This is a genomic window from Paenibacillus sp. XY044 (genome assembly GCF_002257645.1).
Lineage (GTDB): Bacteria > Bacillota > Bacilli > Paenibacillales > Paenibacillaceae > Paenibacillus_AQ.
This window is the reverse complement of record NZ_NQMO01000003.1, coordinates 692,056-807,398: the sequence shown is the minus strand read 5'-3', so window position 1 is coordinate 807,398 and position 115,343 is coordinate 692,056. Positions and strand designations below refer to the sequence as shown.

The window sequence follows — 115,343 nt, the reverse complement described above, 5'->3', positions numbered from 1 at the left end:
GCGCCAGCTGTACAATGTGTTGATCGGTAAGGGTTTGAGCTTTTTGCTGATCTGGATCGATCTGCCGGGTTTCGGTTCCGCCTTCTTTTCGTCCATAGATGGCCAATGTTTTGGCTGCTATCCGCTTATCGACGATTTCCCCGTACTGCACTTTATAATTATCGGCGGATACCAAGCCGGAGACCAGCGCTTCCCCAAGCCCGAAACTGGCATCGATGGACAGCTGCTTCCGGTTTCCGCTCAGTGGATCAGCGGTAAATAATATCCCGGAAGCCTGCGGGAATACCATCTTTTGTACGATAACGGATAAATAAACCTGACGATGATCAAATCCGTTTTGCATACGATAGATGACTGCGCGATCCGTAAATAATGACGCCCAACATTTGCTGATATGCTGCAAAATGGCTTCTTTGCCGATGATATTCAAATAAGTGTCTTGTTGACCCGCAAAAGAAGCGTGCGGCAAGTCTTCAGCCGTCGCACTCGAACGCACGGCATAAGCATGTTCTTGACCAAACCGGAAGAGATAGTGAGTCACTGCTTCCACAACATCGGCAGGAATTTCTGCTTCCATAATGCTCTGCCGAATCATCCCGCTGATTTCACCAATTTGATCTCGATCTTCTACATTTAGCGTGGTTAGTCGATGGAGCAAAGCATGATACGTTTCGTTTTGTCCGATCGCTTTTTGATACCCTTCTGTTGTAACACAAAACCCTTCCGGTACTTGTATGCCTTCAATTTTTGATAATTGCCCTAAATTCATCCCTTTTCCACCAACATGTGAAAGCTGCGTTTTTCCGATTTCCTGGAAGCCTAGAACCAAACTCATTCAACATCTCCCCTAACCATTAGATTGAGAAAAAAAACATTTGACAAGAGCTCAACCAGCATGTTATGCTTAAAATGTAAGATAAGATAATTATGACTTTATAACATGCGACAGTCGTGATCTGATTATATCATCACGTCTATTTTTATGCAATATGAAAGAACCTGGGCAGATACCCAGGTTCTTTTTTGATACTTAATAACCCATTCTGAAGAGTTAATCCAAAGCGTTATCGGATCCATCTTCCCTCTTGAAGTCGTTCTCTGAAAATTCTCTTTATTGTACATCCGCGGTGGGGCCATACATGCCTGGTACGGAAATTTCGAGCAGTCGGAGATAGACCGTCAACTGCCCCCGATGATGATAAACGTGATTGAACATCAGCGAGCGTGCCATGTCGATCCGGGGCGCTTCCAAGACGGTCTCCCCCTTACTGACGAGCTTCCAGGTATTCCTTAGCCCGTCTTCACCCCATTCCCGAAGCTTGCTCTCGGCGAGAGACACGCTCCATTCCAGTGCTTCGAGCACTTCTTGCCGGTTGAACGGCTCCGGCAGCGGAACGACCGGAGCCTCGCTGACCGCCTCGTCCAGCAATTGAGCCAGCCCCCCGGGAACTCCCGCAGCATGAAGGGCTAGCTGTCCCAGAGACATCGACCTCGGATGCGGCCTCCAGGAAAGTTTGTCCTCAGGCAGCCTTTCGAGAAGCATCCGTGTCGATTCGCCTTCCCTTTTTAATTCGCGGATCCAATCCTCTATCATGTTCATGACGATCTCTCCTCCTATGGCCAATGCCATTCATCACCTTAATCCTATAACGCCATGGGCGTGAAGGTTTCTTCAGGATTGCGGAAATCGTGAATGTCAGTGTCCCTGACTAAACTTTTTTTGCGATGCTGGACTTTAGTCGAGGTCAGATACCTGCTGCGGTCTGGTCCGAATCACAGCGTTATTCGTTACAATATAATAAAGCAAGTACTTTGGAGGAGCGATGGATCATGAATTACGAACATAAAGTACAAAGGGAAGTTGCCGATTGGGAACATAAGATGTTCAAACCGCCGGGTTGGCTGGAAAAAACGTCGAAAACCATCGGCAATCGGATCAACCATTTGATTCCCCCGAAGGTGCAGAGCGTCATAACGACCACCATACGATCGATCGTGCGCACGGCACTGTTCGGTGCGGAATATACGCCTAGCCGTCCGGTGCAAAGTACTCTGGAACTGGAATCCGCCGATCAAGAAGCAAATGAGTTGTTCGCCCTGTACCAAAAAATTGCGGTTGCCGAAGGTGCCGGAACGGGAGCTGGCGGCATGATCCTCAGCATGGTAGACTTTCCGGCTCTCATTGCGATCAAGATGAAATTTTTGTTCGAGCTGGCGCATGTTTACGGTTATGACACCAAACACTTCTCCGAGCGGGTATTTATTCTCAAGGTATTTCAAATGACGTTTTCGGGGCCGGATAACCGTGCCAGATTGCTCGATTCCATCAAGCATTGGCATATTGAAAAGGAACAATGGCTATCCGACGCCGAATACTCCCGGAATATGGACTGGGAAACTTTTCAGATTGAATATCGCGACGCTATTGACTTCCGAAAAATGCTGCAGATACTGCCAGGTATCGGCGCTATCGCAGGGGCATGGGCGAATTACGCCATTCTTGAAGAGCTGCGTGAATCCGCCATGAACGCATACCGCCTGCGCAGATTGCACGATGATTTCGAGGTTTGATCCTATTGTCTTCCTTCACCTGGTATATCAGTGGCCCTTCACTTATTGCCAGCAGCCCAAGCGTCCAGCTGCCTTTGCTTTTCTGCGATCACTTTATCGATTCCCGCCGATTTTAATGCTGCATTAAATTTCGGCAAGTTGACATCCGGATCCAGAGTTCCCGTCTCAAGCGCATTTGAATATTGCTGAACGACATTCTGGATAGCAGCCAATTCGGTTTTAACCGGTTCCGCGTTATAAGTGAATCCGAGCGCTGCAGACTTCTCCGCGCTTTGGTTAAACGCTTCCATTTGCTTCCATATATCCGGACTGTCCGTCGACCAAGGATAAGACAGCAGCTGATTTCCAAACATCCAACCTTGTCTCATGTTGTAGCCGCTGTTCGTCGCATCCACGCCACCCGGAAAGTCGATCGTCCCGTCTTCCTTCACTTGATAATGTTTGCCTTCGATGCCCCAATCCAGCAAATTGATAATTTGTTTATCCGAATAGAGCAAATTCAGAAACATCATCGCGCGTTCGGGATTTTTTGATTTGGCCGCAATCGCAATCATTGCGTTCATAATCGTCAACGTATTCATTTTGGGCGGTGCGAGTGCTACTTCCGTCAGCTCCTTGCCAGCCCATGCACCCGTTTGCGTCGTAATCCCCGGTTTGCCCTTATTCGGTGTTGCGAATCCGATGTTTGCCTTGATATAATCCCGGCCGGTTTGCGAGGTCGTTGCAATGTCCTTGGGGATGTATCCTGCCTGGAACCATTTATGTATAATCCCAATGAACTTCGCGTACTCCTCGCTCTCATACAAATTAACGACCTTCAGCTGATTCGTGTCTGTAAGCACACCGATCATGTCGCCCAGTGGATCAATCGTCGTCTGCAGCAGCGGATAGGCAATGGAACCTCCCCCTGACGCTTTACCTAATATATTGGCTTCCGGATGTTTCTTTTTTACACTTTCAAAAATCGGCTCCAAATCCTCTATCGTCATCACTTGGCTGACGTCAATATGACTCTCTTTCAACCAATCCGTGCGCATTAACACCGTCGGATAGGCTGCAAAATCTCGAATGGTTGGGACGCCATATATTTTGCCATCAATCTTTGCCGCAGCCAGGACGTCGGGATCGAAGGCTGCAAGGATATCCTTGCCGTGAGACTGAAGCAGGTCATCGATGGGCAAAAGCTTTTTTTGCGCGACTTCCGAAATATACTGGTCTTCACCCGTGAACACCAAGTCGATTTTCTCATTTCCAGAGAACATCAACACCTTTTGCTGTGTCCATGCAGCTGCCTCTATGCGTTTCAGCTTGACGGTAGCATTGATTTTTTCCTTCGTAATCTTGTTAATCTCCTGCTCCACAAGGCCAAGATCACGCTGATCCGGTCCCCAAAAAGCGATGGTGATTTCGTAGGGGGCAAGTTTGCCGTCTCCTGACCCCTCTGACGATGACGCCGATTGCTCCTTCTCTTGGTTTGAAGAGGAGCTTGAACATCCGCTTAAAACGACGGTTACAGCCAATACGAAGAACAACATGGAGTGAAGCGATTTTTTCCACATAGGCTTTTGACCTCCCAGGATCTTCAATATGGAATCTCCACATCATGAAGCATAATGCAGCTGAAAGGGCGAGACGAATGCCGCGTCACAGCGGCATTCGTACGAACCCGATCTTCATGAAGCCGCCAACTCGGACTGCTTGCGGTATTTCATCCACATGAGCGTAAAACCTACGACCCCTGCTACAGATATGATCGCGCAAATGGAATACATCGTTTGGGGACCCAAATAATCGAACATCCAACCGCCAAATAGACCTGCAATGATGCCGGAAATGCCACCCCACGTCAGTGCATAAACGGCCTGCCCGGTCGCTCTGTATTCAGCAGGAATCAATTGTGCCGTCAGACTGGTACCAATATAATAGTAGCCGCCGAATGTAATACAGTGCAGCACTTGTATAAAGATGACTTGGAGCGGACCGGCGGCAGCCGACATCAATAACCAGCGGATCACGAACAGGAGACTTACAATCACAAGCCCTCCCAGCATCATCCTTGTCGACTTTTTCAGGAAACGGTCAAACAGCAGAAACACCGGAATTTCGAAGATCGCCGACAGGAACACCGACCAGCCGATCAATTCGTTGGAGCCTCCCAAATTGGAAATATACAGCGTGACGAACGTTTGGTTGATCGAATTGGGAACCGAAATAAGGATGCCAAGGATAACGAATACAAAAAACAGCTTGCTCGATAGCATGACTTTCCAATAGCTTTGTCTCTCTGTCTTCGGACTTGAAGTGACTCTTCCTTGAGGTAATCCGATGGTAAATGCCAATGAGATCAGCATCATGATCCCGTACAAAATCCAAAGATTCACCAGTCCCATCCAGCTGAGAACCGGTCCTGCCAGCGCTGCGATGATCGCCCATCCCAGCGACCCCCATAGACGAAATGCGCCAAACTTGTATTTCGTGTTCTCGATGGCATTCAGAATCAGACTGTTGCTCTGCGAAAACGTGGGACTGTTGAAGAAAAAGAATATCAGCATGAAGGCGAAAATGACGGCATATTCACGGAGCTGAAACACCACGATCGTCGCTAACAAATTCCCGGTCAGGAGAAAAATGAGAATGCGTTTCACATTCTGCAGCCGGTCGCTCCAATAACCCCAGAATGGATTCGCAAAGATGGAAATGAAAGGCCCACCGGCCATAATCATGCCGATTTCCACTTTACTGAGTCCTATATTTTGGAAATATAAAGGAAAGAACGAAGTCAAGATCGCAATCGTGCCATATAGGAAAAAGTTGAAACGTTTCAGTGCGGACAACGACCCGGAGGATTCGCCAGCTACCGGGTGGGCGTCCTTCTTCCTTAAGGGCAGCATTAGAGCTGGATCGCTTTCGACAGGGATTGATCGATAATCTCGTCGCTGCTTACTTCCCGTCCAAGCCGGTCGGATAAATAGATGCCTTCGCTAATCAGCATCGTCTGTGAGGCGATGTGTGCCGTCGGAAGCAGCTCCACTCTTCCCTGCAGCGCGGCTACCCAGTGATGCTGCGAGGACTGGTATGCGTCATAATTCGGCTTCAAATGATTCCAGCGGCCATCCAGCTCATCCAGGTTGACGCTCCCGTTTACATCCATATCGCAAATCGTCGTGTGAAAACTGAACGGGGCCAAAATCTGTTGATCCGAATATGCCGGCAGCTTGATGCCTCCTTTATCTCCGATCACGGAGCAGCCTTCGATGCTTCCAAGATGAATGCTCCAAGCTTCAATAATGTCGAGCGTCGCGCCGCCTTCGAATTTGATGAATCCCAGCCCCAGCTCTTCAACGTCAAAGACCGCCTGCCCGGCTCGGCCGGCATCCACATCCATCTCCCGGTAGCCTTTGCCCGAAATCCGTTCCACCTTCGGTGTTCCAAGCAGGTACAGCATTTGTGCGATATGATAGACCCCCATGTCGATCAGTGCACCGCCGGCAGCGATTTGTTTGTTTAGAAAAGCCGGTGTACCGTATCCATCGATAAAAGGACGCCCTCTTCGGCGATGGCCGGTCGCTCTGGCATGATACAGCTTGCCAAGCATGCCCCCATCGATCAGGGCTTTTGCGGCCTTTGTCTCTTTTCTGTACAATGTGCCGAGCTGAATATGCAGCTTCTTGCCGTAATCTTCTGCTGCCTCGAGCATGGACACCCCATCCCGGTAAGTCCCGGCGATCGGTTTCTCGCAATATACGTCCTTGCCTGCTTCGAAAGCGGCAATCGTAACGGGGGCATGCAAATTGTTGTGCAGGCAGACATCGACCGCTTCAATGTCGTCGCGCTTCAGCATTTCTTTGAAATCGGTATAGACATGAGGAATATGGAATTCATGCGCGACCTTGATGGCTTCCTGTTCATTGATGTCGCAAATGGCTACGATCTGAACATCCTCAATTTTCGCGTAGTTTCTCAAGTGAGCTTTGCCGATCAAACCTGCTCCAATAATGCCAATGCGAACAATTCTTCCCATATTGATCATCCCTTCGGTTATTTTTGTTTAACACGGCTCAACATCTGCTTCACGGAAGCGATCGCCCATTCCATCTCCAAGTATTGATTTTCCGGCGCATTGTACTCGATGCCCCAGTATCCATCATACCCGGTTTCCAGCAATGCCTTTACCAGCTGTTCTCCCTTGGGGGATCCTAGCGTTTTGCCGTCAAAATGCGTATGATATACCCACGGTGCGACCAACGTGTCGCCAATGTCTTCGTCCGTATCCCATCTTCCCATGTGGAGCAATATTCCGAAGTTCGGATGATTGACCGCTTCGGCAACTTTTTTTAAGTATTTTGGATCTTTGGAGGTGCCCATATGATTTTCAGGTCCGACGATGAGTCCAAGGTCAGATGCTCTGCGGCTCAACTCTCCGAACTTGTTCACGACGTATTCGAATTGCTCTTCCGTCCCGGGCGCGGAGCTTTTGTCTCCCGCGTCGATGCGGACGGTTCGCGCTCCAAGCTTCTCGGCAATGGATAAATAGGCGACAGCGTTCTCATACAACCTGTTGCGCTTGTCTTGGTCTTCATCCCATAAATGCGCCCCATCCACCGCAATGTTGATAATCGTCATTTCCTTCTCCCGTATAGCCTCACTTAGACGCTGAATGTAAGCTTCATCAGGTAAGGAAAAAATGTCGTCTTTAACCCCTTCAAAGGTACCGTTCCACAAATCAACGGTGTCCAGATGGTATCTGTACTTGGAAGATTCCAGATATCCGAACGTATCCATCTTCCCTTCCCGTACCATATTGAAGAAAGAAAAACCGCCAATGCTGATTTTCATGGATTAGCCTCCTGATTTGGTTTATTTGTTTATAGAACCACGTTCTGCAACCTCTGGCAGCTCCTCATCACCTCCTTAAAATGCTGCAGGCGAATCATCCTTTGACCGCCCCGACGGTCAGCCCTTTGACGAAAAATCTCTGAAAGAATGGATACGTCAACACGATCGGCAGCGCGCCGATCACCGCAATGGCCAGGCGGACACCTTGAGTCGGGACAGAACTGCCGTCCACCCGTGTCGAATAGTCTACGTTGTCTAGCAAATATTGTACGTTTAGCAAAATGGTATTCAGAAGCACCTGTATGCTGTAAAGCCTCGAGTCCGAAATGTAAATGAGTCCGTTAAACCAATCGTTCCAATAGTTAATCACCTGAAATAATCCGACCGTTGCCAGTACGGGGAGAGACAACGGCAATGCCATCTGCACGAATATCCGAAATTCCCCCGCTCCATCCATGTTCGCCGACTCGAGCACCGCTTCCGGAACGGATACCGTAAAGAACGTCCGCAGCAATATAACGTAGAAGGCACTGACCAGGAGCCCAGGGACAATAAGCGCCAGCAAGGTATTGGTGATATGAAAAACATTCGAGTAGATTAAATAGGTCGGAACAAGTCCTCCGTTAAAGAGCATCGTGAAGAACACAATAAATGAAAAGAAATTGCGCAGCGGTAAATCCTTCTTCGACAGCGGATAAGCGAGCAAAGTCATCAGGACTAGACTGGTCAGCGTGCCTAAAATGGTCACCGCGATGGAAATGCCGTAGGAATTAATGATTTCCCCTGATTTTTGAAAAATAAACAAATAACTATCCAGGCTCCATTGGCTCGGAATAAACGAGTAGCCTTCCCGGATGATTGCATTCTCATCAGTAAACGAGGCCGTGATCAGCAGCAGAAACGGCACCAGGCAAAACGCAACAATCAAAATAAAGATGACATGGATGACGACTTGTTCAATCCGAGTTCTTCTCAAGGGCTTCCTCTCCTTATTAGAACAATGAGTTGTCGGGATTTATTTTCTTAACAACAAAATTGGAAATGAGGATAAGTGCGAAGCCAATAACGGATTGGTAGAAACCTGCGGCGGAAGCCATTCCAATGTCCCCGCTTTTGAGCAGCGCCCGATAAACGTATGTATCCAGCACATTGGTCGTTGGAAGCAGCGGTCCCGAATCTAAGGTTACTTGGTAGAACAGACCGAAGTCCGCATAGAATATCCGCCCGATCTGCATTAAGGTCATGATGGTAATTACGGGAGTAAGGGATGGCAGAGTGATGTGGAAAATTTGCTTGAACTTCCCCGCCCCATCCAATGTGGCGGCTTCATAATACTCTTGGTCAATACCGACGATTGCAGCAAAGTAAATAATGCACAAATAGCCGACGCTGTGCCACAGCTTGACGATGGTGAGGATGACCGGCCAATATTTTGGTTCCGTATACCACATGACGGGGTCCAGTCCGAGAAAAGGAAGGAGCGATTTATTCATGAAGCCCGTTTCCATGCTTAATAACGAGAAAACCAGATAACCAACTATGACCGTAGAGATGAGATAAGGAAGCAGGATTGCGCTTTGGTAAAAGCGCTTGAAAAATCGATGTTTGACTTCGGCCAGCAATATGGCCAGCGCAACGGCGAAGACGAGATTGAGTATGATAAATACAACGTTGTAGAGGATTGTATTTCTGGTGATGATATAAGCCTCGGACGTTTTGAAGAGGTACTCGAAGTTTCGAAGACCCATCCAGTCCCCGCCGAAAACCCCTTTGGAGAAGTCAATTTCCTTAAAAGCGATGATGATGCCAAACATGGGAATGTAGTTATTGATGAGCAAGTAGACAATACCGGGGAGAATCATCAGGTACAAGATTTTATATTTTTTTGCCTTTTTGAGAGCTGTTCGGTCCAACCAGGATGTCATAGTAATTCCCCTCCTCGGAATAAATGACGGCTGCACGCCTAGCGGGATTCCTTAAAGATCGAACTCGTCGTCCTCCTCCTCTGCAATTAATTTTTCCACCGGACAAATTAATTAACGAAACAAAAACTTATGCAGTGTGGCTCGTTTGTGATCATTATAGGGAGGCCTTTACGGCCCTGTCAATGTGTTTTTTTATTTTTTAATTGCTGTTCCTTTCCCCCTGCCTTGAGTGGGACTCGTTGACAGCACAATTTGCATTTTCTATAATCGCATTGACGCAAGAATAGGCTACTCTCCCGTTCCTATGCCCTCTTTCAGCCTAGCCGCTTGGGACAGAACTTTTGTCCTGACGAGGACTCGGCCAATCATAACTTCCGAAAGTAGGAGAATACGATGACGAATAAAGTAGGAAATCAGCAAATGCTGCGGGAGATCAACGTTTCGACGCTGCTGCATATGATTTTTGAGCATGGTCCGATATCCCGTGTCGAATTATCGCGAAAAACCAAGCTGAGCCCGACGACAGTTTCTGTGCTGATCGAGGATCTCATCCGCGAACAACTCGTACACGAGACCGGAATGGCCGGTAAAGGGGTGGGGCGAAAGATGACCCTGCTGAATATTCGTGCAGACGGCGGTTATGTCATTGGCGTGGATATTTCGAGTTTACCGGCACATTGCGTGCTGCTCGACTTAAGCGGCAAGCTTGTTGCCAGCCAGAGCCTGGAATCGGTGCGCGGCAAAGACCATATTCTCACTTCGCTGGTGAAACAGCTGCAGGAATTCATCCATCAACAGCAGATTCCCCAAGAGCTTATCAGACGCATTGGCATCTCACTGCCGGGAAGACTCGATGAGACGCAAAGCATCGTCATCTCCTCTAAATATTTGCAGCTGGAACAGTTCCCCCTGCGGCAGATGTTGGAGCAAGAACTCTCGCTTCCGGTACTGCTGGTCAATGATTTGGACGCCGCCGGATTTGCCGAACGATTTAGCGGAGCCGCCAAAAATGAGCACACCATCATATTTCTGATGATTGGTCAAGGCACGGGGGCAGGACTTGTCCTGAATGGGGAAATTTATCACGGCTCGAGCGGAGCGGCCGGACGAACCACCCACCTCTCTCCATATTGCGCTCCGATCCTTGCAGACCGGCTTCGCACGAACCACTCGGAAGAGTTCGAATCAATGTCGCCGGAAGACACGGTTCATGCCTTTATGGACTTGGTTCTCGCTGGCGTCCAGCCTTTCAGTGACCTAGGGGAACTCATCATCCGTGATATTGCGGATTATTGTGGAAAAATGTTGGAAATGCTCAACCCCCAAAAAATGATTCTGGGCGGATGGATTACCGACAACACCGCATTTTTCAACCGTCTCGTGGATGCGATCCACGAAGCCGATCACTCTCCCTATGGAGACACGCCGATCGTTGTATTCCACTGGAAAAAGTACGGGGCTGCCTTGGGGGCTGCGATGCTCGGATTACATGAAATTTTCAAGAAGAAAACGGTACAATAATTTTATCCTGGCGGATTTTCCACAGCAATATATGTTCATGCCCTGTGCGATGGGACATGAACATATATTTGTCGATGATCTATCTTCAAATCCGCAGCGCCGATTGTTGCTGCGCAAAATTGCAGCCGGTTCATCGGCAAAATGGCTCGCTTTATTTGGAAAATGATTGACTCATATCCGTTTTCAACTCTTTGGACGCGGATTTTTGAAACTTGGAGGTGGAGATCAGCTCCCGAAGCAGATCCTCGTATTGGTCCGCGTCAAATGGCACGGTTATCATTTGCTTGGTGAACGAAGAGAGCATGATTCCGTTGGCGATCGTGACCGACCGGATTCCCTCCGTTCCTTCCGCAATCAGCTCGCCTTCTCCAGTGATCACTTTTTGAATGAATTTTTCTGTGACCACCTTATGTCCTGTAGCCACGTCTGTATTCACTTCGATCTCCTCTTCCTTAGACTCCACGTTCCCGAACCCATCCTTCGTTTCGCGAAGATGCTTCAGCATGGATATGCGATTGCGGTAGATCCGAAGCTTATTTTGCTCGTAAAGAAGCTTCCCGTTTTCCCCAACGATCTCCAGACGATTCACGCCCGGTGATTCCGCAGTCGTCACGATAAAATGACCGATCATGCCGTTATCATGTTCGAAATAAGCGGTAACTTCATCCTCCACTTCAATACGATGATATTTTCCGATATGAGCATGACCGCTGATTCTGGCCGGGATCCCGAAAACCCATTGATAGAAATCGAGATTGTGCGGGCATTGATTGGTCAGAATACCGCCACCTTCCCCCGCCCAGGTCGCCCGCCAATCACCGCTGTCATAATAAGCCTGTGAGCGGAACCAGTCGGTATTGATCCACGTGGCTCTCGTTAGCTGCCCCAGTTCGCCGCTGTCGACCACTTCTTTGATTTTCTTATAATAGGGAAGTGTTCTTTCCTGGAACATCATGCCGAACACCAGGTCAGGAAACTTCTTCTGTGCCTTTTCATAAGCATCGATCGTGAGCTTGGCGTCATTGACATGAACAGCCAACGGCTTCTCGCAGAGCACGTGGATTCCGCGTTCGAACGCATCCATGACTAGCGCAGGATGGCTGTAATGCGGCACTGCGATAATGACGGCCTCGAGCCCGGATTGCTCGAACAGTTCCAAATGGCTGTAATATGCCTTCGTGCCGCATTCGGCAGCAAACTTGTCCGCCCGCTCTTGGACGATATCACAAACACCTACCAACTCGATCTGCTCCATCGCCTTCATGTTATTGATGTGAGTCCTTCCGATATTCCCCAAGCCGACCAATCCGACCTTTACCTTCTGCACGCTCATGCATATTCCCCTCTCATTCGAATATTCGATTCGATTACGACCAGGCCAAGCCTTCATTTGACAGCAGCTTTTTCAAGGCTTGCGCCGCTATTTTAAATCGCTCCGGTCCTTGTTGTTCCGGGAAAGCACGGTGCAGGTGGGGTTCGATGGATAAAAATCCGGAAAAGCTTCTCTCCTTCAGTGCTTTCATAAACGCCGGAAACTCACCATCCCCTTCGCCTGCCGGGACAAAAATGCGCGCCTGATTGTCCGCATCCTTGATATGTACGTATTCCAGGTAAGTCGACAGCAGCGGGTACGCCTCGCTCATCGGCATAATTCGATTCATGACAAAGTTTCCGGGATCAAAAGCAAGTCTCAGGCATGGAGAACCACAATGCTGCAAAATGTTCAAGCAGCGTTCATCGGTATTTCCGTAAACGCCGCTTTCATTTTCCAGCAACAGCGTAAGTTGTTCCTCCTCCGCTTTTCTAGTCAGCATCATCATGCGGGAGAGTACTTCGCTGCGGTAATTCTCCGGCGCTTCATTCTCGGGGATATAATAGGAAAATACACGGATATAGCGAGCATCCAATTGTTTGGCGATATACGATGCACGCTTCAATTTCTCAAGCTCGGGGGTAAAGGGATCTTGGATCGGGTATTTACCGATCGGCGAGCCAATGGAGGACACGCGAATACCTTTTTCAGTCAATGCAGACTTCAATCGGACCAATTCTTCATCGGTCAATTCCAATACATTTTTACCATACGCGCTTCTAAGCTCCAAATATGAAATACCCTCGGAGACAAGCACGTCCAGTTGTTCCTCCAAATGATCGGAAATTTCATCGGCAAATCCGGTTAGTACGAGCATTGCGCAACACCTCTCCTTCAATTCGCAGCAATTAGGATTGACTGTCGATATGGATTAGTTTAGCAGGCGGCGAGATGCTGAAGGTACTTTCCGGTTAACCAGTTTGGTCTGCTTAATATTCTAAAATTGACTTTTTACCAAGCGTCTGTACTGCGTCGGCGTTTTGCCCTCCCATTGCTTGAATACCTTGCTGAAATGGGAGTGATTTTTAAAGCCCGTTTCGTAGCAAATATCCGTCACCGATTTCTCCGGGTCGAGCAAAAACAGAATTTTGGCCTGATTGATTCGTCTTTTGTAAATATAATGAAATATCGTCATCCCCGTAACTTCTTGAAAAATACGCACCAAATAATATTTGTTAATATGCAGATTCTCCTGCAATTGATCGAGACGAATATCGGTCATATAATGCTTTTCTATGTAGGACAACGCGTTCTGAACATGATGCTCTTTCTCCGACGGGAAACCCGTATCTTCTTTCACCGGCTTCGTCAGCACTTGGCATATGAAAAAAAGTGCATCCAGACATAACACCCGAAACCGTTCTTGTGAGACGGCATCCGGAGCGGAATACAAGCGGTTCAATTTACGCAGCATCTCTTCGAATTCATCCTGTTCCTCTAGGCTGAGCTGAACTTTATAATTCCGAAGTCTTTCGAAGGGCTGTAAAGGATTGATCGAGAATACATGCTCTGATGCAGCGCGGAAGTATCCCGGATCAAAATTCAGAAGGGTCCGCACATACGGATCCCCTTCAAAGCTTTTGGGCATATGCATGGTCAAACCATGCATGACGATGAGCGTACCCGGCTTTAGAACATGGATTTTGTCGCCGATCAAATAATGCCCTTTGCCTTCGTGGAAATAAAAGATTTCATAGTGATCATGAGATTGAAAATTCCCTGCCGTTACCGGGACGCTTTTTAAATACTCATACTTCAGCAGATAAGCAGGCTCCACTTTAGTGCCTCCGATCTCAAGAAAAATAAATCGCTAACACTGCATTCTCCTAATGCACCACATAGTATAATCTTTTCTTTGGTACGCGGGTAGGTTTCTTATGAATGATTATTTCTTTTGATTTGCCGTTTTTATATACTCATACATATCCTTCAAAGGTTGTCCAGTGCAAGACGAATGATTTGTTTAAAATTTCCTCTTGCTCAATATTGCCTATCCTGCTATTATGGAGAAGCGTAAATTTTGGAAAGCGAATATTCGGATATATTTAGGATCTTTCCAAGCAGATAAACTTTGACCACTTCCTCATGGGAAGTTAAGGCCATACGGACAGCCGGGTCAAATGCCGATTGGCAACTTTCGTTGCCTTATTGATTGAGTTAAAAGCTCAAATTTTATAAGTTGGTTACTTTACAACCAGTGCATCTGCACACAACTTGTGAAACGGTCAATAAGAGTGGTAAAAGTGATTATTTGCTATATAGACTCTGATCCTAACAAAGTATATTTGAATATTAAGAGCCCGTCCATGAAACGATGCGTTTTATGGCTGACTGATAAGCGCACTAGGAGTTTGTCCAGTCATGCTTATCGGAAATATCTTATTATTTGACTATATTAAGCAAGTGTGATGCGCATGGATGCGTGTTTCGCTTGCTTTTTTGTTGCCGTTTTTACAGAAAAAAATTGACATGGATGAGGAGATTGATTGAAAAATGGGAAAAGCACTAATCATCGGCGCCGGTGGCGTAGCATCTGTAGCAGTTCATAAATGCGTTCAAAACAGCGAGGTTTTCGAAGAAATTTGCATCGCCAGCCGTACGAAGTCCAAATGCGATGAGCTGAAAGCAAAACTGGACGGCGGCAAAACCAAAATTACGACTGCACAGGTCGATGCCAACAATGTGGATGAGCTGATCGCTCTGATTAACGAAGTCAAACCGGATATCGTCATGAACCTGGCCCTGCCTTACCAGGATTTGACGATCATGGATGCCTGCCTGGCTACCAAAACGAACTATATGGATACGGCAAACTATGAGCCGGAAGATACGGCGAAATTCGAATACAAATGGCAGTGGGAATACCGGGAACGCTTTGAAAAAGCAGGAATTACGGCACTGCTCGGAAGCGGATTCGACCCAGGCGTAACCGGCGTATTCTCGGCTTATGCGCTGAAGCACTATTTTGACGAAATTGAATATATCGATATTCTCGATTGCAACGGCGGGGATCACGGCTATCCTTTCGCAACCAACTTTAACCCGGAAATCAACATCCGCGAAGTGTCCGCGAACGGCCGGTACTGGGAAAACGGGCAGTGGATCGAAACGAAGCCGATGGAAATCAAGCGCGAGTATAACTTCGCTGAAGTCGGCCAAAAGGACATGTACCTGCTGTACCATGAAGAGCTTGAATCCCTTGCGCAAAACATCCCTGGACTGAAACGCATCCGCTTCTTCATGACGTTTGGCCAGAGCTATCTCATGCACCTGAAGGCGCTTGAAAACGTAGGAATGACCTCCATCGAACCGATCGAATTCGAAGGCAAACAGATCATTCCGCTCCAATTCCTGAAAGCAGTGCTCCCGGACCCAGCTTCCCTCGGACCTCGTACGGTGGGCAAAACGAACATCGGCTGTATCTTCAAAGGGAAAAAAGACGGCCAAGACAAGACATACTACGTCTACAACGTTTGCGACCACCAAGAGTGTTATAAAGAAGTGGGCTCCCAAGCCATCTCCTATACAACAGGCGTTCCTGCCATGATCGGCGCGGCCATGGTCATGACCGGCAAATGGAACAAACCGGGCGTATACAATGTAGAAGAGTTCAATCCGGATCCATTCATGGAAGAGCTGAACAAATGGGGACTTCCATGGGTAGAAGACTTCAATCCGGTGCTGGTTGACGCCTTGCCTGAAGAAGCGAAAGAGCCGGAGCTTGTTCGTTAAGATGCGGTTCGAGGAATTACCGACACCCTGTTTTGTAGTCGATGAACAGCTCATTGAGAAAAACCTGAAAATTTTGAACGGTGTCATGCAGCGTACAGGAGCCAAGATTGTGCTCGCTCAAAAGGCTTTTTCGATGACCGCGATGTATCCCCTCATCGGAAAATACTTAAGTGGTACGACGGCGAGCGGATTATTCGAAGCACGGCTGGGCAGCGAAGAAATGGGCAAAGAAAATCATGTCTTTGCCCCTGCTTACCGTGAAGATGAGATTGACGAAATTATTTCCATTTGCGACCATATCATCTTCAATTCCTTCTCCCAGCTGGAAAAGTACAAAGAGAAAGCTCTTGCTGCAGGCAGAAAAATCGGCCTTCGGATCAATCCGGAATGTTCCACGCAAGTGGGACATGAAATCTATGATCCTTGTTCGCCAGGATCAAGATTCGGCGTAAAACGGGAGGATTTCCAACCGGAACTGCTGGAAGGCGTTTCGGGACTGCACTTCCATACCCTTTGCCAGCAGAACTCCGACGATCTGGAAACCACGCTGAATGCCGTCGAAGAGAAATTCGGGCTATGGCTGCCGCAAATGGAATGGATCAATTTCGGTGGCGGCCACCATATCACCAGAGATGACTACGATATCCCAAGACTCGAGGCGTGCATTTCGCGAATGCAAAATAAATACGGGTTGGAAGTCTACCTCGAACCCGGAGAAGCGATCGCGCTCAATGCGGGCTATATGGTCACCTCCGTGCTGGATATCCATCGCAACGGCATCGAGATTGCGATCGTGGACACATCGGCTACCTGTCATATGCCGGATGTTCTGGAAATGCCTTATCGTCCGCCTCTGATCGGTTCGGGCGAGTCCGGGGAGAAGCCGTACACCTACCGGCTCGGTGGCCCGACCTGCCTTACTGGCGACATCATCGGAGACTATTCCTTTGACCAACCTCTCAAGAGCGGCGACAGATTGGTGTTCGAAGACATGGCGATTTACTCTATGGTCAAAACCAATACCTTCAATGGAATGCCTTTGCCGGCCATCGCCGTACAGGAGAAAGACGGCAATTGCCGCATCGTGCGCGAATTCGGCTATCAAGATTTCAAGATGAGACTAGCTTAATGAATAATCAAAGCCTTAACCCTGAACTAAGGGTTAAGGCTTTTTGATTTTACGTCTTCTTTTGAGGATGATCAGCCGTCATGCCTTACTTCAGGATAATCTGCAAATATGCTAATTCCCCAGGCTGCAACCCGATGTGTACGTCATTACCGCTGCAAGGAATCGGGTGCACGACTTCTTCCAACGGATTTACCAGACGGGCAGCCTCAACTTCCTGATTCATTACGGTGAGGATATACTCGGACGGATCGGACCCGACGTTTCGCAGGGTCATAATGAATCCATTTCCATCTAAAGCCGGTTTCATGTACTGCAAGACGACCGTGCCGCTTGACTGTCCAAACCACTGCCCTTCTTCCTCCCTATCACACATCACTGCCGCGTTAATGGCTATAGGGTTCGCCGCAGCAATGCCCGCACGATAGGCCTCAACAGGATCAAATTGTTCAAATGGACTTAGCTCATAGCGGAAAAGGACATCCCCAGGTTGGCTAGCCCAGAAATTCGTATCCCAATAATTGTTCATGGCCCATGCCAGCAATAGCGGATTTTCTTGGCGGTTGATCTGCTTACTCTCTTTCCCGAAATGAAAATCGCCTATTTGAACGAGCGGTGCGTCCGGACATGCTAATGTGACCCCCTTCTGTCTATCATAGATCGATACCGTTTGGTCGACGGTCACCCAATCCCGACAAACGGTGCCAAGCTGTTCCCGATCAAGTTCGACGGGCAAACCGGCTGTGTCATAATAGGAACGCCAACCTGCATCCATCCGTAACGGGAAGGCAAAGTAGATGGATTCGGGCGTTCTGATATCTGATTTATTCATTGACGCAGACAGTTGAATTCTATGATGGATGGCGGAAAAGGTAATCCGCTGCTCCAGTCGGGAAACTCCCGGAGCTTCAAGCTGCATGACGAAGGTAACCGAATCCATGGTTTGTTCGACCGAATAAGCCTGCAGCCGATTGGCGCCGACACGTTTCGATTTCCATTCATGATTCCAGACCGAAATGCTGCGATTCCCTTTGTCGACGTCACGCGGGAACAAGGTGCTACGATGCTCATGGTGGAAGCGCCCGTCGACCGTCTCTTGAACAAACTCAAATAACGTCCATGGGCTCTTTTCGTCAATCATCGGCCAATGGTGTATCTTATCGAATAACTGCACGATTCGTCCGCTGGCAGGGTTGTATGTCATCCGGTAAAAAGGCGTTTCGATCATCCCTTCCGTAACCAAAATGCGGTTTGACGAGGCGGCAAGCCGGGCTTCCAGCTGTGCAAACGGGATCTTTTTCCACGAAAATGGCGCCATCTCTACCGTTCCATACGATTTATAGCTTTGTTCCTCTTGCGTATACGGCAAGAAGTCCATCACGCGCGAAGCGGCTAAATGACGGCCGCTGCCAAGGTAGTATTCAGGTACTTTGACGTCTACATACTGCGTTTCACTTGATGTGTTGACCAGCATGACGCCGCCAGGCTGACTGGATTGCTCCGGATTCCCTGCAATGCCTTCCATTTGTTTGGCGTACACGTAGGCAGACAGGTCTGCTGATCTATACGCCATTCCCCTCTTATGCAGCTGCATCGAAATCGAAAGCGGATGGTCAGGGATGCTTACCGATCCCCATGAACCCCATGTATGCTCGTCATACAATAGAGAGTGCTCTAATGCCTCGTTTTTCACTTTCGTATAATGCAGGTTTGGCGCTCCTTGGATCGCCTCCAGAAAATCGGCCTTCTTTAAGCTTTGCTTGGTTCGGCGAACGATCTTGGTTTCTTTCGCCGAGCTCCCCGCACCGAAATTCCAGTAATCCGTCCAGTCTCCGGAATGAGTCTGGATTTGTTCTTTCGGCATCTGACGAACTCGATCGAGAAGCATCTCCGGAGTCGCGAAAATCACTTTCGGGTCATGTCCTTCTGCATTGTACCGGCGAATAAGCGAAAGCAGATTCGGATCCGGGCAGTTATTGTCATATTGCGGCGGATTTGTAGCCGTTAAGTACACGAAATCATATGGATAGCCCTCGCCTTCCAACCGATCGATATATTCCTTAATCCCTTGCGCCATCAGCTCGGTATCATCCTGATTCGTATGGAAAAACTGGCTGAACAGAGAATAATGCTCACCTAAGAAAGTCAGCAGCTGCCGATTGTCAGGCGTTCTCCAGTTAAACACGGCAGGGCGTGGCAGCGGTATGCCGCCGAAATGCACATTGATCCCCGTAATATAAAACTCGATACCCGCATCGAGCAATACCTGACTGAGCGGCCACGGCTGCCCGTTGACATCATGATTCATCGCCGTTTTTATAGAAATATCAAATCGCTCCCGCAGCTCGCGAACCGGCTGAAGCATTCGTGCAAGCTGATCCGCATGTACCAGCGGCGTCGTATGCATGGGAAGCGCGGCAATACTAAGCTGGCCATTTTGCAGCAATCTGCGGAAATCGGAAATTTGATCGGGTGCGGCTGTCTCCAGCCATTGCATTACCGGATAAGTTGCCTCGCAGGTCCAACGGAATTTCGAATCCTCGGGCTCATTCTCCGATTGAAGGCACAGCTTGATCGCTTCATCAATATAGTCTTTCTGCAGCTCCAGCAATAACGGCTGGGGATGCGTGTAACCAATATCCAGGTGACTATGGTGCAAACACAATATTTCTTTGATTTTCGCCATTCCTGTCACGCTCCTATGACTTTATGTATTCGTCAACCTTCGTCTTTGCTCTAGAGGATGGAAACTATTAAGAATTGTATCAAGTTCTTTAGGCTGCGTATTTACAGAAACGTATATCTTTTATACAATCGTCATGCATATTTTCGGAGAAAAGGAGATGGTCTGTCATGGATTTTGCAAATCTTCATCCTTACGTCTACCATGCCTGCCGATATCCATTTTCCAAAGGCCAGAACAGCCTATCGCGTATTTGCTACGCTTCATCGCTCTATCTGATCAGCGATGGAAAAGGGATGATTCGCTTTAGAGGAGAAGACCACCCGGTAGCTCCCGGTTCGCTTGTTTATATGCCGCCAGGCTTGCTTCACGACTGGTATTCAGATCAGGAAGAGCCGATGGTTCATTATTGCTGTTATTTCGATTGGACGTTTATGGATCGCAGAGAAGCCTTCTCGACTCCCAACATGATCTGTTTCGACCTTTCTCAATTGCAGCCATCGTTAATGGGGCCTTCGTTTCCCGTGCCGATTCCCGAATTGATGACGGTCGGCAAGCTGGGAATATGGATGGATGGGTTTGAGACTTTTTTTATAAACAATGAATACACGAATGAGCGAACCTATTATCGCGGGCTGAAGATTCAGTCCAATTTTCAGCAGTTCATGGAGTACTTCCTCACCTTCGCCCTCAAGAAGAACAATATCCCCGATCCAAGAATGCTCAAACTGTTGGAACGGCTGGATCATGATTTGATGACTGGCAACGTGAAGCCGCTAGAGCTGTACTTTCGGGAGCTTCGCATCAGCCGGGGCTATTTTTTCGAACTATTTCATCAGGCAACCGGCCTATCGCCCATACAATATATGAACCAATTCCGGATCAACCGCGCCAAAGATGATCTGCGGTTCTCCAATTTAAGCATCACGGAGATCTCTGAGAAATACGGCTTCTCGTCGGTTCATTACTTCTCTAAAGTATTCAAGCAGTTAACGGGTATGCCGCCAAAAGAGTACCGTACAGTGTGCATGAGCGAAGGCTTTCGGCAGGCAGGTGGTTTTGTACCTTAGTCAGACGAATCAGCGCACCACTCATTCTTTTTCGATTGGATGTTAAAAAAGGACCGCTCCTGCGGTCTTTTTTAGTATACTCTTAATACAACTAAGTTCATTGCAGCGAAAATCGTAGAATTCGACTCTGATAAGATCGGTATGGCTGATGAGAGGTGAGATTAGAGAAATAGCAAAGCAATTTGTTTTTGCTGCTCAATAAAAAAAGAATGGGATGTGTTCAAAATCAAAATCACAGGTTACGAATTATTCCTGGTACCCCCACGCTGGTTATTTTTAAAAGTGGAAACGGATGAGGGTATTGCAGGTTGGGGAGAGCCTGTTATTGAAGGAAAAGCAGCAACGGTAAAAACGGCGGTCGAGGAGTTAATGACATATTTAATCGGTAAGGATCCTTTACGAATTGAAGATCATTGGAATGTGATGTACCGTGGTGGATTCTATCGAGGCGGCCCTATCCTCATGAGTGCGATTGCCGGCATTGACCAAGCCCTTTGGGATATTAAAGGAAAGTTCTATAATGCACCTGTCTATCAGTTGATCGGCGGCGCTTGCCGCGACTCGATGAAAGTTTATTCATGGATTGGCGGGGATCGTCCAAGTGAAACGGCACAAATGGCCTTAGAGTGCGTTAAAAAAGGTTTTCAAGCTGTGAAAATGAATGCAACCGAAGAACTGCAATACATTGATTCCTATGACAAGGTTGAGAAAGTGTTGGAAAACGTAGCGGCTATTCGAACCGCTGTTGGCAACAACATCGGAATCGGAATCGATTTTCACGGCCGTGTACATAAGCCGATGGCAAAAGTACTAGCCAAGGAACTTGAAGTGTTTCGACCTATGTTTTTAGAGGAACCTGTTTTACCTGAAAATAATGAGGCATTAAAAGAGATTGCATCGTTAACTTCTACTCCTATTGCCACGGGAGAGCGGATGTTCTCAAGATGGGATTTCAAGCATTTATTATCCGGTGGTTACGTGGATATTATTCAGCCTGATTTATCGCACGCAGGCGGCATCACAGAATGTAAGAAAATCATCAGCATGGCGGAAGCTTATGATATCGCAGCTGCTCCGCATTGTCCGCTGGGTCCAATTGCATTGGCAGCCTGCTTACAGGTGGATGCAACTGCCCACAATGCTTTCATCCAAGAACAGAGCTTAGGAATCCACTACAATCAAGGAAATGATCTGCTTGATTATCTAATGGATCCTACAGTTTTTCATTATGAAAACGGTTACGTCAACATTCCGAACGGTCCAGGATTAGGGATCGAGGTCAACGAAGAAAAGGTGCGTGAAATGGCGAATATCGGCCATCAATGGCAAAACCCGCTGTGGCGCCACAAGGACGGAAGCGTTGCTGAATGGTAGAACCGTTCTTTAATTCATCTGAACAGGATTAACAAATCAAACGATCGCTCCTCCACGATGGGGAGCGATCGTAATTTGCTTCAGCATTTACGATAAGGTTTTGCTTGACTGCCGTGACTTCTTCCCTACCGGAATACTTTGGGCAAAACGAAATACATTATGGGGATCATATTTTCGCTTGACCCGCTTCAGTCGGTTAAAGTTCACTCCATAATACGACTTAGGCCAGTTTTTGATTTCCAAATCGGGGAAGTTCACGTAATCCCCTTTAAAAAAGGGACGTAACGCTTTACGGAACCTGTTTACCCACTGGATATTCCGCTGCTGCTCGTCGTCGTTCCTCCATCTTGCCGACAGCTCATAGACCGTCTCCGCCTTCCGATGTGGATAGGCCGTTGCAGTCGGGGATACCCGGCTTACCGCACTTCCTGCTCCACCTAAACTCTGACTCCACACGGTAGAATGTTTATTAGGCGCATTAGCCAGGAAATCGCGGATCACCCGTACACCTTCGCGAGGAAGCGGCTTAAACCCGAAAGCCCCGGTAATTTTAAACTTCGGTTCCAGATTGAGATCCCCTGCAGCAAAAAATTTGGTTGCTTCGATAAAAGGCACTGTCTTCACCATCACCTTCACCGGTGTTCCTGTTTGCAGCAAAGGTTGGATCAACCGCCGCAGTTCCTCCGCGCCTCCCAACAGCTGCCCGGTAGATACGATCGTTCCCACCTGTTTGGCAGCGACCTCGATCGTTGAGGTTAAGCGGTTCGTGACCGCAGGTGCCCAGCGCTGCCAAGCCGGTAATACCTTCTCCAGATCGCGCCATTTCCAGGTAATACTATAGATGGAGACGTTCTGGATTGGCCTAACCCGAAATGTATATTCAGCAGCAATGCCGAAGTTTCCGCCCCCGCCCCCTCGGGATGCCCAGAGCAGATCGGAATGTGTCTGCTCGTTCACTACGATCGTCTTTGCCCCACGTCGTCCTGATGCTACAACCATCTTCACCTGTTTTAGGTTATCGCAGGTAAGTCCATATTTCCGTGACAGCAGCCCGATTCCGCCTCCCAGGGTAAGCCCGGCAATGCCCACGTCTGGTGCAGTCCCACCCGGTAGGGCTACCCGTTTATCCCACAGCTTCCTGTATACTCGGGCGAGCGGATTGCCCGTCTGAATGTGGGCCACCATGTTTTTACGATCCACCTTCACCTTGTTCATCTCGCTCACATCAATGATGATCCCGCCATTGATGGATGAAAATCCTTCATAACTATGTCTCCCGCTGCGGACTCTAAGCCGAACGCCTCGTTCTCGGGCCCATTTGACTGCGTTGATGACATCCTGCGTTCGTTTGCAAAAAACGATGATCCGTGGAAACTTGGAAAACCGCCTGTTGTATTCCATTCGGGCCGCATTGTAAGACGGATTGCCAGGCACCACGATTCTTCCGGTCAAAGGGGTACCGGCTTTTTCCCGTTTTTGTTTCATGGAATGTCCACCTTCCTCGATCATGGAGTAAGCTGTGCTCATCTGCTTATTCCTATGTCGGGGCAATTGACCTGGTAACGGCACCCGCCTTTTGGACGACCCGTTTAGAATTCATGGCTAATCTCGAAAATGATGTAACCTCTGAAGCTGATGATGAAGCGAATAAACATGTATAGAAAAAACGGCTGCCGTAAAGTGCAGCCGTTTTTTTGCAATGCTTTTTATTCAGCGGTTCTTACCGCTGTTTTTACCTTGGTTCATCTGTTTGTTTCCTTCGACTTCGGCCAGTTTCTCCCCGAATTGATCCAGCCGTCCTGGAGAAGATGCAGGGCCGTCGTTTTTCGGCTTGTTGTTTCTTCCAGTCATGACGTTCACCTCCATACATAAGATGAGCGCCTGACCTTGTTTTCATACCCGGGTTCTTCATTCACCATTTGTGAGCCCTTGGCATTCAGCATTTGTATTCCCCGGTTCCACAGCAGAAACCCGCCTGCTGTTGAAACAATGCCTAAATACATAAAAATTCACTGACTCTTTAGAATCAGCGTCCTTCTGCTGAAGCGAAATTATTAAAAGCTTTCGCCGCGGCACTATACAACCGGCCCAAAAGCGCTTAATATTTTCAATAGGAATTGTTAAAATCCGCAATCGTTGAAGTGAACTTATTCGAGAAGGAGTCATAAGAAGCATGCTGGAGCCAAACATCACCAACTTATTGAAAAATACGCTGAAAGCAAGTATTGACAACAAGGAGATCGCCGGCGCGAACTTCATGGTGCTCAAGGACGGGAACGAAGTTTTTTACCATGAAGACGGATTAGCCGACCTCGAGGCGGGGCGCCCGATGACAAGGGATTCGATTTTTCGTTTATATTCGATGACGAAGCCGGTTACCTCTGCTTCCATAATGATGCTGTTGGAGCGTGGAGCTATTGATCTGTTCGATCCTGTAAGCCGTTACATTCCGGGTTTCAAAAATCAACGGGTCGAGAAAAACGGCGAACTGGTTCCGGCCGGCCGTGAAGTCAACATTCACGATTTGCTGAACATGACCTCTGGATTGGTATACGGCGGAACCAACCTGGGCGGGCAGCAAACGGATGCATTGTTCCAAGAACTGGGCAGCCGATTGTATAGTGAAAACCCAATGGGCACCATGGAGCTCGCAAACCGCCTGGGTCAAATCCCCCTTTCGTTCGAGCCGGGCTCGAACTGGCAATACGGAACGTCAGCCGACGTCCTTGGCGCGATTGTGGAAGCGGTAAGCGGCATGCGGTATGGTCAATTTTTGAAAAAGGAAATATTCGAACCGCTGGGCATGAAAGATACCGGCTTCTGGCTGCCTGAGGAAAATAGGGACCGCCTCGTGAAAACGTATCAGGAAGATGGCGAAGGCGGCTTAAAGCTGTACTCGCACAGCCATCTTGGCATCGGCCATCAGATGGACCGCGATCCGGCATTCGAGTCTGGCGGGGCTGGCCTTGCATCCACAATTGACGATGCTGCCAAGTTCACGACGATGTTGATGAATCAAGGCAGCCTGAACGGCGTTCAACTGTTAAAACCTAGAAGTGTTCAACATATGACGTCGGCTGCTTTAACCGATTGGCAGCAAAAAGGCTTCGATACGTGGCATACGATGCGCGGCCATAGCTATGGCAACCAGATGCGCATTATGACCGACCCCGGAAAAGCCGGATTTATCGGCAGCCCGGGCGAATACGGCTGGGACGGCTGGCTTGGGGCTTACTTTTCCAACAGCCCACGAGATGGTCTGACGATCCTGTTTATGATCCAGAAAAAAGATGCCGGGACGATGGCGATTACGCGCAAGCTGCGTAATATCGTGTTCAGCACCTTGTAAGAAGCAAAACGAAAGAACCGCACGGGAGGAGTGCTCCACGCGCGGTTCTTTTTTTCTACTACAAGGATTATGCATTTTAGATTCGCATGATGCTGATCATATTCTCGTCATCCGTGGAAGGATGATCAGGAGGCGCTGAAATCGTTGAAATAGTGCACTCCATCGTGAGCGGTATCTCCTGGCGCGGTTCTTCGGTTGGTGTTGAACCAAAGCTTATCCCCGTTTGCGACACCCACACCCTCGATTTCAAATAGGTCAGGAAATGCCGAAGACGTCACACGGAACGATAGATTAGAATCTGCTTGGATGGTGCCGGAAGCCGTAGAAATATTCCGATAAACAAGCACTATACTGACGTTTTTATATGTCATTGGTACATAAATCGTATTGTTATAGTAACCGAAGCCCTGGAATGCATACGAGCTGATATTGGATATGGTGCTGCCGTTGACCTTCGCATCTTCAATATTAAGGGTGAAGCTATTGGTTACATTAATCGTCCCACTGGTTGCAGTTAGCGGGAGTGTACCTCTGTACAAAGTCCGTCCGGATTTGAACAAAAAGTTGATGCTGTTCGCGTCTTTGCTCGTAATTTTCACACCCGACATAGCCTTGTCTGCACCATTGTATTTGATGGTATAGTTACCTACTTTGTAGTAAGTCGTTCCTACATACTTCAGTTTCACGAGACTCATACTGCCAGCATTCATGGTAACGACGAACATATAGTAATTTCCGTCGGTTGAGCTGAGAACCACATCATTGGCATGGCCAAGGTAGGTAGCGTACGTTGTTCCATTATCCCCGTTTGTCATGAGCGTCGTCGTACCGTCGCTCATTTTGGTGCGATAAATGACGGCCTTATTATTGTCACCGTTGACTTTTACAGAATAGACGTAGGTAGATCCCACGGCAAATCCTTGAGCGGCGTAACAATCATTGGCATTGCCCAGCGTGGCGGCGGTGGAATACGTGTTGTAATATGCTGCACTGGCTGTCACGGGTATCATGATCGATGCGCAAAGAAGAAAAACGACAAAAAGGGTGAAACGACGCTTGCTGCTTTTCCAGTCTTTGATCATTGATCCCATTCTTCTAGTAAACATATTGTTCATTCACTGACACCTCCATAAAAAAATTTTATGTTGTATATATGAATCGAATAGGTTTCCTAGCTGCCTACAACAATAAAACAGAGCCTTCGGTTTATTGAATTCTCGGTAAGAAATAGTTCGTTCTATTGTAGTTTAACCTGAATCAGCGCTCATTCAAGTCATTATAGGCCTAAATTAGGTTAGACCTGGGCCTAATCCATTTGGCCCCCTGCTCTGTCATAAAACGAGCTCATCCGTTTAAACACAAAGAATTTCCCCCTTGAACCTTACGCGGCGTCATGTCCTATGATTCAATCGCCGGCAAAAAGTTATAAAAGGAGATTGAGGATATGACGTACCGGAACAACCTCAACACAGCGCATCGTTTATTAAATATGCTGGGCGAGGAGATGGGTGAAAATGAAAAATGCACCGCACAGCAGTGAGCTGAAAGCCGGACTAAAGGAATGGATAGGACTTGCAGTACTGGCTCTGCCCGCCCTTCTTGTCTCGATTGATCTCTCCGTTATGATTCTCGCGCTGCCCCATATCAGCGCCGACCTTAGCGCAGATAGCGCTCAGCAATTATGGATCATTGACATCTACGGATTTATGCTCTCCGGATTTCTAATCACGATGGGCTCGTTGGGAGACCGGATCGGCCGTCGCAAGCTGCTGATGATCGGTGGAATATCTTTTGCGGCAGCTTCCCTATTAGCCGCTTTTGCGCCAAACGCCTGGATGCTGATCGCAGCGCGTGCGCTGCTCGGGATCGCTGGAGCAACGGTTGCACCCTCCACTTTGGCACTAATCAGCAACATGTTCCGTGATCCGAAGCAGCGCTCCCTCGCCATTGGAATATGGATGATGTGCTCCATGGGCGGCATGGCGCTGGGGCCCGTTTTTGGCGGCATGATGTTGACTCACTTTTGGTGGGGCTCGGTATTCCTCCTTGCCGTACCCATCATGTTGATTTTGGTCTTTACCGGACCGGTCCTGCTGCCAGAGTATCGTCACCCTGATACCGGCCAACTTGATTTGGCAAGTGTTTTGTTGTCATTACTTGCGATATTACCGGTAATATACGGACTTAAACAAATAGCCAAGTACGGATTACAACCTGTACCCATACTGCTTGTATTGGCTGGCGTCGCCTTTGGCACGGTTTTTGTTGCGAGGCAGAAAAGGTTAAGCAACCCTTTGCTGGATCTGCGTCTTTTTGCGAGCCGGGGGTTCGGCTCTGCGCTGGGAGGCATGTTCGGTATAACTTTTACGGGTGCAACGATGCTCTATATCGGGCAGTACCTGCAATTTGTAAAGGGGTTGTCGCCGCTTGAAGCAGGGTTATTTATGCTTCCCGGTGCTATTGCTTCCATGGCCGGGATGTTACTGTCGCCGCTTGCCGCACGTTTCGTCCGCCCGGCTCGGCTGATCGGTGGTGGTCTATTGATTTCCGCGATTGGATGTCTGTTCCTCACTCAGGTGGGCATTGAATCCGGACTCATCTATCTTGTCCTCGGGTATATGCTGTTCAACTTGGGTGCTGCTCCGTTACCCAGCCTGTCCAGCGATCTGGTAATCGGCTCAGTTTCGCCGGCAAAGGCAGGATCGGCGGCCGCCATGCTGCAAACTAGCGGGGAATTTGCGTTTGCGCTGGGCATTGCCGTTTTGGGCAGCATCGGCACCGTTGTATATCGCAACCAGGTGACAAGTTCAATTCCTGCGAACATCCCGGATTCCTCCGTACAAATCTCCCGCGACAGTTTGACGGGGGCGATCGAGACAGCGAAAAGTCTCGCTGCGGAAGCCGGTACATCGCTGGTGAATGGGGCAAGCAAAGCTTTTATGAGCGAGTTTCACGCCATTGCATCAGTGTGTGGAGTCATCATGCTTTGTATCATCATTTTGGTTGCATTCCAGTTCCGGCACCTACGACGGATCGGAGAGAACCAGCCCGACCAAGCCGAACGTATTGCAGAAACATAGCAAACAAATGCACTATCTTCAAGAAGCAGTTCCTTAGCGGTACAGACTAACATCAAAATAGCCTTGGCCAACAAACGGCCAAGGCTATTTTCATAACTAAGAATCGGAGACAATTCCCGATCGGTGAGGAAAATGTTGCGAGAGGGCAACAATTTATACGGCTACCAGTGTTTTGGTCATCATATAATCAATTTGTTCTTCGTCACCCATATAAAAAGAGTGCGCACCGGTTTGAACGAAACCTATTTTTTTGTAAAACTGAATGGCCTTCTCGTTCTTTTCCCACACGCCGAGCCAAATCATCTCTTTGTTGTGCTTGATAGCCGTTTCCATCGCTTTGTTTATTAAATATTGTCCAAGCCCTTTTCTTTGAAATCGGCTGCGTATATAAATCCGCTCAATTTCGAGGGAGTTATCGCCCATTTTTTCGGATTGGGCATCATTCATATTCACCTTTAAAAACCCGGCAAGCTCTTCATCGAAAAAGATGAAATAGAATTCCGACAAGTTATTGGCCAGTTCCTTCTCTAACTGATCAGTGTTAAATGCCCTTTCCAAATAGGTTTTCAAATTATCCGGTGAATTTTGGTCCTTAAACGTATCGGTGAATGTTTCAATGCTGATTTCCTGAAGCCGTCGTAAATCTTCACGGCTGCACTTTGTTATTTTTACAGACATCGCTGCGGATCGCTCCTAACCTAAAATCAATAATTTCTCTTGTTCCCTTTTTTTACGTATTCCCAGTCAATCTCTATATTTTTTCTTACTCTTTGCAGCAGACGAAAAATGGTTTCTGTTTCTTCTTCGGAAAATCCCGCTAATGCGACTCGGTTTGAATGATCATGTTCTCTTTGTATAAAAGGAAATACAGCATGCCCTTTTTCCGTTGGAAAAAGCTTTTTTATTTTTTTGTTACGCTCATCCGCCTTCTTCTCAATAAAGCCGCTCATTTCAAGCTTTTGTATGGCACGGGCTGCGGTGGTCCGGTCTACCTTGATCATTTCGGCTAGCTTCTCTTGAATGATCCCCGGGTTCTCGCATATCCGGACAAGGTACAAATACTGTCCCTTCGTAAGGTCGTATTCTTTAAATTCGATATTGCTTATCGAATCCAGCGCCCTGGCAATCATCCCGATTTCACGCAGAATTTCCTTCATATGCGCAGCTCCTTATCTTCTTTAACGAACCAATCCTCTTAATAAATATTAAATCATTTTTGTTGTATTTACAACAATAGATAGAGTTGATTGTATGTTCAGTCGTTATAGACCGTCCCCTCTTTTCTCTTCACGCCGGTTTCACCGATCCAAATGGAGCCCAACAGCAAGACTGCGCCGATCAGCTGCTGCAATGCCATCCTCTCTCCTACGATCAAGACTGAGATCAACAATGAGGTAAGGGGATCGATATAACTCAATACGGCAATGCTCTGTCCCCTGAGCCCTTTCATTCCGGCAAAAAATAAATAAAAACCAACCCCGCCATGCAGGGTACCGAGCACAAGCATCCATATCAACGTATTGCCTGTGATGGAGGAGAAATGGAAGCCGTTCGTGGTCAGCACAAACGGTGACAGTATCACAACCGACAAGCCAAGCTGCAGCAGCGTATTTGCCATCCCATCCAGGTCCCGAATAAATTTATTGACTAGCGTCAAAATGGCATAGAAACATGCCGCGACTAGTCCGTAGCCGATGCCTAGCAGTTGATGGCCGATTGTTTCCAGCCTGCCGTTCTGCAAAATGAAGAACAAGCCCAGCATTGCAATGCAAATACATACCGCCTTTTTGAGCGATAGCTTTTCTTTCAGCACAAAAGGCGACAGCATAATCACCATAACAGGTGCAAAATAATAGCTCAATGCCGCATTGGCAATCGTTGTTTCCTTGTACGCCTGAAACAGAAAGATCCAGTTGCCGCTCAAGGCCGCGCTCGCAATGAACAGAGCTGCAGCATTTTTTCTTACCTTCTGCCATGGCACTTTCTGCTTTGTCCATACAAAGACGGCTAGCAGCATCAGGCCGCCGATCAAACTTAAAAAAAACGCTATTTCACTGGAAGTCATGTTGATATACTTGGCGAACACGCCAACGGCGCCGAAAATGATCATCGACAAGACAAAATATATTTTTTCCTTCACTTCATATTCCTGCTTTCTACTAATATGATGGTGACCAAAGAGCCTACCTTACACACCGTAGAATTTACGGAAGGACCAGCAACTTTCAGTGTAGTGACCTGGAAAGTAAATTCTACTGCTGCCGTGCTTCCGGTGGTGCAATATGATTACGCATCTGTTTACCTCCTTCATGGACCCATGCATACCTTTCGAACAGCAAGCATCCATTTCCGTTGAGTTTCATCGCGGATTAGTGTATCATTCATTTCGTTATTACGAAAGCGAATGTTTCTCATTATAAAGATGACAAAACCAGATGTTGGAGGTGGAAAAGATGGACATGAATATCCAGAAGTATTTAGCATTGGTCAAAACAGTGGAGTATGGAAGCTTTACGAAAGCGGCAGAAGCATTAAGCTATTCACAGTCGGGGATCAGCCGTATGATTAACGATTTGGAAGCGGAATGGAGGGTTTCTCTGCTCGAGCGTGGACGTTCTGGCGTACGCCTTACTTCCGAAGGTCTTAAGCTGCTTCCTTACGCAAAAAGTGTGTGCAACGAATATCAGAGATTACAAACACAAATCGATGAATTGCACGGGCTTCAATCCGGATTCATTCGAATTGGAACGTTTTCAAGCGTAGCTACCCATTGGCTGCCGAACATCATCAAGGCATTTCAAAAAAAATATCCCCGCGTTGAATACGAGCTTTTACTTGGTGACTATACAGAAATCGAAAGATGGATATTAGAAGGGCGAGTAGATTGCGGTTTTCTCCGGCTTCCCACGCATCCCAAATTGGAAACGATCTTTTTGGAGCAGGACAAGCTGCTTGTCATCCTCCCGGAAAATCACCCACTGGCCAATTGCGATCGTTTTCCTGTCCAGGCATTAGGCGAATTTCCATTTATGCTTTTGGAAAAAGGCGAGAAAACTGAAATTTCGGATATTTTTGAGCGGTGTCGTATTGAACCGAAAGTACTGTTTACGACATGGGATGATTATGCCATCATGGCAATGGTAGAAAGCGGTCTGGGCATCAGCATTTTGCCGGAGCTCATTCTGAAGCGGACCCCCTATCACATTGTGGTCAAGGAACTTGAAGTACCGGCTTACCGCAGAATCGGTCTTGCATTGAAAGATAAGGAGTCCGCACCACTCGCAGTCAAGCGGTTTATAGATTATTTGCCACACCGGAGACCGGTCATCACATAGGGACGAACAATGCCCACAAGTAAATCGGTTCGGTCATTCTCTCCGTCCGTTAACCAAGAATGAGCAGCGCCATAGATCGCAGAGCCGGTCATCGCCGAAATGATCTTTGCATGACGGTGATCTGCTATTTGGTGGGTATCCCCTTTCTGTAAGATGTTTTCTATCGTTTGCTGCAGCAATTTCTTTATTTTGTCATCCACAAGCGTTGCAATCGATTTGGAATCCACTCTGCAAATCCGATAATAATCTACAATGTAGTTGAAAGTCATCAAGATCAGCTGGTCACAAATTTCAGCCGTAAACTCGCGCGCATCCAGCACTTGTTCAGGAATCCTCTCGCGAAAAGCCTGTTCTGTGATTTCTTCCAGCAAAGCATACTTGTCTTCATAATGCGCATAAAAGGTGGCACGGTTAATGGTTGCCCGCTGTGCGATGTCGTTAATGGTTATTGAATCAAATCCCTTACTTTGCAGCAGCGCTCTGAACGCTTCCCTGATCAACTGCCGTGTGCGCAAAACCCTCGGATCCCGCTGATTTACCATATCTATCCTCCTACTTAAACATCAAATTTCACAATGTGTTGTCTATGCAACTCTTCGCCTCTTCTGCCTGTTGAAATCATAAGCATACGATACTATTATTTTACCCAACAGATGTTGTTTAAGCAATCTCTGATGATTTAGCTGAAAGGAAGGAATCATCGTGAAGACAAAGCAAAATAGACTCTTGATATTTGGAGCCGGTGTGATTGGCAGCACATACGCCCTCCGATTCGCACAGTCGGGATTCGATGTCACATTGCTGGCTCGCGGAAAGAGGCTGGACGCACTCCAAAAGAACGGACTGCGATACAACGATCATGGAGAGATAAAGCAAATATCGGTCAAGACGATCGAGAAGCTTGAAGACGATGATATTTACGATTTCATCTTTGTTCCTGTACGGTATGATCAAGCCGAATCCGCCCTATCCGCGATCAAGAATAACCAGAGCCAAACGATCGTCACCTTGACCAATACCATCGGTTATGAACCCTGGCTTGAAATCGTGGGAGACCGGCTGCTCCCAGGATTTCCTGGGGCAGGCGGAGACATGAAAGAGGAGGTTTTATACGCGCAATTCGGTTCGGAAAAACATCAAGGGACCATTTTTGGCGAAATGAATGGACAAACAAGTGAAAGAGTAAAAGAGCTGGCCAAAGTACTTGAAACGGCGGGTTTGCATTACGAGGTACAAGATAACATTTATGCCTTCCATGTTTCCCATGCGGCGCTCGCTGTGGTTAACAAGCATTTCTATACGGACGACGGAATGGTGGATCTGGAGACAGCAAGAAGCGAAAGCTCGCTCAGCAAGATCGCAGCAGACATTAAACAAAATCTTCGACTGGTCGAGCAAGCCGGAATCCCGGTCATTCCGCCTGAAACGAAGTCCATGGGAGAATGGTCTGAACAAGATATTATAACGAAGTACCAACAGATGTTAAGCAATGATTTTATCATTGATGTAAAGCTTGGGGATCATGCCGTAAGCCAGAAAGCAGAAATCTTGTTGCTGGATCAGAAATTTCATGAAAAGCTGTCTGTTCGACGATAACTCCACCCTCGCCTCACCCCGGATTACGCCATAACAAACAGCAGCTGTCTACGACTTTATTTTTCGAGTCCTAGACGGCTGCTGTTTTATTTTGCCTCGATGACATCGTCATATGATCGTTGACTCCAAAAATCACTTCATGTTATATTGTGCATACACGATATACACAATTTTAACGAGGAGGAAGTATGACCGGCTTTCGATATTCGAAATCTGAACAAAAGAGACGTATTCCGGGCAAGAATATTCGCAAATATTACGAGGAGTTGATTGTCATGAAAGGTTTAAATCGAACGCTTATCATCGGATCGGTGCTGCTTATTGCCGGAGTGGTATGGGGATTGACGATGAATGGCATTGGAATGATCGAATGGATTTTACTGTTGTTAGGAATGATGTTGGGCATCGTCGCCGGGATGATTCAAGGCTGGGTGCTCCTTCTCAATAAACGGGGGCAAATCGGGTCGGGCAAGAGGACGTTCTGGATCGTCGGGACTCTCATCGTTTTGGTCGCTCTGAAAGTCACCATCAATATCGCGTTTCCTACGTATATAGCTACGAGCGGAAGTGGCATCTGGTTGTCGGTTGTTTTTGCCGTTGGCGGCCTTCTGCTCGGACGTTCTTATTTCCATTCTTCTTCTTCCGTTGAAAGGAAAAGAAAGATCTCATGAGTGACAGCATCTTCGACCTTAATCTTGCTCATAAAAAATATAAAAAAAAGGGGGCAGCCCCCCTCTCTCACCTTCTTTCCGCTTAGTTGCTCAGCAGTTTGCCGATCGTCTTTAATATTCTCCTTCTCTATTCAAAAACTGGCTTATGACTTTCATTTACCGCTTCAGCATACGAATTAAAAGGAACCGAACTGAGCATCATGAAGCTTGCTGTACACCCCTCCGGCGGCCACCAATTCCTGATGCTTCCCTTGCTCGGTGATGCCCTGCTCCGTGACGACCACGATGCGGTCAGCGTTCTTGATCGTGGCAAGTCGGTGCGCGATGATCAGTGTCGTCCGACCTTCCGACAGCTCGCTCAGCGATTGTTGAATCGCTTTCTCCGTTTCGGTATCCAGCGCGGATGTCGCTTCATCCAGAATGAGGATCGGCGGGTTTTTCAGGAACATCCGGGCAATCGCAAGCCGCTGTTTTTGTCCGCCGGACAGCTTAACTCCGCGTTCGCCAATGACGGTCTCGAGCCCCTCCGGCTGCGAACGGATAAAGTCGTCCAGTCGGGCACGCCGAACGGCTCTCCATATGTCCGCTTCCGAGGCATCCAACTGACCGTAAGCGATATTCTCGCGGATCGTGCCGGAGAATAAGAAGACGTCCTGCTGGACAATTCCGATTTGACCTCGCAGGGAAGCCAGCTTCATTCGTGTGATATCGATGCCGTCAACGGTAATGGTTCCGGAATCCGCTTCGTAAAAGCGAGACCAAAAACAGGGTTTTATATGGTTTGTAATAGGAAAGGAACTTCCACAGCACGAAGCTTAGCACCCCTTCTTTGTAAACCGGTGATCCGGTGGTTTATTTTGGTGCCTCAAGCCCATGAACGGGACAGAAACACAAAAAATACGGCGAACCACTGCATAAATCCTCCCTCTCCCGCAGCTCCTATGGCTAATTCCCGGAGTCGAAGCATGCTTTGTACCCGAATCTTGCACCACATCTTCACCCCAACCGCCTTCTTTCCTCGCACAAAAAAAAGCCCCCTCTTCACCTCGTGAAGAAAAGGGGCTTCTATTACCGCTGTTGTCCTTGTCCATTGCACCGCTCGCGAACCCGCTCGAACAGTACGTTATTTTCCAAATGAATGTGCTCGAACGTATCCTTTTCCAGCAGCCCAAGCCGCTGGTAGACGAGCCGGTACGTGCCGCAAGCATCTGAGGGGAGCGCGAAATCGCTTGTAACTTCCCGCAGCTCTTTCAGCAGATTTCCGGCCTGCTCATGCTCCTGCTCCAGTTCTGACAGAAGGGGCTGTAGGCCCTCCGAATGATTCGAATTCGGTTTTGCAATACATTGCTGAATCTGCGGGAATACGTTTTGATCCTCATCTTCGGTATGCGTCAGCAATTCATTTTTCAATTCCGCGAATATCTCCTGCACCCGCAGCAGCTCCGGATGATGTTCCCCATGGACGAGGGCCAGCTTCGTCACGTATGGCGTTAACGCGGGAAGCTCTTCACGCAAGAAGGCGTGATGCTTGTTCTGAATGTAATCGATCAGCTCCGGTTCGGCCAGATCTCCAGGTCGGCTATCCCGATACTCCGCTATTTTCGTCTCCAGTATACGTGCCTGATGCAGAACCGCACTGGAATCGAGCTTCCGTTTTGCGGCTGCCTCCTCCAGAGGGATTTTGCCACCGCAGCAAAAATCGATGCGCAATGCACGGAACAGATCGGCTGACTGCGGTACAGCCGTGACGATGTCGGAAACATGCGTTTGAAGCGTTAATTGACTCATAGAAAGGACCTCCTGTAGTGGATTCATTCCCATAACTTGAAGCAGATCTCTGTTTACAAACCCAGTATAAGGAATCTGCGAATCCAACCATGTGATTCCAGTCATACCAAATGCAAACGAAATGTGAAAACATTCACGGCAGAAAAAAAGCTTTCCACAGCCACCCCTTCGGGAGGTCATGAAAAGCTATCTGTTTTGCATTGTCTATCGCGTTTGATTAAAATTTATCGGGAAACTGTTTGACAATGCCTTCTGTCAGGATGTCCGCTAAATGAATCATATGGATCTCGTTTTTGTCGGTTGCCGCGATATCCGCTTTCCAGTCTCCCTTGAGACAATTAAGGACGATTTCCGTAATTAACTGGAGGTGCGTATACAGCATATCTTGCAGCGTTTTAAACTGCCAATTCGGGTTCGCTGAGCTTAAAAATTTAGCGATATCGTCGGCGTTTCGATGCCAATCCGCTTCTAACTTTTGCACATCCGCCTGATTACCTGCTTTGGCTGCCGCTACAATTTTCCCTGCAATCAGAATATGTTCTCTCAGAATTTGAGCCAGCTTATTGCCGGCGGCTTCCCCGTAATACGGTTTGATCACATTGCCGATGTCCTGCTGGTTCCGCAGGAGCCGGTCCAATACGTCCTTCTGATCCGGACGGTTCGAAATGGCGCTAACAATATAGCTTCTCGTCCAAATGGTATGGTCGATCCAAACCTTCTGCATATCGACTTTAAGCTGCACCATTCTAGGGCTTATACAAACCGAATCTTTCTTCTCGTTTACCATCGCGTGTGTTGGTATTGCGAACTGCGTGATGCTGAAAATAAGCGTCAAGGTTAAAAGCAATGCCTTAAGCCATTTATTTTTCACTTGCATCTGCTCCTCTATATGTTTGGAATGTCGTCAGGCTGTCTTATTATGGATAAAAAATACCCGATTTTATACAGAGGATGCGGCTTCATTTCTAATCACTTTGTTTATTCCTTCAAGTTAGACGGTCGGGACGGTTCCTCCGTCGATTACATATTCAGCACCTGTAATTGAAGCGATTTCATACATCCCCGGTTCAAACTTAGCGATCTTTACAGCTTCCTGAAGATAAGGAAGAGGTCTGGGGTCGTTGCGCATGGCTTGATAATCTTCGGCGCTTCTCCATTGAGAATACATGGTAACCTTAGTTCCGTCCGTACTTCGATGGAGAACACACGTAATAAATCCCGGGGCGAATCGAACGGAAACATTCGTTGCATCGGTCAGTAACTCGATCAGCCGGTCTTGATTAGCCGGATCTACTGTGAACACATTGATCAAAGTCACAACTTCGCCGTTCTTTGATATTTGAATCATCTCGCTTACTCCCTTATTGTTGTAATCTTGGCTCGTTAATCATGCGCGATACCTCCGGATCTAATTCTCTTGCTTCAAAGTCCGTCGAAAGGCTGAGCTTCTCCCAGCGCTTGGTCTCTTCTAATTTGCCCATGTCCACCGCGTTTGCGATCGCAACGGCGTCGCTTCCAAGCGGTAAGCGAAGCGGCGGGTTTTCCTCATTCACAACGGAAATGATCGCTTGCGCAGCTTTGTCCGGATCACCGTTCTCCTTGCCGGTAGTCTCGCGAGCATGTTTCAAATGACCGCCTACGGTGTCTTTATAATCGTCAATAGGCTCAATATGCTTCATTGAGGAACCCGCCCAATCGGTACGGAAACCACCTGGTTCGATCAACGTAACCTTTAAACCAAGCGGTCCGACTTCTTTGGAAAGGACCTCGGAGAATCCCTCTACCGCCCACTTTGCTGTTTGGTAGGGTCCTAGACCGGGCGCGCCTATGCGGCCGCCGATGGAGGAGAATTGGATAATATGTCCGTGACCCTGCGCTCTCAGATGCGGAAGCGCTGCTTTCGTTACGTTAATGACGCCCCAAAGGTTCGTTTCCAACTGAGCCCGGAAGTCTTCCATCGGGGTTTCTTCAATGGAAGAAATGTTGCCGTAACCCGCATTATTCACAAGAACATCCAAACGTCCGAACGTTTCGAAGGCGGCATGTACGGCAGCCTCAGCCTGCTCGAACCGGTTTACATCCAGCTGAACGATCCGCACTTGGCTGCCATAGCGTGCTGCAAGATCGGCGATTTGTTCTGTGTTGCGGGCTGTCGCAACCAGCTGATCTCCTTTTGCCAGTACCGCTTCTGCAAGACTGCGTCCAAATCCCCGGGAGCTACCTGTAATAAGCCAAACTTTACTCATATCAAAAATGCCTCCTCAACATATTTTTGGAATATTCATTCAAAACGTAGTATATCCCTACTTCTTCTTTGTGTCAATGGTTTTTGGAATAATTATTCCAATGTGGAGATTTAAACATTTTCCCAAACCAAAAGTTATTTTAGCTTGGGTTCATCCGCTAATTATTACGTTTTTGTGCCAATGGCAAATGAAAAAACAAGATCTTTCATTATCCGGTTTAAAAATGGCTCGTAGAAAATGGAATGTTATCTTCTTAAAAATGCATTGTAGTGGAATAAGCATTCCAATACATGTTGTTAAATTGAGACACTAGATGATATCGCAATTGGAATGTATATTCTAATGGGTAATTGTTAATTGAAATTCTTTGGGGAGAGAAAATCGAGACAAAAAACAGCCTTTTGAGACTTCGGACGTCCAAAAGGCTGTTTCTATACGAGTATGGCTTTCCAAGAGGCTTCCAACACTTGTTGAATCTGGACCTCGTTCAAGGGATATTTCTGAATATAATATCCTTTCAGAATGGAAGAAATGATCCCATGGATGAGCTGATGGCATAAATGGGGGTCCATTTCTTTGATGATTCCCTGCTTCTGGCCCTCGACAATCAAGGAAATGACCACATCGCTCGAATGGAGGGCATCGCCCATGTTACGCAGCTCTGGCGAAATATACGGGGAAAAGGAAAAGCTGTCGATAAACAGGAACTCTTTGGGAGAATGGATGCCGAACTTCAGCCTGTTCAACTGCAGGCATTTAAAGCGCTCATAGAGGCTCGCATCCGGGATATAACCCTGAAGGAGGTACTCCCCCATATGTGTACGTGCTTCTTTGTAAACCGCATTAACTATCTCTTCTTTATTGGCAAAATAGTTATATATCGTGCCGGAACCTACATTGGCTCTCTTAAATATTTTGGAGAAGGTTACCGACTGCAGCCCCTCTTCATGAATCAAGTCCAGCGTGGCTGCCATAATGTCTTGCTTCTTGCTCATGTATTCCACCTCTTGACATAACATTAGTATGGGCTTGAGGGGGATGTCAAGTTCACCCTACTATCATTCGTCTGCTTCCTAGGACGATTTCTTCAAAAAAAAGAAATAGTGGAAAATACACCATCTTCTTTGCCAGTATCACAAATAGATCAAGCTGCAGAAAAGATCGAGGAAATGATGCTAAAGGCGCACCGCCGGCGTAGTTAAAACAAAAAGATCCGGTAAGTTCCATTTAGAAAATTATCCTCAATGATTTCTGCGGTTTATTGAAAAATCGGCTGTCCTTCGTCAAAACAGCCTATTCACAAAAAAGAAGCTGCTTCTGCAGCTCCTTCGCTGATCATTTATCATGTCCATATGAATCCGGAAGTCGGGTAAATCATTGCCGTGACCTTTCGCATGCTGAGATTCCAATTTCAAAGCTCATGTTCTCAGGCTGGAGTCCCGGACAACCAACCGCGGATGAAGCTTGACGGCTCGCTCTTCCAGGGGAATGCCGCGGATGCGGCTCATGAGAATTTGGGCGGCCTTGCGGCCGATTTCCTCCTGCATCAAAGAGACGGAGGTCAGCTTGGGATGTACACGCGACGCGAGATCAAGATTATCCATACCCACCACGGCAATATCTTCTGGAATGCGGAGACCGGCTTCCTCACAAGCCTTCATGACGCCGATGGCCATCAAGTCATTCGTCACGACGACGGCTTCTGGACGACCCGGACCCTGCAGCCATGTCTTGGCCGTCATATAGCCGCCGCTTTCCGTATAATCCGATTCGGCGATTAATCGGGGGACCACCGGAATGTTGGCGTTCAGCATCGCGTCCCGGAACCCGCAAAAGCGCTCATGCCCCGTCTGTTCGCTCAGCTTGCCGCCAACAAAGGCTATGTTTCGCATGCCCTGTCCGATCAAATGCTCCGTGCTTAATTTTATTCCTTCATAGGTGTCCACGTAAACATAATCGAACTGGTCCTCTCCTTCCGGAGAGACGTATCTGTTCGTCAGAACGACGGGCGACTGCAGCGCATTGATGGCGCTGATGTTCTCTTCGCCAAAATGAAACGACACCATAATCATGCCGTCTGCCACATTCTCCTTCAAGTTCTGAATAGCCTTCAGCTCTTCCTTCAGGCTGTGCTTCGTATAGAATAAAATCATCAGGTAATCATGCTCTTCCAACACCTGATTGATTCCGTTGATCATATCGAAGTAAAAGGGATTGCAAATATCGGGAACTGCAAAAATGACCTTGTTCGTCTGCCTCATTTTGAGAATCTTCGCCGCATTGTCCGGCGCATAGTTCAGTTCTTTTGCCGCAGCGATAATTTTGCTCTTCGTCTTGGCCCCGCAGTACCCTCTTCCCGATAACGCTCTCGATACCGTGGACGGTGAAACACCGACCCGTTCGGCAATGTGGTAAATCGTATGTTTATCCATCTTATCCTCCGTACGACTAGAAACCTTCCGGCGAGCAGGGAGCTCATGAATTCACACTATCACCTTATAGGCTGGTTATCAACATAACCCCCCATATTGTACCTAAAACTGCCTCGTGGTTCTTCAGATCTCATAATGATATCGTTCCTTCAACACACCGCTAAGATGACTCTTGATGCGCATATAGGCTTCGGCGGCAGCTCCATTGCCCCAATCATAGATCGTAAATGTGCCCATGCCGAGCCCTTCCGCATTTGTCTCTCCCCCATGTCCGTAGTTCTCCATCATGAAGCCGTAATCTTTTTCATTAAAAAATGGGTAGACCTTCTCCCATTGATCCCGGGTCCGGCTGTTTTCGGGACAATACATCATGACGAAGGATGCCCGGAGGGCTGCTATTCCGCGTTCAATATACTCGGCGCGGTCAAGCTCCAGTCCATACAGCAGGATAAGCTCAGCAAACAGGCTTTGGCGCGCATCGTTCCATTCTCCGTCGCAATTCATGACGCCGAACCCTCCGAGCGTCTCCACATAGATATAAGGCGGCTGCCAGGAGGCCTGCGTCATCAGCAGCTCATCCAGACAGCGCTGTCCGCTGTCCAAATACCGCCTGTCCCCGGTTAATTGGTAGCAGTAATAAAGCGCCTCTGCCGTCCAATACATCGAGAAATTACACTGCTTATACATGTTGTTCCGCACTACTTTATTGCCAGGCAAATCCTTTTGCCCGTAAGAGCAACATGACCAGTAGGTCTCGAAATCCTCCCAGCGGCCGTCGGGTACGATCTCCGACAACACGACTTCCATCGCACTTAAAGCGGCATCTCTATATTTCGGATCCGGAACGATCTCATGCATCTTAAGCAAAAAAGTGACCGACAGCGAAGTTTCCGGCGACTCCGCCAATGGTGAGACCGGTTCAAGCGTCCGCTGATCGAGCCAGGCGGGGAAGTAGCCTTTCGAAACTTGCAGAGACAGCAGCGCATCGGCATACCGCATGGCGTATTCGACGAGCCTATGATCCGGCTCCAGTTCGTCATACCAGCGCAGCATAAGCAGCGCAGTCCAGCTCATGTCCAGCACATGGTAAGGCGCATCGGCAATGGAGCCCCATGGAAACAGCGGGTTGCGATTGGAATTTCCCCAAAAGGAAGCATCCCAGCTCCCCGACCGGTTAACCTCCTGCCCATCGACCATAACCCGCCTCATCTCCGTAGCGATGACAGCCGGGAAGAAGCCGCCGCGCTGCGGAGCAGCGAGCGCCAGCTCCTTTGCCAAGAGTGCCTTCCTTTCAAGCTCCGGATCTCCCTGCTCCTGCCCGTATCGGTATAATCCCTGCGCGGAACGCAAAGAGCTGAACCAGGCTTGATTCCAGATCGACCTACTTTCTCGTTCGCTGGGTATTCCGGGATAATTCGGGCTTTGGCTGACGTCTACGATAAATACGGGTGCGCCCACCATTCGTCCGTCCAGTTCAAATTGCTGCCACACCTCGTCTTTCCAATGGTGAAAAGCCCAATGATACGTATGCCGGACATAGTTCAGCAGCGGAGCGACCCTAGGCGCTCCTTCGCGAAATTGCGGTCCGCCCCATTTTCGCCACATCCATTCAAGTGCAGGGCGCCATGGATTCATGGCGATATCCCCATCCTCAAACATCATCAAATAGAAGCCGACAGATACGTATCCCGGCTGATAGGATGCCCCTGGAGCCTTTTCGAACAGAACATGTCCGTCGACGCGGGTATTCCCCATACCAAGCACAAGCCGGTTGTTCGGAGCATCCAGATCCATGTACCACCTGACGGGTGGTTCCTGTGACAGCAAATCCAGATCGGGAATCAATATTAACGTGAGGCTCCCTTCCTGAGCAATCAGGGCAGGAGAGCGGAAACAGTGCTGGTCCATCTTGTGACGGTCTGTAGGCGCCAGATGAGGAGCCCAGTGGAAATCCGGCCGGAATGCCGGAATCAGCCACATCTGCCAGTCATCCTGTCTCACTTCTTCAACCAGCTTAAATGTCAGCGTGCAGTGATACGTATGTTCATCCAGTGGACGGCTATTCACTTCCGGAGCATGATGTCCCAGTAAATCAAATCCGCTGCTCTTGATAAATCGCTCGGGAAAATCAATCATGTCTTCTCCTCCTGCTCAATCATATTCAATCGGAATGACCTGCTATGATCATTTTTCCGGCACGTGGATGACCCACGGTTTAGATGGCCTGCTCCAATCGATTCATCATGCTGCCGATCCCCTTCCTAAGGTGTATTGGCCGGCTTTCAGGGCAGTTGCATCCTAAAAAGCCGTCCTCATCCATCACCCGTTCTTCTTCAGGCTGAATTCATCGGCCTGAATCCATGTATCCCCGTTTGCCCACAGCCCGGCATAAATCTCCACACACTATGGTTGTTTCCCGAATTAAACGAGACGGTTAAATTTCGTATAATCGGTCAGGCTCTGGAACTGGGTCTCATTCAGTATTTGCCCTCCGTTCAGCTGCCTTGCGCCAAAATAAGCCTCGCTGGAATACCAGCTGCAATTTTGTTTCTTAACATAACTGGCACCATCCTTTGAAATATTGGTGATATCAGGTGATGAACAACACGTTGAAATGAAGCTATGATAACTCCAGCAGGATGACGCTATGTGAAGGGATACGAAGCTCCGTCTCACCGTCTCCTGTAAAGGAACAATGGAAGGGCTCTTCCTCTTTCCCCTGCATGAACAGCCGTCCGGCGCAAGCAGTTTTCCCGTAGTCATTCGGCTTGAGCCGGATATGAATCGACTGCTCCTCTTCCTTCACATTCGCGAAGAATAAACCGACGCTTTCCCCGCCGTAATCCCAAGCCGAATGAACGATCGAATTGGTGAGCAGCTCGCCCGAATTGTTATATTCCGCGGAATCCTTGCCGTGATTGTAATGGAACCAATCCATGCGTACCTCAGAACATTCAAACGGGAACGGCTGAAGCATCCGCCCGTAAGCCCAATACTTATTGGCGGCCCCGGTTCGCAGCTTGGCATACAGCGACAGGTATGCTGCCCTTTTATCCGAAAATGCGTAGCCTCTCGGCTCAAATGGATAGTAGTGCTCCTCGGGAGCATTCTCCGCTCCCCCAAGCGATTCCATCGGACTGTATTCATAGTTCAACTCATATAACCCGCCCCACAGATAGGTCCGCGCTACCGTAAAATAGTAGAGCGAGCCGATTTCCTCCGTCAGCTTCCCCCAACCGTCCAGCCGCAACGCGCCGTATTCATGGTATACATAGGTAAACATCGGGATAAGGACGGCTTCTCCTGTTTTCAGCAATTCACGGATAGGCCATCCTTCCAGCGGAGCCGCAGGCTGTCCCCCGGCACGTGCCTGGTAATAGTCGATCAAATCCAGCATCGTCTCGTTCATCATCTCGGTTCCCATCGGTACATACCGGCCTGCAGCCTCGATCATGGCGGCTTTCGTGTCGGCGTAGTTTCGCCGGTAAGCGTCTTCGATCGCCTTGCCGGCGCCCACCGGGTGGCCATGGGTATCGTCCATGCAAATTTTCAAAATATTGTTCGCGGATATATCGTAATAAATCGAGTCGACCTGATCGCATTGCTGCAGAGCTTCATCTCGCCTGACGTGAAAATCATGGGTGTAGGGATGCGCCGGACACAGAAACGGAAAACGGTACTTGTCGATGCTTTTTTTCTCTTCGGGGAATTTCTGGGCTGCCTCCTTTCCGAGCGGGCCGTCCGCTCCTTCGAAATGGTACAAATAATCAAACTCGAAGGGGGCAAATTTATCGCCATGCTCTTTCATCAGAGCGATATTGTCCCCGTTAAACCGGGTCGGAAACCAGTCGTCGAATCCGCCGGGAACGCCCTTGTAGAAGGTCTGCGGGGCGTTCGTCCAGTCCGGTCCGAGAATATGGAACATCGGTGTTCCGATGTGGTCGTGATAAGCCTGCAGCCAGGGTGTTCTATCAGAGCCGGCATTGATGCCGAAGGTTGCCGCGCCCATCTCCTCATGCAGCCAGCCGCTTCCGTCTTTCCTGGCCCGGTCTGACAGCTTGCCGCGAGCGCACCATTTCTGGCAAACGGCCCAGCGCTTGTACCGATCTGCGGCTTCGTACCAGCCGCTTCCCTCTAGGAGGGCCACCTGGAGGGTGTAGCCCGGATCGATTCCTTTGCCCGCCCCTATGTCCTCACAGCCGTGGATAAACGAGGCTTCCAGCAGGCCGCTTTCGTTCTTGTAGAAATTAAGCCATTTCGGATGACCTTCGCCATCCACGGCCGCAAAGTACAGCCCGCTTCTGTTCTTGCCGTAATACGTAAAAAATTGCATCGCTGCTCCGGAGAAGCTCTCCGGGTACGGCATGAACCGGAAACCGGTTCCTCCCATTTCAAAATGTCTCATCGGGTTCTGCACTTCGAACCCCGTGGCAAACGGGTGAGCGACAAAATCCTGTTCACCGTCCGCCGTGATGGCTGTCATATCCGGAATGACCGGATATTCCAGGCTGAGCAGTCTCTCCCCGGAGCCGTTGACCGCGGAGCAGCTGAACTCAATGAAATCATCTTCGCCATGAAGCGATACGATGGCACTTACGATGACCCCCTCTGGCGTATGCCAGCTTAATTGCAGCACCTGATTGCCGCCGCCGCTCGGCTCCATGCTCCATTCGAATCGTTCGAACACGCCGCTGAAACCGGCATCCTTCTCCAGCCGGAACGGAGTGGCGGCGGATGAAGGTGCGATAAAGTCGATATCTTTGCTTACGTCGCGCAAACGGCGGATCGTTCCGTCCGCTTCACTCCATTCGAGCCGGACCCGGCTGTTCTCCAGTACAATCATGACCATCATCCTCCACTTATGGGGTCTTTATTTCAAACCGGAAATTTTAATGCCCGAAATAATGTGCTTTTGGAAAAACAGGAACAAAATAATCGTCGGCAGGCAGGATAATGCCGAACCAGCCATCAGCATGCCCATCTCGGTTGACCTCTCGGACCGGAAAGTGTACAAGTACTGCATGATTTGGAACAGATCGGGATTGGTAACCGTCATCGTCGGCCATACGAAGGAGTTCCAGTAAGCCAGGTAGGAGCCGATTCCCACGATGACAAACACCGGAAACGACATCGGGATGAAGATATGCGTAAAAATCCGGATCCGCCCGGCTCCGTCGATCAGAGCCGCTTCCTCCAGGGCGAGGGGGATATTCAAGTAAAACTGGCGTACAAAGAACATGTGGCCGGCCGAAGCAACGCCGGGCAGAACGAGCACGGCCAGGGTATCGAGCATGCCCATTTTATTGACCACGATAAAGGAAGTCAGCAAAATGGCCATACCGGGAATGAACATCGTTATGATGACGTACACCCACAGGAACCCCTTCAAGCGGAATTCGAGTCTTGCAAACACATAAGCTGCCAGGCTGTTCACGACCAGGCTAAGTACGGCAAACAACACGGCCCCACCGAAGGTGACCGCCATCGACTTCAGGAATGCCGGATCGCCCAATATATCCGTGTAATTCTGAACCATCCATTTCTTCGGAAAAAACCGAAACGGCGTGGCAAGAACCTCCGCTTTCTCTTTAAACCCGGCAATAATGACCCAGAGCAGCGGAAACAACGCCATCACGGTGATCAAGCAGGTAATCAGCGTGAGCACCGTCTTTTGAGCCCAATTCATCGTTTTCATGAGTATCCTCCCTGCCTTCTTTAACCATCGATCGCTTTCTCAGAATTCAGAACCCTGAAAATAATTGCCGAAATGCTGCCGAGCACAACAAACAACAGCAGCGATGCCGCGATCGAGTTGCCGACCATGACGTCGTTTCGGAAGTGGTTCAGGATGTAGAGGTTAGGCGTTGTCGTTGCACTGAGCGGACCTCCGCCCGTCATCACCAAGGACAGCTCAAACTGCGAGATTTGCGCCGTGAAGCCGGTAACCAGCAGATATAGAACCACATTGCGCATCAGCGGGATGGTGATGTACCACATTTTTACGAATGTGCCCGCGCCTTCAAGCTCCGCTGCTTCATAATAGCTCTTGGGAATGTCATGCAGGCCGGCAAGCATGATCAGGGTCGTAAGGCCAAAGCCCAGCCACACGGCAGGAGCCGCGATGCTAGGGAGCGCGCTTGCGACTTCCGCAAGCCAGGCTTTCGGTTCATAACCGAAAAGGCCGATGATATAGTTCGCCAAACCGCCGGCATAATCAAAAATAAACACGAAGATAACGGAAGCGACAATGCCGGAAATGATGGTGGGAATATACACGGACGTCTTCACAAAGCTGGCAAACCCGGAACCCATATTTTTAATGATGTTCGCAAACAGAAAGGAAATGATCAGCATCGCCGGAACGACCATGAACGCAAACTTCAGACCGACCCCAATCGATTCAAGGAACAGGTCATCCGTCAGGACCATGTAGAAGTTCTGGAAGCCCACAAAGGTGGATTCCTGATAAAAGCTCCAGTTATAGAAGCTGACTCTCAGCGCGTACACGAATGGAATAATAACGAATACCGTCAGCAAAATGACAATCGGGGCCAGCAGCAGATAGGCGACTGCGTTATCCTGCCGGAAATTTTTCTTTAACATGTATATCACCACCCTACGCTTTCGGATAAGGCAGCCATCCGGGATGACCTCGTGTGGCTTCCCGGATGGCTCCTGACATTATTCTTTCGGATTTGTGCCTGCAAGCTTGGATTTCGTAATGAAATCGTTAATGTCCTTATCCGCTTTCTCCAGCGCTTTATCCACGGCTGTTCCCTTCATTGCCGATTCAATCGCGGTTGCAAGCGCGAAGCTGATGTCCCAAGGATACACAGGCTCAGCTTGTGAATATGGGATGACCTTTTCGGAAATCAAGGCGCGCCAAGCGTCTTGGGAGGCTTCCGGATCGGATTTCATGGCTTCATCCACCGATTTGCGCGGAGAGAACTTGGAGAACTGGGAAGTCTTGAAAAAGTCGATCATGATGTTGGGATCACCCGCGACCAAATACGAAATGAAATCGGCAGCCTGCTGAGGGTACTTGGATTTGCCGTCTATCGCGAGTGACCAACCGCCCAGCGTTGCGGTCGGTTTGGTCTGATCCCCGTCGATGGATGCCATTGGCGCTACTCCGACTTTATCGAGGATATCCTTGTACGTATTACGCAGTTGACCAATCGCCCAGGATCCGCAGATTTGCATGGCGATTTTGCCTTCCCCGAAAGGCTTGATGTCAGTGTACCCAGCCAATGCCTGCTTCGGCATCACACCGGATTGGTAAGCCTTCTGATAGAAATGGAGCAGGGATTTATAAGCATCGTTGTTCACATCCGCTTTAGACCAATCATCCGTCACGGCAAGATGGCCGGCCGCATTATACTGCAGTCCCCAGCTCGACCAGCCCAAATCCGCAGCCGTCTGGGCAATGGAGAGACCGAACACGCCTTTTTTCGTTAGCTTCTGAGCCGCGTCCAGCAGTTCATCCCATGTGGTTGGCGCTTTTTCCGGATCGAGTCCCGCCTCCTTGAACATATCCTTGCGATAAAATAAGACGGCCGACGGCTCTACTAGCTTGGGATAGGCATAATACTTTCCGTTCACGGATACGAAGTCCTTCATGTTGTCGTACAGGTCGTCGAACGCCTTGGCGTCCATCAGATCGTTAAGCGCGTGGATCTGTCCCGTCTTGGCTGCATTAGCCACGTTGCCGTAGTTGATCGTACGCACATCAGGTGCTTTACCTGCGGCCTGGGCCGCCTTCATCTTCTGATCCCATGCGTCTCCCGGCACAATCGTCAGCTTAACTTCAACATCACTTTGGGATTTGTTAAATTCGGCAACCCATTTTTTAAACCAGGCATCCGTCGTTTCTTCGAATTTCTGGGCCCAAAATTCAATCGTAACCTTCTCTCCGGGTTTGGCCGCGTCTCCTCCGCTTTCATCCTTGGTTGCGCTTTCATTTTTGGAATTCGCAGTGGAGCCGCTGCTTCCGGTACTGCCTGAACCCCCGCATCCCGTTACGAACAGCGCCAAAATCAGTAGAGCGGAGAACAGGACATTCCAGGATTTGAACCTAACACGATTTTTCTGCATAGGTGATGCCTCCCTTTTTAATGATCATGCTATTTAAACGCATATCACGTTTAAACCGAGGTCACAGCTTTGCATGTATCCGTTTTCATTTTTCCAGCGACGCCTTGAACCAGAAAACATTATAAGGATCCCACAAGGATAAGGTAAAGTAGATCGTCTTGCCCCCGTCCGCTGTATAACGGTCATTCATATAAGGGGCGTACAAACCGGGATACTCCTCCGCTTTTACCAGGTCGAGCGCTTCTCCCCAGGGTCCCCAAGGCGTGAGACCCTCGCGGATAACCACACCCGTGCCTTCCTTCAGATACGTCATCAGCCATCGCTCCAGATAAGGATTCCATACCACCGATAGCTCGCCTGTAGTATCGTCCACTACGGTCTTGGCTGCGTTCATGTCAGAACTCCATACGGGGTTACCTTGTTTGTCATTGCCGGCGTAATACTGGTACTCTGCCATGTTCTCGATATGCTCTTCGTTCACTTTCATGAGCTTAACTCCCCCGTAGCGTCCCGAAGGAATACACCAGAAATAGATCTCGGTCCCGCCGTCAGACGACTTCACCTTATACGGGCTTACTTGTATAAAATGGCTGTCTCCAGGCCATTTCAACCCGTCCAGCAGCGTCCAGTTCTCTCCACCGTCAACCGATTTGGCCGCACTGCTGTAATTAGCATCCCATTTGCCCGGATCTCCCCAGTGGTTGACCGACATGTAGTATAGATACAACGCCCCGCCTGCGGCAACGCCGTGGGTCGGAATTTTGGTCATTTCATCAAAATCTATCTTTTTGGAAGGGAGCAGCTCCTTGGCCGTGCCGATGTCATCTGTAATCATGCCATCCAGCGTAATGCCGTCCGCCGGATTGCTGTCGGTTGTGTACCCGATCGTGTTGGACCGCCAGTAGCTGCCCCCTCCTCCGGTCTGGCCCTCAGGCCGTTCACCAAACGTGTCGCCGAACACAAAGTACGTCCGGTCTCCATCATTCATCATCGATCCAAGATCTGTACCGTAGACGGTATAACGGTCGGTGTGGTTTGGCGACTGCGCTCCTGTAATTTGGGAAACCCGTTCGAGCCCGGTGACTCCTTTCAGAAGGAAGCTCTTGCCTTTCGTCTCCAGCATTGGATTAACCTTGCTTCCGCCTCCGCCCATGCAGCCTGACACGAGCAGGATGAAACATGAAGCAAGCAAAGCGGCTTTCCATTTCAAAATGCGCTTCCTCCTCTTCCATGTGGATTACGGATTGGAATGCCCGAAAATGCGGCCCAGACTGTTCTGATCAAAAGGCTTGGTATCCGGCAGCGGCAAACGCTGCTCCACCTTTGGCAGATCGGGGAACGGACGATGAGGCTCCGCCTGATACCAATAGGCCGTAGATGAAACGTCATCGCTGCGATGGTTGTTATGGCCATGTTCGATCGTCACCTTGATGCTTTTGTCGAACATGATGGGGTCCAGAATATGATAGCGGTAGGTTGATATTTTCCCGCTCCAGTTCGGTCCTCCGCCAAGAGTGATGCCATGATAAGGCGTGCAGACCTCCTGCTGCGGGCACCAAGCTGTATTAAAATAATCCTCCATGCCTGTTCCGTGCAAGGTCGGCGGCCAAGGCTCCCCGTCAATGAAGATCATGTCGTCGCCTTCTCCATACCAGTTCCACTCCCGGGTATCCCGCAGATTGTGAACATTGAAGTTGCAGCCGATATAATGCCCTCTGCCGACCGCATCCAGTATGACGTAATTCCCGTCACCGGTCGTGTTCTTGCCCCCGAATTCGAAAAAGGCGTTGTCGACCCCGTCCTCGGCGATCCCGCCGGTCGGGTTCTCCCGGTGCCACTGGGCGTGAAATCTCAGTTCTTCATCCGGCAGCCGGTCGTATTGCTCGTAATCGATGTAGAAGTAAAATTTAATCGGAGAAGCAGCTTCGCTTTCGATGGTGATTCTCGCACCGTCCGCATACGGCATACGGAAGAAGCAGTTCAAGGCTTTACCGTCCTCCGGGCTCATCATCAATGCCGCCGAGGTATAATTTTTGGTAATCCCGTGTCCCATGCCGAAGAAATCCCCGATCGGCGCTTCCACGCTCGGCTCAATCTCATCGTCCCAATACATGCGAAGGACGATTTTGCGGGGAAGATAATCCTCCTCCACCGGGACATCGCTCGCCATCGTCATCCAGATATGCGTGATGGCCCCGGCTCCCTGCAGCTTGCAAATTTCGGTGTGGTCTCCGGGAAGGATCGAGAAGTAGTCCTTATTGCCCCCTGTGCGGTCGTAGCTGGACTCCCGCATTCGTTTTCCGGACCTGGTCAGACTTAGTGAAGATAATTGGTTGTGAAGCTCCATCGGTAAGCACTCCTTATCAAGTCATTTTGCTCGGGATTGTACGAAATGTTCTTCAATCCAATGTGTGGAATCGATTGCAGTTTAATGAAAAATATTAGCGAAAACTTCAGCGGGAGTGGTTTGTTTTCATGGCCTTCAATCGTTTCATTACATCGCTGCCGCCCCTTCCGAAGTAATCATGCAGTTCTTTATAATCACTGTACAGCCTGTCGTAGATACGAACATTCGCCTCAATCGGCTTGAACGTTTCCTCACGAACACGCGCTATTTTTTCCGCTGCTTCCACAATGCTGCCGAAGCCGCCCTTCTCCGTGCCCGCCGCCACAGCTCCGAACATGGCCGCCCCGAAGGCCGCGGTCTGGGTCGTGTCGGCAATCTTGATCTCCTTTCCGGTCACGTCGGCGTAGATCTGCATCAGCAGCCGGTTGCGCTGCGGCAGTCCTCCGCAAGCGTACAGTTCGTTGACTTCAACGCCACCCTGGGTAAAAGCATCGATGATCGCCCGGGTTCCATAGGCAGTCGCTTCGAGCAGCGCTCTGTAAATTTCCTCCGGCCTCGTCTGAAGCGTCAACCCAATGATCACTCCGCTAAGGTCGGCATCCATTAATACGGACCGGCTGCCGTTCCACCAATCGAGGGCCAGTAGTCCGCTTGCGCCCGGACTCAGCTTGGCGGCCTCGCGCTCCAGCCATTCATGGATGCCCATGTCCGCTTCAGAAGCCTGGCGCTTCACATCACTCGGTGCCGCTTCATTCACATACCAGGCGAAGATGTCTCCTACAGCGGATTGCCCGGCTTCATAACCATAATAACCAGGGATGATTCCGTCCTCCACAACGCCGGCAATGCCTTCGGCATGAACTTCATTGTCGCTTAGAATCAGGTGACAGGTTGACGTGCCCATGGTCAGAACCAGCTTCCCTGGCGTGACGACGCTGACGGCAGGCACCATCGCGTGGGCGTCGATATTGCCGACGGCGACTGCCGTACCGGGAAGAAGCCCTGTCAAGGAGGCCATTTCATCAGTCAGCCCTCCGGCTCTTGTGCCCAGCGGCTTGATCGGGCCTCTCAGCTTGGTGTCCGCGAGCTGCTCCAGGCCCGGATCAAGCGATCTCAGAAAATCCCGCGACGGGAAGCCGTCTCGCTTATGCCATACGGCCTTGTAGCCCGCGGTGCAGCTGTTCCGCACCAGCTCCCCCGTCATCTGCATGACGACCCAATCCGCAGCCTCCATCAATAAATCCGTATGTTCATATACATCCGGCGCTTCATTCAGAATCTGCCATGCCTTGGCCAGCATCCACTCCGAGGAGAGCTTGCCGCCATAACGCGGAAGGAACTTCTCCTTCCTCTGCGCAGCCGCTTCGTTGATCCGGTTGGCCTCATCCTGTGCGGCATGATGCTTCCAGAGCTTCACCCAGCTGTGGGGATTATCCTTCCATTCTGCAAGCAAGCATAAAGGCGTCCCCTCGCTATCGAGCGGCATCATCGTACAGGCTGTAAAATCGATGCCGAGGCCGATCACCTGCTCGGGCTGCACCCCCGATTGCGAGAGTACCTCCGGAATCGATTGCCGCAATACGTCTATGTAGTCTCCCGGATGCTGCAGCGCCCAATCATGCCCGAGCTTCTCTCTTGTTTCCGGCAATTCTTCGTTAATGACACCGTGTGGATAAGACGTAACATGGGTGGCCACCTCTTTGCCCGTAGACAGATCTACAAGCAGGATTCTTCCAGATTCGGTGCCGTAATCGATACCAATCGCATATCGCCGCTTCATTTGACCGCCTCCTATTTATATAACGGACCGTATGCGGTACAAGCCCGGTAATCTGCTCCAACCGGTTCCAGTCCTCCGAATGCCGTCCAGGCGGTCGGCCTGAATACCCGTTCATCCGATACATTATGCATGCATACCGGAATCCGCAGCATCGAAGCCAGTGTAATCAAATCGCCGCCGACATGCCCATAGCTCATGGCAGCATGATTGGAGCCCCAGTTGCTCATGACCGAATATACATCCCTAAACAGCCCTTCGCCCGTCAGATTCGGCACAAACCATGTAGTCGGCCATGTCGGATCGCTCCGCTGATCCAGCACATCATGGACCTCATCAGGCAGTTCAACCGTGTATCCTTCCGCCAAATGCAGCACGGGTCCGACTCCCTCCACCTGGTTGATTCTGGCGATCGTCACCGGCATTCCTTCCCGTGTCGTGAAATCCGTGGAGTAACCGCCACCGCGGAAAAAATCAATGGCCGGGCACCACTTGACGGCATCAAGACAAGCCTGCGCTTCCTCCTGGGAAATCTCCCAAAACGGCTTCATTGCAGGTGACCCGTCTTTGGTCTGTCTTCCCGTGCCATCCAGCGCGGCAGGGCCGGAATTGATTAAGTGGATCACACCATTCGCTGCTCTGCCTTCAAGCTCCCGCCCCGTTACCCGCTTAGCTGCCTCAGGACTCCAGTACGTACGGACATCGGCAAACACTTGTGCGGCATTCGTCAGCAGGTGGCCAAGCAGCATCGTAACGCCGTTCAGGTTGTCATTTTCGGTAGCTAGGATATAAGGCTCACGAATTCCGTTCCAATCAAAGGATGAATTCAGAATGGCCTCCATGAAATCTCCTGTCGGGAAATAATCGGTCCACGCCCGCTGGCCTTGGAAACCTGCAGCAATGGCATGGTGCCCCAGCGCTTCCTCGCCGTAACCCATCTCTGCGAGCTTGGGATTTCCGACCATTAGGTCGCGTGCGATCAGCGCCATTTTCGCTACCGTCTCCCAATCTTGTTTCTTCTGTTCATCCGTGCGCTTCAGATGCTCCGGGTTCCTATCAACTCCCGGCAAATGCCCAGTTCCATCCGGCGGACGAATTCCGTCATGTCCACATATTCATTTCGCATGCCCAGATACTTCTGGAAGAAGGTTTCGTCCACAATGCAGCCTGCGATGCCCATCGACACCGTGCCCATGGATAAATACGATTTGCCCTTCATTGCAGCAACGGCAAGGCCGGATCTTGCAAACTGAAGCAGCTTCTCCTGCACATCCGGGGTAATCTCCGTATCGCCGATATCCTGGACGTCCCGGCTGTAGATGGAGAATGCGGGAAGACCTTTCTGATTATGCGCACCGAGAGCAGCGGCAAGATATACCGCCCCCGGACGTTCCGTTCCATTAAATCCCCAGATGGCTTTCGGCCGGGTAGGGTGTGTATCCAGCGTCTCCAACGGATAACACCAGGAAGGCGTGACGGAAATCGTCAATCCAACATTCTCCCTGGCAAACTTCTCTTCGGTACGGGCGGCTTCAGCGACCCCGCCAATACAGGTATCCGCGATCACGCATTCCACGGGTAGTCCGTTGCTATGTCTTAATTGATTCGACAAAAAGGCTGCTGTCCGGCGTGCCATATCCATCGTTACTTCCTCTAATGATTCGCGGATTCCGCCCCTGCGCCCATCCACGATCGGACGAATTCCAATCCTGGGCATATCACTCTGCAATCGATTGCAGATTTGTGCGTCATTGCTCTTCACTTTTGCAGCCTCTCCTTTTTTCATTATCGCTCGATCACATTTTCAAGAAAGCTGGTTGACCTCATTACTGAAGATTTCATAAGCCGGTATAGGCTCCGCTTCCTCATTACGAATCCGGCGAAGCAGAATTTCTCCCGCCTTTACTCCCATATCGTAGGGATGCTGGTCGATATAATAAAGACCCGATTCCTTTAATAGAGGGCCAGCCTCCACTTCCCCAAAGGATGCCACCGCCATATCCCCCGGGATTCTCAGCCCGCTGCGGACGATTTCCAGCAGCACACCCAGACTCATCTGGTTGTTCAGGGAAATGATCGCTGTCGGCGGCTTTTCGGCACATATGAACTTCCTTACGGCACGGACTCCGTCTTCGGTCGAAAAATCACCGTTGTACACGATGGGTTCTGATTTCAATCCGTACTCTTTCATCGCCTTCAAGACGCCCATGTACCGTTCCCGCCCGGTGCTGGATCTTGTCGGCCCATTAACGACCCCGATTCTCACATGACCGTCCTGCAGCAGCCGGGTCGTCAGACGTAGAGCACCTTCCGTGTTATCTTCCGCTACCAGGTCCAGATTCCGTCCCGCTTCATCCGAATCCAGCTTCCGGTCCACGAGGACAATCGGCAGTCTGGATTCAGCCAGCTGCTTAATCATCAGATCATTCCCGCCGGAAGTGGCGAGCACGATCGCATCCACCCGCTTCTCCTGCAGAAGCTTCAGCAGACGTTTCTCCTTCTCCGGATTCTCATCAGAACTGCAGAACATCAGCTGGAATCCTTCGGGTCCCACAACATCCTCGACACCTCTGGATATTCCCATGAAATAAGGATTAGAAATATCGGGAATAATGACGCCGATTATGAATGTCTTATCCTGCTTCAGGCTTCTAGCAATCGCGCTTGGTCGATAATTGAGCCGATTGACTGCAGCCATAACCCGTTCCCTGATTTCTTCGCTGACGTAATCGCTTTCATTTAGGACCCGGGAAACGGTCGCCGTTGATACTTCAGCTGCTGCTGCCACTTGTTTAATCGTTGCTTTAGACAAACATCTTTCACCTCGAAACCTGAGCTTTATGACTATGTAATCGATTACGTAAACGATTACAGGTACAGATTACAAGATGACAAGCCTTCCTGTCAACCCGTTTTTTTGGACTTTTTCGGATTTTAAATTAACATAAATTAGGGAATCTTGGGCATCGCAAAATTTGCTTATGATGATATGTCTAGGCTACTCTTGTTTCTCGAACTAAGATCTCTAATGTACGTTTAGTTATGACACCGAAAGGTGTCTAGTGAATGCATTTTTAACTCCAAACGCAAATATTGCTGCAGAGCCAAGATTTGCTTTCGGGTTACTGAAATGAACTGATACCGTTAAACGCACAAAGAGCCGCAGTTATGCGGCTCTTTAAGCTTGTTTCTTCTTGTCACTTGTAGAAACTAGCGATATCCAGAGGCATCTGCGGGTTTGCCTGCCTCCTGGACTTCAACAAGATACCGCCAGCAGTCTGGCTGCGATCCGTCAAGATCCGTGAAACCGTAGACCTTTGCGAGCTCACCGCTTGATACGGAGTGACCGTTCCAACGGGCAACTTCCGGATCTCCAGCTAATGCTGCAACCGCACGGCCTACATAATGCGGAGATTCCGATATGATGAAATGGGGTTCCTTTTCGGTGGCATCACGCCAGTTTTCTTCCTTCACACCGAAATGATCAAGCATAATTTCAGAGCGCATCCAACCCGGCGTCATGGCCACCGCAGTACACTGATAAGGTGCGAGTTCATGCGCCAGAGACCGAGCCATACGAATGACTGAGTTCTTGACCAAATCATAGAACAAGGATAAACGGTAATTTTTATCATTGTACTCTGCCGTACCGTCCGTCATCTCTATGACGAGTCCATTTTTATTTTTGATCAGCAATTGCAGTGCAAAGTGGCTCGTTATGATATGCGAGTCGATTCCAAGGCGCAGCATACGAAATCCTCGTTCAAGGGAGTGATCCCATACCGGCACATTCCAGTCTGCCAAATTTTCAGCGCCCCATACATCATTGACCAGAATATCCAATCTCCCCTGTTCTTTCTCAATACGTGAAATAAGAGCCTGAACCTGTTCGGGTTGGAGATGATCGACTTGAACCGCAATTCCTTGCCCTCCCGCAGCACTTACCCGTTCTGCTGTTTCCTCAATCGTTTCAGGACGGTTATATTCGGATCGTTGCTGCCGTGTCGTTCTTCCTGTGACATATACGGTGGCCCCTGCTGCTCCTAATTCGACAGCTATTCCTCTTCCCGCACCGCGTGTTGCTCCTGCTACCAAAGCCACTTTCCCATGTAAAGGTTTCATGTATTGATATCTCCTTTCGTTGATCTACTATCCATGATAAGTTCTAAATACGTCAAAATTCGTCGTATTTAGTGCACTAGAGCCATCCTATAGATGGATTTTGTTTGCTTCTGCGCACTGCTTACCTTACAATGCTTCCCTATTTGCTTTCCCCTTTCCCATTTTCCAAAAATTTCTTAAATATGTATTGACTTCTCATCACTGAACTCGTATATTATGTATCAAATAGATATATCAAATCGATATATAAATGAGGTGAGCGCGTTGCTTGAATACATCATCTTAGGGCTGCTGATGGAAGGAGACATGAGCGGCTATGACATGAAGAAAACGATCGATCATTCCGTCGGCATTTTTTATAAAGCCAGTTACGGGAGCCTTTATCCCGCTCTCAAGCGTCTGACGGAGAAACAGTGGGTGTCCATGACCGAAGAACCCGGAAACAGTAAGAAGAAGAAAATATATTCCCTGATGCCGGAGGGCAAGGAGAATTTTATGGTTTGGCTGGCTGGACCACTCGAGATGAGCCGCAATGAATTTCTGTTAAAAATCTTTTTCTTTGATTATCTGGATGAAGACACCCGGACTGCCCTTCTGGAGGAGTATGAATTTAAATTGAATCGGGAGATCGGCCGTCTTCAGGCTGTTGAGCAGATTGTAGCCGGCGAACTGGCTGAAATTCCGAATCCTCAAAACTACTATTACCGCGTGTCTGCCCTCTCGTACGGAATGCTTTTTTTTAACATGGAGAAACAATTCGTAGACAACATTAAAAAGGGAGCTGAACTGCCATGATAACATCAACCAATTCAAGCCTTGAACGAATCTCGTTTTCGCAAAAACGTCCTGTCCTCAGTGTGATTCTTATCGAGCTACTGCTTCTGATCGCAGTCTTCATAGCAGGGGCATATGCCACCCTCAATGAGTTAAGCTACACGACACCCGTTCTGCTCTCATTCATCCCGATCTCGATCGTGCTCATCATTTATATCACCATGAAGAGAAAGTGGAGCCACTATGGCTTCCGCTCTCTACTCACTATTCCAAAGCGCAGCTGGATCTACTACATTCCCCAACTTGCCGTGCTTATCGTGGTCGCCTTCAACGGCTTCAAGGGTTTCACGCTTCAGGATCTGCTGTTCTTCATCTTCTTTACGCTGCTGGTTGCTTTTGTCGAAGAGACGATATATCGCGGACTAATCCTGCAAATTCTCCTCAGAAGCAAGGGCATTATGGCAGCCGTCATCACTTCCAGCATCCTGTTCTCGGTCACCCATGTGCTGAACATGCTCTCCGGACAGAGCACCGCCGATACGATCATGCAGCTTGCATATGCCCTCCTAACAGGCGCCGCTCTGGCTCTACTGATGGTCAAGAACGGAAACATCATCCCATTAATCCTGTTTCATTTCATACATAACCTGATGCAGTTTCTGGGGAATGAAGGCCGCGGCACTTCCACATGGGATTACGTCATCATCTTGATTTTGCTGGCACAGTGCATCTGGTTGATCCCAGATTTGAAGAAAAAACCTTCTTTACTGCAGCACGCCCCCGATCAACCTGGGCATCCCTATTAATCCCGAGAGTATACATCCTCTCTTCTAGTCAACAACCAGCCTACCGCAATACTCATCATTGGCATGGAGAGATACCTTAAGCCGATTTGACCCAAATAATCAAGGAACGATATCTTCATCCATGGCAGCAGCACAAGCGCATCCAAGCCTATGTTCATCAAAAACCATAATGCCCCGAGCAAGACGCCTTGCCGAATATAATCTGATCGTACTCTGTCTAAATACAAAGCCAATAAGGGTGTTCCCACCACCGCTCTGGCAATGATTAATAAGGTCTTGAATAACGTATAATCAATGCTGAGGTGCCCTTCTTTATTGTAAAAAAGGAAAGAGAAAGCAAGCGGTATCAACCATGTTAAAAATCCAAAGAAAACCAGTTTCCATAATTGCTTTTTGTTCATTGAAATAGCCTTTCCACTCGACCGGGTTTATTGTATGCTTGCCTTATAAGGGAGGGGTGTGAATTTATGACGAAACAACTCATCGTCGGAGATGCCTTGCAGGAACTGACCACAACGCGGCGCGTCCTGGAGCGATTGCCTGACGAGCATATGACGTGGAAGCCGCACGTGAAATCGATGGCCCTCGGCGGACTGGCCACGCATCTGATCAACCTGCTGAACTGGCAAGTTGCGATTTTTCTTTACCCGGAACTCGATCTTTCGACCGTGCCGATTCGGCGGGAACCGTTGGCGAGTCGCGAAGACATCCTGAAAGAATTCGACGCCAACATCGTTAAGCTGGAAAAGCTGTTAGCCGAATGCGATGAGAAAATGCTTGGCGAAGAATGGACCTTGCGAAACGGTGACCATATCATCCTGCGCCAACCGCGGGCCATCGCGCTTCGCACTTTCGGACTAAGCCACATGGTCCACCACCGGGCGCAGCTCGGCGTTTATTTGCGGCTTCTCGACGTTCCGGTGCCGGGCCTTTACGGTCCCTCGGCCGACGAGGCAAACAAATGAATTAAGACACGCAGAAAAGCCGCAGAGCATCGGCATAACCGCCGGTACTCTGCGACTTTTTCAAACGAACGTTTTTTTACCTGGTATAGCACAAATGACCCGGCGGTCCGCTCTAAAGTCAGTTTTTTGCATATCGGTTCTGTTATCGCATCGTTATCAATCGACGTAAGCTTCTTGAAACTCTTCACGCTGCTTATGGGGCTGCTGTAAGAGGGATCTGTGCCCGTATCCGCTCAATTTGAGCGATGTGGGTGCGCACATGCCGAATAAATCCTTCAAAGAGCTCCGACACCGAAATGGTTTGGCCTTGATTCGGGCCGGTCTTGCTCCAATCCGCTTCGGATATCCTACCGTAAAATAAAGCGTTATAAGTAAGCAGCCCATCGAATGCGGTCAGGATGTCGGACAAGGAACCTTGGTTCGCCCTGGAGGAGGATACCCACGCATCCTGATTATATAACAGAAGCGGTTGCTCGCTCTCCGCGATGATTTTACGAATGCGCACAGAATGAACAAGACTGGAATCTACCAAATGCGCGACAACCTCTTTCACGCTCCATTGGTCCGGGGACGGCTTCCACTCCAATTGATTCGTCGTTAATCCTGCGACGCTCCGCTGAATAAGTTCTGTTGTTGCCAGGTAGTCTTGAATCGATAACTTCGTATTGATATCGTTACTCATCCCTTACTCCCCCATTCCCGGAAAAGTTCGTCAGTATGCTCTCCTTTGAGCGGAGGCTTCCGGTAAATTTGAAATTCATATCCGGTCAGCTTAACAGGAAAGCCGACGGTTTTAGTGCTCGTATCGTTGGGCAGCGCTAGCTCGTGAATGAGCCCGGATTCGGCAATGACCCGATCCTGCAGTATATCTTCGTAGGTGTTGATCGGAGCGCACGGCACGCCCCTAAGATCAAACTCCTTCAGCCAATAGGCAGCGGTTTGCAAGCTGAACGACGCTTGAAGCAATCCGGCGAGTTCTTTCTGGTTGCGGGCCCGCAAAGTTTGGTTGGCGAACCTTGGGTCGTCCGCAAGCTCCGGCCGATCCACCGCGGCGCATACTTCCCTCCACAACTTATCGTTGCCGGCGGCAATAACGAAAGGTTTGTCGCTTCCTTGATAGCCCTGGTATGGAGCATTGCGCGGATGCGCGCTTCCGAGCCTTTTCGGAGCCGTCAGGTTGCCGTAATATTCGCTGGTTTGCAGAGCGGATATGCCCAGCACACTACCCAGCATGGAGCAGTCGACGTAGGCCCCTTGCCCCGTCCGCTCCACCTGGAGAATGGCAGCGGCTACGGTGAAAGCTCCGTACAGCCCTGCGGCAAAGTCTGCGACAGGAACTCCGCATTTGACTGGTTCACCGTGCTCCTCGCCCGTCACGCTCATTAAGCCGCTGATGGCCTGAATGGTTACATCGAACGCCCCTTTCTGCGAGTAAGCTCCGGTCTGCCCGTAGCCCGAAATCGAGCAATATACCAGCTTCGGATTGGCTGCCGAGAGTGCCTCGTAGCTTAGGCCGAACTTAGCCAGCACGCCGGGTCTGTAGTTTTCGACGATGACGTCCGCTTTGGCGCACAGCTCATGCAGCCTTGCTAACTGCTCGGGTGATTTAAAATCAACCGCAATGCTCCTTTTATTCCGGTTGAGCGAGCTGAAATTGGAGCTGAACGGCTCCCCCGCTTCGTTAGAGAAGAACGGCGGCCATTCCCGCATCCCGTCTCCAACATCCGGCCTCTCCACTTTGACTACATCGGCACCGAGATCGGCGAACAGCATTCCTGCAAAAGGACCTGCGGCGATCTGCCCAAACTCCAGTATCTTCAAACCGGCCAGAGGCCCTTGTTGGCTTTTCGGCATTTAGCTTTTTGCCCCCTCTTTTCGTTTGCTGAATCTTGTTATCGTTAAGTGTAGATGGGTGAGGCATTATCGTGGCGCGTCACCACATCCCGGTAACTTCCTGTTGCTACGTCATGGATATGGCGCTCCTGCTTGCCGATATCCGTACCGTAAATATGGACCGTAATCGCAAGTTCATCAAAAGGGTTCGCCACTCCGTGGATATCGTAATCCGGTGGGTACACGAAAGAGATGTCCCCCGCATGCGCCGTTACTTCGGCCACCTCGCGGAGCGAATACCTCGGCTGCGAAGTCTCGCCGTGATCTTCCCTGCGATAACGCTTCTCGACGATCGAACCCCGGTAAAGGCCGACCAATCCCCATACAAGATGATCGTGAACTGGCGCAACCTGCCCCGGTCCCCAGATAAAAGCAATCACGCTGAAGGCTTCATCTTCAGGCTTATAGAGCAAATATTGAGCATATTTGTCAGCTAGCGGAGCTCGGTAAGTTTCGGGGATTAAATGCTCATTGGACAGCAGCCTCTGAAGCAGTGGCCTAACTCCCTCTATAATCCCGCGATGCTCTGTATGCTGCTCCAGCACGCGGTGAATATCCCGGTCCAGTTGGTCAAACGTGTAGTCGCTCATCGGTCTCCTCGCTTTCTTTTCCTATAATGGATCCAATCCGAATCAGGCATAATGATTCCATTGCTTCGCAAACTCCGGGTAAATCGGCTGCAGCTCTTTGGCCACGACGCGTCTCAGCGTCCTCAGCTCAAGCGAGGTCGGCGATTCGAGTTCGGGATAATCGTCCCGTTCGATCCCTAGATCAAATCCGGTTCGCGCTTGAATTTCGGAGGCGGTAATCCCTGGAGCAACGGCCGTCAACCGAAGCACGCGATCTTCTTCTCGAGGCACCAATATTCCTAGCGGCGTGAATACGCCTTCCAGCCGTCCTCTCCGGAACACATCAGGACCGGAGTTCGCGACCGACGTCACGAAATCCAGCATCTCCGGAAATCCTTTGCGTGTATGGTCGGTTTTAAACAATAAAATGCGTTTGCACATGAAATAGACAACGGCGGAGCCCGCGCCGCCAGGCAGCCTCACTTTCGGCGCCTCATAGTCCCCGATCACATGCAGATTGATGTTGCCGCTGCGATCGATTTGCGCGCCGCTTAAGAAAAACACATCGACGGCACCCTGCTGCATCCAGTCGAAAAATTCCTTCGTTCCTTCGAACGGCCAATCCGGCTGCCCCAAAATATATACCTCCGCATGCCTGGCGTGGAGAGCCCGCGCCAGCAAGGAGGCGGCCGCAGGGATAGGCGAGTTGTTGCCAACCGCAATCACTTCATGATCGCGCAGCTGGCGGGCCAGCAGGCAGATTAACCATTCTTCTTCCGAGTAGGAACCGTCCAAGCTCATGATCGTGCACACCTGCTTTCCTTGATTCCAATCCTCTCTGCCGCTTCATTCCCCGTACGATGAGCGGAAGCCCGGAGCTGACACGTAGGTTCGCTTGACCGGGTACCGCAAGCATCGTCGGAGCCGATGATTCGATCGATATATTCCCGAAACGCCGGCTCCGAACGAGAGGCTTCGACATAGGCTCGAATGTGATCGCCGTCGATTCCATAGTGACCTGGACAGCCGGTAGGATAAGCCCCTTGAGGTGCATGAACGACGGCTGTAATATAAACGGAAGGAATGATCGTTCCGGGATGCCGGCTTAGCTCCTCGGGCGTAACGATCTCCTCTACCGAGACGATCACGTGGCGCGACGCCTGGGCTAACAGGCGGTTATTGTGTCCTGGATAGGCGGCTACATTGCCATGCGTATCCGCCTGGAATGCATGGAAAATGGCGACATCCGGTCGAATCGCGGGGACAACGGCGATCGACTCCTCCAATTGAAACGGGTTCGTTATTACCTTGAAATCGCTCCGAATGTCCATATATCCCGTACCTATCAGCCCGCGGACGGGAATGAACGGAATCCCCGCCGCGCCGGCTTGCAGTGCGGCCGCTAACGAAGGGCAAGCATGCTCCCGTACCGAGATGTTCCCCTGCTCGAGCCGTCTGCGAAAGTTGAGGGCAAAGCCGTATTCTCCCAGTGTGATCTGTGAGAATTCGATCGATTGGGCAACGTCCGATCCGATGAGCAGATCCGCGTTTATGGCGGCAGCTCCTGCGCATACGATCGACAGGTCTCGCTTTTGCGAACGGATTAACTCGCGAATGAGCGCCATCGGTGACATGTCCATATGTCCGCTTATTGCGAGGGTAACCCCATCATGAATCCATTTCATCGCTTCCTGCAGCGAAACAAACGCAACTCCCACAGGTTTCACATCCTTCGTATGAAATGCGTCGGATGGCGGATCCGCCGGCTTTATGCCGATTGGGAATCGGAGTCCCGCTGACGCGCCTTTTCTTTTTCGCGTACTCTCGGAATGACGTCACGCCCGATGGCCGTGATGGTTTCGAGGAAAGGCAGACCGCGAAGCAGCACTTTAGTGAAGCCGAGATCCGCGTAATCCAGAATCCGGTCGGCTACTTGATCGGGAGTCCCCACCAAGGCGATGGAATTACCGCCCATTACTTGCGTCAGACCGGCCCATACGTTCGGCCCGATCCGGAAATCGTTCGCGCGGGAATCATTCATCAGCTTCTGCAGCCGCCGGTCTCCAATCGACTCGTCCTTGATCGTCACTTCGGTTTCTTTTCTGGCGATGACAGCCGGATCGACGTGACGAATGATCTCATCAGCCCTCCGCCAAGCTTCCTCTTCGGTATCGCCCAGAATCACCTGGAACGAAATGCTATAATCCAGCACACGGTTCTCAAGAGCCGCCAGCGCTTTTACCTCTTCGATCCGCTCGCGCGTCAGATCAAGTGATTCCGCCCACAGCATATAGACATCCGCTTCCTTGACGGCAGCCCGCTTGCCCGCCTCCGAAGCGCCGCCGAAGTAAATGAGCGGTCTGGGCTTTTGCACCGATTTGTAAAATAACGAAGCATCGCGAAGCTTGTAATAATCGCCTTCATGATCGAAATGATCCTCGGTAAACAAGCGTTTGAGCACATGGATAAATTCGGCTGTTCGGTCATACCTCGCGTCATGCGGCACGAAGTCGCCGTCAGCCGCCAGTTCGGCCGGCGATTTACCTGTTACGACATTGATCAGCGCCCGCCCACCGGATAAATAATCCAACGTCCCGATCTGCCTGGCGAATATGGCGGGTGCCGTAAATCCCGGTCTGGCCGCAAACAGAAACTTGATCTTCTCCGTGTGGCTAACCAGCGCCGAAGCCGTCACGAGCGAATCAAGGCAGACATTGCCGGTCGGGAGCAGGGTCGCATCGAAGCCCCCTTTCTCGGCGGCTTGCACAATCGAGATCAGATTGGCTAGAGATGGCTCACGGTCCGAAATATTTCTCCATGGATCTACTCGGCTTGGATCCGCAGACAACTTGCCGATTAGAGTACGATCCCCGCTTGTCGGCAGCATGGTAATAAAATCAATCGCCATCTTTCATTCCTCCTAGGTCCATATTTATCTGCTAGCGCATTGCAGTTTGAGCAAACCGGTTGACGGGCTGCTTCAAACCGAAATGATCGCGAAGCGTCACACCGCTATAATCCCCGCGGAACAAACCGCGGTTTTGCAGTTCGGGAACGACCCGTTCGAGTATATCGTCCAGGCCGTCTGTCATATAAGGCGCCATCAGATTAAATCCGTCGCATGCGCCGCCACGGAACCACTGCTCCAACCGGTCGGCGATCGTTTCCGGAGTCCCCGTCACGATATGATGCGACCGGCTCGCGATATACCATCGAGCCACTTGCTCCAGCGTTAAGCCTTCTTCCCGAGCTTTGCGGAAAACGAATTGGAATCGTCCCCGGCTCCCCCGAATGGCATGTTCAATGTCGGGAAAAGGCTCATCCAACGGATGCTTGGATAAATCGTAATTCATACTACCCGACATAAACGCGAGTCCCGTATTCGTATGGATGAGCGACTCCAGATAGCGCTCCTTTTCTTGTGCTTCCCTCTCCGTATGGCCTACAATAAGCATCGTCCCGGGCAAAATTTTGACGTCGTCGCGAGAGCGCCCCAGCGCTTGCAGCCTTCCTTTAAAATCATCATAAAAGCTGCTTGCGGACTCGAAATTCGGCTGGGCCGTAAATATCACCTCCGCATACTTGGCGGCCAAATCCCGGAACGGGCCGGACGAACCGGCCTGAATCAGCACGGGATGGCCTTGGGGAGGCCGCTGTACGTTCAAGGGGCCCCGGACGTTGAACCATTCTCCTTGATGATGCACATAATGAACCTTATCCTTGTCGGCAAAAATGCCTTTCTCCTTGTCGCTGAGCAGCGCATCGTCTTCCCAACTGTCCCAGAGCGATCGGACGACCTCGAGAAACTCCGAAGCCCGATCATAACGGGCATGATGATCGAGGTGCTCCAACTTGCTGAAGTTGCGCGCTTCAGCATCGCTGGTTGAAGTGACGACATTCCACGCCGCGCGGCCTTTGCTCAAATGATCCAGCGTCGCAAACTTGCGCGCGATGTGAAAGGGCTCATTGTATGTCGTGGAGGCGGTGGCCGCTAGCCCGATCTTGTCCGTCACCGCGCTTAGTGCCGCTAATAGCGTCAGGGGCTCTGCGGATAAGGACGGACGGTGTGTGACCGTCATCTCGAAGCTGCTTCCGTAATTATCGTCAATGGCCAGTTTATCGGCGATGAACAGCATATCCAGCTTGGCACGCTCCGCCTTTTGTGCGATCGATTGATAATAATCGGGATCCAGCGGATCGCTGACAGCCGCATCCGGATGGCGCCAGCCGCCCGCATGGTGGCCGGCCGCAGTGACGAAGAGCCCCAAATGCATCATTTTACTCATGTTGATCCTCCTCTTCCTTAATCTGACGGATCTGCCGCCGAATTCCCGCAAGCGGCAACCCATGTTATGCTTCGCCTATAGAGGATAGTGGCAGGCTGCCCAGTGACCTGTTCCGACCGGTTGAAGCTCGGGCTCCACTTCTTTGCATCGCGAGGTCGCAGCAGGGCAGCGCGTATGGAACCGGCAGCCGGATGGCGGATTGGCCGGGGACGGTATCTCACCTTCGATCGGCATATAGTTCCGCTTCCGCTTCGGATCGGCGATAGGGATGGCGGATAACAATGCCTTCGTATAATGATGGGCTGGCTGTCTAAACAACTCGTCGGTAGGCGCGAGTTCGACCAGCTTGCCGAGGTACATCACGCCGATCCGGTCTGAGATGTGGCGCACGATGTTCAAACCGTGCGCGATGAACAGATAGGTCAGCTTCAGCTGCTGCTGAAGCTCCTGCATCAGATTAACGACTTGCGATTGGACCGATACGTCAAGTGCGGAGACCGCTTCATCTGCCAGAATGAACTTGGGACTCAGCGCAATGGCGCGGGCAATGCCGATCCGCTGCCGCTGGCCGCCAGAGAATTCATGCGGATAACGGTCATACCATGACGGATTCAGGCCGACGGACTGCATCACGGCTTCGACCTTCTCACGCTTGGCCGATCCCCGCAGCGATTCGTGCACCCACAATGGCTCTCCTATGATATCCCCTACCTTCCAGCGCGGATTGATCGAGCCGTACGGGTCCTGGAAGACCACCTGCATGTCGCGGCGGGATTCCTTCCAGCTGACCCTGCCGCCGCTTCTTCCATCACCGGCGGGAAGCAGATGCCTTCCTTCGAAGATGACCTCCCCGCCGGTTGCCTTTTCCAATTGAAGCAGCACCCGTCCAAGGGTTGACTTGCCGCATCCCGATTCACCGACGAGACCGAAGGTCTCCCCCTTCTCGATTTGGAAAGATACCCCATCGACCGCGCGAATGAACGCTTTATTTCGATGAAATACCCCTCCGTGCACAGGATAATACTTGGTTAGTTGTTTGATCTCCAGCAGAGGACTCTGCTGTTCCGAAACAGCTTGGGAACTTGACGAAGGACGAGGCATCTTATGGGAGCCAAGTTTAAGCTCAGCAGAAGGCTCGGCTTGTTCCAAGTACACCTCGGTGGCGAGATGTTCCAGTTTCTCCGCATGCCAGCAGGCGACATCTCTCCCGTTCACGTATGTAAGCGGTGGATCCTCTTTCTTGCAGCGATCCGTAGCGTAAGGGCAGCGCGGGTGAAAGCGGCACCCGGAAGGAAGATCAGCCAAGCTCGGGATCGAGCCGCGGATCGTGTACAGCTTTGAACCCCTGGGTTGATCCAGTGTCACGATGGACTGAAGCAGCCCTTGTGTGTATGGATGGGAAGGCTGTTCAAACAGCATATGAACGCTTGCTTGCTCGACCACTTTTCCTGCGTACATGACAACGACCCGGTCAGCCATCTCGGCGGCAATGCCCAAGTCATGCGTGATGAGCAGAATGGACATTTGAAACTCCCTCTTAAGCTCCTGAAGCAGGCTCAAGATCTGCGCTTGAATCGTGACGTCGAGCGCCGTTGTCGGCTCATCGGCGATAAGCAGCTCAGGACCGCATGCCAGCGCCATCGCAATCATTGCCCGCTGCCGCATACCGCCTGAGAGCTCATACGGATACTGCTTCATCCGGATGTCCGGCTCCGGAATCCCGACCCGCCGAAGCAAATGGACGGCCTTGTCCCGTGCCGCAGCCTTGCTTACCTTCTCATGACGAAGGATTACCTCCGTGATTTGCTGCCCGATCGTAAATACAGGGTCAAGAGCGGTCATCGGCTCCTGAAAAATCATGGCGATCTTCTTGCCCCGAAGCTCGCTGATTTCCCGCTGCGACAAACCGACGAGACTGCGGCCGTCCAGCATGATCCGACCCTCGGATACTCTGCCGTTATCATAGTCGATCAACCGCATGATGGATAAAGACGTGATCGTCTTGCCGCTTCCCGACTCTCCGACGAGGCAGACGATCTCTCCGCTTCCGATCGTCAGATTGACGTGCTGAACCGCATTTAACGGGCCTCTTGGCGTCTGGAAGTCAACGGACAACTGTTGTATATCCAGCAATGGCTTCATTTCAAACTCCCCTCTTCGGATCCATCCGGTCGCGAAGATGGTCTCCGATTAGATTCACTACGATAACTAGCAGCGTGATGGCGAGCCCTGGGAACGTGGCCACCCACCAGGCTACCGTCATATAGCTGCGCCCTTGCGAGAGCAGGTAGCCCCAATCCGGAATTTCCTGAACCACGCCGAGACCGAGAAAGCTTAGTCCGGTTCCTACGAGAATGGAGCTTCCTACCCCAATGGTCATCATCACAAGAAGGGGAGAGAGACAGTTCGGCAAGATGTGCCGGAACATAATTTCAAGATGCGAAGTACCGACGGCGCGGGCGGCATCAATGAACGGACGACTGCGAATCGATAGGACGGTACTGCGTATCACCCGCGCTTTTCCAGGTATGGCAGCCACACTGATCGCGATGATGACGTTAAAAAAGCTCGGCCCCAGTGCCACAGAGATGGCGATCGCAAGCAGGATGCCGGGGATCGTCATCAGAATATCGTTCAGCCTCATGAAAACGGAATCGACGATGCCGCCGCAATATCCGGCTATGAGGCCGATCAGCATGCCGATCAACCCGCCGATAAGAACCGATACGATCCCCATCAATAAAGACTGGCGGCTGCCGAAAATGATGAGCGTCCAAACATCCCGGCCGAATTGATCGGTTCCGAGCCAGTGTGACAGGCTCGGCGAATGCAGCAGCTGATCCGTCTTCATATCCGTAGGCGAATATGGCGCGATCCACTGTGGAACGATGGCTGCCGCGACCAGAAAGGCCAGCACGGCAAGCGAGAAGCCAAGCAGCGCTTTGGACACGGTCAAGCTGCCGGCACTGGATCGCAGCCTGGGCTGGGCCGCACCTCCCCCCGGATTCGACGCTACCGCCTCTGGTGTCATTTCCGGCGTCGCGGAGTTCACCTGCATGGATGTTTCACTCCTTCCCAATGGATTTAATACGTCTGTTCTCCAACGCAGGAATAAGAACAAACGGATGTTATCGGGCCTTCCTCACCCTTGGGTCGACATAAGAGTACGATATATCCACCAACAAATTGACGATGATGGTAAAGATACCGGTGATCAGAATCGCTGCCTGAATAACCGGGATATCTTTTTGGTTGATCGCGTCCACCACGAGCTTGCCAAGCCCTTGTCTCGAAAACACGGTTTCCGTCACAACGGCTCCGGCCAGCATTTCACCGACTAACACGCCGAGAACGGTTACCGCCGGCATCAGCGCGTTGCGAAGCACATGCCGGTAGAGCACCGCGCGTTCGGTCAAGCCTTTGGAGCGAAGGGTTACCACAAATGGCTCTTGGATCACTTCGAGTACGCTGTTGCGCACCATCCGCGTCAGCATACCTGCGCCGGTTAGACCCAAGGCGAATGAAGGCAGGATCAGCTGCTTGAAGCTCCCGTTACCGATCGCTGGAAGCAGCCGCAAATGCACGGAGAAGATCAGGATGAGCAGAATGCCCAGCCAAAACTTCGGCATGGAAACTCCCAACAGGCTGATGACTCGCACAATGTAGTCGAGCGCTTTGTTCCTATACACGGCGGATAACACCCCGAGCGCAACGCCGACCACGATAGCAAAGATGGTGCTGACGACGGCGAGTGAAAGCGTGGCCGGAAGCTGGGCAACCAGCCTCTCCAGGACCGGTTGGCTATTGGCGAAGGAATGACCGAAATCCCCTCTTATGCTGTTCCACAAATAGTCGAGATACTGCTTCCACAAAGGCTCGTTAAGACCAAACTGCTCTCTGAGAAAATCGACCCGCTCCGGCGCAGCATCGTCGCCGGCGATCATCTGGGCCGGATCCCCCGGGAGCCAATGGATGATAATAAACACCAGGGTCAGCGAACCCAGAATGACCGGAATGGAGACGATGATCCGGTTCAGAATATATTTGATCATGGACGGCTCCCTCCGATTCGTTTATTTTTTAATCCATGCATCGTAAAATACCGGCCATCCAGGAGAATCAAACGTGATGCCGTTCACTTCCTGAACGGATGCTAGCGAGTATTGGAATACGTAGGTCGGTATGGAATATACATTTTGAATAATCCATTCCTGTGCTTTTTTATAAATTTCTTTACGCTTCTCCGGATCATTCTCCAAATAACCGTCTTCGAGCCACTGATCCAGATGGGGATCGTTTGCCCGGGCGAGATTGTTTTTCTTCGACGGGCCCTTGGTGGAAAAAATTTGCCGCAGCACGTCGGGATCTCCGGAGAATTGGCTTGCAGCCACAAGGTCGTAATCCCCTTTCAGCCGGCGCTCCGAATAGGTTCCCGAAGGCAGAGACACGACTTTCAATTCAATACCCGCCTGCTTCAACTGCTGCTGAAGCACCGCCATCAAATCGAGCCGCTTCTCCCGGTTCCCCTGCGTATCGATAAATTCAATGGTCAGCTTGTTACCGTCCTTCATGCGGGTGCCGTCCGCTCCCTTTACCCAGCCAAGATCGTCCAGAAGCTGATTTGCTTTCGCCGCATCCGGCTTCCAGGAGTTTTCCACGGTCGGAGTATAGCCGAGCATAGAAGGTGAAATCGGAGACCAGGCCTGCTTCGAAGTGCCCAGATAGATCGTTTTGACCGCAGCGTCCAGATCCATAGCCGCTCGCACGGCTTCCCTGACTTTCAGATCATTCCACGGTGCTTTTTGCGGATTCAAATAAATCGAGAAATTCACCTGCAGCAGTTCGGTTTCCTGAACCCTAAATTGATTGTCCGCCTTTAGCGCCACCAAGTTTTGCGGAGGTATAATGTCGGCCGCCTGCACCTGTTTGCTCTGCAGCACGCTGATTCTGGTCGCTTCCTCTGGCACATACTTGACGGTCAGCTTATCCAAATAAGCCGGCCCCTGATGCTTCGCCGTCGGCGGAGCCCAGTTATAGTCGGAATTCTTCTCGAATTGGACTTCCGTTCCAGGCACCAACTTCACGAGCTTGAACGGTCCCGTGCCCACCGGATTCTGGGGATACTTATCCCCGTATTTCTTAACGGCCGCAGGGGACACGAACCCCAGATCGACCTTCGCCGCATTGCTCAAAAAGGGCGCGAATGGAGCACTAAAGTTAATCCTCGCCGTGTATTCGTCCAGCACATCCGTTGAGACGTAGCTTCCGATTTCATTCAACGAGCTTGACGCCTTCGTCTTGGGATCCTTGATCCGATCGAAGTTGAACTTGACCGCCTCCGCGTTGAACGGAGTGCCGTCGTGAAATTTGACGTCCTTGCGTAAATGGAACGTATAGCTCTTTTTGTCCTCCGAAATCTCCCATGAAGTGGCGAGCCATGGCTTGATCGAATGGTCCGGCAGCTCGACGACCAGACTGTCGTACAGCGATCTCATCACCCGTCCGTTCTGGGCGTTGCCCGCTTTGTGTGCGTCGAGATTGTCATCGGTCACGATGCCCCCCAATGCAAAGACCAGCTCCCCTCCGGGCGTAACAGGCCCAGAGTCCACTTCCGCTGCATTCGCTCCTTGTGTGGCCTGACTGCTTCCATCTCCGCAAGCGGACAGCAGCAGGGTCAGCGCCAAAAGAATCGTAGCCATTTTAACGGCTCTTGCCCAAGACTTTTTCATAACCCATCTCCATCTACAAAGTAGTCTGTTTATCCGTTGACCGGCTGCTGCAAGTCGCTGTAACGGTTAACCGGAAACTTCAAACCGAGATGTCCGCGCAGTGTATCGTGCTCATACGCTTCCCGGAATAAGCCCCGCTGCTGCAAGATCGGGACGACCAACTCGACAAAATCCTGCAGCCCGTTCGGAATGCCGACGCCTATAATAAAGCCGTCCGCCGCTCCTTGCTCGTACCACTGCTGTATCGTGTCCGCAACCTGTTCGGGAGTGCCGACGAATTGGCTTCTCGGCGTTGCAAAACGGAGCGCGACTTGGCGCAGCGTTAGATTGTGCTCTTTGGCCAGCCGCTTAATCTTCTCGGAACTCCCCTGTTGGCTGTTCAGCCCCAGATCGCCCAAATCCGGAAAAGGCTCATCGAGCGGAAACCGGCTGAAGTCGAAATCGTTGAACGGCCTGCCCAAAGCGACGACGGCTTTTTCGATGGAAACGAGGTTGACCGTCTCCTGATATTTGCGCTCTGCTTCTTCTTCCGTCCTGCCGATAACGGGCCTGATACCGGGAAGAATCGCAAGATCATCCGGATTTCGTCCGAATCCTGCCGCCCGGCCCTTCACGTCACGGTAATAGCTTTGGGCTTCTTCTATCGTTTCGTGGCCTACGAAGATGGCATCGGCATTTTTAGCGGCGAAATTGCGTCCATCCTCGGAAGTCCCCGCCTGGAAAATAACAGGCTGCCCTTGCTTGGAACGGGCGATGTTAAGCGGCCCCTGGACGGAGAAAAATTCTCCTTTATGATTTAAGGCGTGCAGTTTGCCGGGATCGAAGAACACGCCGGACGGTTTGTCCCGAACGAAAGCATCGTCCTCCCAGGAATCCCACAAGCCCCGGACGACATCCACATGCTCTTGGGCGATCCGATACCGGGTTTCATGCGGAGGATGCTCGTCTTTGCTGTAGTTGTTGGCGCTGCCGGAGAGCCAGGAAGTCACCACGTTCCATCCTGCCCTGCCGTGGCTGATATGGTCGAGAGAAGCGAATTGTCTGGCGACGGTGAACGGCTCACTGTAGCTCACGGTTAACGTGCCGACCAGCCCGATTCGAGACGTTACGGCGGCAAGAGCCGACAAGATCGTCAGCGGTTCGAAGCGGTTGAGGTAATGCGGGCTCGAATTGGCGGTAATGTGTACGCTGTCAGCGATAAAAGCAAAATCGAATTTTCCAGCCTCCGCTGTCAGGGCCTCTCTTTTGTAAAAATCAAAGTTTACGCTGGCATCGGTTATCGCATCCGGGTGCCGCCAATCCTCCCAACCTCCGCCCACACCATGGATCATTGCCCCAAGCTTGAGCTTTTTCGGTTTCGACATCTTCATACGCCTCCTTATAGTTTCAACTTCTTCCAACTGTGCCTCTCAAATCATACACGACTATTCCGACGTTTTTACTAAGTTATTTTCATGCCAAAATCATAATGTAGCGGATTACTTTTTGTAAAATGCAAATAAGTGAACTGTAAATTCATGTTTTATGAACTAAGAATGGGTAGCCAGAGAGAAAAAATGGGATTATACTTAGTAACCAAGTTGGAATAGTTTGTATTGATGTAACTAGTTATATCGAATGCTTGGCGTTTTGTACAATGCAAATATCCGAAGCGTGGCTTCACAAATAATGAACTTATTTGGGAAGGAGTATATGAGGGTGGATATCCGAACGATCAAAACGTTCCAGACGATCATGAAGCTCGGCAGCTTTCAGCGTGCTGCGGAAGACCTTCAATACGGGCAATCTACCGTTACGATGCATATCCAGAAGCTGGAAAGCGACCTCGGAGTTAAGCTGCTGGAAAGAGGAAAAAAGCTGAAGCTGACGGAAGCGGGAAGGCTGTTTCATCAAAACGCGGATACGCTGCTGAAAAATTACGATTATCTTCTCACAACCATGAATGAACTGATTCAGGGGGAAGCTGGGGTCGTCAGACTGGGGGTGATGGAACCGACTGCGAGTTACCGGCTGCCGCAAATTTTGGCACCATTCATGCAGCAGTATCCGAAAGTTCAGGTGAGCATTCAGATCGGCAATACGTTCATCCTGAGCCAAATGCTCAATGAAGGGTTGATCGACCTGGCGATCTGCTCCACTCCGGAGACGGGTGTCGGACATGTATTCGAGCCGCTGTTTAATGAACGGCTGGCATTGCTTATTCCGGACACGCATAGGCTTGCCGCCAAAGACATGATATTTTTGAGAGATTTGCAGAATGAGAACATACTGATCACGACATCCGTCTGCCCTTACCGCAAAAAGCTGGAGACCTTTCTGTTGGAAAAAGGAGGAAGCCCATACTCTGGCATGGAGATTGGTAACATGGCTGCGTTGAAATATTACGTACAAGCTCAGTTTGGCATCGCTGTCGTCCCGGTCATCACCGCAATCCCCAGTCCCGAAGGTACGGTACTCAAGAACATCCACGATCTGGACTCTGGACTTGTCACCGGTCTGCTGCGCAAGCCAAAAGATTCGACGCTCAGTTCGGCAGCCGAGAAGCTGATCGCTGTCTTGCGCAAGGAGCTTCAGTCCATTTGAACGCCCCCCTTGCACGACGGAGTGGATCTCGGGGGCCGTGTTTCAAAAAAAGAAAGACTGCCGGCAATTTACGCCGACAGTCTTTCCAAGTCGCATTCCTTCATCCATTTCACTATACAAATCCATTCCAACATCTTCACTTCCGTGTCATCCCCTTACAGCACGAACCGAAGCACCATCAAGGAAAGAATGCCTACCACGACCGCCCCAAATAAACTTCGCGTCAGGATTGCCGTCGCAAACGTAGGAACGGCGGCTAATATTTCAACGTAGTGCTGCAATATATGGACCTTCCCGCCCGTCGTGAACAGCTCTTGTGAAATTAATGCAGCCATGACGGCAACAGGCACGTAATTAAGCCACCGCATAGTCCATTCGGGCAATTGCATACGGCTCAGAAACACGAGTGGTAAAACGCGCGGAAGAAGGGTTACTATGGAGGCCCCCATGATCGCCAACAGGATGTGCCATCTTATTTCCATTTTTCCACCACCATTCCCACCGCTGCCGCAACGACTGTTGCAACGATGACCGCCATACTACCGGATACAAAGGAGCCCGCTCCCAGCACAATCAGAACTGCGCTTACGGCTACGATGAGATCTTTACGGATCATTTTTCTGCTGGCCATCTGAAGAACAAGAAGCCCGATGAACATGGCCGTCAGCGCAAAATCGAGGCCGTATTTCTCTGGATCGGTAATCCATTTCCCGAAAAACCCTCCCGCTATGGTGGCGATGATCCAGTTCAAATATGCGGTAACATTGAGGCCATGCATCCACTTTTCACTGAGAGATCTGCGGTTCATCGCTTTATTTATGGCGACCCCGAAGGTCTCATCCGTAAGCAGCGCACCGACGAACATCGTCTTGAGTGCGGAAAGGTGGCGGAAATAAGGCGACATGGCTGCGCTGAGCAAAAGATGGCGCAAATTCACGATAAATACAGTAAGAATAATGGCTGCTGGCGACCCATGGGCTGCGATCATGCCCGCCATAATAAATTGAGCGGAACCGGCATAGATCAAGGTAGACATCAAGGTAATTTCCAGTATGGATAGACCGGAGGTTTTCCCTACGACGCCTGCAGCAAAACCGATACTTAAGTAACCCAGGAGCGTGGGAATGCAGTCTTTGATCCCCTGCAGGAAGCTGTCTTCTTTTACTTCGATTTCTTGTTGATTGAGTTGAACATTCTCTGACACGTTATTTATCCTCTATCCTTTTCTGTGTTCTTCGTTGTTGATCCGAAAATAAAGTAACCATGTACTCCGGAGTAAGGATAAGCCCGGCAATTTCGTGCGTTATATCATCCTTTCTGTACATTATATCACACAAAACAGCAGTTGCGTGGTACTAAAATGGGGTGAAAATACGGTATACACGGACTTCATTCGGGCATTATTGCTCATGTTTTATCCTTTTCGCTTCTTAGGTTGGTAGAAATGATGAGTGTTCAGCCCACAAAAAAACGGCCCTTCGCACACGTTACGAAATGAGGCCGATTTTCTTGTGTTTCCTCTTAAGCGACGTTATCTGGTCAACGCTTGTCCAACCGATTAACCGTCTTACCGGATGTTGTATCCGTGACAATGGCCAGAGAACTGGTTCAATCGCTGCTTCATCAGTCCTTATCTTCAATGACTGCAATTCCATCGATTTCAAGCAGGCAGGACGGGCGAGCAAATTCCGAAACAAATAGAACGGTGACCAGCGGTGGATTTTCTAAAACCCCTGCCACCTCTTGAAATGCTTTGTAACCCATTCGCGGGTCGCTTCCACTGACTAAATAAATGTTGAGTTTAACCAGATTGGCGAAACTTGCATTCTCAGACGCTAAAATCGTCGCGATATTATGAAGCGCCTGCTTGGTTTGCAATTCCAAATCATCATGTCCAACGAGTTCACCTGACGAATTAACGGCATTTTGTCCACCGATATAAATCGTCTTTGCCTTACCGCTTACGGTAATCGCTTGACTGAATGCTTTGGATTTGAATAAACCCTCCGGGTTTTTATGTTCCATTTTGAAACTAGTCATTCATATTCCTCCTTCAAGTGATGGGATTTATATCTTCATTATAAGCATCTTCGCTGACAGCTCCCGTCAGTGGAGTTTAAATTTCATCATCTGTATAGTGTTCGGCGATTTGGACGGCCAATTCTTTTATTCTATCTCTCAACGCTATAGGCTCCCGGACCCGGATGCTGGCTCCAAAAGTAAGCAAATATTTCGGAAGATATTTGTTTATGGTAGGGATATCGATGAGGAACCGCACTTCGGTGTCGGTGCGTTCCGTCAAATAGTGATGCATGTGCCAATGGCTGCATATCGCATCCAGACTCTTTGCATCGCCTTCAATACGGATGACCGCCGTCGGTCCATCCGCTTCCCTTTCCTTATACGATTGTTCGCGGAAATACTCTTCTGTCGAGAAGTTATCGGGTATAGTAAAAAATGCCTCGGTCCAATTTAAACTCTCGATGCGATCCACGCGGAAAGTCCGTAATTCGGAAGAGCGATGGCAATACGCAATGACATACCATTCGTTTCGACGATAAGTCAATCCATAGGGATCGATATTCCGATCTTTGGCTTCATCAGACTTGTCTTTACGGTAAGAGATGTGAAGTGTCTGCCCGTCCAAAATGGCCTGCTCCAATTGTCGAAGCAGAGAAACGATACCGGGATGGAATGCAGTCGAGATTACACTGAAGCCGCTCGTAAGACGCTGCAGATCCATCATTTGTTCTTCATTCAAACTGTGTTCGATTTTTTCCAGCGCTTTCGCGAGTTCGTCCGTATACGGATATCCGACTCCCTTGGCGAACTTCGATGCATCAACGATCGCCTTGAGTTCTACCGTCCGAAAAAATAAAGGCGTTTCCCTGAAGGTTTCCAATATATAAAATCCTCCGTCATGCCCCGAGTCTGCGACAATCGGAACGCCGCTGGCGCACAATGACTCAATATAGCGGTAGACCGTCCGAACGCTAATTTCCAATTGTTCCGCGATTTGCGCGGCGGTCAGTTTTTTTCTGGATTTAAGCATCCAGAGAATGGACAGCATGTTATCCCATTTAGCCAAGCTGAGGTTACCCCTTCCCCTAAGCAGTATTCTCCAAAAAGTATACCGTTCAAATGAGTGCGGAGGTAGTCTTTTAAACGAAAAGCAGTCCCCCTACTTGCTTGTAAGGGGGACTGCCGCAGACTGGCATATAATCTTAATCTGTAAAATGGGTTTGATACAGCTTTTCCATCAGAACAACCGCATCGAAGCGGGTAATCGCGTTCGACAGCTCCAAAGATTGAACGCTGCCTGTAAGGAAACCGTTATTCAGGAAATAACGAACCGCTTCCTTCGCATAAATTGGAACCTCTTCTGTATCCTTGCTGAGTACTGAGGCCTCGGATTGCCCCGGATCTAGTTGCTTTTTATGGTCAAGGTAACGATAAAGCATGACCAGGTAATCCAGCCTTTTTACTTTCCCCTGCGGATTAAATTCGTTCGGATTGACGCCGCGAACCAATCCCAGCTGGCTGGCTGCGCCGATGGCATCCGCGTAATAGCTGTCTTTTTTCACATCTTTAAAACGGATGGACTGCTCTCCTTTAATTTCAAACAACCGGTTTAGCATCACGACAGCATCGCCGCAGCTAAGCCCTTGGGTACCGTTAAACTTATGATCCGGCGTTCCCCTGACGACACCTTTGTCATACAACGACTGGACAGCATCCTTAGCGGGCGTAGATGAATTAATGTCGCTAAATACTTCTTCGACAGGCATTGGTGTTGGTGTTGGTGACGGTGTTGGCGTCGGTATTGGTGTTGGCGTCGGTGTCGGAGCTGGTGTTGCCGTCGGTGTCGGTGTCGGTGTTGGTGTCGGCGTTGGATTAGGAGTTGGGCTTGGTTCGTCAGCCCTAACCGTTACGTTTACAACCGCCGTCTGGCTGCCATAAGATGCGTTGATCGAGGCCGTTCCCGCCGAGACGGCTTGAACCAAGCCTCCAGCCGTTACGGTCGCCACCTTTGGATTGCTGCTGACGTAGCTGGTCTCTTTCGCGGAGGTCACGTCTGCCGTTTCATTGGTGTTGTATACGGCCTCAACCTTTAATTGTACGGATTTGTTTTGCTTACCCAGCTCCAACTGCGCTTTGTCGGGAGCGATTTTCAATCCGGTTATGATTTTGTTCTCGATTCGGAAGTAAATTCGATCGGCATTTTCTTTGTACCCGTTATCCAGCATCATCGCGATGTAATAATCGCCTGGTTCCAACTCCTTCATGCCGCTGACCTTACCCTGGCTAGAGTCGCTGAGCGTCATCACGCCGTCCGGAAGATTATTCACGTAATCCCACTTCAGCGACGGAGTAGAGGCGCCAGGCGTATCCCCTTTACGGTATAGACCCACCCAGTCCTGCCCTCCTTGAGCACCTTTATAGCTGAGAGAGATGGCCTTGCCGTGCTCAACAACCGTACGATCCATGGCAAGGACGGCTTTCTCGACGGGAGGAACGCTTGGCAGGATTAAATCATCGTAGATACGCGGCTTCACTTTAAAGGTGGATACTACCGCCCGGTGATCGGGCAGCCATGGATCCAGCACAACATCGGACGGAGAGGTCGGACCGCCCTTGACCGTCTTCTCACCTACCACCTTGCTGTCCAGCGTTATTGCCGGGCCACCGGTATACACAAAGTCAATACGGTCATAGGATTCGGGATTCCTCCATTCTGTTCCCTCTACCGCCCAAGTTACGCCGGGGTTCACCGCAGGATCAGGATAAATGGCGCGGTACGAATCCTGCATCCCCACTTTTTCCAGCATTTTGGATACCGGCCACTCTACGACCTGATCATGATGAAAGCTCTTCGTCGCTTCGGTCCAATCCAAGTGGGATGCAACATTAAAATCTCCGGTCAGAAATACGGGGATGTTTTGGGTAGCGAGAGCCGGAAGCTTGCTGAACACGTTTCTCATTTCTTTCATGTGGAAGCGATTCTCCTTGTTAATGACTTCCTCGACGGAAATCCCGTCAGCAATATCATAAGGCCCGTAAGGATCGCTCGACAGATGCACATTGCTGAAGGCTACGGCTCTTCCCGGATCGACTTCAATCAGGTAATAGTCGTTCTCATCGTCCACTTGAATAATCGGATATTTGCTGATCAAGCTAAGATCGGTGCCTGTTCTGACGTGGTAGCGATATCCCAAGCGTTCGGCCGCTTTACGTACCATCTCACTGTTCGTCTCCTGAACGCCCGCTACGTCCGTACCGGTCGCTTGAATCGTATCCGCAATAAACTGTGCCGATTTCTCGATTCCGTATTTATTCGCCAGCTGTCCTTGCCAGATATTCAGGCTCATCAAGGTCAGTTCGATCTCTTCGGGGGCTGTGTAACCCGGCAGGTTGGCAGAGGCAAAATCCTTTGATTCCTGCTCTCCCCACAAAGAAAAGGCAAGCAGCGAGACGGCACCCTCAGGGATGACCGTTCCCTCCGGAATCTCGTAAGCAACCGGATCGCGATAGGTCGTAGATGTTACGGTGGCTACCTCCGGCACTCCGGGAAGGACACCGGCCGTTCCTCCCCAGTACAACTTGTAACTCTGCACCTTATCGTTATCCTTAGGTGGGGTCACGAAGACTGTACCGCTCAGACGATGGTCATCCGTTCGCTGGGCGTTCAGTTCCAGGCCGGCTGGAGCCTTCAGTTCCCCAACGGTAAAAGAAATAGACGTCTCGTACTCGTAACCCCCGTTTTTCAGGAAATAAGCTTTGTATTCGCCGCTTTCGAGCGGCTTGTCGAACGTAAGCTTACCGTCCCCTGTGGGCGCGTTCTTCCAGTCGAGCGATGGTACGGGACGGTCTGCCGGCCCCGGAAGACGGTCTGCTTCGTAGATTCCGATCCAGTCCTCGTCGCTTTGGGATCCGGAATATGCAATTTCGACGGGATCGCCCTTCAACACAAACGCGTTATCCATCGATAAATCATAACTTGAAGCATGGGCCCGGTTCGGGCTCATCTCGCCAAAAACGCTCAACAGCAAATTAAAGGCCATCACGAGACTCAATACACGCACCCCCGGGTGCTTGCTGTTCATCAGATTCATTCCTCCTCGCTTTTCAGTTGATTATTTGGGAAACGGTTTAGAAGCTACCGGGCGTGAATCCAGTCCACGCTCCTGTCTTTCAATTCATCCGTCCACTGGGTGGGAACTGCCACATCGGTCACGATGATATCGATATCCTTCATATTGAGGATCTGATAAGGATGAGTGCAGCCGAACTTGGTTTGGTCCGTCATGGCAATGGTCAACTGGGCACGGTGAACAATTTTGCGGATAAGGGATCCCCGCTCCAGATCGAACCCGGTAATGCCGCTGTCTATCATCAGTCCGTCTACGGAGATAAAAGCTTTGTCCACGTAGAAATTTTCCGCCATGTTCTCTGCCATGCCACCAGATACCCGCGAGTATTTGGACATCACTTTCCCGCCTAGGAAGTAAATCTGGCCTGAGAACAATTCCTCGTTTTGAAGTTCGGTCAACAAATGGAGTACATGGAAGGAAAATACCACGATCGTGATGTTCCGCTTATTTTGCAAGTAATGAATAATCTGCATCGTCGTGCTGCCGTCATCGATAAAAATGACATCGTTGTCCTCCACCAGCTCGGCGGCGGCGCGGCCTATCCGCTTCTTCTCCTCGACTCTGAGCACTTCCCTGTTCAGGTATGTAGGCTCTTCCCGGGACAGCTCCATCTTGACGGCTCCTCCATAGATGCGGCGCAGCTTCTTCTCCACTTCCAAATCCTCCAAATAACGGCGGATCATTTCACCGGAAACCTGCAGCTTTTCCGCCAAGTCCGCAGAACGCACTTTGCCTTCCAGGTTCAAGATGTCGAGGATAACTTTTTTTCGTTCTTCGCCAATCAGGGACATGCCAACACCTCTTATGGATTTTATCGGACTTACATTTCCGTGGAAGCTTATGAACCACCACCTTCGCATCATTCTCCTCACGTTCGACTTCAATCATAAGCCGGTTTACATTTATCATTCTGCACCTGTACTATCAACTCAAAATTAAAAGCAAGTCATGGGATTGTGAATGTTTGTGTTTTATTGTTTTTAATTTGTATTCGCGGTAGGGAACGATCTTGCTTCGGTAAAACAAAAAAGTCGCGATTTCCGCGACTTTTTTGCCATCTTATTTATTTGCCAAAAATTCGTCTAACTGACGCTGTATCTCAGCTACATATTCATCGATGCCTGCCTTCTTTAGCTTCTGAATGGCCTTTGGATAACCTGTATCAAAGTCCACAAAGCCGGAACGTATAGCGGCAAGGTCCTTGCCCGCGACTTCTTTCAGGGCCGTTTCGATATTTTTGACCTTCTCATTATTAAATCGGAAGCCAAGTGAAGCGGACCGGATCGCCTGGTCATCCCAGCTTTTATACTGATCGATAGACTCTTGCGACACTTCCGGAGCGAACAATTGGTAATTTTGGTTTCTAAACATCCATTCATAGAAGAATTCACTAGGGGTCAGCTTATTGATTCTTCCATCCACAATCTCGTAATCCTTGCCTTCGACGCCATAGAGAGCAAGCAGATAGTTCTCTTTTGATTTATAAATCCAGTTGATGAACTTCATGGCTCCTTCAGGATTCGGGGCGTTTACCGGTATGCCCAGGACCTCGCCGCCCGCAGCCGTAATATAACGCGGCTTATCCTGTGCCAACAGGTATGTTTTAACTCTAGCATCCGGCGCATTGGCTTTGATGGCATTAATAATTTCCATTTCCTTGCCCACAGATCCTTCAACCCATAAATATAATCCCGTCTGCATGCGAGAGTCTCTTTCATTGTATTTAATGGTCAGATCCTCTGAATATAAACCAGCTTTATACATTTCACGGTTAAACTTCGCGACTTTCTGGAATGCATCCGTTTCATAATAGCTGTATGCTTTTTTGCTGTCTTCCCCGAATACGACCAAATCTTCTACGGCGATCCAATTGTATTGCTCATCCGAAAAATACCGGGTTAAAGGTTTGAATACGATATCTGCAGGCCCTTTCATTTCAGGAAACTTCGCCTTCGCCTTCGTCGCAAATTCTTTTAGATCATCGGCCGTTTTGATGTCGGTCATTCCCACGGCTTCGAGTAGGTCCTGTCGTACGGCGACCAGCTGATACATGGCCGAGGAAGGTGCGTACGATGAAGGAATGCCATAAATCTTCCCATCGATCGTTGCCCCTTGAAGCTGTTCCATCGGCAGAACTTTCAGCATATCCTGTCCATATTTCTCGATCAAATCGTCCAATACCATGGCCTGTTTCTTGTTCACGATCGTAGACAGGTCCGGGAGACCATCCCAATACAAATCAATCGGTTCATTCGCCGCCAGCATAATGTCCTTTTGCTCCCAATACTGGGCCCAGGGCACAAATTCGACTTCTACTTTCAAGCCAAGATCGGCCGCCATTTTTTCGGCAAATTCATGTTCAAGAAAATCGTTCATCCGATCGCTACGTTCCCCGGGATACAAAATCCTTACGGTTTCGAGTTTTGCTGCCCCCTCTTCTTTTGCCTTGCCGCTGCATCCTGCCATCACAGAAACGGACGCGATCATCAATACGACCAAAAAGATCAGCATTTTCCTTGCTTTCATGAAAGACCCTCCCTAACAAAATGGTTAATCTATGTTAAAAGCCTGTTTCGGCCAGTAACCGCGCAGGTGTCTATTCCTTGACTGCGCCGGTCATAATCCCCTGCACGAAGTATTTTTGAATGTAAGGGAACAGGAAAATGATCGGTCCAATCGTGATCATCGTAACGGCCATCTTTACCGTTTCAGCAGGTAATGTAATGTTACCTGAAGCACCTGATGGAATACGTCCCGAGCTGATTGCATTTACGTTGGACAGAATGTTGTAGAGGTAGTACTGCAGTGGAAACAGATCATTTTCATTAATGAAAATCAGAGCATGCCACCAGTCATTCCAATACTGTAGTGCATACATTAAACCGACCGTAAGCAGCGCGGTCTTGCTTAATGGAAGCGCTACCTTAACATAGATCGTAAAATAATTGGCACCATCCATCTCGGCAGCTTCATATAAAGAGGGAGAAATGCTTCCAAAATACGTTCGCAGCAGGAACATATTCCACACGCTAAATATGGAAGGAAGGATTAAGGCCAGGATACTGTTTTTCAATCCATAATAATTGACGCTGACCATATACCACGGAATTAAACCGGCCGAGAAAATAATCGTAAAATTGCTGATAAAGGCGAGTACGTTACGGTATCTCAGCTTTTTTATGGATAGAGAAAATGCAATCATGCTTGTAATCAGCAGAGCGCCTGCCGTACCCACAACGGTTACGAAAATGGTCACGCCATAGGATTTCAATATTTTCATGCCACTGTTCACAAAGATATATTTATAGGTATCGAAGCTGGGACTCATAGGGAGGATCGCATACCCGTTTTTAGCAATGGCCTGTTCTGAGGAAAAGGATACGCTTAAGGTTAAAATAAGAGGATACAGACATATAAGGGCAAATAAGCCGATGAAACCATAAGCCATGCCTACCACAAATTTATCGCCAAGCAATCTATTCTTTTCTATCATTAAAATAGACCCTCTCCGTCGTTTATTTTCTTAGCAGACTTATTTGCAGCCGTAATCAGAATCAGTCCCATCAAGGACTGGAATAGTCCGATTGCCGTAGCGTATGAAAAGCCCAGCGTACGCATGGATTGATAAACATAGGTATCGATGACCGTTACCTCGTCAATCAAGACCGGGTTGTTGCCGACAATACCGTAAATCATGCCAAAATCGCCATAGAAGATCCGTCCGATGCTCAGCAGGCTTAAGACGATAATTGTCGGTTTCAGCATAGGCACGGTTAAGTAAAGAATGCGCTGCAATTTGTTGGCTCCGTCGACTTTAGCCGCTTCATATAAGCTGCCGTCAAAGTTCGCCATTGCCGCTATGTAGATAATGGAACTATACCCGCTCCATTTCCAGACATTAGCCAGGATAATGATCCATTTCCAATACTTCGGCTCCGAGTACCAACTGATCGGTTCTGCTCCAAAAAACTTCAGGATTTGATTGGCGACGCCCACATCCGTGGAGAAGATTCCGTACAGGATCGCTCCAACGACGACCCATGAAATGAAATAAGGGAAAAACATCATGCTTTGAGCGATCTTTTTGTAGGTTTTATGCCGGATTTCATTAATCAGAATGGCGATGCTTACCGGGACGATAATGCCTAATATGAGACCGAAAAAGTTAATATAAAGCGTGTTATAAGTAACCTTCCATCCCATGCTGTTAGCGGAAAAAAAGTATTTAAAATTGTCCAGCCCCACAAATTTACTGCCAAAGATTCCATCAACCACATTGAAATCGGTAAATGCCATCCATATTCCGGCAAAAGGAATATAGGAGAACATGATCAGAATAATCAGGGCAGGCACGCACATGAGATACAAGATTCTGTTCTTCTTTATTTCATATAGAAACCCCTTACCAACTGAATTCATTCCATCACTACCTTTGCATTGTGATTAAGCGATTATGCCGTAACGCCGTCCTGCAGCTGCTCCCTTAAATGATCCAGATCGATAATCGTGCCGGTAACCCTTGCCTCTTCTGCTGCATAAGCCATCAGGTGACTTTCGACAGACAAGTCAATGGAGGATCTGCTGTTGAAATCGGTCGTCTCTAAATTTTCCAAAAAGTCGATCATCAGACCTGTATCTCCGCCATTATGCCCACCGCTAACGGCAGCCGGCCGAATGATTGTTTGCTGACTCGCCTCAGCCATATTGGAGTTAAACCTGGTGACTTCAATGATATTCGAATGATCATCCCCGCGGATTTCTCCATGCTCGCACATGATTTTGAGCGTGCGGTGCATTTTATTGGTAAACCCGCTTAAGTTAAACGTGGCTGTGACTCCGTTTTTAAACTCGATCAGAGTCACTTGGTGATCACACACGTCATTGTCCATCCGATATACACAGCGTCCATAAGGACTCGTCTTGAGCTCTTCCAGTAATCCTTCTTCCGTTTGGTCCATCGAAATGACTGTAGCCGGCCATTGCCCTCTTACAGGCACGTAAGCTTTTTTTGCATCGAATCGGCAGTCCGCTGCCGCCTGGCAGTCCAGGCATCGCTCAGCGCTGCCGGCCGGTGCATTCTCCTCTTTAAAATAAGTGAGGCTGCCGTATGAGGAAATTCGTTTGGCACCGCTGTCCACCAGCCAGGCTAGAATATCCATGTCGTGGCAGGACTTCTGCATGATGATCGGACTCGCCAAATCGCTTCTTCTCCAGTTGCCCCTTACAAAAGAATGAGCCATGTGGAAATTGCCGATGTTCTCGTTGTGCTGAATGGTGATCACTTTACCGAGCTCGCCGCTTTCAATGATTTTCTTGATCTCCGCGAAAAAATGGGTATATCTCAGTACATGACATACAATCACTTTGCGGCCTTTTTCATTCGCTTTCAGCTGTATTCTCAAACATTCCTCGGGACTTGGCGAAATGGGTTTTTCGAGCAAAATGTCATAACCAAGGTCAAGCGCTTCCATCGTTTGGGCATAATGGTCTCTATCCATTGAAGAAATAATGATGGCATCGCAAATTTTACCTAATTGAAAAAATTCATCCACCGTTTCAAATTGCTTCTCCAGAGGAATTTGAAACTCATCCGCCGCCACCTTTCTTCTGCTGGCATCCGGTTCAACGACCGCGACAATTTCCGTGCTCTGGTAAGCATGCCTCGAATAGATCATGCCTCTTTGTCCTGCACCGATTAATGCTAACTTCAAATCCATAACCTCCAGTGAACTTGTATTTGTTCATTCTATCTGTATAGATTGAACTCAAGTTTCGGCCCTTCAACATGAACTTCTTGAGTTCATTCTATCTGTATAGATTGAACTCAAGTTTCGAATTGAAAACCCTGTTGTAATGGCTTATTCAAGCCCTTCAACATGAACTTCTTGAGTTCATTCTATCTAATTGGATCCATTATGCTTCCGGAAGCTTCGGGTCTTCCAATGGATAATATCCTTCCGGATCATACGTATCCCATATATTCATTAGCGGATCTTCATGGGTTGTTTCGACCTGAATCGTTCCTGCCTCATAATACCCATCTTGTTGTGGATTCCGTATATTCAGCGGGATATAAGAACGATCTTCGAAAAAGAGTCCCAGACTTAGCGTATATTCTCCTGGGGGCATGTCCTGCAGCGGTATAATTTCGTTATGGACAAGGTCCCCGGTTAGCCAGGAATCCGTTGCCGCTAGCAGCGGAAGCTCATAGGAAACCTTCCCTTGCTTTAGCTGAACCCATAACCGGAATTTGCGGTAAATTCTCGAAGTGCCCGTGTTGACGAACCAGAACCTCAGCGGCAAGCTCCCGCGGCTGGATACACTTTCCGGATAAGTGAGTCTGCGTAAAGCAAGGTGATATCCAAGCCCCATATCCACATTTGAAAGACAAGCATGCCAGCGGTACGCTTCGTTTCTAGTATGAGGACCACAAACGTCATCGGTCACATGGATGATAACAGGATATCGCTTCCATACCTTCTGAACATGATTTCTGGCCAAAGCCTCGCAGCATTCGAGCCAATTCTCCTCACTGCACTTCACCAGCAGGCCGAATCCGCGGCTGCTTTCTCTTAAATGCTGTATCAGTCTATCGTTCTGCAGATCAACAAGAAGCGTATGTGTTTCGAACGATTCAATATAGGCGTTCCATTCTTCCTTGCTGTCCGCCAACGTCGAAATGGCAACGCCTGCAAGGCATCTGTCCGAGTTGAGGTAACTTCCGATTTTTCTGATCAAAGCGGCGAAACATTCGTCAGCGTAGTCCTGAACCCAGAGGGGCAAGTCTGGTGTCAAGACAAGAATAGGATTTGGGACTGTGTGTAGCGCTTCTGTGATACCTTCGAGCCTGTATTCTCCTCGGACCGGCTCAAGTTCTTTCCATGAAAAGGCAACATATTCGAACAACCCATGGTCTGAAACATGATCCATTTGGGATGAGGGCAAAGGCCGGATTTTGATCGTTTTATACTTCTCGTAGGTTTCAAGCGAATATTGGCTCATCCGCTTACCTCCCTTAAATGGCTGTCAACGTTCCTGTGGAATTGCTCCATATCCGCGTCGGTTATATAAGGCCTGCTGCCAATCCGTTCGACATCTTCCTTCAATACAATCATGCTTAATGTGTTAAAACGCGCTCCCGTCTGCATATACGCTGCGGCTGCTCTTTGAAGGGAGGTTGTAAATTCACCGGTATTACGGACAGGGCCGCTATCCTTGTCTCCGAAGACTTCATATCGCAGCATCCTGTCTCCTTCCAGGGTCGGATAATTATAAAATTGTCGTTGAACGCGCACGATATTGCTTGTTTCGGTGTCGAGCACGAGCGATAACCGGGTATCATAAAGCCAGCTTGCGCTCCAGAAGCCCTTGATGGCTAATTCCGGAAAATATTTGCCATAGAATTCAATGGCTAAGGACATTGAGTTCTTCAGCCTGGCCGGTGTATATCCAGGCCCGGATGGGATATGGAGGGCTAAAAGCAGGTCCCCTTCCTGAAGTGCCGGTTTCCATTCCTTCTTCAAGATCGTCGTCGTTTCTCTTTCGACGAATCCCATGGGATTGATCCGGTTAGCCACGATAAGGTCGTCACTCTCGATCCATTCGGAAACGAAGCATCCTAGCGGGTCATAAACATCATTGATTCCATTTCGTTGTCCATCGATGCGAAATTCCTCGCCCGCGTGCCGGAGGGCAATAACCTCTTGCGTGTTCTCATGACGGAACATGGTGAATGAATCCCCAAACCGGTATGGAATAAAATAAAACCGGTCTAACAAAAAGATGGAGCAAGTATAAAAATTCATCACCCAAGGGAAATCATGGACTTCGGCATCGCCGTACAGCACCAATTTTTCCATTTGCAGCTTCAAGGACTGGTGAGGAATATGCTCATAGTACACTTGGGGGACGGAACGGTTCTGCAGCATTTCCATGGAAGGGACAACACAGGCTAACAGCAATAGAAATGAATATAAATCCCCGTGTTGGTTCATGCATCTCGGAGTCATATTGGTATAGTGAGTCTCGTCGCAGCGATGGCGCGCTGAGCACATATCATCCACTAAAAATTTGGTGAAGTGAAACAATACGTTGTTTGTTTCTATTTCCTCAATCCCATGTACGAGCCGCTGCCGGGTATGTTCGGGAGTTTGATACCGCTCAAAGAGTTCGGTCAGGAAATCGCGTGGAATGAGATGGGGCTTGTTATTCGGATGATAGAGATTATATTTAGCTTCTAATCCTTCTGGCAGGTAATCAAAATTGCACATGGCTGTACATTCGTCAAAGTTCAAGCGCCTATCCATTTCCTTCTTTCCCCCGTTCAACTAAAATCTTACCCATCGGGTAATAGCCTTGCGAAAATCCCTTGATCGCCAGCTGGATATTTCCGATTTCTTTGACGCCGGTTTCGATGCCAATCTCCAAACGATATTCCCCTTCGGTCATTCCTTGTGGCAGAGCGATGCTTTCTTCCCAGGCAATATCTTCGTCCGGCAGCCATTCCCTTATATCTTCTCTGCTCTGCAGCGTATACGATTGATCACGGCCAATGAGTCTCACGACAAGCGGATAATGATTATAGATCGGAGCCACCCCCACATTGGCCCATAAAGCACGAATGTCCAGTACGCCACCTGCCTTCACTTCGGAGTCAAACGTGAATTTCCGTAATTCAAAGCGGTATCCCATCTTGTTCAGCCACGCCTTTACATTCTCTTTCCACGGTTCCGGAACCGTCGTTCCCTTGTTGTTAAATGAAGTAATATGCCACTTCAGCGTTTCTTGAATGATATAATCGATATCCCAGCCCTGCAGATACCAGTCATTCATGTGCCAGCATGCTTCAAAAAGAACCGGAGCCTTCTCCCATGCATCGCCCATTTTCAAATTCTGGATATTCTGGGGATAGAAATCCGTCATATGCGACCAGGCTTCACCATGAAAACCTCCCATATCTCCCAAGCAATCGACACGAAAGCCTACTTTGGCTTTGCGGTCTGTGATCATCTTGATCGACTGCGAGTCATGCAGGAGTGCCTGAAGCGGTGTTAACTTAAATCCATCCAGATAGGTATCCGTAATTTGCTTGATGGCCTCCGGCTGTAAAAATTCGGTCCCTCCGCCTTCCCCCCAAGCCCCTACAATCGTCAAATCCACCGAACTTATGACCGGGTGTCCGTCAAAACGTGCGGCGAATGCCTTGATAAATTCGGACCAATACTGCACATATGGCGTTGCATGCGGGTCTACCCTCCAGAAGGGAAATTCGGGCTCTTCCGGATATTCCGCCCTGAACCATGCCGGTATATCGTCATCTTCGCTTAACGCGTATGGAGAACAGCGAACCACGGCCGTACAGCCTATCGATTTTGCGTATTCCAGCTTCTCCTCCAGCACCTCCCAGTTGTATTCCCCTTGAACCGTTTCCATGTCCCGCCAACGAACGCTGCAGAAATACACTTTGCTGTCAGGATGATTGCAGGTTCTGCTGTTTTCCGTGAACTTATATTTCGACTGTTCTTCCCCTCGATTGTCGCAAATACTGTCCGGGTTCTCCATTAATCCTGGTGCTGCTGTAAAACCAATGCCTGGGTTGCTTATCAAGTCATCGATAATAATGGGGTAAACCGTTACTGCTTTGTTCATGTCTTTTCAGCTCCCTGCTATGTACGAATCAAGGAATTTGTTACGTAATTGTTACGTTAATTTTTCGTGATACATCATTTTGTTTAGTGATTTTATGTTATATCATCCGCATGTATTCTTGCAATAATAATTTTAAAAATATTACAAAAATTCTATTTACAAAGCACGTTAGAATCGTGTTATGATTGATCTTAACCGAATATAATCATTATCCGTAACAACGTAACATTTTAACGAAACAAATTAACGCAACGAAGTAACGAAACAAGATCGAAAGACGAGTAATTTTAAGTCGATCATTGTTTACCATGTAACATTCCTATAAACTCTTAATGGTGATCATTTGCAACTTAAAAGGAGAATGTGTTAATCATGAGTACGATTCGGGATGTTGCTAAATTAGCCAATGTATCTACTGCCACCGTATCCAGAGTTTTAAACAATGATACGAAATATAAAATCACGGACGAAACCCGGGAAAGAGTATGGCAAGCCGTTACACAGCTTAACTATAAAATCAGTTCAAGCCCCAAGCGAAAAGTGCCTGCGAAAGACCACTCGGAAAACAAATCGCCTGCAAAAATCGGGTGTATATTAAGCGTTACAAAAGATAAATACAACGACCCTTATTTCATGTCGATCTTATCCGGCGTAGAAGAGCGATTGCTTAGTGCAGGGTATAACGTTGCTTTTATCCGGACCGGAATTGAATTGGATGACAGCAAAATTTTATTTAGCACTTTCAGTGAACCGGTTACCGGTCTGATTCTTATGGAATCCTTGAACAACGAAACCTACGAGTACATACGCAAACAGGTACCCTTTATCGTGGGGATTGATACGGAACGCGAGGATATCGATAATGTGGGCTATGATCATTACCATGTTGCTACGATGGCCGTAAACCACCTCATTGAAAGGGGCCATACTCATATTGGGTATATCGGAGGAAGCGGATTAACGTGCAACCTGAAAGACAGCCGCCGATATCGAGGCTATTATGCCACCATGCATGCCGCCGGATTGACTGTGAATCCCGATTGGGTCATCGATTGCATGTGGGATGAAACGGTATGCATCGATCAAATTCATCATTTATGCAAAACCAAAAATTACCCCACCGCGTTTTTCGTCGGCAGTGATTTAATGGCCATGGCCGCGCTCAACGGATTGTATAACAACGGGATTTCCGTTCCTAATGAAGTGGCTGTTATAGGACTGTCCAATATCGAGGTATCCAAGTATTCCAATCCTCCACTATCCACGATCGAGGTGCCCACCAAAGAAATTGGCATGGTCGCTGTCGATCACTTAATAGACCGGATCAATGGAAACCATCTATTGCCTAAGAAAGTTATTTTACCTACCCGATTGGTCGTACGCAGTTCAACTTAAAGGCTGACGCGAATGCCTGTCTATATGAGTTGGAAAGGAGGTGAAGGCTTCGAATTCAGTATCATGACCCTAGGTTTACAATGAATTCTGACTTGCAGCTTTATGACACCAATAAATTCTGTGAGGAGGTTTGACGTGAAAAGACGGGGTATTAGAATGAAATTTACGTTTACTGTTTTTGTAATGGCGGCCATGATCTTTACTTTGATCCCTTTTCCCCTCTCCGTTTCGAATGCTGCAGCGGCTTCCATCATTGTTGATGGAGATGCGAGCGATTGGGATGGGGTACCGGCCATGGCTACGAATTCGGGGACAGCTAAAGTATTGAAGGTTACTCACGATGACAGGAATCTCTATCTGCTCGTTCAGGGCTCTGGCCTTAGCACCACCATGGGGAGCTTCTGGCTGAATACGGACGGGAACGCTTCTACCGGATATCATGCCTCTGGATGGGGAGCGACAGGAATTGAATGGCTCCTCGAAAATAATGCTCTGTATCGTTATTCAGGCAATGGAAGCACTTGGAATTGGTCTTCATCTTCGTCTCTTCCTCCCTCTCAATTTGTTCGTTCATCTTCCGTGATCGAAGCATCCATTCCGCTCTCTACGCTCGGACTCACGATTGGCAGCAGAGTGAACATAGGTTATCTGGATCATAACTCGGATGTAAATCGCCTGCCGGCGCAGAACCAATCGCTACCCGACTATACGCTCAACGATAACCCCCCCGGAGGCAGCATGATCGAATTCTACCCGACCGAGGTGGGTAACCCGCTCAATAACCCGTTTAAGGGCTGGGCGCCTTCAGCGAAATCTACAAACTATCCTCAAGACCACCGTCTCGTTTATGCTGGCGTCACCTGGAAGGAACTCGAGCCAACAAAGGGCAACTATGATTTCAGTGCAATTGAAGCAGCCAATCATTTCAGCTATTGGCAGAGTCATGGAGTCAAGGTGGTGCTGCGCTTTATTTTGGACAATCCTTCCGGTGTATCTCACAGGGATATTCCTGATTGGCTATATAATGACATGGTCAGTCAAGGACAAACGCCGGGCAAGGCCTACCAAGATCAAACCGGAGGTATGGGCGCTGGCAACAATACGGGCTTCTCTCCGAATTACGGCTCCGAATATTTGATCGCCAGGCACAAACTTGCGATCGAGGCGATAGCCAATCATTACAACACGCCTGACAGCCCGATCGCTTTTGTACAAATCGGTTCGCTGGGCCATTGGGCGGAATTCCACACTTGGCCCTATGAAGGACCGAATGGGGAAACTAACTATACCGGCGAGTTCCCTAAGAACGAAATATCCAATCGGTACATTCAGCACTACATTGATGCGTTTGCCGCTCAGGAGGATCATACGCAGCTAATGATCAGACGGAGCGTGGAATTGGCCAAAAATAATAACAAAGGTTTGATTCTGGGAATGTATAATGACGTATTCGGAGATCAGCCGAGCTTCGACTCCGAATGGGGATGGTATACAGGCACGCAGAACGGTTATTGGGATGATATCGGCCAGCAGCAGCCAAACCACGCCAACTTCTGGGACACCCGAGTCTCTGGCGGCGAATTTTACGGTGGTGACTACGGATTGAATGCTGCACTTACGACAGGCAGCGGCTTTAATGAGACGCTTCGCCAAACCGAGCTCAGCAAGCCGAGCTGGCTTGGACCGAATTCTCCAGCTTCCTTGGCGCTCGGCAATCCTTTGCAAGGCAATATGGATAAACTTAAGAAACGGATGGGCTATCACTTTGTCGTGAAAAAGGCCGCATATCCGCAGCAAAATAGCGGAAACAAGCTGGATGTCACCATCACTGTGGAGAATAAGGGGGTTCAACACTTCCCGTTTAACTGGCCTGTCGAATTTCAGCTGCGCAGCGCAGGGAATATCGTGGCACGTCAATCCACACCCGCAGATTTGAGAACCTGGAGGACCGGATTGCATACCGTCTCAGGCTCGATTTCTACGAACACATTGCCATGCGGAACTTATGAGCTAACCATAGCGATTCTAAATCCGGCAACGAAACAGCCGGCCGTTGATTTTGCGAATATCGGCAGGCTTTCCGATGGAGCTTATAAGATCGGTACGTGGACAAAATAATAACAGCTAGGAAGAGATCAAGACTCCCTTTGACTCTTCGCCAGTTGTTCGTATACCGATCAGCAGATTGCCACCGACTACTGATGACGATGGCAATCTGCTGCTTCAAATCGCGGCAACAATAGCAAAGAGACAGATAAACGAAAAATCCCCAACCTCCACATCAGGGAGATTAGGGATTGATTCACTTAGCTTGCGTTATACCTGCACAGGCTCGCCTTGAAAAACTTTCAATTCCATAGGAGAAGCCAGCAGCGTTTTGGCTTTCAGTACGAATGTCTGGAAATGTTCGCTGCTGTTATGCGCTTGAACGGCTCCAAAATCCTTCCAAATCTCCACCATGGTATAAAGGTGTTCTTGTTCCACGGATTTGAACAATTCATAGCTGATATTACCCTCTTCCGCTCTGGTGGCGGCAAGCAGGCTCTCAGCTTCCTTCGAGAATCGTTCCTCTTGCTCCGGCAAGATGTCAAGCTTGGCATGGACAATGATCATGATGTGTTCTTCCTTCCTTGATGTTTTGTATAGTGCGTATCAGTATTGGCTTATATTTTGTTGCAATCGGGTAAGCATATCCTTTAAAACTGTCAGTTCCTCATCGTTAAAATCTTTCAGCATCTGGTTCACAAAACCGATCTTTTCTTTCTTGTATCCGTCGATCCGTTGAAGGCCCTCTTCGGTAAGCTGAACAAATGTTTCCCGGTTATCCGAAGGGTTTCTCCGCCTTGTGACCATTCCGTCCGCTTCAAGCTGCTTCAGATGGCGCGTAATTGCCGAAGCATCGATGTGTACAGCCTTCTGCAAGTGGGACTGGGTCATTTCTTCCACCCCGTACAATTCGTATAATATATCGAATCGTGAAGAACTTATACCCGCGCATCGTTCGAATTTGGGACTGAGTTGGTTGTTCAGGCCGTTCAGGAGCTGCAGGATCTGTTCCTGGTCCGAAAATGTGCATTTCATGAATTGACCTCCCCGCACGCCTATAATGTTAGCATTCCGTTGGCGGCATCAATCGTTGAGCTATCAATTAATATAATGCAAAAAAACCTGTATTGCAAACAGATGCCTATGGATAAGACGTTCCCGTTGGTTATTTCCAGAACGTTATCCGTTCCGCCGGAAGCCGGTAAGAGGCATGTCCTTCGCTGGCCGCTTTGCCGATTGAGATCAGCATTACGGGAACATACCGATCTTGATCGAGTCCAAAGGCTTCGGCAATTTGGTCCTTCTCAAAGCCTCCGATCGGATTCGTATCATATCCATGAGCCCGCGCCACCAACATCAGCTGCATGGAAACCAGCCCGGCGTCCAGGATAACGTTATTCTTCATAACCTCCGGCGAATAATCGCTGAATATTTTCCGGAAGGCGTTCAGCTGCATCTCTTTTACCTCTTGCGGCATGTAGCCGAGCTCGACTGCTTTGCCATAAATTTCTTCGGCGTAGTCGAAACTGTTCATATCCGTAAACACAGCGATGACGGCGGAAGAAGTCTTGACTTGGTTATGATTGAATCTTGCCAGCGGCAGCAGCGTTTCTTTGCCCTGCTCGCTGTCGATGACGACAAAACGCCAGGGCTGCAAATTAACGGAGGAAGGCGCCTTCGTGGCCTGGTCGATCATTTCGGTCATCTCTTCTCTGCTGATTTTTACAGAGGAATCGTATATTTTAATGGAACGCCGTCCGTATACAATGTCGTTGAAATCGTTGGTTTTCTGATTGCTGTAAGTAATCAAATGGATCTCTCCCCTCGATGTTTGATCAGTCAATATTTGATACATCAATCATTGATGGGTCCATCATAATCCAACACCCGAATAATTGCAACCCCTTTGATGCTTGGAAGTTCTTGCTTATACCACCTTTTCCATGCTTTCCTTCTACTCTAACCGCTGCATCCTAGCTCGAGTAAAGGGAGCAGTATGTACGATTAAAATTGCCTGCCAGCATATCTTCCTTCCGGATGAAAAACTGCAGTTCTCCGGCATCCCACCAGCAAAATCCCACATCATCGTCCGATCCCAGTGCCAACAGCAATAGTGTATCCCGGATTTCCTGCTGGGCTTGATCCGAATCGCCGTTCAGGTGCTGGGTGATCTGCTTCATCGCTTCCGCTTCGGAATAGTTGTATTTTTCTCCGGTCAACAGCTTCAGTGCCGCTTCGTATTCGCAATCGCCATGCTGGGTTTCGGGATAGCCGAACAGCATCGCCACGTCACTGGAGTTGTATCCGGTTAACTCGAAGCAAAGTTCCTCGTATTGCTCGTAATCATGCTCATCATCCTCCACCAGCTCGTAATCCACATAGCCGTAATTAGGCGGCTCCATAGTGGATCTGGCCGACACCCGGTAACCAGTGAATGTGTCTTCGATCGCCGTCGCTTTCGGAGCAGGCCGCCGCCTCGCATCTTTCAATGGCTCCTCCTGCAAATAGAGCACTTTATGCTCAATATCATAAGCCGGTTCATCTACTCCTAAGAAAAAATAAAGCGCGCCGTTTGCCGGAAGCAGAGAAGCTTCGTCATGATCCACCAGTTCACGCAGCCTCAGCTGGGCCAGGAACGTCATAGGAGTCCCTTTCGAATCAAAAGGCCATTCCACATCAGCCGGGAGATCCGGATCCCCGCCGATGCGGGAACATCCGGCCGCCCTGTAATCTTCTACGCCGTTCTTGCTCAATCGAATGCCTTGGCGCACGGTATCCATTAGATAATCCAATGCATGTTCGAATTGCTGTTCATGGACGATTTGCTTCAGTTTATTTTCGTTATTCTTACTTATCATAAATTTCACCTTCTCTTTGCTATGATGGTACTTCTTTAATGATCCCTATAAATTGTTGAACGCAAGAAAGTTGATATGAAGCCGGTTATTTTGTATACCTCAAGGATACCATGTGATGGATCCCGATTTTCTTTGCCCGTTTATTTGGTATTTGCCTGCGTTTATATTCTTCAAATCCTAATTTAGTATAGAGTTTCAAGGCTGGAATATTGGTATCGGCGACTTCTTCAATCAAGTAAACTTGATATGGTGTTTGCTCAATAATACAACGGATCAATTGAGAAGCAATACCTTGTCCCCTGAATTGGGAAGCTGTTCCTACAAATTCGATGGAGCCTACACCAGGTGAAGGATTAACGAAAGGAGCTTCAAATTCTTTTTTTAGGAAAATACCAGCCATACTGCCTTTATAAAAACCTAAATGTTTGCGAAGCTCTTTGTTATCAAGCTTAACCGAAAGTGATTTTCCATTCGTGCATGCGGCCATTCCAATGACTTGTCGATCGGATACAGCCACGTAAAATTGATCCAGATTGAACATATGCGCGAATGCCGCTGCAATTTTTTTTGAATCCTTGGAGAAAAATCCGAGCCACTGCGTGAAACCCTCTGCGAATGTTTCAGATATACCTTGCCGCACATCAAACTCAGCTTGATCCGCTCTGACGACAGTGATCATGGCAGGGTCACTCCTTTTCCTTAAATAGAAATGCTGTGAGGACTGACGGTGACGGCATGGTAAAATTGCTCTTTAGCAGCACCCTCATCTCGGCCAATCCTTGGATCGATGCGTATAAATAGATTGCCATCTCATGCGCATCACCCGAGCGGAATTCTCCAGTCTGTTGGCCTTTGCGAATGAGCTCAGCCGTAGCATCAAGCAGTCTGGCATTGATTTTGAGGACTTCGTCATGTTGATTGGCGGCTGTACCTGAGCCTAATAGCGATTGTTTGATCAGAATCAGCAGATTAGCCAGTTCTTCTCCATTCATAAAGTCGTTGTAGACTTCATCTACAAACTGTACAATGACCTTTTTAGGGGATTGATCGGTTTCAAATGCAGCAATATTGCGGTTCAATCCTTCAACTGAATAAGCCACCAAATCGCGAAACAAATGTTCCTTCGTTCTGTAGTGCCGGTACAGTAACCCGATGCTAATGCCGGCCGCGTCCGCGATATTCTGAACATTAGTCGAACCAAATCCTTGATGGACAAATAACCGCATCGCCGCAGAATGTATTTTCTCTCTGGTTGCCTTCCTCATTTCTTCATACTGCTCCTTGGTACGTGGCAAAACGAACGGCTCCTTTTTAATTGAGTGAGTTTTTACTCATTATAAAATAATGGAGTTGGAATAACAACGCTCATTTTCATTCAGCGTACTAGTAACACCTCCCCCACGTAAAATGTTTCTAATTATGCGACGTCATGTGATAACTGTATGTATTCATTCTCGAGCGGTTAAGCGGAATGAATATCAAGGCCCAGAGTAATCGCTCCTATTTGCCGTTTATCGGGATCATAAATAAGCCGCGGTTTACGCGGCTTCGTCAGAAGAGATGATTGGTTTTTCACGTCCAATATTATAAGTGGAGGGTTATCTCAAGTATTTTCCCGTGATCGACTGCTCCGCATGGACGATGTCTTGGGGTGTGCCCTCGAACACCACTTGTCCACCCTTGCTGCCTCCATCCGGTCCCATATCGATAATCCAGTCCGCTTGGCTGATGACTTCTAAATTGTGCTCGATGACGATCACCGTATTGCCGGCGTCCACGAGGCGGTTCATAATCTCCAGTAGGTGACCGATATCCGACATATGCAGACCGGTCGTCGGCTCGTCCATGACATAAATGCTGCCTTTCTTGTGCAGCTCGCTAGCCAGTTTGATGCGCTGGCATTCTCCGCCAGAGAGCGTGCTGAGCGGCTGGCCGAGCGTAATGTAGTTCAGGCCTACATCGCTCATCGCCTGGAGCTTGCGCACAACCTCTTTGATCTGGAAAAATTCCAAAGCCTGCTCTACCGTCATCTCCAGCACTTCGGCTATGGACTTGCCATTCAGCTTGTATTCGAGCACCTCTTCCTTAAATCGTTTCCCACCGCAGACTTCGCATGGCAGCTTCACGCTTTCGAAGAACGAAAGGTCCAAGTACACCACGCCCAGCCCTTGGCAATTCTCGCAAGCTCCCTTGGAGTTAAAGCTGAATAAGCCTGGACTCACTTTGTTCGCGGAAGCAAACGCCTTACGTACATCATCCAGTATGCCCGTATAGGTCGCGGGATTCGAGCGTGTCGACACGCCGATCGCCGATTGGTCAATGACGATAGCATCAGGATGCTGGCTGAGGAATACGTCGTTAATCAGGGTGCTTTTACCAGAGCCGGCGACGCCGGTCACAACATTCAGCACTCCGGTTGGAATGTCGACGTTGACGTCCTGCAGATTATGCAGCTTGGCATTCCGGATGGGCAGCTTGCCGGATGGCTGCCTGCAGTCCTGCTTCAGCCCGAGCTGGCGCATCATATAGTTTCCCGTCAACGTGCCGGACTCTAGCAGACCCGGGTAGCTTCCTTCATAGACGATGTTTCCTCCGCGGCTGCCGGCATGGGGACCGACGTCGACGATATGATCCGCTACTTTGATGACATCGGGATCATGCTCGACCACGAGCACGGTGTTGCCTTTGTCACGCAGCTTCTGGAGCAGTTCGTTTAACCGGTGTACATCGCGGGGGTGAAGGCCTACGCTAGGCTCATCGAAGATGTATGTGACATCCACCAGGCTCCCGTTCAGATGCTTTACCATTTTGACACGCTGCGACTCGCCGCCGGATAATGTATCCGTCTCACGGTCCAGCGTCAAGTAGTCGAGGCCGATATCCACCATATGCTGCAGCCGCTCCATCAGCGAATTGACCATCGGAGCCGCTGCTGCATCGCCAATCTCCCGGATAACGCGGATGAGATGTCCGACTTCCATGGAAGACAGCTCCGCAATGTTGTGTCCATTAATTCTGCAGCCCAGCGCGGCTTGACTTAGTCTAGCACCGTGACAACTGGAGCATGGCCCCTCAGTGATGAACGGAGCAACCGTTTGCTGCGTGCGTTCGGACTTCGTCTTCACGTCCTGTTTGATATATTTGTTGGTGAATTTCTCGATAACGCCTTCTACGGTAATATTCGTTGCTTTTCCGGCGAAATCCATCTTCACTTTCCTTGCCTTGCTATACAGCAGCTGATCCAGTTCTTCATCCGAATAGTCGCTGAGCTTCTTATCCGTATCAAAGGAACCCGACTGAACTAGCATGTTCCATTCCCATGCGCCCACCGTATAGCCCGGCAGCATGATTGCTCCTTCCTGGAGCGACTTGGACTTGTCGACCGCTTTCCTCATATCGACAGCGAGGCTGCGACCGATCCCGTTACACTCGAGGCACATACCTTGCGGGTCGTTAAACGAGAACATGTTCGCTCCTCCGACATAGGGCTGGCCCACCCTTGAGAAGAGCATCCGGAGGATGGGAGAAATATCGGTAATGGTGCCCATCGTGGAATGGGATCCTCCGCCCAGCCGCTTCTGATCGACAATGACAGCCATGCTCAGGTTTTCGATCGCGTCCGCATCTGGCTGCGGATATTTGGGCAGGAACGTACGCACGAACATGCTGAAATTTTCATTCAGCAGTCGTGTAGATTCTGCGGCAATCGTATCGAAGACGATCGATGACTTGCCGGATCCGGATACTCCGGTGAATATCGAAATCTTCCGTTTGGGAATTTGCAAGGACACGTTCTTGAGATTGTTTTCCCTCGCAGCCGAGATAACGATATACTCCTGATTCGATTCGCTCATGGCTAACATCCTTCCGTTCGTGTTCATTTCACTTGTTACATTCGTATTGTACCATTCATTGTCATAGGAAGTGCACCATTCATGTCCAAAGCAAGTCGGACAGAAGAAAACTTTGCAGATAGCAAGCTCCAACTGTCCTTAGGTAAAATCGGAAGTAGACATTACCTGCCGCAAACGACATGCAGCCGGTTTATGTTGATCGCATCAGGCAGGTAACCCCAATCATCCTAGCCTTATGAAAGATGATACTTAGCATGCAATGAGGTTAATGCCCCAACACCTTTTCAAGCTCGCCGACCCAATTGCTCCAGTCATACTTAGCGCCTTCGAGTCCTTCATTATTAGAAAATCCGGATTGTTCGAGATGAAGGTTCACCTTTCCATCTTCCAACTCTTGCAGCGTCAAGGTGACCGTTTGATGAAGTGAGATCCAACGTAAAAAGCCGTTGGATGCCACCGCCCCCTATTCTACTTCGACTACGAATTCAGCCCATTGTGTCATCCATGGCCCGGATTCTACGGAAGAAATATAGGCAGAACTGAGCACTCTGATCAAATAGCTGCCCTTCTCGCTTATTGTGAACGAACCTGTGAATGCTTGGTCCTTAAGGGGCAGCTCAATGCTGTTAACCTCTTCATAATTTTGATAACTGTCCTCATCCGACGGTTGATACCGCTCGACGCTCAAGGTCAGCTTATCATACAGATCGTTATGCTGCAGGATATCTCCAGACACATCAATCTTTTGATTCGGTTTTACCTGGATATAACCCCGGATCGGGCTGGTGAAGGCGATGTTCCCTTTCCCCTCACCGACGATCGAGACCGGCAGCGAAGCAGGATCTGTTACTTTCCTCTTCACTGTGACTATCTTGCTGCCTGCCGAGTTGGCAGTGAGCATCACGGGGTTAGGACCGGGGCGCAATTTCACTGTAAACTGAATACGGTTATACAACCGTCCATCCATGGAAATATCCTTTTGTGTAAGCTTGCCTGTGTAACCGCCCCAACCGTCGCTTCCGGATGAAACCATGTACTGCGGAGTATACATATCCTTCTGATACAGCATGGTAAACGTCGTACTGGCTTGGTCCGTCTCCCATTCCGGATTCAGCACCTCTATAACCTTATCGCTCCAGTTCCAACGGACTGTATCTTTCACGGCCGAGACCGCCATTCCTAACCAGGACAACGCCCGAATCGGTATATATGCCTTTCCCGAAGAAATGAACGGTGCCGGAATTTTCTCACCGACTGGTTTTCCGTCCGGAAGGTATACATCCTCTGAGCCGATCCGGAAAGTTAGATGACCAAACTTAGGCAGCAGCTCAGGATGGATCGCGACTTGTACTTCCCGTTTTTCGTCATTCCAGGTAACGGTGTCCGCTGCCCCGGACTGCCGAAGGGTGCGGAGAGGAACGTATACACGGCCGTCTTTTCGTATGGGCCTATCCACAGTTGTGGCCTTGCCGTCAAGTATTGCCTCTTTCCCTTGAAGATCAAATTTCATCTCATGCTTGATTCTGTACATTTTCGCTACATCGCCCTTCGGCTCCGTCATAGATGCGGAAGCGGAATCTGCGAGGGCACCTGCTCCGATACTAAGGGCCGCGGTCGTTGATATGATCAAGCACAACCATTTCTTCATGTTCTTCCATCCCTTCTCGAGAAAATTCTCCTTATATTTACTTAACGGGACGGAATAGTAACTAGTTGGATATCGGCCAAAATTCGGTCATCCACGCAAGAAAGGCAGCCCAACAAGTGAGCTGCCTTTTCGTCTGTTTACTGCGCTCCTACGACCGGATGCGGAACATACGGTTCTTCCAGGAAAGCAATCTCTTCCGGAGTTAATTTTACCGATAGCGCACCTACAGCGTCTTCGAGCTGTTTAATCTTTGTGGCCCCGATGATTGGAGCAGCTACCGATTCTTTTTGCAGCAGCCATGCAAGCGCGATATGGATACGGGGTACGTCGCGATTCTCTGCAACGGAAGCCACTCGCTCAACGACCAAACGGTCAACATCAGCCGTCGAATCGTACTTTGATTTTTGGACTTGGTCGGTTTCAGATCGATGCGTCGTTTCCGACCAATCGCGAATCAATCTTCCCGATGCTAGTGGACTGTAAGGTGTCACTGCAATTTTTTGATCCATACACAGCGGCATCATCTCCCGTTCCTCTTCGCGATAAATGAGATTCAGGTGATTTTGCATGGAGACAAAACGAGACCAGCCATGTTTCTCCGCCGCATAAAGCGCCTTCTGAAATTGCCACGCATACATGGCAGAAGCACCGATATATCTGGCTTTTCCAGACTTCACCACATCATGCAGGGCTTCCATGGTTTCTTCAATGGGCGTGTTGTAATCCCAGCGGTGGATGATGTAGAGATCTACATAATCGGTCCCTAATCTCATCAAGCTTTTATCGATTTCACTCATAATCGCCTTCCGGGAAAGTCCCCCACCGTTAGGTCCTTGATGCATGCGTCCCCAGACCTTGGTAGCGAGGACGATTTCATCCCGATTCGCATAATCTTTTAACGCGCGTCCGACGATCTCTTCACTGGTTCCGCCTGCATAAATGTTTGCCGTATCAAAAAAGTTGATACCGAGTTCAAGCGCTCTTTTTATGATCGGGCGACTTCGCTCCTCATCAAGGACCCATTGATGCCCTCCGGGCTGCACGTCGCCGAAGCTCATACAACCAAGGCAGATCCGCGAGACATCCATACCTGTATTTCCGAATTTCATATATTCCATGACTCAGACCTCCATTTCAAAATGTTATGTAAGTGCATCATCATCGACTTCCATTATAATTCCAATGATCAGACATGCAATTGTTAAATACGTAGGATTCGTATAATACTGAACGAAATGATGGATATTGTTCATTATTTTAAATAAACGCCGTATTTCTGATGGTTTCAAGTATATTGATGACATAATGAACGCCTGTATATAATTATATTGGAGTATAAAATATGAACCGCAATCATGATCGTATTTGTTGAATGCACAGAGAAAGCTCGGTGAGCCACGATGCCTAAAGTCGATCGAAGAATCCTTAAAACAGAGGAAGCATTAAAAACAGCAGTCATTGAACTCATGGCTGAGAAAAACTTTGACGATATTACCATCCAGGAACTGGCGTACCATGCCAATGTCAGCCGCGGAACGATCTACCTGCATTACATGGATAAATACGATTTGCTGGATAAACTGATGGAAACCCATATTCACGAACTTCGGGAAAGATGCGAAGCATCAGCAGACTTGGATTTTGTGACGGGATTCGTCATCTGGACGGATTATTTTGATCGGAATTACGCATTTTTCTCCACGATGCTGGCAAGTAAAGGAGCACCCTTTTTCCGCAGTAGATTCATAAAATTTCTGATTGAAGAGTTCCAAGATGAAGTGGATAATACCAGGGGCAAGAACGAAGGGCTGCATAAGGATCTTGCCGTTCAATTTTTGGCCTCTTCCTACGCCGCCGTAGTCGAATGGTGGTTTACAAACGAAAAACCCGTACCCCACCAAGTGTTAGCGGAACAGTTGGGAGCCTTGCTGGAAAGAATATGTGATTAGGAAAGAAAAAAGCCACCTCTGGAAGGTGACTTTACAAGCCGCGAATTACGCTGCAATAAGGATCATTAAATCATATAACAAAATTCATCCGACGGTTTCTCCCTGACGCCAAATTCAAACGTGTCCTGGCGGAGTCCGCGCCGGAGCGTCTCCAGTGCCAGCACTTCCGTTGAGGCGATATTTCCCAGGTGAACATTGGAGCCGAATTTGCGCAGGAGCATCGCCTGCTGATTTTTAAGGGGCGCCTCCCAAATCAGTTTTCGGATATCCGGAACGAATTTGAGGATGTCATCCAAAACATCTTCCCTGCATTCCCCGTGTTTGTCAAAAATGCCGACGCTGACCCCTGACTCGCGGGCCTCGACCGTTACATATTCGGCGCCTGCGGCCAAATCCAATTCCACCGTATCTGCAAGAATAGCCGCATCAATCAAGGAACCGGACAGCTTCTTACCATACTCCGTAAAGACCCGAAGTCCGCGTTTCTTTCCTTCCCGGATCAGCTCCGTGCGTTTGTGGCGGGACAGCTCGATCGTACCGTCGGATACTTCCAGCGCATTAAAGCCAAGATTGCACACCGCGTCAAAAAACGCAGGTACGATATTTTGCTGAACGGCCATTTCCAGCAAGGTGCCGCCTGTCATCACCGATATGCCGCGCTGTTTGGCCAGGTCGATCTTATACAGAAGCATATCCGTTTTATACAGCGGGGCCGTTCCAAAACCAAATTTGATGCAGTCGATGTATGCTGAGGCGGTTTCGATCATGTCTGCGAACGCATTTCTGCCGAGGCCTTTATCGATGACCATCGTCATCCCGCGGTCTGCATCCCGAGAGGCGGCTCCGTTTTTCGTTTCCCTGTCGGAATCGTCGCGGGACCCGCTTGGGTCGCATAACTCCCTGGGCCACACCGCACGCATGGAGTTGTTCATGTTGGATCTCCCTCAATTCATTTTGATTTGTCGTTTGTATCCCATGACATGCATATCTTATGCAGATGACTTATGACACGTGCCCAGCGAGATGGGGCTGATCGATCCCTAACGCATGCTTGCCAATCTAACAAGTATATATTTACAAAAAGAAACCCATAGCCCGGGCTTATTGAAACTTCCGGACTATGGGCATCATATTATTTCCAAAAAGTAATCTTGTCTGCACTTAATCGAACGGATTCATAACCTTCCTCATCCGCTTTGCCGATAGCAAGAATCATTACCGGAGTATATCTTTCCGGGTCTAATCCGAAAGCGGCTGCGATTTGATCGGTCTCAAATCCACCCATTGGATTGGTATCATAGCCATGAGCTCTGGCTGTCAACATTAACTGCATGGCGAGCAATCCACTATCCACTTTTACGATGTCATTTACAACTTCTTTTGGGAGTGTAGGATAGATCGTTTGAATGCTTTCCAATTGCCGATCCCGGACTTCTGGCGGCATTTTTCCTTGTTCAACAGCAGTGTTGAAAATCTCTTCCGCATACTCATAAGATTTCATGTCACCAAAGATCAGCAGCATGGCGGAAGATGTGTCATTTTGCCGTGTATTGAATCGAACCAAAGGCCGCAATGTATTTTTCCCTTCTTCACTTTCAACGACAACGATGCGCCAAGGCTGCAAATTGGCTGAAGATGGGGCGGTTGCAGCTTCTTCAATGATTTCTTGAAGTTCTTCTCTGGATATTTTAACCGTTGGGTCATAAGCGCGAATCGAACGGCGGCCTTTCATGATATGGGTGAAATCATTGTTTTTAAACGTACTGATCATATGGATATCTCTCCTCTTTTTTTATGAGTCTTCTGATAACTCAATTGACCCTTTGAAGTCCATTCGTTATCATGAGGAAAGCATAAACTATGAACTATAGTTCATAGCAAGAAAGGATTTTGTGGCTCCGATGAAAATTAGCGACGTTTCCAAAAAGGTGGATTTGCCGATATCAACCATACGGTACTATGAAAAAAAGGGGATCATTCCCGAGACATATATGTTAAGAGATGAACATAACTACCGGATTTATGATGAAAGAATAGTCAGTTATATTAAGAGTCTAAAAACAATACTTTCAGCTGGATTTTCAATTCATGAGATCAAAAATATCCTTTCCAGTAAAGAAATTCCGAGAGAAAAGCAAATCGAAATCGTCGAGGAGAAAATTAATGAAATTGAGGAACTGCAGAAAAAATTAGCTGACTCAAAACATTTTCTTCAAGACTCCATAAATTCGGCTGAGGACTGTACCTGGTAACAAACCACCAAGTTCCCGCATACCACAATGAACTCCGATGGACTTAGAAGCTTCTCCCCTCTCTTTTTACAGCGTTAAACAGCCCGACTTCATATTCCTTACCATCGTTCCTACATTCTCACTGTCAACCGGCATGCTCCTTTTCAAAGAGTAAACTACCTCTCTTATCACCTCCTTATACCATCACCATAATTCGAACCTGAACTAAAGATTTATAGAAGGGAAGCCCATGGCTTCTCTTTGAATTGTCCGATTTCGACGGTTTCGGTTCAATCGAATGGGCTCCACAACAGCGGAAATAAATTTTACGGATGTTTTACAATTGAACATTTTACAAAACTCACGTTTAGCCAATTCATATCGTACCGGATCGAACCGCGATCAAATAAGGCATTCATGTATTGCGCCTTGAAGCGTTCCGGGCACGATGCTGCTCCTTGCTAATTTAAAGCTTAAGGAAGCGGTTCTATTGTGATTTTCCCTAAATATGGATTATTAAAAGGCTTTCATGGAGATTGGCTTTTATAATGATCGCCAATTCGTTTCATACACGGCTTACATTCACCAGTTATTCTTTGGATGTGGGAACGGTCTCACATTCAGAAAGCGGGGTTAGACATGAGTCATACGATCAGGGAAATTGCCCAGTTGGCTGGGGTGTCAAAGTCAACCGTGTCCAGAGTCATTTCGGGAAAAGGTTATATCCACCCGGAAACAAGAGACGCGGTACTTAAAGTCATTGAGGAGCTGCAATACAAGCCGAACGCCGTTGCCAGAGCTATGGTATCCCAGCGGACGCACAACATCGGAGTACTGATTTACCGGAGGGAATATCCGATTGCCTCCCACCCGTTTTACGGCAAAATTGTGGATGCCATACTGGCGGCCGCGGCAGGCATGAATTACTCCGTCTTTGTGACGACGGATCATGAGATGTCGCATCGATCCGCCGACTTCATGCTGGAAAAGCGCGTGGACGGACTCATTCTGATTAGCAGGCTCCAGCAAAATGTGATCGATTATATCCATAACTTCGGCATCCCTTACGTCATGGTGAACGGCTCTACCGATGTCGACAATGTCGTGCATGTCGTTAACCGGGATCAGGACGGAGGTATCATGGCAGCCGAATATTTGACCGGTTTAGGACACAAACGTATCTTCATCTTGGCTGGCCCGCAGACCCACCGGAGCCATAACTTGAGATTGAATGGCTTCCGTGACTATTTGACGGGCATCGAAGCACCTCTAGATCCGTCATCACTTGCTTACCCGCAGGCCTCTACTTTCGAGGAAGGATACCGAATGATGCAGCAGCATTGGTCAGGTTTCAAGTCCGGAGGCTATACCGCCGTTTTTTCGACAAATGACATGATTGCGCTCGGCGCCATGAAATTTCTGATCGAACAATCGGTCCGCATACCGGAACAAGTGGCTGTCGTCGGTTTTGATGATATCGACATCGCCTCCATTTATACGCCTTCCCTGACAACCATCAGGGTGGACACGGAAGCAATGGGCAGAACCGCCTGCACCATCCTGGACAAGCTGATCGACCAGCAGCCGGTCAACGAGCTGGACATTGAGCTGGAACCCGAACTGATCATTCGTCAATCCACGTAATCCCAAATAAGCAAATATGAAAGGAGTTTGATCCATGCGCTGGTATTTTAAAGCCATCGGACCAAGGAAAATCGTTGAATTTGTCGCACTTGCCTTGTTTGTCATCTTCTTTATGGGACCCCTGCTCAATTTGGCAATCCTGGCCTTTACGGGCAAATGGAATTATCCCGATCTGCTGCCCTCCGTTTGGTCGCTGAAATGGTGGACGTTTGTCTTTCAGCAGCAGGACATCGCGAAATCCATCGGACTTTCCTTTATTATCGCTGCAATGGTGACGGCTATATCCATCGTGCTCTGTATTCCCGCCGCATACGCATTTGCGCGGATCCGTTTTCCACTAAGCCGGTTTTTCCTGTTCTCATTCCTCCTCACCCATGCTTTCCCCAAAATGGGCCTCTATGTCTCGATCGCCGTGCTGTTCTACAAGTTTGGCCTGATGAACACGCTGGCGGGAGTCATATTGATCCACATTATTAATGTACTGATGTTCATGACCTGGATCCCGACTTCCGCGTTCCGGAACGTTCATACGGCGCAGGAAGAATCCGCGAGAGACGTCGGCGCCAGCCCATTCCGCGTATTCCGGAGCATCACCCTGCCGATGGCTCTACCCGGCATCCTGGTGGCTTCGATCTTCACCTTTTTGAATTCTCTCGATGAAGCGCAGGGCACATTTCTGGTCGGAATTCCCGATTTCAAAACGATGCCGATCGTCATGTATTCGATCATCAGCGATTATCCGGCATATGCCGGTGCGGTATTCTCCATCATTTTAACAGCGCCTTCCATTATTCTGCTGCTTGCTGCCCAGCGTTTTGTCAGTGCAGACGTTCTGGCGAGCGGTTTCCAGATCAAATAAACAGAAAGCGATAGATGTATTAAGGAGGTCTCTATGAACATTCAATTATCGATTCAAAATCTGTCCAAACGCTATAAAACCGGTGATGGCGTATCGGATATCTCGCTGGATGTGCACAAAGGAGAACTGATCACCCTGCTCGGGCCTTCCGGATGTGGAAAAACGACCGTTCTGCGAAGCATCGGCGGTTTTCTGGAACCGGACTCGGGAGACATCTTGATTGAAGGTAAGAGCGTGGTCAAGGTTCCGCCGGAGAAACGGCCAACCTCCATGGTCTTTCAAGGCTACAACTTGTGGCCGCATATGTCCGTTCACGATAACCTCGCGTTTGGCCTGAAAATCCGCAAAATCAAAAAGAAGGACAGGGAAAAGGCGATTCAGGACGTTCTGGAGCTGGTTCGTCTTCCGGGAGCCGGGAGCAAATTCCCTGCTCAGTTGTCCGGAGGCCAGCAGCAGCGGATTGCCGTTGCAAGGTCGCTCCTGCTGAACCCCGCCGTCCTGCTGCTGGATGAACCTTTTTCGGCGCTGGATGCAAAGCTTCGCCACGAGATGCGCGAGGAACTGCGGGAAATCCAGGCGAATACGGGCCTGACTATGGTTTTTGTTACACACGATCAGGAAGAGGCATTATCGATTTCGGACCGGATTGTCGTCATGAACCACGGCAACATTGAACAGATCGCATCCCCTCAAGAGATCTACGATGCGCCTGAATCCCTCTATGTAGCCCAGTTCATCGGGAAAATGAATTTCGTAAAGGGGGTGATTGACGCAGATCAAGTTACGATTGGTTCTATTCGCTTCCCTAACTCCTCTCGTCTCACGGGAAATGTCACGGTTGCCGTACGGCCGGAAGATATTATTCTGGATCATGATGGCGGCGGCGGTCTGCCGGGCACGGTCAAGCAAATCATGATCCTCGGGCATTATGCCGAAGTTTCCGTCGATGTACAAGGTTATGGCATCATCCGCGCCTTCCAGGCGCGCGATCAAATCAAAGAGCTGTCTAACGGGCAGTCCCTGTCCGTTCAGTTTGCTAAGATTATCGCGTATCCGTAAGGCGTAATCGGAATCAACCAACTTACAAACTTTTAGGAGGGTTTACTTCCATGTTGAATAAGAAATCGGCATTTGCATTTGTTACTTCCTTTGTCCTCGCTGCTTCCCTGCTGTCTGGCTGCGGCAGCAGCAAGGACAGTGGCACGAGTTCGACTGCTGAAGGTACAGGTACGTCAAGCAAACAGGTCGAATTTTCGTTTTATTATTCCGGATCACAGAACGTGGACGATTTGTGGAAAAATTTGATTCCGATGTTCGAAGACAAGAATCCCGATATCAAGGTTAAAGCCGTGTACGTGCCGTCGGGTACCGGAGCACAGCCGACCTATGACCGCATCCTTGCCGCGAAACAATCCGGCAAAGGCTCGGGTGATATTGACCTCTTTGAAGATGGTCTCGGCGTGGTGACCAAAGGGCAAAAGGATGATTTATGGGACAATTTAAGTACAGACCATATTCCAAACTTGAACAACGTGGATCAAAACACGCTGAGCGATGTATCTAACCTTGCGATCCCTTACCGTTCCTCGGCAGTCGTCATTGCCTATAACAGCGAAACGGTCAAAGACGTGCCGAAAACACTGGACGACGTGTACGATTGGATTCGCAGCCATCCGGAGCGGTTTGCCTATAACGATCCGTCAACCGGCGGTGCAGGAAGCTCCTTCGTCACGACCAGCATTTACAAATTTTTGCCCGAAGATGCGATTCATAACACGGATTCAAGCATTGAAAGCCAGTGGGACCAAGGATTCTCCCTGCTGAAGGATTTAAGTAAATACATGTACGGCAAGGGCATCTACCCGAAGAAAAACCAAGGTACACTTGATCTGCTGACGAGCGGCGAAGTCGACATGATTCCGGCCTGGTCCGACATGGTGCTTGATCAGCTGGATAAAGGACAGCTTCCGGAGACGACAAAAATCACACAAATCACGCCTGGATTTAACGGCGGTCCGACTTACTTGATGGTTCCGAAGTTATCCGAGAAGAAAGACGCCGTGTACAAATTCCTTGATTTTGTACTCTCGCCTGAAGCCCAAAATGTAGTCGTCGATAAAATGCACGGCTTCCCGGGCATCAAACTGACGAACATGTCGCAGGAGGTTCAGGATTCTTTTAAAGGCGCTTCCGAAGGATTCCGTTCGTTCAACATCGGCGATCTGGACAAAGACATCAACAAACGCTGGCAAAGTGAAGTGGCTGCTCAATGAGCAAATCCATAAAAAGGGGGATCCTGGGCATTTCCATGGTCCTTCCTTCCTTTCTCGTGTTGGTGCTCATTGTCGTCATCCCGATCATTAGTTCGCTCCGGGAAAGTTTGAAGAATGAGAACGGCGGATATGATTTATCCAACTACGCCTATTTGTTCACGGACAAATTGATGCGCTCCAATATTATTTTCACGCTGGAAATTACCATTGTTTCCTCTATCCTGGTTTTGCTCATCAGCTATTCGCTGGCTGTGTATATGCGGTTCAATAACAGTTTTGCGGTACGGTGGATCCGGCGAACTTACATGATTCCGATCTTTATTCCATCGGTCATCGCGACGTACGGCCTGATTCAGCTTCTCGGCAACCATGGCTGGATGGCAAGGATTCTTTATCATCTGGGCACCGACAGCTTCCCAAGGATTATTTTTGATATGAAGGGCATCATCCTCGCGAATCTTTGGTTTAATATTCCGTTTACGACGATGCTGCTGGGCTCGGCCTTGTCGGGCGTACCCGATGCAGTCATTGAAAGCGCGAAGGATGTAGGTGCAGGGCGGCTGAGAATCTTTTTCCGGCTCATTCTGCCGCTGACGTTCAAGACGCTGCTCGTCGCTCTTACCTTCGTATTTATGGGCGTTATCGGTTCCTTCACCGCTCCCTTTCTGATTGGCCCCAATGCGCCGCAGATGCTGGGCGTGTCCATGGAGCAAATTTTTAGTGTGTTTCAAGACCGCCAATTGGCAGCGGCTACGGCTTTCTTCACCTTCCTGCTTTGCTCTTTTGTCGGATATTTCTATATCCGCTCCATGATCAAAGAAGAAAGCGTGCGTTCATCATGAACACTTTACTCGTTAATGTACAGGGAGCTGTAACGCCGGAGTGCTCCAAAACGCATATCGCTTACCGTTTTTTTCTGGCCAAATCCGGAGGCCGCATGAAAATTGACTTTTCTTATAGTCCCAAAAATCTGGAGGATAGCGCCAAGGCTAAAATGCTGATTGAGCAGGGCCTTGATCGATTTGTTGAGGATGAATTCAGGGAACAGGCCAAATCCAAATGGCAGTCCTACCTTCCCCTCAAAAATTTGATCACGCTGTCCGTTGACGATCCATTCGGCCACCGGGGGGCTGCCCACCGCCACGATCCGGAGCAGTATCTGTTTATTTCCGGGCTTGAATCGTCACCCGGACTGAGCAAAGGGACATTGCAGGCAGGTATGTGGACGGTTACCCTGAGCCTGCATGCCGTCGTGACGGACGATTGCCGTTATTCGCTGCAAATCTGGCATGAGGAGGACCATGGATGAACTGGATGGCTTGTGAGCTTCATACCCATACCTTCCACAGTGACGGAAGCCAGAGCCTGGAAGAGCTGGCTGCCGGCGCAAAGGCTCTTGGATTTGACTGCATCGCCCTGACGGACCACAACACCATGTCCGGCCTGTGGAATAAACAGACGGTAGAGAACCAGACCGGAATAAGCATTATTCAAGGCATGGAGTGGACCACCTTTTTCGGGCATATGGTGACGCTTGGCGTGAAGGACTATATCGATTGGCGGCCGGTAGGTCCTGGAGACATTCACGCTGGACTTACCCGTGTGCACGAGCAAGGGGCTATCGCCGGCATGGCCCACCCCTTTCGCACCGGCAGCCCGATGTGCACCGGCTGCTTTTGGGAATTCGAAATCGATGACTGGAGTGATCTCGATTATATCGAGGTATGGTCCACGACCTTTGCCCCGCTGAAAAATAACAACGCCCGCGCATTCCGCCTATGGACCGACAAGCTGAACGAAGGCTTCCGGATCGCGGCGACTTCCGGCCGGGATTGGCACCGCCAGGAACAGACGGATGAACCGCTGTCCGTCACTTATCTTCTTATGGAAGATCATGAAGGCTCGATCACCGACAAGGCAGTCGCCGCGCTTTCCGCTGGAAGAGCCTCCGTAACCCTCGGTCCGCGGCTCGATCTTAGGGTCACTTCTGGCGGCGAATTATACGGCATAGGGGATGCCATCCCGCGGGAGACGACACCAGATCACATGATCGAGCTGCAGGCTGCCGCCGACTTCGAAGCCCGCAAAGAGCATTGGGAGCTGCCGGAACAAATCTTTGCCTTGCGCTTTCAAAGCAATCTTGGTATGGTATCGGAACTCCCCTTTGCTGCTGGCAGCAAGGGCTGCAATTTGACGCTTTCGCGCGAAGGATTACGGTGGGTGCGTGCGGAATTATGGGGAACGATCCGTGGGATCCGGACGATGATCGCCTTTACCAACCCCATTTATTTTGATTAAACGGGAGGTGCGATAACGCGCAATGACTGCACAATTCCCACTGATCACAGCACATAGCGGCTGCATGGATGCGCTCGACAATACGTTGTCCTCGATCGAGACCGGCATCCGGCTTGGCGCCGACATCATTGAAGAGGACGTCCGGGTCACCCGGGATGGTGTCGCCGTGCTCGCCCATGACGATGAATGGCAGACAGAGGACGGCAGGCTCATTCATATTTCGGAAATGAGTATGGAAGAACTGCAGGAACTGGTGCTCAAGGTGAACTACGCCGGGAAATCCGGAACAATGACCATCGCAAGGCTGGATGAGATGCTGGTTAGGGTCCGGGCTGCGGGCATAACGGCGAATCTGGATCTCAAAGCCGATGACAGCGTCGCAGCGGCTGCAGCGCTCATCCATCAATACAAGATGGCAGACCAAGTGTTGCTGTCGGGATGTGGACCCGCCCGGGCCATGCTCGTACAGCAGACGCATCCGGAGCTGAAGAAACTGCTCAATGTCGACACGGATCTATTTTTAACCCAAGATTATACTGAAGCAGTACGCCGTACCTGTGAGGATGCGGCTGCCGCAGCTTGCATCGGCATCAATGTTCCGTATCAGCTGGTCAGAGATGAGCTGTTAGAACAGGCTGCAGCCAACTCGCTTCCAGTTTTCGTGTGGACCGTCAATGAAGAGTCCCGGATGGAACGGTTCGCACATATGGGAGTCGCCTCCATTACGACGAGAAACGTCGACGCTTTGGTACAGCTCAAGAGCCGCATGCATGCGGAAACAACAAGGGTCCCGGAATAGTTCCGGGACCCTTGTTTTCAGATACGATACTGATCTCTAAATTCAAAAATATCATTGACCGCTTGACGATATCCACCTGATTTACGAAAGAATTCTCCTATATTTGCAGCCGCTTGCTTGAAAGATGGGCGACTTAATACAAGATCTGCCGCTTCCCGCAGCTGGCGGGCAGTCAAGCTCTGCATTTGCAGGGTTATGCCTGCGCCGATCCCGGCAACTTGTCCGGCAATGACCGGCTGATCCGCGCTGAGCGGGATGACAATAAGCGGTACCCCATAATAAAGACCTTCATGGGCACTGTTCATCCCGCCGTGTGTAATAAATAGTTTGGCGTGTTTCAGCACTTCCGTTTGCGGAACGTAATTTTTCACGATGAAATGGTTAGGGAAGTCTCCTAAATCAGATATTGGGGTTTTACTCCCGATCGACATGACAATCGTATGATCCGTATTTCCAAATGCTTCAAAACAAAGCTTATAGAAGTCCAGTGCTTGGTTCATGACGGTGCCCAGCGAAATGTAAATGATGCTTTTCCCCTGCATCCCAGTAAGGTCAAAGTCTTCTTGCATGGAACGCGGAGTGATGGATGGGCCAACAAATTTATACGACGGGTCGAATGTTTCGCCGTCGGGTTGGAAAGCCCTTGCTGTATAGACGATCGTTAGCGGAGCGGGATTACAAAATGCCTCGTAAGGTGAAAGGATCTCGGCACCGTATTTTTGCTGTATCCTTGCCGTCAAGTTTTGAAATTCATCTTTAATAGGTATAGTTACGTCTTCAGGAACATCACTGAAAGATTGTTCCATGATTCGGTCGAAAGATTGTTTGGACTGCGCAAAAGTGCTGCAAGAGCTGATGGCGGGAAGCTTAAGAATATCAGCCAGCAACCGACCGCAGCCGAACATGGAATCATGGATGATGTAGTCGAAATGCTCACCTTGGATCTGTTCAAGAACGCTTGGTATAACGATATCAGCCGTTAACAAGAGGCCATTGACCCGTTCGAGCAAATAACTTCTTCCACCGGAAATAAAGGC

General features: G+C 49.4%; 100 protein-coding genes and 3 pseudogenes (2 of these 103 only partly in view). 27 read left to right on the top strand and 76 right to left on the bottom strand.

The window, feature by feature from the left end; translation table 11 throughout:
• Positions 1–835, bottom strand: partial view of a phosphoenolpyruvate synthase gene (gene ppsA / locus CJP46_RS17305; protein ID WP_094596815.1) — the 5' portion only. The gene continues 1,754 nt to the left of window position 1, outside the view; 835 of the gene's 2,589 nt are visible here — the first part of the coding sequence; the start codon lies at positions 833–835; its stop codon lies off the left edge, out of view.
• Between the two features lie 276 nt (positions 836–1,111).
• Entirely contained in the window at positions 1,112–1,600 is a 489-nt protein-coding gene (locus tag CJP46_RS17300) for a DinB family protein (protein WP_094596814.1), read from the bottom strand.
• 230 nt (positions 1,601–1,830) lie between these two features.
• Between CJP46_RS17300 and CJP46_RS17295 the strand changes: the two genes are divergently transcribed.
• Positions 1,831–2,571: an EcsC family protein gene (locus tag CJP46_RS17295; RefSeq protein WP_094596813.1), complete on the top strand. Its 741-nt coding sequence runs from the start codon at positions 1,831–1,833 to the stop codon at positions 2,569–2,571.
• A gap of 38 nt (positions 2,572–2,609) precedes the next feature.
• Here CJP46_RS17295 and CJP46_RS17290 read toward each other — a convergent pair whose 3' ends face one another.
• The 6 genes from CJP46_RS17290 to CJP46_RS17265 form a co-directional block, all read right to left on the bottom strand.
• On the bottom strand, positions 2,610–4,130 hold the full coding sequence (locus CJP46_RS17290) for an ABC transporter substrate-binding protein (RefSeq protein WP_094596812.1): 1,521 nt from the start codon (positions 4,128–4,130) through the stop codon (positions 2,610–2,612).
• A gap of 114 nt (positions 4,131–4,244) precedes the next feature.
• Entirely contained in the window at positions 4,245–5,462 is a 1,218-nt protein-coding gene (locus CJP46_RS17285) for an MFS transporter (RefSeq protein WP_094596811.1), read from the bottom strand.
• Positions 5,462–6,592 carry a Gfo/Idh/MocA family protein gene (locus tag CJP46_RS17280; protein WP_094596810.1) on the bottom strand — a complete coding sequence of 377 codons (1,131 nt, stop codon included), beginning with the start codon at positions 6,590–6,592 and terminating at the stop codon, positions 5,462–5,464. The genes CJP46_RS17285 and CJP46_RS17280 overlap by 1 nt, the downstream gene beginning before the upstream one ends.
• Positions 6,593–6,609: 17 nt before the next feature.
• Positions 6,610–7,407: a sugar phosphate isomerase/epimerase family protein gene (locus CJP46_RS17275; protein ID WP_094596809.1), complete on the bottom strand. Its 798-nt coding sequence runs from the start codon at positions 7,405–7,407 to the stop codon at positions 6,610–6,612.
• A gap of 94 nt (positions 7,408–7,501) precedes the next feature.
• Complete coding sequence (locus CJP46_RS17270) at positions 7,502–8,383, bottom strand: carbohydrate ABC transporter permease (RefSeq protein WP_094596808.1); 882 nt, start codon at positions 8,381–8,383, stop codon at positions 7,502–7,504.
• 16 nt (positions 8,384–8,399) lie between these two features.
• Positions 8,400–9,332, bottom strand: a complete 933-nt coding sequence (locus CJP46_RS17265; RefSeq protein WP_256992392.1) for an ABC transporter permease — start codon at positions 9,330–9,332, stop codon at positions 8,400–8,402.
• A 393-nt stretch (positions 9,333–9,725) separates the two neighbouring features.
• On the opposite strand from CJP46_RS17265, the gene CJP46_RS17260 reads away from it, so the two are divergent.
• The gene (locus CJP46_RS17260; RefSeq protein WP_094596807.1) at positions 9,726–10,853 is read left to right on the top strand and encodes an ROK family transcriptional regulator; all 1,128 of its coding nucleotides are present in this window, start codon (positions 9,726–9,728) and stop codon (positions 10,851–10,853) included.
• A gap of 151 nt (positions 10,854–11,004) precedes the next feature.
• Here CJP46_RS17260 and CJP46_RS17255 read toward each other — a convergent pair whose 3' ends face one another.
• From CJP46_RS17255 to CJP46_RS17245, 3 genes are all read right to left on the bottom strand, one after another.
• Complete coding sequence (locus CJP46_RS17255; protein ID WP_179281195.1) at positions 11,005–12,186, bottom strand: Gfo/Idh/MocA family protein; 1,182 nt, start codon at positions 12,184–12,186, stop codon at positions 11,005–11,007.
• 34 nt (positions 12,187–12,220) lie between these two features.
• Positions 12,221–13,042 (bottom strand): sugar phosphate isomerase/epimerase family protein, encoded by an 822-nt coding sequence (locus tag CJP46_RS17250; protein WP_094596805.1) that lies wholly within the window; start codon positions 13,040–13,042, stop codon positions 12,221–12,223.
• A 120-nt stretch (positions 13,043–13,162) separates the two neighbouring features.
• Entirely contained in the window at positions 13,163–14,002 is an 840-nt protein-coding gene (locus tag CJP46_RS17245) for a helix-turn-helix transcriptional regulator (RefSeq protein WP_094596804.1), read from the bottom strand.
• Positions 14,003–14,718: 716 nt separating this feature from the next.
• On the opposite strand from CJP46_RS17245, the gene CJP46_RS17240 reads away from it, so the two are divergent.
• Both CJP46_RS17240 and nspC read left to right on the top strand, forming a co-directional pair.
• Positions 14,719–15,957, top strand: coding sequence for a saccharopine dehydrogenase family protein (locus CJP46_RS17240; RefSeq protein ID WP_094596803.1), 1,239 nt, complete (start codon positions 14,719–14,721; stop codon positions 15,955–15,957).
• 1 nt (position 15,958) lies between these two features.
• Positions 15,959–17,086, top strand: a complete 1,128-nt coding sequence (nspC, locus tag CJP46_RS17235; protein ID WP_094596802.1) for a carboxynorspermidine decarboxylase — start codon at positions 15,959–15,961, stop codon at positions 17,084–17,086.
• 85 nt (positions 17,087–17,171) lie between these two features.
• Here nspC and CJP46_RS17230 read toward each other — a convergent pair whose 3' ends face one another.
• A complete protein-coding gene (locus tag CJP46_RS17230; RefSeq protein ID WP_094596801.1) occupies positions 17,172–19,769 on the bottom strand; it encodes a glycoside hydrolase family 38 N-terminal domain-containing protein in 2,598 nt (865 codons plus the stop codon).
• Positions 19,770–19,936: 167 nt separating this feature from the next.
• Between CJP46_RS17230 and CJP46_RS17225 the strand changes: the two genes are divergently transcribed.
• Both CJP46_RS17225 and dgoD read left to right on the top strand, forming a co-directional pair.
• Complete coding sequence (locus CJP46_RS17225; protein WP_094596800.1) at positions 19,937–20,836, top strand: helix-turn-helix transcriptional regulator; 900 nt, start codon at positions 19,937–19,939, stop codon at positions 20,834–20,836.
• Between the two features lie 225 nt (positions 20,837–21,061).
• On the top strand, positions 21,062–22,210 hold the full coding sequence (gene dgoD / locus CJP46_RS17220; protein ID WP_094596925.1) for a galactonate dehydratase: 1,149 nt from the start codon (positions 21,062–21,064) through the stop codon (positions 22,208–22,210).
• 87 nt (positions 22,211–22,297) lie between these two features.
• On the opposite strand, the gene CJP46_RS17215 is transcribed toward dgoD, so the two are convergent.
• Both CJP46_RS17215 and CJP46_RS36545 read right to left on the bottom strand, forming a co-directional pair.
• Positions 22,298–23,695 (bottom strand): FAD-binding oxidoreductase, encoded by a 1,398-nt coding sequence (locus CJP46_RS17215; protein ID WP_094596924.1) that lies wholly within the window; start codon positions 23,693–23,695, stop codon positions 22,298–22,300.
• A gap of 225 nt (positions 23,696–23,920) precedes the next feature.
• Positions 23,921–24,061: a hypothetical protein gene (locus tag CJP46_RS36545; protein ID WP_179281194.1), complete on the bottom strand. Its 141-nt coding sequence runs from the start codon at positions 24,059–24,061 to the stop codon at positions 23,921–23,923.
• A 322-nt stretch (positions 24,062–24,383) separates the two neighbouring features.
• Here CJP46_RS36545 and CJP46_RS17210 point away from each other — a divergent pair, with 322 nt between their 5' ends.
• Positions 24,384–25,559: a serine hydrolase domain-containing protein gene (locus CJP46_RS17210; RefSeq protein ID WP_094596799.1), complete on the top strand. Its 1,176-nt coding sequence runs from the start codon at positions 24,384–24,386 to the stop codon at positions 25,557–25,559.
• 125 nt (positions 25,560–25,684) lie between these two features.
• On the opposite strand, the gene CJP46_RS17205 is transcribed toward CJP46_RS17210, so the two are convergent.
• On the bottom strand, positions 25,685–26,674 hold the full coding sequence (locus CJP46_RS17205) for a hypothetical protein (protein WP_094596798.1): 990 nt from the start codon (positions 26,672–26,674) through the stop codon (positions 25,685–25,687).
• 399 nt (positions 26,675–27,073) lie between these two features.
• Here CJP46_RS17205 and CJP46_RS17200 point away from each other — a divergent pair, with 399 nt between their 5' ends.
• Positions 27,074–28,639 (top strand): MFS transporter, encoded by a 1,566-nt coding sequence (locus CJP46_RS17200; protein WP_094596797.1) that lies wholly within the window; start codon positions 27,074–27,076, stop codon positions 28,637–28,639.
• Between the two features lie 153 nt (positions 28,640–28,792).
• On the opposite strand, the gene paiA is transcribed toward CJP46_RS17200, so the two are convergent.
• From paiA to CJP46_RS17185, 3 genes are all read right to left on the bottom strand, one after another.
• Positions 28,793–29,317 carry a spermidine/spermine N(1)-acetyltransferase gene (paiA, locus tag CJP46_RS17195; protein WP_094596796.1) on the bottom strand — a complete coding sequence of 175 codons (525 nt, stop codon included), beginning with the start codon at positions 29,315–29,317 and terminating at the stop codon, positions 28,793–28,795.
• Positions 29,318–29,343: 26 nt separating this feature from the next.
• Positions 29,344–29,796, bottom strand: coding sequence for a MarR family winged helix-turn-helix transcriptional regulator (locus CJP46_RS17190; RefSeq protein WP_094596795.1), 453 nt, complete (start codon positions 29,794–29,796; stop codon positions 29,344–29,346).
• Between the two features lie 98 nt (positions 29,797–29,894).
• A complete protein-coding gene (locus tag CJP46_RS17185) occupies positions 29,895–30,779 on the bottom strand; it encodes a DMT family transporter (protein WP_094596794.1) in 885 nt (294 codons plus the stop codon).
• A gap of 319 nt (positions 30,780–31,098) precedes the next feature.
• Between CJP46_RS17185 and CJP46_RS17180 the strand changes: the two genes are divergently transcribed.
• The gene (locus tag CJP46_RS17180) at positions 31,099–31,974 is read left to right on the top strand and encodes a LysR family transcriptional regulator (RefSeq protein ID WP_218831037.1); all 876 of its coding nucleotides are present in this window, start codon (positions 31,099–31,101) and stop codon (positions 31,972–31,974) included.
• Here CJP46_RS17180 and CJP46_RS17175 read toward each other — a convergent pair.
• A complete protein-coding gene (locus tag CJP46_RS17175) occupies positions 31,941–32,516 on the bottom strand; it encodes a TetR/AcrR family transcriptional regulator (RefSeq protein ID WP_094596792.1) in 576 nt (191 codons plus the stop codon). The two genes, CJP46_RS17180 and CJP46_RS17175, sit on opposite strands and share 34 nt — an antisense overlap.
• A gap of 160 nt (positions 32,517–32,676) precedes the next feature.
• Here CJP46_RS17175 and CJP46_RS17170 point away from each other — a divergent pair, with 160 nt between their 5' ends.
• Both CJP46_RS17170 and CJP46_RS17165 read left to right on the top strand, forming a co-directional pair.
• Entirely contained in the window at positions 32,677–33,570 is an 894-nt protein-coding gene (locus tag CJP46_RS17170; protein WP_094596791.1) for a ketopantoate reductase family protein, read from the top strand.
• A 188-nt stretch (positions 33,571–33,758) separates the two neighbouring features.
• Complete coding sequence (locus CJP46_RS17165; RefSeq protein WP_256992391.1) at positions 33,759–34,241, top strand: hypothetical protein; 483 nt, start codon at positions 33,759–33,761, stop codon at positions 34,239–34,241.
• 176 nt (positions 34,242–34,417) lie between these two features.
• Here CJP46_RS17165 and CJP46_RS17160 read toward each other — a convergent pair.
• The 18 genes and pseudogenes from CJP46_RS17160 to CJP46_RS17075 all read right to left on the bottom strand — a co-directional run.
• Positions 34,418–34,996: pseudogene (locus CJP46_RS17160) on the bottom strand (ABC transporter ATP-binding protein); the annotation flags it as partial.
• A gap of 313 nt (positions 34,997–35,309) precedes the next feature.
• The gene (gene ric, locus CJP46_RS17155) at positions 35,310–36,029 is read right to left on the bottom strand and encodes an iron-sulfur cluster repair di-iron protein (protein WP_094596790.1); all 720 of its coding nucleotides are present in this window, start codon (positions 36,027–36,029) and stop codon (positions 35,310–35,312) included.
• 217 nt (positions 36,030–36,246) lie between these two features.
• Positions 36,247–36,900, bottom strand: a complete 654-nt coding sequence (locus tag CJP46_RS17150; RefSeq protein ID WP_179281193.1) for a glycosyltransferase — start codon at positions 36,898–36,900, stop codon at positions 36,247–36,249.
• A gap of 120 nt (positions 36,901–37,020) precedes the next feature.
• Complete coding sequence (locus tag CJP46_RS17145) at positions 37,021–37,377, bottom strand: antibiotic biosynthesis monooxygenase family protein (protein ID WP_094596788.1); 357 nt, start codon at positions 37,375–37,377, stop codon at positions 37,021–37,023.
• A gap of 13 nt (positions 37,378–37,390) precedes the next feature.
• Entirely contained in the window at positions 37,391–38,275 is an 885-nt protein-coding gene (locus tag CJP46_RS17140) for an oxidoreductase (protein ID WP_094596787.1), read from the bottom strand.
• Between the two features lie 431 nt (positions 38,276–38,706).
• Entirely contained in the window at positions 38,707–39,270 is a 564-nt protein-coding gene (locus CJP46_RS17135) for a TetR/AcrR family transcriptional regulator (protein WP_094596786.1), read from the bottom strand.
• A gap of 423 nt (positions 39,271–39,693) precedes the next feature.
• Positions 39,694–40,707 (bottom strand): LacI family DNA-binding transcriptional regulator, encoded by a 1,014-nt coding sequence (locus CJP46_RS17130; RefSeq protein ID WP_094596785.1) that lies wholly within the window; start codon positions 40,705–40,707, stop codon positions 39,694–39,696.
• Positions 40,708–40,830: 123 nt separating this feature from the next.
• The gene (locus CJP46_RS17125; protein WP_179281192.1) at positions 40,831–42,843 is read right to left on the bottom strand and encodes a hypothetical protein; all 2,013 of its coding nucleotides are present in this window, start codon (positions 42,841–42,843) and stop codon (positions 40,831–40,833) included.
• 484 nt (positions 42,844–43,327) lie between these two features.
• A complete protein-coding gene (locus tag CJP46_RS17120; protein WP_094596784.1) occupies positions 43,328–45,550 on the bottom strand; it encodes a DUF6259 domain-containing protein in 2,223 nt (740 codons plus the stop codon).
• Positions 45,551–45,577: 27 nt separating this feature from the next.
• Positions 45,578–46,402, bottom strand: coding sequence for a carbohydrate ABC transporter permease (locus tag CJP46_RS17115; RefSeq protein ID WP_094596783.1), 825 nt, complete (start codon positions 46,400–46,402; stop codon positions 45,578–45,580).
• A gap of 20 nt (positions 46,403–46,422) precedes the next feature.
• Positions 46,423–47,310, bottom strand: coding sequence for a carbohydrate ABC transporter permease (locus CJP46_RS17110; protein ID WP_094596782.1), 888 nt, complete (start codon positions 47,308–47,310; stop codon positions 46,423–46,425).
• Positions 47,311–47,388: 78 nt separating this feature from the next.
• The gene (locus CJP46_RS17105; RefSeq protein ID WP_094596781.1) at positions 47,389–48,801 is read right to left on the bottom strand and encodes an ABC transporter substrate-binding protein; all 1,413 of its coding nucleotides are present in this window, start codon (positions 48,799–48,801) and stop codon (positions 47,389–47,391) included.
• 85 nt (positions 48,802–48,886) lie between these two features.
• Positions 48,887–50,011, bottom strand: coding sequence for a glycoside hydrolase family 183 protein (locus CJP46_RS17100; protein ID WP_094596780.1), 1,125 nt, complete (start codon positions 50,009–50,011; stop codon positions 48,887–48,889).
• 27 nt (positions 50,012–50,038) lie between these two features.
• Entirely contained in the window at positions 50,039–51,148 is a 1,110-nt protein-coding gene (locus CJP46_RS17095) for a glycoside hydrolase family 172 protein (RefSeq protein WP_094596779.1), read from the bottom strand.
• A gap of 106 nt (positions 51,149–51,254) precedes the next feature.
• On the bottom strand, positions 51,255–52,928 hold the full coding sequence (locus CJP46_RS17090; protein WP_094596778.1) for a ribulokinase: 1,674 nt from the start codon (positions 52,926–52,928) through the stop codon (positions 51,255–51,257).
• Positions 52,929–52,939: 11 nt separating this feature from the next.
• Positions 52,940–54,711 (bottom strand): annotated as a pseudogene (locus CJP46_RS17085) (L-fucose isomerase).
• Between the two features lie 18 nt (positions 54,712–54,729).
• Entirely contained in the window at positions 54,730–55,737 is a 1,008-nt protein-coding gene (locus CJP46_RS17080; RefSeq protein WP_094596777.1) for a LacI family DNA-binding transcriptional regulator, read from the bottom strand.
• Positions 55,738–56,135: 398 nt separating this feature from the next.
• Positions 56,136–57,047: an SDR family oxidoreductase gene (locus CJP46_RS17075; RefSeq protein WP_094596776.1), complete on the bottom strand. Its 912-nt coding sequence runs from the start codon at positions 57,045–57,047 to the stop codon at positions 56,136–56,138.
• 264 nt (positions 57,048–57,311) lie between these two features.
• Here CJP46_RS17075 and CJP46_RS17070 point away from each other — a divergent pair, with 264 nt between their 5' ends.
• Both CJP46_RS17070 and CJP46_RS17065 read left to right on the top strand, forming a co-directional pair.
• The gene (locus tag CJP46_RS17070) at positions 57,312–57,842 is read left to right on the top strand and encodes a PadR family transcriptional regulator (RefSeq protein ID WP_094596775.1); all 531 of its coding nucleotides are present in this window, start codon (positions 57,312–57,314) and stop codon (positions 57,840–57,842) included.
• Positions 57,839–58,627 (top strand): CPBP family intramembrane glutamic endopeptidase, encoded by a 789-nt coding sequence (locus CJP46_RS17065; protein ID WP_094596774.1) that lies wholly within the window; start codon positions 57,839–57,841, stop codon positions 58,625–58,627. The genes CJP46_RS17070 and CJP46_RS17065 overlap by 4 nt, the downstream gene beginning before the upstream one ends.
• Here the strand turns inward: CJP46_RS17065 and CJP46_RS17060 are convergent.
• A complete protein-coding gene (locus tag CJP46_RS17060) occupies positions 58,624–59,028 on the bottom strand; it encodes a hypothetical protein (protein WP_094596773.1) in 405 nt (134 codons plus the stop codon). The two genes, CJP46_RS17065 and CJP46_RS17060, sit on opposite strands and share 4 nt — an antisense overlap.
• A gap of 66 nt (positions 59,029–59,094) precedes the next feature.
• Here CJP46_RS17060 and CJP46_RS17055 point away from each other — a divergent pair, with 66 nt between their 5' ends.
• Positions 59,095–59,592: a DinB family protein gene (locus CJP46_RS17055; protein WP_094596772.1), complete on the top strand. Its 498-nt coding sequence runs from the start codon at positions 59,095–59,097 to the stop codon at positions 59,590–59,592.
• A 193-nt stretch (positions 59,593–59,785) separates the two neighbouring features.
• Here CJP46_RS17055 and CJP46_RS17050 read toward each other — a convergent pair whose 3' ends face one another.
• The 12 genes from CJP46_RS17050 to CJP46_RS16995 all read right to left on the bottom strand — a co-directional run bounded on the left by CJP46_RS17050 (position 59,786) and on the right by CJP46_RS16995 (position 73,433).
• Entirely contained in the window at positions 59,786–60,274 is a 489-nt protein-coding gene (locus CJP46_RS17050; RefSeq protein ID WP_094596771.1) for a DinB family protein, read from the bottom strand.
• Positions 60,271–61,446, bottom strand: a complete 1,176-nt coding sequence (locus tag CJP46_RS17045) for a CaiB/BaiF CoA transferase family protein (protein ID WP_094596770.1) — start codon at positions 61,444–61,446, stop codon at positions 60,271–60,273. The genes CJP46_RS17050 and CJP46_RS17045 overlap by 4 nt, the downstream gene beginning before the upstream one ends.
• A gap of 44 nt (positions 61,447–61,490) precedes the next feature.
• Positions 61,491–62,075 (bottom strand): cysteine dioxygenase family protein, encoded by a 585-nt coding sequence (locus CJP46_RS17040; protein ID WP_094596769.1) that lies wholly within the window; start codon positions 62,073–62,075, stop codon positions 61,491–61,493.
• A 42-nt stretch (positions 62,076–62,117) separates the two neighbouring features.
• On the bottom strand, positions 62,118–62,855 hold the full coding sequence (locus CJP46_RS17035; protein ID WP_094596768.1) for a CoA-transferase: 738 nt from the start codon (positions 62,853–62,855) through the stop codon (positions 62,118–62,120).
• Positions 62,852–63,772, bottom strand: coding sequence for a CoA transferase subunit A (locus CJP46_RS17030; protein WP_094596767.1), 921 nt, complete (start codon positions 63,770–63,772; stop codon positions 62,852–62,854). The genes CJP46_RS17035 and CJP46_RS17030 overlap by 4 nt, the downstream gene beginning before the upstream one ends.
• A 50-nt stretch (positions 63,773–63,822) precedes the next feature.
• Positions 63,823–64,962, bottom strand: a complete 1,140-nt coding sequence (locus CJP46_RS17025) for an LLM class flavin-dependent oxidoreductase (protein WP_094596766.1) — start codon at positions 64,960–64,962, stop codon at positions 63,823–63,825.
• Between the two features lie 31 nt (positions 64,963–64,993).
• Positions 64,994–66,340, bottom strand: a complete 1,347-nt coding sequence (locus CJP46_RS17020; protein WP_256992390.1) for an LLM class flavin-dependent oxidoreductase — start codon at positions 66,338–66,340, stop codon at positions 64,994–64,996.
• A gap of 75 nt (positions 66,341–66,415) precedes the next feature.
• Positions 66,416–68,482 carry an ABC transporter ATP-binding protein gene (locus CJP46_RS37415; protein WP_094596765.1) on the bottom strand — a complete coding sequence of 689 codons (2,067 nt, stop codon included), beginning with the start codon at positions 68,480–68,482 and terminating at the stop codon, positions 66,416–66,418.
• 1 nt (position 68,483) lies between these two features.
• Positions 68,484–69,398 (bottom strand): ABC transporter permease, encoded by a 915-nt coding sequence (locus tag CJP46_RS17010; RefSeq protein WP_256992389.1) that lies wholly within the window; start codon positions 69,396–69,398, stop codon positions 68,484–68,486.
• Between the two features lie 70 nt (positions 69,399–69,468).
• A complete protein-coding gene (locus tag CJP46_RS17005; protein WP_094596764.1) occupies positions 69,469–70,392 on the bottom strand; it encodes an ABC transporter permease in 924 nt (307 codons plus the stop codon).
• Positions 70,393–70,413: 21 nt separating this feature from the next.
• The gene (locus CJP46_RS17000; protein WP_094596763.1) at positions 70,414–72,069 is read right to left on the bottom strand and encodes an ABC transporter substrate-binding protein; all 1,656 of its coding nucleotides are present in this window, start codon (positions 72,067–72,069) and stop codon (positions 70,414–70,416) included.
• A 29-nt stretch (positions 72,070–72,098) separates the two neighbouring features.
• The gene (locus tag CJP46_RS16995) at positions 72,099–73,433 is read right to left on the bottom strand and encodes an LLM class flavin-dependent oxidoreductase (protein WP_094596762.1); all 1,335 of its coding nucleotides are present in this window, start codon (positions 73,431–73,433) and stop codon (positions 72,099–72,101) included.
• Positions 73,434–73,767: 334 nt separating this feature from the next.
• On the opposite strand from CJP46_RS16995, the gene CJP46_RS16990 reads away from it, so the two are divergent.
• Positions 73,768–74,652 (top strand): LysR family transcriptional regulator, encoded by an 885-nt coding sequence (locus CJP46_RS16990; protein WP_094596761.1) that lies wholly within the window; start codon positions 73,768–73,770, stop codon positions 74,650–74,652.
• Positions 74,653–74,807: 155 nt separating this feature from the next.
• Here the strand turns inward: CJP46_RS16990 and CJP46_RS16985 are convergent, their stop codons facing one another.
• The 13 genes from CJP46_RS16985 to CJP46_RS16925 all read right to left on the bottom strand — a co-directional run bounded on the left by CJP46_RS16985 (position 74,808) and on the right by CJP46_RS16925 (position 90,452).
• Positions 74,808–75,134: an AzlD domain-containing protein gene (locus CJP46_RS16985; protein ID WP_094596760.1), complete on the bottom strand. Its 327-nt coding sequence runs from the start codon at positions 75,132–75,134 to the stop codon at positions 74,808–74,810.
• Positions 75,125–75,856 carry an AzlC family ABC transporter permease gene (locus tag CJP46_RS16980; RefSeq protein ID WP_256992388.1) on the bottom strand — a complete coding sequence of 244 codons (732 nt, stop codon included), beginning with the start codon at positions 75,854–75,856 and terminating at the stop codon, positions 75,125–75,127. Before CJP46_RS16980 ends, CJP46_RS16985 begins: the two co-directional genes overlap by 10 nt.
• Before the next feature lie 419 nt (positions 75,857–76,275).
• Positions 76,276–76,692, bottom strand: coding sequence for a RidA family protein (locus tag CJP46_RS16975; protein ID WP_094596759.1), 417 nt, complete (start codon positions 76,690–76,692; stop codon positions 76,276–76,278).
• 76 nt (positions 76,693–76,768) lie between these two features.
• Positions 76,769–77,740 carry a helix-turn-helix transcriptional regulator gene (locus CJP46_RS16970; protein WP_094596758.1) on the bottom strand — a complete coding sequence of 324 codons (972 nt, stop codon included), beginning with the start codon at positions 77,738–77,740 and terminating at the stop codon, positions 76,769–76,771.
• 136 nt (positions 77,741–77,876) lie between these two features.
• Complete coding sequence (locus tag CJP46_RS16965; RefSeq protein WP_094596757.1) at positions 77,877–80,756, bottom strand: S-layer homology domain-containing protein; 2,880 nt, start codon at positions 80,754–80,756, stop codon at positions 77,877–77,879.
• A 53-nt stretch (positions 80,757–80,809) separates the two neighbouring features.
• Positions 80,810–81,595 (bottom strand): DeoR/GlpR family DNA-binding transcription regulator, encoded by a 786-nt coding sequence (locus CJP46_RS16960; protein ID WP_094596756.1) that lies wholly within the window; start codon positions 81,593–81,595, stop codon positions 80,810–80,812.
• 268 nt (positions 81,596–81,863) lie between these two features.
• Positions 81,864–83,330 (bottom strand): ABC transporter substrate-binding protein, encoded by a 1,467-nt coding sequence (locus CJP46_RS16955; RefSeq protein WP_094596755.1) that lies wholly within the window; start codon positions 83,328–83,330, stop codon positions 81,864–81,866.
• A gap of 70 nt (positions 83,331–83,400) precedes the next feature.
• Positions 83,401–84,084 (bottom strand): carbohydrate ABC transporter permease, encoded by a 684-nt coding sequence (locus CJP46_RS16950; protein WP_256992387.1) that lies wholly within the window; start codon positions 84,082–84,084, stop codon positions 83,401–83,403.
• Positions 84,085–84,296: 212 nt separating this feature from the next.
• On the bottom strand, positions 84,297–85,163 hold the full coding sequence (locus CJP46_RS16945) for an ABC transporter permease (protein ID WP_256992405.1): 867 nt from the start codon (positions 85,161–85,163) through the stop codon (positions 84,297–84,299).
• 92 nt (positions 85,164–85,255) lie between these two features.
• Positions 85,256–86,521, bottom strand: a complete 1,266-nt coding sequence (locus CJP46_RS16940) for a Gfo/Idh/MocA family protein (RefSeq protein ID WP_256992386.1) — start codon at positions 86,519–86,521, stop codon at positions 85,256–85,258.
• A gap of 196 nt (positions 86,522–86,717) precedes the next feature.
• Positions 86,718–87,806, bottom strand: a complete 1,089-nt coding sequence (locus CJP46_RS16935) for a DUF4832 domain-containing protein (protein ID WP_094596751.1) — start codon at positions 87,804–87,806, stop codon at positions 86,718–86,720.
• Positions 87,803–89,110 (bottom strand): acyltransferase domain-containing protein, encoded by a 1,308-nt coding sequence (locus CJP46_RS16930; RefSeq protein WP_094596750.1) that lies wholly within the window; start codon positions 89,108–89,110, stop codon positions 87,803–87,805. Before CJP46_RS16930 ends, CJP46_RS16935 begins: the two co-directional genes overlap by 4 nt.
• On the bottom strand, positions 89,103–90,452 hold the full coding sequence (locus CJP46_RS16925; RefSeq protein ID WP_094596749.1) for a DUF4832 domain-containing protein: 1,350 nt from the start codon (positions 90,450–90,452) through the stop codon (positions 89,103–89,105). Before CJP46_RS16925 ends, CJP46_RS16930 begins: the two co-directional genes overlap by 8 nt.
• Positions 90,453–90,824: 372 nt before the next feature.
• Between CJP46_RS16925 and CJP46_RS16920 the strand changes: the two genes are divergently transcribed.
• Entirely contained in the window at positions 90,825–91,847 is a 1,023-nt protein-coding gene (locus CJP46_RS16920; protein ID WP_094596748.1) for a LacI family DNA-binding transcriptional regulator, read from the top strand.
• 156 nt (positions 91,848–92,003) lie between these two features.
• Entirely contained in the window at positions 92,004–93,965 is a 1,962-nt protein-coding gene (locus CJP46_RS16915; RefSeq protein WP_256992385.1) for a DUF4832 domain-containing protein, read from the top strand.
• Between the two features lie 198 nt (positions 93,966–94,163).
• Here CJP46_RS16915 and CJP46_RS16910 read toward each other — a convergent pair whose 3' ends face one another.
• The 10 genes and pseudogenes from CJP46_RS16910 to CJP46_RS16865 form a co-directional block, all read right to left on the bottom strand.
• Positions 94,164–94,460, bottom strand: coding sequence for a putative quinol monooxygenase (locus CJP46_RS16910; RefSeq protein WP_094596746.1), 297 nt, complete (start codon positions 94,458–94,460; stop codon positions 94,164–94,166).
• Between the two features lie 39 nt (positions 94,461–94,499).
• Positions 94,500–94,928 carry a MarR family winged helix-turn-helix transcriptional regulator gene (locus CJP46_RS16905; protein ID WP_094596745.1) on the bottom strand — a complete coding sequence of 143 codons (429 nt, stop codon included), beginning with the start codon at positions 94,926–94,928 and terminating at the stop codon, positions 94,500–94,502.
• A gap of 130 nt (positions 94,929–95,058) precedes the next feature.
• A complete protein-coding gene (locus tag CJP46_RS16900) occupies positions 95,059–95,703 on the bottom strand; it encodes a nitroreductase family protein (protein WP_256992384.1) in 645 nt (214 codons plus the stop codon).
• Between the two features lie 163 nt (positions 95,704–95,866).
• The gene (locus CJP46_RS16895; protein ID WP_094596743.1) at positions 95,867–96,751 is read right to left on the bottom strand and encodes a YwqG family protein; all 885 of its coding nucleotides are present in this window, start codon (positions 96,749–96,751) and stop codon (positions 95,867–95,869) included.
• A gap of 85 nt (positions 96,752–96,836) precedes the next feature.
• The gene (locus tag CJP46_RS16890; protein ID WP_094596742.1) at positions 96,837–97,430 is read right to left on the bottom strand and encodes a GNAT family N-acetyltransferase; all 594 of its coding nucleotides are present in this window, start codon (positions 97,428–97,430) and stop codon (positions 96,837–96,839) included.
• Between the two features lie 7 nt (positions 97,431–97,437).
• Complete coding sequence (locus CJP46_RS16885; protein ID WP_094596741.1) at positions 97,438–98,046, bottom strand: TetR/AcrR family transcriptional regulator; 609 nt, start codon at positions 98,044–98,046, stop codon at positions 97,438–97,440.
• Between the two features lie 303 nt (positions 98,047–98,349).
• Positions 98,350–100,605, bottom strand: coding sequence for an ATP-binding cassette domain-containing protein (locus CJP46_RS16880; protein WP_094596740.1), 2,256 nt, complete (start codon positions 100,603–100,605; stop codon positions 98,350–98,352).
• A gap of 265 nt (positions 100,606–100,870) precedes the next feature.
• Positions 100,871–101,020, bottom strand: a pseudogene (locus CJP46_RS16875) (SRPBCC family protein); the annotation flags it as partial.
• 48 nt (positions 101,021–101,068) lie between these two features.
• The gene (locus CJP46_RS16870; protein ID WP_094596739.1) at positions 101,069–102,253 is read right to left on the bottom strand and encodes a stalk domain-containing protein; all 1,185 of its coding nucleotides are present in this window, start codon (positions 102,251–102,253) and stop codon (positions 101,069–101,071) included.
• Positions 102,254–102,390: 137 nt separating this feature from the next.
• Positions 102,391–103,371, bottom strand: a complete 981-nt coding sequence (locus CJP46_RS16865) for an aldo/keto reductase (protein WP_094596738.1) — start codon at positions 103,369–103,371, stop codon at positions 102,391–102,393.
• Positions 103,372–103,653: 282 nt separating this feature from the next.
• Between CJP46_RS16865 and CJP46_RS16860 the strand changes: the two genes are divergently transcribed.
• Complete coding sequence (locus tag CJP46_RS16860; RefSeq protein WP_094596737.1) at positions 103,654–104,202, top strand: TetR/AcrR family transcriptional regulator; 549 nt, start codon at positions 103,654–103,656, stop codon at positions 104,200–104,202.
• Positions 104,203–104,267: 65 nt separating this feature from the next.
• On the opposite strand, the gene comA is transcribed toward CJP46_RS16860, so the two are convergent.
• Both comA and CJP46_RS16850 read right to left on the bottom strand, forming a co-directional pair.
• Positions 104,268–105,134, bottom strand: a complete 867-nt coding sequence (gene comA, locus CJP46_RS16855; protein ID WP_094596736.1) for a phosphosulfolactate synthase — start codon at positions 105,132–105,134, stop codon at positions 104,268–104,270.
• 200 nt (positions 105,135–105,334) lie between these two features.
• On the bottom strand, positions 105,335–105,973 hold the full coding sequence (locus tag CJP46_RS16850; protein ID WP_094596735.1) for a nitroreductase family protein: 639 nt from the start codon (positions 105,971–105,973) through the stop codon (positions 105,335–105,337).
• A gap of 130 nt (positions 105,974–106,103) precedes the next feature.
• Between CJP46_RS16850 and CJP46_RS16845 the strand changes: the two genes are divergently transcribed.
• From CJP46_RS16845 to CJP46_RS16805, 9 genes are all read left to right on the top strand, one after another.
• The gene (locus tag CJP46_RS16845; RefSeq protein ID WP_094596734.1) at positions 106,104–106,454 is read left to right on the top strand and encodes a helix-turn-helix domain-containing protein; all 351 of its coding nucleotides are present in this window, start codon (positions 106,104–106,106) and stop codon (positions 106,452–106,454) included.
• Between the two features lie 618 nt (positions 106,455–107,072).
• Entirely contained in the window at positions 107,073–108,077 is a 1,005-nt protein-coding gene (locus tag CJP46_RS16840; protein WP_094596733.1) for a LacI family DNA-binding transcriptional regulator, read from the top strand.
• 34 nt (positions 108,078–108,111) lie between these two features.
• Positions 108,112–108,936 (top strand): ABC transporter permease, encoded by an 825-nt coding sequence (locus tag CJP46_RS16835; protein WP_094596732.1) that lies wholly within the window; start codon positions 108,112–108,114, stop codon positions 108,934–108,936.
• Positions 108,937–108,969: 33 nt separating this feature from the next.
• Positions 108,970–109,995, top strand: coding sequence for an ABC transporter ATP-binding protein (locus tag CJP46_RS16830; RefSeq protein WP_094596731.1), 1,026 nt, complete (start codon positions 108,970–108,972; stop codon positions 109,993–109,995).
• Between the two features lie 50 nt (positions 109,996–110,045).
• Positions 110,046–111,209 carry an extracellular solute-binding protein gene (locus tag CJP46_RS16825; RefSeq protein ID WP_094596730.1) on the top strand — a complete coding sequence of 388 codons (1,164 nt, stop codon included), beginning with the start codon at positions 110,046–110,048 and terminating at the stop codon, positions 111,207–111,209.
• On the top strand, positions 111,206–112,051 hold the full coding sequence (locus CJP46_RS16820) for an ABC transporter permease (protein ID WP_094596729.1): 846 nt from the start codon (positions 111,206–111,208) through the stop codon (positions 112,049–112,051). The genes CJP46_RS16825 and CJP46_RS16820 overlap by 4 nt, the downstream gene beginning before the upstream one ends.
• Positions 112,048–112,518: a hypothetical protein gene (locus CJP46_RS16815; protein ID WP_094596728.1), complete on the top strand. Its 471-nt coding sequence runs from the start codon at positions 112,048–112,050 to the stop codon at positions 112,516–112,518. Before CJP46_RS16820 ends, CJP46_RS16815 begins: the two co-directional genes overlap by 4 nt.
• Positions 112,515–113,507 (top strand): CehA/McbA family metallohydrolase, encoded by a 993-nt coding sequence (locus CJP46_RS16810; RefSeq protein WP_094596727.1) that lies wholly within the window; start codon positions 112,515–112,517, stop codon positions 113,505–113,507. Before CJP46_RS16815 ends, CJP46_RS16810 begins: the two co-directional genes overlap by 4 nt.
• Before the next feature lie 22 nt (positions 113,508–113,529).
• Complete coding sequence (locus tag CJP46_RS16805; protein ID WP_094596726.1) at positions 113,530–114,306, top strand: glycerophosphodiester phosphodiesterase; 777 nt, start codon at positions 113,530–113,532, stop codon at positions 114,304–114,306.
• A 17-nt stretch (positions 114,307–114,323) separates the two neighbouring features.
• Here CJP46_RS16805 and CJP46_RS16800 read toward each other — a convergent pair whose 3' ends face one another.
• Positions 114,324–115,343, bottom strand: partial view of a macrolide family glycosyltransferase gene (locus CJP46_RS16800; protein WP_094596919.1) — the 3' portion only. It continues 183 nt past the right edge of the window; the window shows 1,020 of its 1,203 coding nt (coding positions 184–1,203); its start codon lies beyond the right edge, outside the window; its stop codon occupies positions 114,324–114,326.

Coding starts and splice junctions, on each gene's coding strand:
- CJP46_RS17300 (WP_094596814.1), bottom strand. CDS start 1,600: ATGAACATGATAGAGGATTGGATCCGCGAATTAAAAAGGGAAGGCGAA.
- CJP46_RS17295 (WP_094596813.1), top strand. CDS start 1,831: ATGAATTACGAACATAAAGTACAAAGGGAAGTTGCCGATTGGGAACAT.
- CJP46_RS17290 (WP_094596812.1), bottom strand. CDS start 4,130: ATGTGGAAAAAATCGCTTCACTCCATGTTGTTCTTCGTATTGGCTGTA.
- CJP46_RS17285 (WP_094596811.1), bottom strand. CDS start 5,462: ATGCTGCCCTTAAGGAAGAAGGACGCCCACCCGGTAGCTGGCGAATCC.
- CJP46_RS17280 (WP_094596810.1), bottom strand. CDS start 6,592: ATGGGAAGAATTGTTCGCATTGGCATTATTGGAGCAGGTTTGATCGGC.
- CJP46_RS17275 (WP_094596809.1), bottom strand. CDS start 7,407: ATGAAAATCAGCATTGGCGGTTTTTCTTTCTTCAATATGGTACGGGAA.
- CJP46_RS17265 (WP_256992392.1), bottom strand. CDS start 9,332: ATGACATCCTGGTTGGACCGAACAGCTCTCAAAAAGGCAAAAAAATAT.
- CJP46_RS17260 (WP_094596807.1), top strand. CDS start 9,726: ATGACGAATAAAGTAGGAAATCAGCAAATGCTGCGGGAGATCAACGTT.
- CJP46_RS17255 (WP_179281195.1), bottom strand. CDS start 12,186: ATGAGCGTGCAGAAGGTAAAGGTCGGATTGGTCGGCTTGGGGAATATC.
- CJP46_RS17250 (WP_094596805.1), bottom strand. CDS start 13,042: ATGCTCGTACTAACCGGATTTGCCGATGAAATTTCCGATCATTTGGAG.
- CJP46_RS17240 (WP_094596803.1), top strand. CDS start 14,719: ATGGGAAAAGCACTAATCATCGGCGCCGGTGGCGTAGCATCTGTAGCA.
- nspC (WP_094596802.1), top strand. CDS start 15,959: ATGCGGTTCGAGGAATTACCGACACCCTGTTTTGTAGTCGATGAACAG.
- CJP46_RS17230 (WP_094596801.1), bottom strand. CDS start 19,769: ATGGCGAAAATCAAAGAAATATTGTGTTTGCACCATAGTCACCTGGAT.
- CJP46_RS17225 (WP_094596800.1), top strand. CDS start 19,937: ATGGATTTTGCAAATCTTCATCCTTACGTCTACCATGCCTGCCGATAT.
- CJP46_RS17215 (WP_094596924.1), bottom strand. CDS start 23,695: ATGAAACAAAAACGGGAAAAAGCCGGTACCCCTTTGACCGGAAGAATC.
- CJP46_RS36545 (WP_179281194.1), bottom strand. CDS start 24,061: ATGACTGGAAGAAACAACAAGCCGAAAAACGACGGCCCTGCATCTTCT.
- CJP46_RS17210 (WP_094596799.1), top strand. CDS start 24,384: ATGCTGGAGCCAAACATCACCAACTTATTGAAAAATACGCTGAAAGCA.
- CJP46_RS17205 (WP_094596798.1), bottom strand. CDS start 26,674: ATGAACAATATGTTTACTAGAAGAATGGGATCAATGATCAAAGACTGG.
- CJP46_RS17200 (WP_094596797.1), top strand. CDS start 27,074: ATGAAAAATGCACCGCACAGCAGTGAGCTGAAAGCCGGACTAAAGGAA.
- paiA (WP_094596796.1), bottom strand. CDS start 29,317: ATGTCTGTAAAAATAACAAAGTGCAGCCGTGAAGATTTACGACGGCTT.
- CJP46_RS17190 (WP_094596795.1), bottom strand. CDS start 29,796: ATGAAGGAAATTCTGCGTGAAATCGGGATGATTGCCAGGGCGCTGGAT.
- CJP46_RS17180 (WP_218831037.1), top strand. CDS start 31,099: ATGAATATCCAGAAGTATTTAGCATTGGTCAAAACAGTGGAGTATGGA.
- CJP46_RS17175 (WP_094596792.1), bottom strand. CDS start 32,516: ATGGTAAATCAGCGGGATCCGAGGGTTTTGCGCACACGGCAGTTGATC.
- CJP46_RS17165 (WP_256992391.1), top strand. CDS start 33,759: ATGACCGGCTTTCGATATTCGAAATCTGAACAAAAGAGACGTATTCCG.
- ric (WP_094596790.1), bottom strand. CDS start 36,029: ATGAGTCAATTAACGCTTCAAACGCATGTTTCCGACATCGTCACGGCT.
- CJP46_RS17145 (WP_094596788.1), bottom strand. CDS start 37,377: ATGATTCAAATATCAAAGAACGGCGAAGTTGTGACTTTGATCAATGTG.
- CJP46_RS17140 (WP_094596787.1), bottom strand. CDS start 38,275: ATGAGTAAAGTTTGGCTTATTACAGGTAGCTCCCGGGGATTTGGACGC.
- CJP46_RS17135 (WP_094596786.1), bottom strand. CDS start 39,270: ATGAGCAAGAAGCAAGACATTATGGCAGCCACGCTGGACTTGATTCAT.
- CJP46_RS17130 (WP_094596785.1), bottom strand. CDS start 40,707: ATGGATAAACATACGATTTACCACATTGCCGAACGGGTCGGTGTTTCA.
- CJP46_RS17125 (WP_179281192.1), bottom strand. CDS start 42,843: ATGATTGATTTTCCCGAGCGATTTATCAAGAGCAGCGGATTTGATTTA.
- CJP46_RS17120 (WP_094596784.1), bottom strand. CDS start 45,550: ATGATTGTACTGGAGAACAGCCGGGTCCGGCTCGAATGGAGTGAAGCG.
- CJP46_RS17115 (WP_094596783.1), bottom strand. CDS start 46,402: ATGAAAACGATGAATTGGGCTCAAAAGACGGTGCTCACGCTGATTACC.
- CJP46_RS17110 (WP_094596782.1), bottom strand. CDS start 47,310: ATGTTAAAGAAAAATTTCCGGCAGGATAACGCAGTCGCCTATCTGCTG.
- CJP46_RS17105 (WP_094596781.1), bottom strand. CDS start 48,801: ATGCAGAAAAATCGTGTTAGGTTCAAATCCTGGAATGTCCTGTTCTCC.
- CJP46_RS17095 (WP_094596779.1), bottom strand. CDS start 51,148: ATGGAGCTTCACAACCAATTATCTTCACTAAGTCTGACCAGGTCCGGA.
- CJP46_RS17090 (WP_094596778.1), bottom strand. CDS start 52,928: ATGAAGCGGCGATATGCGATTGGTATCGATTACGGCACCGAATCTGGA.
- CJP46_RS17075 (WP_094596776.1), bottom strand. CDS start 57,047: ATGAAACCTTTACATGGGAAAGTGGCTTTGGTAGCAGGAGCAACACGC.
- CJP46_RS17065 (WP_094596774.1), top strand. CDS start 57,839: ATGATAACATCAACCAATTCAAGCCTTGAACGAATCTCGTTTTCGCAA.
- CJP46_RS17060 (WP_094596773.1), bottom strand. CDS start 59,028: ATGAACAAAAAGCAATTATGGAAACTGGTTTTCTTTGGATTTTTAACA.
- CJP46_RS17055 (WP_094596772.1), top strand. CDS start 59,095: ATGACGAAACAACTCATCGTCGGAGATGCCTTGCAGGAACTGACCACA.
- CJP46_RS17050 (WP_094596771.1), bottom strand. CDS start 60,274: ATGAGTAACGATATCAATACGAAGTTATCGATTCAAGACTACCTGGCA.
- CJP46_RS17045 (WP_094596770.1), bottom strand. CDS start 61,446: ATGCCGAAAAGCCAACAAGGGCCTCTGGCCGGTTTGAAGATACTGGAG.
- CJP46_RS17040 (WP_094596769.1), bottom strand. CDS start 62,075: ATGAGCGACTACACGTTTGACCAACTGGACCGGGATATTCACCGCGTG.
- CJP46_RS17035 (WP_094596768.1), bottom strand. CDS start 62,855: ATGAGCTTGGACGGTTCCTACTCGGAAGAAGAATGGTTAATCTGCCTG.
- CJP46_RS17025 (WP_094596766.1), bottom strand. CDS start 64,962: ATGGCGATTGATTTTATTACCATGCTGCCGACAAGCGGGGATCGTACT.
- CJP46_RS17020 (WP_256992390.1), bottom strand. CDS start 66,340: ATGAGTAAAATGATGCATTTGGGGCTCTTCGTCACTGCGGCCGGCCAC.
- CJP46_RS37415 (WP_094596765.1), bottom strand. CDS start 68,482: ATGAAGCCATTGCTGGATATACAACAGTTGTCCGTTGACTTCCAGACG.
- CJP46_RS17010 (WP_256992389.1), bottom strand. CDS start 69,398: ATGCAGGTGAACTCCGCGACGCCGGAAATGACACCAGAGGCGGTAGCG.
- CJP46_RS17005 (WP_094596764.1), bottom strand. CDS start 70,392: ATGATCAAATATATTCTGAACCGGATCATCGTCTCCATTCCGGTCATT.
- CJP46_RS17000 (WP_094596763.1), bottom strand. CDS start 72,069: ATGAAAAAGTCTTGGGCAAGAGCCGTTAAAATGGCTACGATTCTTTTG.
- CJP46_RS16995 (WP_094596762.1), bottom strand. CDS start 73,433: ATGTCGAAACCGAAAAAGCTCAAGCTTGGGGCAATGATCCATGGTGTG.
- CJP46_RS16985 (WP_094596760.1), bottom strand. CDS start 75,134: ATGGAAATAAGATGGCACATCCTGTTGGCGATCATGGGGGCCTCCATA.
- CJP46_RS16975 (WP_094596759.1), bottom strand. CDS start 76,692: ATGACTAGTTTCAAAATGGAACATAAAAACCCGGAGGGTTTATTCAAA.
- CJP46_RS16965 (WP_094596757.1), bottom strand. CDS start 80,756: ATGAACAGCAAGCACCCGGGGGTGCGTGTATTGAGTCTCGTGATGGCC.
- CJP46_RS16960 (WP_094596756.1), bottom strand. CDS start 81,595: ATGTCCCTGATTGGCGAAGAACGAAAAAAAGTTATCCTCGACATCTTG.
- CJP46_RS16955 (WP_094596755.1), bottom strand. CDS start 83,330: ATGAAAGCAAGGAAAATGCTGATCTTTTTGGTCGTATTGATGATCGCG.
- CJP46_RS16950 (WP_256992387.1), bottom strand. CDS start 84,084: ATGAAAATATTGAAATCCTATGGCGTGACCATTTTCGTAACCGTTGTG.
- CJP46_RS16945 (WP_256992405.1), bottom strand. CDS start 85,163: ATGTGCGTGCCTGCCCTGATTATTCTGATCATGTTCTCCTATATTCCT.
- CJP46_RS16940 (WP_256992386.1), bottom strand. CDS start 86,521: ATGGATTTGAAGTTAGCATTAATCGGTGCAGGACAAAGAGGCATGATC.
- CJP46_RS16935 (WP_094596751.1), bottom strand. CDS start 87,806: ATGAGCCAATATTCGCTTGAAACCTACGAGAAGTATAAAACGATCAAA.
- CJP46_RS16930 (WP_094596750.1), bottom strand. CDS start 89,110: ATGGATAGGCGCTTGAACTTTGACGAATGTACAGCCATGTGCAATTTT.
- CJP46_RS16925 (WP_094596749.1), bottom strand. CDS start 90,452: ATGAACAAAGCAGTAACGGTTTACCCCATTATTATCGATGACTTGATA.
- CJP46_RS16920 (WP_094596748.1), top strand. CDS start 90,825: ATGAGTACGATTCGGGATGTTGCTAAATTAGCCAATGTATCTACTGCC.
- CJP46_RS16915 (WP_256992385.1), top strand. CDS start 92,004: ATGAAATTTACGTTTACTGTTTTTGTAATGGCGGCCATGATCTTTACT.
- CJP46_RS16910 (WP_094596746.1), bottom strand. CDS start 94,460: ATGATCATTGTCCATGCCAAGCTTGACATCTTGCCGGAGCAAGAGGAA.
- CJP46_RS16905 (WP_094596745.1), bottom strand. CDS start 94,928: ATGAAATGCACATTTTCGGACCAGGAACAGATCCTGCAGCTCCTGAAC.
- CJP46_RS16895 (WP_094596743.1), bottom strand. CDS start 96,751: ATGATAAGTAAGAATAACGAAAATAAACTGAAGCAAATCGTCCATGAA.
- CJP46_RS16890 (WP_094596742.1), bottom strand. CDS start 97,430: ATGATCACTGTCGTCAGAGCGGATCAAGCTGAGTTTGATGTGCGGCAA.
- CJP46_RS16880 (WP_094596740.1), bottom strand. CDS start 100,605: ATGAGCGAATCGAATCAGGAGTATATCGTTATCTCGGCTGCGAGGGAA.
- CJP46_RS16870 (WP_094596739.1), bottom strand. CDS start 102,253: ATGAAGAAATGGTTGTGCTTGATCATATCAACGACCGCGGCCCTTAGT.
- CJP46_RS16865 (WP_094596738.1), bottom strand. CDS start 103,371: ATGGAATATATGAAATTCGGAAATACAGGTATGGATGTCTCGCGGATC.
- CJP46_RS16860 (WP_094596737.1), top strand. CDS start 103,654: ATGCCTAAAGTCGATCGAAGAATCCTTAAAACAGAGGAAGCATTAAAA.
- comA (WP_094596736.1), bottom strand. CDS start 105,134: ATGAACAACTCCATGCGTGCGGTGTGGCCCAGGGAGTTATGCGACCCA.
- CJP46_RS16850 (WP_094596735.1), bottom strand. CDS start 105,973: ATGATCAGTACGTTTAAAAACAATGATTTCACCCATATCATGAAAGGC.
- CJP46_RS16845 (WP_094596734.1), top strand. CDS start 106,104: ATGAAAATTAGCGACGTTTCCAAAAAGGTGGATTTGCCGATATCAACC.
- CJP46_RS16840 (WP_094596733.1), top strand. CDS start 107,073: ATGAGTCATACGATCAGGGAAATTGCCCAGTTGGCTGGGGTGTCAAAG.
- CJP46_RS16835 (WP_094596732.1), top strand. CDS start 108,112: ATGCGCTGGTATTTTAAAGCCATCGGACCAAGGAAAATCGTTGAATTT.
- CJP46_RS16830 (WP_094596731.1), top strand. CDS start 108,970: ATGAACATTCAATTATCGATTCAAAATCTGTCCAAACGCTATAAAACC.
- CJP46_RS16825 (WP_094596730.1), top strand. CDS start 110,046: ATGTTGAATAAGAAATCGGCATTTGCATTTGTTACTTCCTTTGTCCTC.
- CJP46_RS16820 (WP_094596729.1), top strand. CDS start 111,206: ATGAGCAAATCCATAAAAAGGGGGATCCTGGGCATTTCCATGGTCCTT.
- CJP46_RS16815 (WP_094596728.1), top strand. CDS start 112,048: ATGAACACTTTACTCGTTAATGTACAGGGAGCTGTAACGCCGGAGTGC.
- CJP46_RS16810 (WP_094596727.1), top strand. CDS start 112,515: ATGAACTGGATGGCTTGTGAGCTTCATACCCATACCTTCCACAGTGAC.
- CJP46_RS16805 (WP_094596726.1), top strand. CDS start 113,530: ATGACTGCACAATTCCCACTGATCACAGCACATAGCGGCTGCATGGAT.